Below are 108,885 nucleotides of genomic sequence, written 5' to 3'. Positions count from 1 at the left end.
GACACCATCCAAAACACCTAGGCCCAACCCCCACGGCACCACAAGGCGATAACTCCAACCAGGCAGGCCGGCACCGCCACCCGCGGAGCCGGCCTGTCCCGCTGTGTTCTTAGCGCGTGTCTGCTGTTCCTAGCGCTTGCCCTTCTTCCGCGATCCCTTCCCCCGGCCCTTGTCAGGGTTCGGAGCGTAGCGCTGCGCTACCTTCGGCGCCTTTTTGGCACCGGTGCCGCGGCGGTCGGGCTTGGGTTCCTTCTTCACCTTGACGGGCTGGGCGGAAGGCTGGCGTGAGCTCTGGGCGGTGCGTCCGCGCACGATGCCGATGAACTCCTCCAGCACCTCATCCGTGGATTCGGTGGGCCAGGCCAAGGCGATTTCGGTTCCGTCGGCGCCGGTGAGCCTGCGCGCCACGGTGTCCTTGACGTTGAGGTGGCGTGCCACCGACATGGGGAGGATCACCAGGCCTGCCCCCGCCGCAACCACGTGGAGGGCAGCCTCCGGGCCACCAAGGGAAGCTATGTTGAGGAGCGATTCCTGCGCCAAGTCGGCCAGGGCCACTTCCTCGAACACCGAAATTTCATGGCCCTTTGGCGCCACCACCACCGGCTGTTCCTCGTACAGCGGTATGACGCTGAGCCCTTGGCGTTCAATCGGCAGGCGGACAAAGGCCATCGCCGCGGCACCGTCATGGAGGCTCTTAAGCTGCACGTCGTCGTCGACCATGAATGCCTCGAGGGGAATATTCGGCATCCGCTCTTCCCAGCGGCGGATCCATTTTCCGGGGGTGACGCCGGCGACGTAGGCGATGCGCAGTACCCGGGGTTCCGCTGCGTCGGCGGCGGACTGGGCCTGGGCGGTGGTTTGGCCCTCAGCGGTGGCCTGGGCATTGGGAGCAGGGGTATTGTCGGCGGGCACGTCTTCACAGTACCCGCCGCCCGGATACCCTTGAAGCATGACCTCTGCAAACTCCCAGTCCATGAAGCCGGCCACCGTTGCCAAGAAACTTGGCATCTATCTCCCGGCCACGCCGCAGGAGTTCCAGGATTCAACCATCTCCCGTGAGGAGTTCGCCGAACTCCAGGCCAACCCGCCGGAATGGCTGGCCGAGCTCCGCCGGAACGGCCCGCACCCCCGCCCCGTCGTGGCGCAGAAGCTGAACGTCTCCATCAGCGGCCTGGCCCGCGGCGGTGTAGAGGAAGCCCTCACGACGGCGGAGATCACGGCTCTGCTGCAGGCTCCGCCGCAGTGGCTGGTCACCGAGCGCGCTACGCACGCCGCCGTGCGCGCCGAAGCGCAGCGCGTCAAGGAAGAGGCCGCGAAGAAGCAGGCAAAGAAGGACCGCGCGCAGGCGAAGTAGCCCTCAGTCCTGGTGGATCTGGATGTAGTTGCCGCAGCCGTCGTCGAACACGGCGCTGGTCCCGAACGGATCCGTGGTGGGCGGAATCTTGAAGCTGACCCCGGCCGCCACCAGCCTGTCGTACTCGGCCTGCACGTCGGGAACCCCGAAAACGATCGCGGGAAGTCCGGCCTCACGCACCGCGTTCATGTAGCTGGCACCGATCGGGTTGTCGCTCGGCTCAAGGAGAAGGCCGACGGCACTGTCATCGGCACCGGGATCCTTGATGATGTAGAGGTTGTGCTCGGGCATGGCCATCAGCGTGTCAAAACCAAGCGTTCCGGTGTAAAAGGCGTGCGCCGCCGCGGGGTCCTGGACATGGATACTGCACATTTTCAGTCGCATGACCCCACGCTACTCACTTCCTGAGGGTTTGCAGCGCCGTTGACCAGGAAATGAGCTGTTCGAAGAGTGGCTGCAGTGCCTGCTCGGCGGCGTCGGAGGGCGTGAAGGTGGTGTAGTCGCGGAAGTCAGAGGCGATCGGCAGGGCAACCTGGGCCCGCACGTCGGCCATTTGAAGCTCAGCGGCGATCAGCCGGAGGTTTTCCACAGCCCGGACACCGCCGGCGCTGCCGTAGCTGACGAAGGCCGCTGCCTTGTTGTTCCATTCCGCGTAGATGTAATCCAGCGCGTTCTTCAGGGCGCCGGGAACGGAGTGGTTGTATTCGGCGGTCACGAAGATGAACCCGTCAAAGCCCGCTACCGCCGCGGCCCACCTTTTCGTGTGGTCCCGCTGGTAGTTTCCCAGCGACGGGGGCAGCGGCTCATCGAGCAGCGGCAGATCAAAATCGGCCACGTCCAAAATCCCAAACTCCGCGCCGCCGTGCTCCCGGGCGCGTTTCAGGACCCATTCGGCAACCTGCATGCTGCGCCGTCCCGGCCGCGTGCTGCCCACCACCACTGCAATTCTGGTCATTGCCGTCCTCCTTGCCCCTGTGGAAAGGATCCTCATGAGGGAAATGCAGGATTGGCCTCCTTTTATTCCAGTTGCCACGGCGGGTACGGGGCCGCCCACGGCATTGACGGCCCGGCATTGACGGTCCGGCGGGAAGGCGATGCAATGGAAGGACCAGTTCGGGTCTTCCGGCCGGGCTGCGGCCCTGGAGGTGTGCGATGGCAATGGCGGAGTCCCTGTTCCACGGCGCATGGGTGGTGCTGGTGTGCGGCCCGGTGCTGGTGGCCAGCGTGGCCGGCACGGTATTCCTCGTCCGACGCCGGGTTCTGGCCCCCAGGGCCGGCTCACCGGAGGCTCCGGACCAGGTGTTCTGGGACCTTTTCCTGGGGGCCTGCGTGGCCATCCCCGCCGTATTGATTCCTGCGCTGGTATCGCCGTGGGCCGGATTGATCCTGGCGGGGGCCGGGGCTGCTGCGGGGATTGCAGCCTACCGGGCAACTCCACGGTTCCTGGCCCGGCGTGCAGCACGGCGCGAAGAGCGGGAGCAGCACTTCGCCCACCAGGCAGCCCGCGCACAGCATGATGAACTCCTGCTCCGGTGGCGGCACTATGAGCTGGACCCGGCGTGCAGCATCGACTTCCCCGATCTGACCGACGTCCGGCGGCCGGAAACGTCGGCACTGATCAAAGCACTGCGGACCGCGGAACAGCAGCGGGAGGCGGCGCACCGGGGGTACCCGGACGCCGTCGGAAGCCTGGCTGCTTCCCTGGCGGCAGCCGAACGGGCAGCCGGGATCCCCTCGGCGCAGCCTTCGGAGCAGGGCGCCTGACATTAACCGCTGTGTCGGCGCGCTGGATCGGCCCTGCAGCCCGGCGGTAGCATCCCAGGATGAAGCCTGAGGAACTGCCCGTCCATGACCAGTACGGCCGCCTGCTGGAGGACCGCGGAGTCTGGCGGCAGGCCACGAGCCTGGAAGCTGCCGGAGAACTGACGGCCCGGTGGCTGGAGGGCGGCAGCTCGTACCAGCCGGGGCACTTTGCCGCGGACTACGATTCTGAAACCCGGCCCATTGCCAAGGCGCTTGCCGAGCTGAACCGGAACGGGCTTTTCACCAAGGAATCGCAGCCGGGGATCCTGGCCGAAGGTGCGGCCCAGCGGCAGTACGTCACCGGTTTTTGCGGCGCCGCCACCGCCCAGGCCCTGCTGGCGCTCTCCACCCGCACCGAACTGGTGGCCGTGGCCCACGCCCCGGGCGAGTCCAGCAACGCCGCCATTCCAGTGACCCTGGCCGGGGAGGACATCACCACCGTGCTGGGTTCCAGCGAGAACCCGGTGGACGAGGAACAGATCCGTGACTGGGCCGAAGAGACCAACGACGCCCTGGCGCTCCTGCTCGCGGATTCCTGGTACATCGAAGTCCTCGATCCCGTGTGGGGGCGCAACGATGTCCTCCTGCCGGCGGTCCTGCAGGCACTGAAAAGGGCGGGACAGCCTTAGCCGTCCCGCCCCCTAAAGCCCGTGGACTACAGCTCCACGGTGCCGCTTTCGCCGACGCTCATCCGGGTGTTGGTGACCTTTGACTTCACCCACTGCAGCACGGTGGCTGCGGTGCCTCCGGGGCTGGTCCAGTACTCCGCCGAGTCCGAGTCGATGTGCAGCAGGCAAACCTCGGGGGTGTCCGGGCCGTCGGGGAACCATGCCTCCACGGCCTGGTTCCACAGCTCGTGGATTTTGGCCCGGTCGGTGACCACCTGGGCCGTTCCGGCAACGGAAACCCATTCGGTGTTCTTGCCAAAGGCCACGTTGACGCGCGGGTCGGCCCTGACGTGCGCTACCTGCGACGTGCCAAGCCCGGTGAAGAACCACATGTCGCCGTCGTCCTTGACCTCCTGGACGGCCAGCGGCCGGCTGACGAGGGCGCCTTCCTCATTGATGGTGGTGACCATTCCGATCCTGGAATCGTTGATGATCTCCGTAACCTTGCTGATGCTCTGCGCGTCAGTCATGCCTCACCTCGTTCGTCTGAAGTCGGGGACGCTCCCCGCCGCCAGCCTAATAGTAAGCATGCTTATTTACCAGCCGGCGGCCACCGGGACCTTCGCCACCTCGGCGATGCGCGCGGCGGTGATGCGTCCCATCCGGATAGCACCGTCCACGTGCTGGTAGCCCTCGGCCGCAAGGTCGGATGAGGACCAGTAAATCGGGCCCACCGGCGCGTGCTGGTCCTTGCCGTAGCGGTGAAGGCCACCCAGGTCGTAGCTGGCCGCGTAGGCACCGCGCGTCCACTCCTCCGAGCCCCAGTCGGATTCGTAATAGACCTCCGGCGCCAGCGCTTCCTCGCCCAGATACCCGGCGATGGATTCCAGGATCGCTTTCCGGCGGTCCTCCGCGTTCAGCTCGAAGACGGCATCGGCCTTTTCGTCGGATACGAAGCCCACCAGGGTGCCGCGGGCATCGCCGTGGTTGGTGTTGTCGTACACCTCCTGGACCAGGGCATCCGCGCCGAAGCCGGTCCCGGACAGCCCCTTGTTCCGCCAGAAAGGCGTCGCGTAGACGGCGTGGACCTTGATGACCAGCCCCAGCGACTGGTGCTGGTGCATCTGGTGCTGGCGGCGCGGCAGCGGCGGGTTGAACGAGACGCGGGAGTAGAGGTTGGGCGGCACGGCCATGATCACGAAGCGGGCGTTGACGGTGGCGCGGTCCGACTCGACGGTGACGCGGTGGCCGCCATCGGCGTCCGCCTCCCAGTTGATGGTGCGCACAGGGCTGTTGAGGACGACATCGTCGCCGAGCTCCTGTGCCTGCAGCAGCGAAACCTGCTGCATGCCGCCCACCACGCGGCGGTCCAGGATGAAGTCCTCGTCCGTCAGGTGGGTGAACGAGCCGGCGGACGCCGCCATCAGGACGGCCTGGAGGGCGGAGAAGGAGTGCGCGGGCTTGGTGAGCATGCCGCCGGCGATGAAGAGGCCGATGTTCTTGCATGCTTCCTCGTTGGCCGAGTTCTGCCGCAACCAGTGGTGGAAGGAGATGGTGTCCAGCTCGCGGGCCTTGGGATGCGCCCAGGGTTCGGTCGGGCCGATTTCAGCGGCAAGCCCGTCCAGCAGGGCCACCAGGCGGTCCATTTCGACGGCGGTGTCCGGGTCCACCGGGAAGGTGTCGCCCGTGTAGCGCACAGGTGTGCCGTCCGCGCCGATGTAGATGGACTCGCCATCGCGGTAGCGGGGGTAGGTCTCCAGGTTCAGTTCCTCGAGCAGTTCAAGGAGGGCGGTCTGGTCCGGCGAGACCCACTGGCCGCCGATTTCGAGCATGGCGCCGTCCACGGTATCCGTCCAGGTGCGGCCGCCCACACGGCCGCGGGCCTCGAGCACGGCAACGGTGAGGCCGGCCTTCTTCAGTTCACGGGCGGCGGTCAGGCCGGACGGGCCGGCTCCAACGACAACGACGTCGCGGTTCAGGTTCAGCATGATGTCCTCTCTGCGGCCCTTGGTGACGGGGACCACTAAATGAATGCCATTCATTTATTAGAACTATAGCTGCTGGCTTCGGGGAGCGGAAGTACTGGATGGAATAATGCTGGAGACCATCAACGAAAGGGCAGCGATGCCGGCAGTATCAGCCGCACAGGGACGCACCACCAGCAACGGTGGTGCACAGAAGAGGCGGGCCGGCCGGCCATCGGCGGCAGTACTGGACAAGTCCGGGATCACGGCCGCAGCACTGGACCTGATCAACCGCAAGGGATACGACGGACTCACCATGGCCGCCCTGGCCAAACTGCTCGAGGTGGCACCGTCCGCCCTCTACAACCATGTGGCCTCAAAGCAGGACGTGCTGCTGCTGGTGGAGGACCACCTGATGTCACTGGTGGATGTCTCCGGATTCGCTTCCGGAACCTGGGAGGACGCCGTCCGCGGCTGGGCGTGGAGCTACCGGGACGTCTTTGCCGCCCATACCCCGCTGATCCCCGTGATCGCCGTCCTGCCGGTGACGGATGCGCCGCAGACCCTCGCCATGTACGAAACCGTCAGCAAGGGATTTGCCGACGCCGGCTTCCCCCAGGCGCGCATCGTTCCCGCCATCGTGGCGCTGGAGTCCTTTATCTTTGGCTCCGCGTACGACGTCACGGCGCCGGAAGACATCTTCGAATCCGGATCGATGGCGGAGTCCACCCCTTATTTCACGGCTGCGGTGCGCAGTTCGTCAGCCGGACAAGGCGCGCCGGCCGGGCAGGAACGGGGCCGCCCGGCCGACACAGCCTTCCACCTTGGGCTCGAGGCCCTGATTGCGGGACTTGGGGCCATCAGGACGTAGCCGCCGTCGTCGACCGCGCCCCCTGATCAGGCGGCCTGGTCCACTGCCACCACGATCTTGCCGCGGGTATGGCCTGCCATGTTGAGGCGGAACGCGTCCGCCGCCTGGGCCAGGGGAAACACCTCGGCCACCTCAACATGCATCTTCCTGTCGTCCACCAGGTCGGCAAGCTCCTGCAGATCGGCACCGACAGGGCTGACCCACATCCACGTGCCGCCGTGTTCCTCAACGTCGCTGTCGGCAATGGAGGCGTGCCGGCCGCCGTCGGCAAGGACCGCCAGGGTGGCCTCGAGGTTGCCGCCGACGAAATCGGCCACTACCTCCACTCCGTCCGGGCGGAGGGACCTGATCCGGCCGGCAAGGCCCTCACCGTACGCGACGGGATGCGCGCCCAGGGAGCGCAGGAAATCATGGTTCTTTTCCGATGCCGTCGCGATGACATCGGCACCCATGGCCACGGCGATCTGGATACCGAGGGATCCCACGCCGCCGGCACCGCCATGGATCAGCACGGTTTCACCAGACGCCAGGCCCAGCCGGTTCAGGACCTGGTAGGCGGTCAAACCCGCCAACGGCAGCCCGGCAGAGGCGTTCCAGTCAAGGGAGGCAGGCTTCCGGGCCAGGAGCCTTTCGGGGAGGGCAATATATTCGGCAAAGCTGCCGCCGTGGACGTAGTCCTTGCGTCCATAGGCGATCACTTCGTCTCCGGGCTTGAACTGGCGCGAATCGATACCCACGGATTCCACCACGCCCGCCACGTCCCAGCCCGGGACTGCGGGGAACTGCAGGTCCATGGCCGCGTCGAGGTAGCCGGCCATGATCTTCCAGTCGACGGGGTTGACTGCCGCTGCCTTCACTTTAACCAGGACCATGCCGGGCCCAACTTTCGGCACGGGCTGCTCGGTCAGCTCAAGGACGTCGGGACTGCCATATTCGCTGTACGTCATTGCCTTCATTCCTGCATCAACAGCGTTCAGGCCCGCCCCTATTCCGCCTGGGGCAGCAGGAGTGGTGGACCGCACGGATCAAGAGCTACTTGTAATACAAGTTGAAGACTTATAACCTAAGAGGGTGGGCGAAGGAGCCCCGGTCCCGCCCCTAGGAGAATCCATGAGTACCGTCGACCTCATCCGGCACGTCAAGCTGTCCACCGCCCGCCTCCCCCTGGCAGTTCCCATCAGTGACGCCAAGGTCTTCACCGGCCGGCAGAAGGCCATGACGGAAGTGGTGTTCCTGTTCGCGGAAATCACCACCGAACTGGGCCACTCCGGGATCGGCTTCAGCTACTCCAAGCGCGCCGGCGGTCCCGCCCAGTACGCGCATGCCAAGGAGGTTGCCGAAGGCCTGATCGGCGAGGACCCGAACGACATCGCCAGGATCTACACCAAGCTCCTGTGGGCCGGCGCCTCCGTCGGCCGCTCCGGCGTCGCCACCCAGGCCCTCGCCGCCGTCGACATCGCGTTGTATGACCTCAAGGCCAAGCGTGCGGGGCTGCCGCTGGCCAAGTTCCTTGGCTCGTACCGTGACTCCGTGCGGACCTACAACACCTCCGGCGGCTTCCTGAACGCCACCCTGGACGAGGTCAAGGCACGCGCCACGCAGTCCATTGAGGAGGGCATCGGCGGCATCAAGATCAAAGTGGGCCTCCCGGACAGCAGGGAGGACCTGCGCAGAGTGGCCGGCATCCGGGAACACATCGGTCCTGACGTGCCCCTTATGGTCGACGCCAACCAGCAGTGGGACCGCGCCACCGCCCTGCGCATGGGCCGCCGGCTGGAGGATTTCGACCTCGTCTGGATCGAAGAGCCCCTCGACGCCTACGACTTCGAAGGCCATGCGCACCTCGCGCAGGTCCTGGACACACCCATTGCCACCGGCGAGATGCTCGCGTCCGTGGCCGAGCACAAGGGCCTCATCGCGGCGAACGGCTGCGACATCATCCAGCCGGACGCCCCGCGCGTGGGCGGCATCACCCAGTTCCTGCGCCTCGCCGCACTGGCGGACGAGCGCGGACTGGGCCTGGCCCCGCACTTCGCCATGGAAATCCACCTGCACCTCGCGGCCGCCTACCCCCGCGAGCCCTGGGTGGAGCATTTCGACTGGCTGGACCCGCTGTTCAACGAACGCCTCGAAACCAAGGACGGCAGGATGATCGTCCCGGACCGTCCCGGCCTTGGCGTCACCCTCAGCGACCAGGCGCGCGCCTGGACCACCGAGAGCGTGGAGTTCGGGGCCCGACCCTGACGCCGTAACCTTGGAACCATGAGCCGGAACCTCACCGCGGACCTCGCCGCCGACCTTCGCACCCGCATTGTCGACGGCGTCATCCAGCCGGGCGAGAAGCTGCCCAGCGAGAATACGCTCATCAATGATTTCGGCGTCAGCAGGACTGTGGTCCGTGCCGCGCTCACCCGGCTGCAGGCCGAGGGGCTGGTGGAAACCGAACGCGGACGCGGCAGCTTCGCCCTCACTCCCCCTGCGGACGGTCCCCCGCCAGTGCCCGGAGGCCGCCCGGTGGCCACCACCGAGGACAGGCTGCACCTGCTGGCCTTCCGGATGGGAGTGGAGACGGAAGCCGCGGCACTGGCGGCGCGGAACCACACGGAGCGGCAGTTGCGCGCGGTTACGGCGGCGCTGGATGCCTTCAGTGACAGCGCAGACCACCCCGCCCACGCCATGAAGTCGGACTTCGAGTTCCACCGGGCAGTGGCCGCCGCGTCAGGCAATCCCTTTTACTCCGACTGCCTGGCCTCACTGGGGCAAACCATGATTGCCATGCCCCGCACCCGCCTGATGACCGGCGTCGAACACTACGCCCGGGACCATTTCGACCAGGTTGTGCAGGAGCACCGGTCCATCCTGGACGCCATCGCCGACCGTGACGGGGCGGCGGCGGCCGCGGCCATGCGCACCCACCTGGCCAATTCACGACGCCGGTTCAAGGCTTCGGCGCGCCCGTCCAGCCAGTAGGAGCCGCCTCCGCCGCAGCGTTCATGGGCTTGTTCGCGTTTCAGGACCTTGCAGGCAAGGTTTTGCGGACAAGCTCCGGAATCGCCGGAAGACACAAAAGAGCCCCGGTCCTAAGACCGGGGCTCTTTCCATTGCGTGCGCGAGGGGGGATTTGAACCCCCACGCCCTTTCGGACACTGGCACCTGAAGCCAGCGCGTCTGCCGTTCCGCCACTCGCGCGCAACTTCTTTCTCTCGGCCAGTCCGGTTTCCCGTTCCGCGCCTCGTAAAAGCAGCGAGATCAAGCATAACGGACAGATGCCGCAAATTACCAATTGGCTGCCGGACGGCCCGCCGCAACCCGTCCAATCGCTTTATTGGCGGGGGTAAATCAAGGCCCGCGGGGCCTGCCGGGAGCCGCGGAAAACCGGCCCCGGGCGTGGCCCGGCGGCCTGCCCGGCCGAACTTTCGGCGCCGCCCGGCCGTTGTGGATTAAGGTCATTGGCAGGGGTGGCAAGTAGTATCGGATGTAGGAGTGGCCGCTGAAAGCTGTCAGGCCGCGCGGCGGTGAACTGTCCTGCAGGTGCTGGTCAGCAACAACTACTGCCCCGGAACCGGGGGGAAAGGAGAAGAACCATGGGTCTGCTTGACAAGGTTGAACGTGGCATTGAAAAGGCCGTCCGCGGTGTCTTCTCCACCGGTTCCAAGGCGCAGGTCGAACCGGTGGAAATCGCCAGCCGGCTCCGCCGCGAAGTGGACCACAAGGCCCTTACCGTGGCAGCCGGCCGCACGCTGGTCCCCAACGTCTTTGACGTCCAGCTCAGCGATGGCGACTTTGCCCGGGCCCAGGAATGGGGCACCCCGCTGGCGGAGGAACTCTGCGACGTGGTCATCAACCACGTCCGCAGCCAGGGTTACACCCTCCAGGGCCCCGTCCGGATTTCGTTCCGCCGGGATTCCGCGCTGCGCGCCGGTGACTTCGAGATTGCCTCGTCAACCGAAAAGTCCCAAGGCGGAGCCCCGCAGCCCAGGCCCAACGTCCCGGCGGCCCCCAGCCGGCAGCCGGTCAGGCTTCAGCCGGTGCTGGACATCGAGGGGCAGCGCTACTCCCTGAACGCCCCCTCCATCGTCCTGGGCCGGTCATCGGAAGCGGACATCCACATCGATGACACCGGCGTATCCCGGCGGCACCTGGAAATCAGGACGGCCAACGGGGTCACCAGCGCAGTGGATTTGGGTTCCACCAACGGCAGCTACGTCAACGGCCAGAAGGTTTCCGGAAGCACCGAACTTACCGACGGCTCCACCATCACGATGGGACGGACAAAGATCATTTTCCGCCTGCTTCCTGCCAACCCGGGTGGCCACGCATGAGCGACCTCACCATCACCGCACTGCGGTTTGGCTTCCTGCTGCTCCTTTGGGTCCTCATCTTCAGCATTGTCTCGGCCATGCGCCGGGACCTCATGGTGGGCCGCAAGGCCGCTGCCGGCGCCCCCACGGCCCGCCAGGTGCGGCGGAATCCCGAGCTCGCCGAGGCGCCGCCGCAACCCGTGAAGCAGCAGGCCCGGCAACTGGTGGTGGTCGAAGGACCGCTCAAGGGCAGGACCCTGCCGCTGGCCGCCAGCCCCATCCTGCTGGGCCGTGCCCAGGAAGCCACGCTGGTACTGGAGGACGATTACGCCTCGGGCCGCCACGCCAGGCTCTTCCCGCAGGGCAGCCGCTGGTTCATCGAGGACCTGGGCTCCACCAACGGCACCTACCTGGGCGACCAGCAACTTACCCGTGCCCTGCCCGTCGAGCCAGGGGTACCTGTAAGAATCGGCAAGACGGTCATTGAATTGAGGCCGTAACCGTGGCCGAGGCTGAAACCCCCGCAACCGGCTCCAGTCCGGCGCAGCGGCCCCTCATCATGCGCTTCGCCGCCCGGTCCGACGTCGGCCGGATCCGGTCCAAGAACGATGACTCCGCCTACGCCGGACGGCACCTGGCCGTCGTCGCCGACGGCATGGGCGGCCATGCCGGCGGTGACGTAGCCTCGGCCGCGACAGTCCTGGACATGATCCACCTGGACAGCCCCGAGCACGGCGACGACGCCGGGACCATCCTGGCCGACGAGATCCAGACCGCCAACTCCCTGCTGTCGGAACTGGTGCACATCAACCCGAAACTGGCAGGCATGGGCACCACCGTCACCGCCCTCCTGCTGGCTGACGGCAAGCTGCATTTCGCGCACATCGGCGACTCACGCGCGTACCGGCTGCGCGGCGGGGAATTCAAGCAGGTCAGCGTTGACCACACCTTCGTCCAGCGGCTCATCGATGAAGGCCGGCTCCGGCCCGAAGAAGCGGAAACGCACCCTCACAAGAACGTCCTCATGCGTGTCCTCGGCGATGTTGACGCCAGCCCGGAGCTTGACCTGGACACCCTCGACGCCCGGCCGGGTGACCGCTGGCTGCTGTGCTCCGACGGCCTGAACTACGTCGCCGCACACGCCGTGGAGCGGACCGTCCGCGAAACGCACAACCTGCATGAATGCGCTGACACCCTGGTCGAACTGACCCTTGAGGCCGGCTCCCCGGACAACGTCACCGTGGTCATGGTGGACATCGTGGAGGAAACGCCCGACGACGTCAGCACGGCTGCCGTCGAAATCGTTCCTCCTGTGACGGGCACCAAGCCCGCTGCCGCTGCTGACGCCACGCCGGCCACCACCGCCTCCCCCACCGTTTCCCGGGACGCCACGACATCCGGGGACGGCACCCCAACCGACCCTGAACCGGGTGAAGAAGGCAAGGATCCGGGCAAGGACGCGCAGAAACCCGCCGACAGCGAAACCGGGAGCGCAGATCCCGCCAAGGACGCAGGCGCCGCGGAGAGCGGCAGCACTGACCCGCATCTGGGGGAACACCTCTCCGCTGAGGTACTGCGCGAAGAGCTGGCTTCCCGCCCGCACGAATTGGTGGGCGCCGCGGCCGCAGCCGCGGAATCGGGCTCCATCCCCACGGTGGCCGGACGCACCGTGGCACGGCGCGCTGCGACGCTCCTGACGCACAAGGCAGAACCAGCCGGCGACGCCGATGATGCCCTGCCGCCACTGCGCCCGCGCCGCTGGCTGGCCTGGTCGGTTGCGGCCGCCGCGCTGGTAGTGGTGGCTGTTGGCCTGTGGCTCGGCTACGCCTGGACCCAGACCCGCTACTACGTGGGGGAATTCGATTCCCGCGTGGCTATTTACAACGGCGTCTCCCAGCGGCTGGGACCCATCCAGCTGTCCTCCCTTGAAGCGGTCACGGATATCCGGATGGACTCGCTGCCGCCGTTCTCGCAGCAGCGCGTGCGCCAGACGGTGCCTGCCAACGACCTTTACGATGCCCAGCGGATCGTCAAGAACCTGGAGCTTACGGGAACCACCTCCCCGGAAGAGGAGTGCCCCAAGCCTTCGGCCTCCGCCACCGCCCCGGCCCCTTCACCCAGCCAGCCGGCCGCCAGCGCGGCTGCACCGCCACCTGCCCCGGACACTGCCGCCCCTTCGCCTCAGCCCTCGGCGGCTTCCCCCACGCCCACCCCCACCATCACCTGTGAGGCGGCCAAATGAGCCAGGTAAGCAACATGCCCAAGCCCCGCCGCAACGTCGAACTCGTGTTGCTGGTACTGGCCCTGGCCGTGGGCATCGGGGCGAACATGCTGGTGGGTGTGGACCAGGAGAAGGCCTTCGACTCGGACTTCTGGTTCCAGTCCAGCCTCCTCGCGGTCGCCGCCCTGGTGTTCCACGGCGTCCTGCGTTTCCGGGCTAAATATGCAGATCCGGTAATACTTCCCATCGTGGTGGCCCTGAACGGTCTGGGCCTTGCCATGATCCACCGTCTTGACGCGCCCGGCGAGGACACCGGAAACAACCAGCTCCGCTGGACGCTGATCGCCATGGCGGTGGCCATGGCGGTGGTCTTCTTCCTGAAGGACCACCGCATCCTGCGCCGCTTCACCTTCATCTCCCTGGCGGCCAGTGCGCTGCTGCTGATCCTGCCGCTCGTTCCGGGTATCAGCGCCGGCGAGATCCTCGGTGCACGGGTGTGGATCCGGTTGGGCCCCATGACGTTCCAGCCAGGTGAAGTCGCAAAAATCACGCTGGCAATATTCTTCGCCGGGTACCTTTCCTCCAACCGCGACCTCATCCTGCTTGCGGGGCGGAAGATCGGCCCGCTGCAGTTCCCGCGGTTCAAGGACATGGGCCCGATGATCACGGCGTGGCTGGTCAGCATCGGCGTGCTGATCTTCCAGCGGGACCTCGGCTCGTCCGTCCTGTTCTTTGGCCTGTTCATCGTCATGATCTACGTGGCCACCAGCCGGATCAGCTGGGTGGTGATCGGCCTGGCCCTGATCCTGGGCGGCGGGTTCGTGGCTGCCCAGGTGTTCTCCCACGTCCAGCAAAGGGTCTACGGCTGGCTCAATGCCTTCTCCCCGGACGTTTATGAGAACGGCAGCCGGCAGGTCATCGAAGGGCTGTTCGGCATGGCCAACGGCGGCCTCGTGGGTACCGGCCTCGGCCAGGGCCGCCCGGACCTCGTCCCCTTTGCCAACAGCGACATGATCATCGCCTCCCTAGGCGAGGAACTGGGCCTGATCGGCCTGTTCGCCGTCGTCCTGATGTACTTGTTGCTGTTCACCCGCGGGTTCCGGGCCGCCCTCGGCACCCGGGACGCCTTCGGAAAGCTGCTGGCCTGTGGTCTCTCGTTCGCCATCGCCCTGCAGTGCTTTGTGGTGATCGGCGGCGTCACCCGCCTCATCCCGTTGACCGGCCTCACCACTCCCTTCCTTGCCGCCGGCGGATCGTCGCTGCTGGCCAACTGGATCATCGTGGGCCTGCTCCTGCTGATCTCGCACGCGGCCCGCGGCCCGGTGGACACCACGCCGCTGCCACCGGCCGGGGCAGCAGCGGCAACCGGCATTGACACTCCGACCGAGGCGGTGAAGCAGGCATGAACCAGGCAATCCGACATTCATGGGTGGCCGCGGTGGCCATGTTCGCGCTGCTGTTCGGCGCCATCAGCTTCGTCCAGGTAGTGGGCGCGGATGACCTGAAAACCAACCCGCTCAACCAGCGCGCCATCCTGCAGAACTACTGCAACGACCGGGGGGCCATCATCGTCGGCGGGACCCCGGTGGCCGAATCCGCGGAAACCAACTCGGAAACCTGCAAGTTCCAGCGCACCTACCCGCAGCCGGAGCTCTACGCAGGGATCACCGGGTACTTCTCCAAGAACTACGGCGCCACCGGCCTCGAACAGGCCATGGGCGCGGAACTGGCCGGAAACTCGGACCAGCTGTTCCTGGACCGGGTGGGCCAGCTCTTCCTGGGAAACCAGCCCAAGGGCGCTTCCGTGGAGCTGACCATCGACCCCCAGATCCAGCAGCTGGCATACAGCCTCATTCCGGACGGCCAGCGCGGTTCCATCGTGGTCACCAACCCCAAGACCGGCGCCATCCTGGCCATGGCGTCCAAACCGTCCTACAACCCGAACCTGGTGGCCACCCAGGACGCGGCGGCCGAAGGCGCCAACATGAACGAGCTGGTAAAGGTCCCTGGTATCAACCTGAACCAGAACGTCAGCGGTCCCACCGGCGAGCTCCTCGCGCCCGGATCGGTCTTCAAGCTGGTGGACACGGCCGCTGCCCTCGCTTCGGGTAAGTACAACAAGGACAGTGTCCTGCCCAACCCGGCGGAAATGCCGTTCGACGGCATCCAGTACAAGCTGCCCAACTATGCGGGCGGCAACTGCTACACGCGGGACACTGCCGGCTTCGCCTTTGCGCTGCAGCAGTCCTGCAACACCCCGTTCGCCAGCATCGCCCTGGACCTTGGCCGGGACGCCATCGCCGCCCAATACAAGAAGTTCGGGTTCGGCGAGGACGTGGGCGGCCTGCTGAAGCTCGGCCACGCCCAGGGCAACGGCTTCCCGGACAACCTGGACGCGCCCGGGCTGGCCCAGTCCGCGATCGGCCAGAAGGACGTCCGCGTCACGCCGCTGCAGGTCAACATGATGACGAACGCCATCGCCAACGGCGGCGTCCAGATGGCGCCCAGCCTGGTCAAGACGCTCCGTTCGCCGGACCTGCGGGTCATTGATGAGCCGCAGCCGGCACAGCTGAGGACATCCACCACCCCGGAGATCGCCAAGCAGATCACCGAATGGATGACCAGCGTGGTCACTGACGGCATTGCCAAGGGCGCGTCGGTGCCCGGCGTGCAGGTCGCGGGCAAGACCGGCACCGCCGAACTCGGAAACGGGACCAACAACTCGTGGTTTACCGGGTTCGCACCCGCTGACAACCCCAAGGTCAGCGTCACGATCGTCATGGAAGGCGTAGACATCTACGCGGGAGCAAAGCTGACCAGTCCTAATGCGAAGAAGATTTTTGAGGCGGTGTTGAATAAGTGAGGCCTACAACGGGAATCACCCTCGGCGGCAGATTCCAGCTGACCACGCGGATCGCGATTGGCGGCATGGGGGAAGTCTGGAAGGCCAAAGACCTCGTCCTGGGCCGCATCGTCGCCATCAAGGTGCTGAAGGAGGAGTACACAGGGGATCCCGGGTTCCTCCAGCGCTTCCGTGCGGAGGCCCGCCACACCGCCCTCCTGAACCACGTGGGTATTGCCAACGTCTTCGACTACGGCGAAGAGGAAGGCTCCGCCTACCTGGTCATGGAACTGGTTCCGGGCCAGCCACTGAGCAGCATCATCGAGCACGAACAGGTGCTGTCCCCGGACCGTACGCTCTCGATCATCGCGCAGACCGCCCGCGCGCTGGCCGTCGCGCACGCCCAGGGCCTGGTCCACCGGGACGTCAAGCCGGGGAACCTCCTGATCACTCCCGACGGCAGGGTCAAGGTGACCGACTTCGGCATCGCCCGCCTGGCCGACCAGGTACCGCTCACGCAGACCGGGCAGGTCATGGGAACGGCCCAGTACCTTTCACCGGAACAGGCCACCGGGCAGACGGCCACGGGTTCGTCGGATATCTATTCGCTTGGCGTGATTGGGTACGAGTGCCTTACCGGCCACCGGCCCTTCTCCGGCGAGTCCCAGATCGCCATTGCCCTGGCACAGGTCAACGACGCCCCGCCGCCCCTTCCGGACACACTGCCCGCTCCGGTGCGGGCGCTCCTGATGTCCATGCTCGCCAAGGACCCCAAGGAGCGGCCCGCCAACGCCATTAAGCTGGCCGAGGCAGCGGAAGCCATCCGCAACGGCGATATCAGTGCCGCCCGTGCCGCCGTGCCCGGGATGCTCCTGTTCGACGCCGCCACGGGCCCCATCACCGCCCCCGTTGACACAGCCACAGCACCAACCGGTGTCATCGGCCCCCAGCATGATTCCGCCCCGACTGCGACGTCTGCCCTCCCGGTGCTCGGAGCGGGAGCTGTGGGCGCGGCGGCAGGCATGGCCGCCGGCGGCGCAGGCGCGGCTGACGCGAATGTCCCGCAAGGACCGCTTGCCCGCGCGAATGCCCTTGCCGCTGAGCGGAACTGGGACCAGCAGGAGGACGAGACGTACGACGACGCCCCCTCCGACGAGCCCCGGCGCAAGGGCCGCAGCCCGTGGACGTGGCCCCTGGTGGCCCTGATCCTGTTGCTGTTGTTCGCGCTGGCAGGTTTCCTGCTGAACCAGATGGGTCTCTTCTCGCCATCCGGCAATCCCACGTCCGGAAGCACCACGAGCAGCGCACCGCCGACGTCACCGACCCCCACCCGCACCACGCCGTCCGCAACACCGACGCAGACGCAGAACACGCCCACGCCGACGCCCACCCCCACGCCCACGCAGGAGACGGTCAACGTCATTCCCGCGGCCTACCTGGGCAAGGACTACCGGCAGGTCCAGGCTTCCCTCGCCGGACTGGGGCTGCAGGTGACGGTGTTGCCGCAGGAGAGCACTTCCGCGGCACCGGGAACGGTCCTGGAACTGAACCCCACCGGTACGGTGCCGCAGGGAACGCTCATTACCGTCATCTATGCAACCGCGCCGTCGCCGGCCCCCACCACGGCGGCTCCCAAGCCGACGCCCACCACGTCGTCACCCGTAGCGGGTCCGACGCCCATCTCACCCCTGCCCACCTGTGCGGCCGGCCAGACGGCCGGAACGCCCCCGACCTGCACCCCTTAACCGCCGGGACCACCAGTGAATGAGTCACCACGCACACCGTTGCACCGGGAGGACAGCCTCCCGGTGGACAACCGGCGCGTCCTGAGCGGCCGGTACGAGCTGGGCAGCCTCATCGGGCGTGGCGGCATGGCGGATGTCTACCAAGGGACGGATACCCGCCTGGGCAGGACGGTCGCCATCAAGCTGCTCCGGCCGGACATGGCCAGGGACCCGCAGTTCCAGGCCCGGTTCAAGCGTGAAGCGCAGGCGGTGGCGGCCCTTAACCACCCCTCCATTGTGGCCATCTTCGATACCGGAGAACACCTGGTCCATGACGGCTCCGCCGAGGACGTGCGGGTGCCCTACATTGTGATGGAGTATGTCGAGGGCAAGACCCTGCGCGACCTCATCCGTGCCAAGGACATCACCATCGACCAGGCCATCGACTATTGCCTGGGCGTCCTGGGGGCCCTCGAATACAGCCACAAGGCCGGGATCGTCCACCGGGACATCAAGCCCGCCAACGTCATGTACTGCCAGGGCACCAACAGCATCAAGGTGATGGACTTCGGAATCGCACGCGCAATTGCCGACTCCTCTGCCACGATGACGCAGACCCAGGCCGTGGTGGGAACAGCCCAGTACCTGTCTCCGGAACAGGCCCGCGGGGAAACCGTCGATGCCCGCAGCGACCTCTACTCCGCTGCCTGCCTGCTCTACGAAATGCTAACGGCGCGGCCGCCCTTCATCGGTGACAGCCCGGTGTCCGTGGCCTACCAGCACGTCCGGGAAATTCCGGAGCCCGCCAGCAGCCTCAACCCGCAGGTGTCGCCGGCGCTGGACAGCGTACTGGCCAAGGCCCTGCAAAAGAACCGGGACGACAGGTTCCAGGATGCAGCAGCGTTCCGGCGCGCCCTCAGGGCGGCCAAGGCCGGTGTGCCCGTGCCAGTGGTGGCGGCCTCGGAGGCGCCCACCGATCCGAACGACCACGTGCCCCCGGCATCACCGGCAACCGAGGCGTTCGCCGCAACCGGCGCGGGCTTCGTGGATGACGCCCCCACCGGGCGCCTGGCATCCACCAGCCTCTTCCATGACGGCGGTACGGGCGTTCCGCTGGAACCTGCGGATGAACATGGGAAAGGTGGGTACGGGGCGGACAGCTACGGGACCGGCCCGCTCCCGCTCGGCCTCCCTCCGGAACGGGAGCGGACAAACGGCCAGAAGTCCCGCCGTCGTGCCTGGATTGCCACCTTGGTGATCTTCACCCTGCTGGTCCTGGCGGGCGGCGGCCTGTGGCTGTACCAGACCGTGAACCGCCCGGCGCCGGCCCCGCCCAAAGTGCAGATCCCGGCGGTGGCCTCGATGACGGAGACGGCAGCGCTGCAGGAACTGTACAACGCTGGGCTCCGGCCCAGGATCGCCCGTGCGGCGAATGACACGGTGCCCAAGGGAACGGCCATTGGAACCGATCCGGCCGCGGGCGGTTCATTGGACCCCGGTGCCGAGGTGATCCTCAACGTTTCCGACGGCCCCAGTTCCGTGAAGATCCCGGACAGCCTGCCCGGCAAGACGGAGGCCGCGGCCAGGGACATCCTTCGCCAGGCCGGTCTGGTCGGCGCGCCCTCCACCACCACCGCCAACAGCGCCACGGTACCGGCGGGGATCGTCATCACCTCCACTCCGGCGCCGGGCCAAAGCGTGGCCGTTGGCACCAGCGTGGAGCTGATCGTTTCCACCGGCAAAGTGGCTGTCCCTGAGCTGCGCGGACTCACGCGGGAGGAGGCCGAAGCAGCACTGAAGGAGCTCAGCCTGGTCCCGGCGGTGACGGAAGTGGAGAACTCGCAGGTGGAACCCGGCAGGGTCACGGATCAGGGCGACCCGGTCAACGCCGCGGTGGAGCAGGGCAAGACGGTGGCCATCGTTGTGGCCAAGGCTCCGCCGCCCCCACCGTCCCCCACCGCAACGCCGACGCCGACTGCAACTCCGACGCCGAAGCCCACAAGGAAAGACTGACGGAGGCTGGTCCGCCGGGGCGCCGGCTACCGGCTGCCTCAGGCCCTAGTGCTGGATCAGGGGGCTCAGTTTCGCTGCCCTCGCGGCGGCGCCCTTCATGCCCAACGACTCGAGCCAGTTGCCCAGCATCTGGTAGCCGCCCTCGGTGAGGACCGACTCAGGGTGGAACTGTACGCCGCAGAGCGGGGCAGTGCGGTGCTGCAGGCCCATGATCACGCCGGACGCGGTCTGCGCCGTGACCTCAAGTTCCTCGGGAATCGACTCCCGGACCGCCGCCAGCGAGTGGTACCGGGTGGCCGTGATGGGGGAGGGGAGGCCGGCGAAGACGCTGGTGCCGATGTGCTCCACCTGGGAGGTCTTCCCGTGCATCAGCTCGGGGGCGTGGGTGACCTTGCCGCCGAAGGCCTCCGCCAGCGCCTGGTGCCCCAGGCACACCCCAAACATGGGGACGCTGTTTTCACCGCACCACTTGATCAGTTCGATGCAGACGCCAGCCTCAGCAGGGTTCCCTGGGCCCGGGGAAATCAGGACACCGTCGCGGGTGCCGGCAAGTTCGATCGCCTCGGCCAGGGTGACGTCGTCATTGCGGACAACGGTGGTTTCGGCACCGAGTTCCTGGAGGTAGCCCACCAGGGTGTAGACGAAGCTGTCGTAGTTATCCACTACGAGGATCTTGGTTGTGGTCATGGCTGGTCTGTGGAACCAATCGTCGAGTCGGTGAATTGGGTGAAGTGGGACATCCAGGGGAACAGGAATTGGACCATCAATACCAGGGCAACGAAGATCAATGCCAACGAGATGACGATCCTGAGCCAGAGAGGTCCGGGAAGGTGGCGGAAGATCCAGGCGTACACGGTCAGCTCCTTCCGGTGGCTGCTGCAACCTGTGCCGCGATCTCGGCCGGCGGCCCGGCCGAGGCAGGGCGCCAACTGTCCAGCAGGGCGTAGGCGATGATGCGTTCTTCCGCCCCGAAGCGCGGGTTGCAACTGGTCATGGTCAGGTAGCTCTCGGTGGGCGTGACGCCGGGCTGTGTGGGGACCGGTTCCAGGACATCGGTGCGGGACGGCATCACGATCTGGTTGTTCCGGAACACGTAGACATAGAAGCCGTCCTTGGTCTGGACATAGATCTTGTCGCCCGGCACCAGCGTGTGGATGTTGTCCAGCACCGCGCCGTGCGTCTGGCGGTGGCCCGCGACGGCGAAGTTCCCCACTGCCCCCGGCATCGCCGTGTTGGTGTAGTGCCCCAGGCCCAGGGTGTCCAGGACGTCCTGGCTGGTGCCCTGGACGATCGGCCGGGTGTAGGTGGGCCCGAACCGGGGAATATACATGATGCCGATCGTGCCGGCGTGGCCAGGTGCGGTCCCGACGACGGGCTTGCCGAAATCTTCGCCCGCGGCCGGGGGCGCGGAGGGAACCGTCGCAGCCGGGGCTGGAGCCGCTTTGCCGAGGTCCTGGGCGAACTCCTTGATGACCTGGCTCTGCTTGGCGTCGGACTCGACGTTGGTCCACCAGAGTTGCCAGGCGACAAACAGCAGGAGGATCACGCCGGCGGTAATGAGGAGCTCGCCCAGTACCTGGATGGTGCCGCGCAGCAGGGCACGACGGGGGGCAGGCGCAGTGGCGGGCCCCACCTTCTCCTGCAATACCACGCGTTCCCCTCCGGGCGTTCGCCCTGGGCACCGGGTGCCCATCAACTGCGGCTAGAATTGGCTGCTAGTAAGAATCCAGATTTGACCAAGATCGCGCAGACCGCTGGAAATTTCCTTCTTGCAGGATACCAAGCCCGGGACGCCGAGCTTGCCCAGTCCGCCAAGGAGAGCCAGTGCCCGAGTCAAAGCCTCGCAAGAAGACTGCCAGCACCGACAAGCCGGCTGCGGCGCAGGCCTACAAGCCCAATCCCGTCTGGTTCAAGCCGGTCATGTTTGGCCTCATGATTATTGGGCTCCTCTGGATCATCACTTTCTACATCAGTGAAGGACGGTTCCCGGTCCAGGCCTGGCAGTCCTGGAACATCGTGGCCGGCTTCGGCATCGCCATCATCGGGTTCCTGATGACCACACGCTGGCGCTCCTAGCGCCCACGGAAACGCTGTTCCAAGGAGAACCCACTGACTCCCGAGACCGCCGGAGTGATCATCGGCGAGGACGGCCTGGCCCGGCCCGCCTGGGCTGCCACGGATCCGCTCATGCGGAACTATTACGACCACGAATGGGGCCTGCCTGTTACTGACGAGCAGGGACTGTACGAGCGGATCTGCCTGGAAGGTTTCCAGGCCGGCCTTTCCTGGGCCACCATCCTGCGCAAGCGGCCTGCCTTCCGGGATGCCTTCGCCGGTTTCGATCCCGATTCCGTGGCGCTGTTCACGGATGATGACGTCGAACGCCTGATGCTGGATCCCGGCATCATCCGCAACCGTCTGAAAATAGTTGCCACCATACGGAACGCCAGGGCCACGCTGGAACTGCGGAACGACGGCGGACTGGTGGACTTTGTCTGGGGCTTCCGACCCGCAAATACCCCGCGGCCCCGGCTGGTCACGGAAATCCCGACACAGTCGGCGGAGTCCATTGCATTGTCCAAGGCGCTGCGCAAACGAGGGTTCTCCTTCGTTGGTCCCACCACCATGTTCGCCCTGATGGAAGCAGTGGGCATTGTGGACACCCACCTGGTGGGAAGCCACCGCCGCGGATCCTCGGGGATCTGGCGGGACTAAGCCCAGCCCGGCAAGTTATCCCCAACTGTTGGCAAGGTTATCCACAGTGTGGAAAATCCTCCCCGGGGAACGGCCGCACCCCGCCTGCCCTGCCGGGTCACGGCTAGTCAGCTAAACCTGCGGTGCAGATGCCGGTTATTAACAGTGTGGAATACCTGTGGATAACGGGCTCCCGGACGTGGACTGACAGCAGTCGCCGTGGAGGAGGACCTAGGCGCGGTCCCGCCTGACCGGATGGTGGCTGGTGATCGATACCCTGTTGAAGGCGTTCATGGTCACCGCAAGCCAGCTGACGGCCGAAAACTCTTCCGCCGTCAGGCACTCCCGCGCCAGCCCTTCCGCATGGTCCCGGGCCTGCTGCGCCGGAAGTTCGGTGATGCTCTCAGCCAGCGCCAGCGCGGCCCTCTCCTTCTCGGTGAAAAGGGCAGTTTCCCGCCATGCGGGGAGTACCGCCAGCCGCTGGGGGCTTTCCCCCGCCTCGCCGGCACGGCGCACATGGAGGTCAAGGCAGTAGGCGCAGCCGTTGATTTGGGAGATGCGCACGTTCAGCAGTTCCAGCAGGCTGCGCCCAATGCCGGCCGTTTCCGCAGCTTCCTGCACTTTCAGGCCCAGGCTGCTGATGGCCTTCCACAGGTCAGGGTGCTGTTTGTCCAGGTAAAGGTGCTCGGTGACGCTCACGGGTGTCCCTGTCGGTAGGAGGTTCGGCGGAAAACCATCATAGGCAGGACGAAGCCGGGGCACGGGCTGTTATCCACTTACCAACATCGGAATACCCACAAGTTATCCACAGTTGTGGGTAACCTCGTGGAAATCCGGGGCTACGTGGGGCCTTGGGCCTACTCCCGCGGCGATTTTCGGCGGCCGAACTACAGGTTTGTCACTTATTAACAGTGTTCATAAGCCTGTCGATAACCGGGCAGGCACCTGGGTCAGCGGGGCCGTGGAGCGGTTTTTCGATGCACTTGTCCACAGTGTGCGCTGGACCGCGGTGCTTATCCACTTACGCACAGCAATATCCCCACAGGTTATCCACAGCTATGGAGAAACCGGGCGGCCGGTCAGAGCATTGCTGTTCAGGGGGCGGAACGGCGGGCGCGAAGCGATGAACTACAGCTGTGTAAGTTACGCACAGTGTGGATAACACCTGTGGAAAACAAAGCTGCCCCCGGCACCAAGGGTGCCGGGGGCAGCATCAGGGCTGGGAACCAGCGGCTACAGGGTTACCCTCAGCCAGGTCAGGGCGACCAGCAGCACCACCACGCCGGCCAGGCCCAGGCCCTGGAGAAGGCTTCGGCGGCGGCCGCGGGGCGCATAAGCCAGGACGGCGGCGCAGAGACCGCCGGTGATGAGCCCGCCCAGGTGGGCCTGCCAGGCGATGTGGGGGATCAGGAAGCCGATGACGCCGTTGATGGCGATCAGGATCCACAGTTGGCGGGTATCTCCGCCGCGCTGCCGTTGGACCAGCAGCATGGCACCGAACAGGCCAAAGATTGCCCCCGACGCTCCCACCAGGCCCACGAGGCCCTGTCCGGGCACCAGCAGCGGGTTCAGCAACAGATAGCCCACGGACCCGCCGACAGCGGAGATCAGGTACAGGGCGAGGAACCGGGCGCGGCCCAGCACAGGCTCAAGGGCCTGCCCGAAAATCCACAGCGTGTACATGTTGAGCAGGATGTGCAGCAGCGAGTCCGGGGAATGCAGGAAGGCGGAGGTGAGCATCCGCCACGGCTCAAAGGCACCGTACTGGGGGGCGGCAAAGACGTTGTTATAGGCGAACTGCTTGTAAACCCATTGATCGGGAATCAGCATCTGCAGCGCGTAGACAACCACGCAGGCCGCGATGATCCCGTACGTCACCACAGGTTTGCCGGTGGCAACGGCGCCGCCATAGACGGTCCGTACCTCCGGCGTCGTCCGTTGTACTTCGTTGACGCAGTCAACGCATTGGAATCCGACGGCGGCCGCCCGCTGGCAGTCCGGGCATGCCGGGCGCCCGCAGCGCTGGCAGCGGACGTAGGACGGCCGGTCCGGATGCCGGGGGCAGACCGGGACCTGGGCGGACGGCTCGGCCGACGGAATTCCGTAGCTCATGCTGGAGCGTTACAGCTGTTCGATGTCGATGCTGTTGATGGTGACGTCCTCGACCGGGCGGTCGCCCATGCCGGTGCGGACACCCTCGATCGCGTCAACGACCTTCTTGGATTCCTCGTCAGCCACTTCACCGAAGATGGTGTGCTTGCCCTGGAGCCAGTCCGTGGGAATGGTGGTGATGAAGAACTGTGAACCGTTGGTGCCCTTGCCCATCTGGATGCCGGCGTTGGCCATGGCCAGCTTGTAGGGCTGGTTGAAGCTCAGTTCGGGGTGGATCTCGTCGTCAAAGCGGTAGCCGGGGCCACCGGTTCCACGGCCCAGCGGATCGCCGGCCTGGATCATGAAGTCCTTAATGATGCGGTGGAAGATGGTTCCGTTGTAGAGCGGCGTGCCGGTCTTCTCCTCACCGGTTTCCGGGTGGGTCCACGCCTGCTCGCCAGTGGCAAGGCCAACGAAGTTCTTGACCGTCTTGGGCGCGTGGTTGCCGAAGAGGTTAACCACGATGTCGCCGAGGCTCGTGTGAATGGTTGCTTTTGCAGTTGCGATGGCAGTCATAGGCCCCATTCTCCCATGCCTGCTATGGCCGGCATTGGCTGCGGGCGCAGTTCCGCGCTGGGTGAAATCCCCCTAAAATCCGCAGAGTGAATAGCCCGTGATCATCTGGGCACGTAGGCTAGCGACAGAACCGTCACATTAATCGGGAGGTAGTTGTGAAGAAATCGGATCGTATTGCCCGTGACCTTGAGCAGTCGGTCACCAGTGCGGTGGAAAACGCCAAGGATTGGGCGGCCCCCCGGGTGGAAGCTGCCGTGGACTGGGCGGTTCCCCGCCTCCAGCACAGCCTGGACACCGCATCTCCGAAGATCCAGGAGGGTCTGAAGACCGCGGCCCACAGCCTCGCGGACGGTGTTGCCACGGTCACCCCCCGGATCCAGGACGGCCTGGCCCAGCTGGCCCCCAGGATCAACGACGTCGTGGACAACGCCTCCCCGAAGCTGCACGAAGCCCTGGACAAGGCCACGCCCGTTGTCCTGAACGCCCGTGACCGCGTTGTCGTGGAGTACCTGCCCAAGTTGTCGGACCAGATCGGCGTGGCCTCCGGTGCCGTGCACCGCACGCTGGAAAACACCCCGGCACGGGTGGATGCCGTCGCGCAGAAGCTGGGCGACGTTGGACTCATCCACGCCATCCAGGAACAGGCACAGGCAACCGGCACGCAGCTGAAGGCAGCCGCGGCGGGAGCAAGCCGGGCCGTGGATGCGCAGCTGGCACAGCCGGAGAAGCCGAAGAAGCGTGGCTGGCTGGTCTTCGGTGTGATCGCCGCTGCGGTGGCCGCCGGCGTTGCCGCCTGGAAAGCCTCCAAGCCGGTCGAGGACCCCTGGAAGACCCCCTCACCGGTCACCCCGACTCCTGCCCCCGTTCCGGCAACCACCGTCAGCGACGTCAAGGACAGCACCGCCGACGCCGCCAATAAGGGTGCAGCCGCTGCCGGATCCGCCGCAAGTGCAGCCGCCTCGACGGCCGCGGATGCAGCGGAAGCCGTGAAGGAGACGTCCGCGGACGCCGCTGAGAAGGCAAAGCACGTGGCGGAAGACTCCGCGGAAGGTGCGGACACCGCCAAGGATGAGAAGGGCACCAGCCAGGCCTAGGATTCCACCAGCACAGGGAGGGCCCCGCCGTAGGCGGGGCCCTTTTTTGTGCGCCGTGTTTTGTCCCTGGTACCGCCCGCGGCAGGACAAGGCCCTGATGCTAGATTTGAAGTGATGCCAGCCAACCAATCCTCTGGGGATACTGTGAATGACGCCGCCGCCGTAGAGCTCCGCGTGTCCATCGTGATCCCTGCGTACAACGAGGAGAGCGTCATCCGGCAGTGCCTGATAGCTGCCATCTACCAGTCCGTTCCGGCCCACGAAATCATCGTGGTGGACAACCTCTCCAAAGACCGGACCGCTGACATCGTCCGCCAGATGCAGCTGGAGTATCCGGAGAGCCCCATCATCCTCCTGAGCCAGGACCGGGAGCAGGGATTGATCCCCACCCGCAACTTCGGGCTCAACAGCGCCACCGGGGACATCCTGGGCCGCATCGACGCGGACTCCATCGTGGAACCGGACTGGGTGGAACAGGTGCAAAAGGCCTTTGCGGATCCGGCCGTCCAGGCTGCCACCGGTCCCGTGGTCTACTACGACATGCCGATGCGCCGTTTTGGCCTCAAGGCGGACGACAAGATGCGCCAGCTCATGCTGAAGCTTGCCAAGCACCAGTACCATTTCCTGTTCGGTTCCAACATGGCCCTGCGCGCCTCCGCCTGGGAAACCATCCGCTCAGAGACCTGCCGGGACGAAAAGGACGAGATGCACGAGGACATCGACCTGTCCCTGCACCTGGCCGACCACGAACTTCCCGTGCGCTACTGGCCGCAGATGGTGTCCGGCATGTCGGCACGGCGGCTGGAAGATTCGCCCCGCGACTACCGCTACTACGTGACCCGTTTCGACCGGACCTACAAGGCCCACAACGTACGGAAGATGGCCCTGAAGGCGCCCATGGTGGTTTTCTTCTCGGTGTATTTCCCAGCCAAGCTCCTTCGGGCAATCCATACCGTCAACACGGCACAGCCCGTGCGGCGGGGCGGCCAGTAGGCCAGCCCGTCCCAGGCAGTCCTTCCGGGCTAGTCCGTCCCCAGCTCCGCGAGCCGTTCCGACGGCGGCTCCTCCCCGGGCGGATGCGTCCGGCTTCCGGTCCGCCTGCGCCCGTTTCTCTGGCCCAGGACCACCACGGCGAGCCCAGCCAGGATGAGGCCGAGTCCCGCGTAGGTTCCGGCCGGCAGGGTCTCTTGCAGGAAGACGGCGGCCAGCAGCGCTGCGCCGGGGATTTCCAGCAGGATGATCATGGACACGATCAGCGGGCTCATGGTGGCCAGCAGGTGGTTGAACGCGGTGTGTCCCACGAGTTGTGCGCACACGGTGATCGCAGCGATCCCCAGCCACCCGGCGGGCTCGAACCCGGCCAGCGGCTGGCCGGCAACAAGGGCCAGCACGGCCACCAGGGCCGCGCACATCCCGTAGCACAGGGTGGTGTAGGTCCCCGTGGTCATGCTTTGCCGCGCCCTCCCACCAGCAAGTGTGTACAACCCCGCCAGTGCCCCGCCGGCCACGGCCAGCAGGTCCCCCGTAACGGCCCGCGGCGAGGTTCCCATGTCGAAACCGGTGATCGCCACTACGCCGCCGAAGGCGATCCCGAGGCCGGCCAGGACCTGCCAGCGGTGGCGGGTGCCGCGGATGAGCTGGAAAACAGCAATCCAGGCCGACTGCAGGCAAACAAGCGCTGTGGCTGCGGCCACGGAGGTGAGTTGGAGGGAGGTGATGAAGCAGGCGAAGTGCAGGGCAAGCGCGACGGCGGCCAGCAGGGACCAGCGGAATTCCCGACGGGTGATCCTGCGGAATTGGGACGGGTCCCGGACCAGGGTGGGAGAGGCCATGACCGCGGCGCCGATGGCGTTGCGCCAGAAAGCGATGGCCAGGGCACTGACGCTGGTGGCCCCAAGCGTGGCCGCGATCAGCGGCCCGGAAGATGCGACGCCCAGGACCCCCAGGGCCGCGAAGAAGAAGTTCAATCCACACCCCTGATACGGGCCCCCGGCGGAAGAGGCAAACGAAAAGTCCCGGCCAGCACACGTGCTGACCGGGACTCTCTCATGGTGGAGGCACGGGGACTCGAACCCCGAACCCCCTGCTTGCAAAGCAGGTGCGCTACCAATTGCGCCATGCCCCCATAAGAAGCAACCCGTCCATCATACCCTAGAACCAGGGAGCCTTTAACCGGCTCCCGGCGCGGGCCCCGGGGCTAGTCCACCTTGTCGGTTGACTTGCTCCAGACTGTCTTCCGGGCTTCGGATTCCTGTGCCTTGCGGTAGACCAGGACGCTTGCGATTGCCGCTGCCAATACAAGCAACTTCTTCACATGCTCCCCGTTCCGATCCGGCGGCGGGTTAAACCGTACCGAACCTCCGTTTGAAACCTGCACAGGTTCCGTGGGCGTACCAGGACTTGAACCTGGGACCTCTTCGTTATCAGCGAAGCGCTCTAACCGCCTGAGCTATACGCCCCGATCCCTCATCGGGCCGAGACATGACTTTACAGCACACCCCGGCCCGATCTCAAATCGGGCGTTTCCGCCGGCCCGGGGCCGGCGGAAACGGCCTCCTAATCGTCCGTGAGGGTAACGCCAATGCCGCCCACAAGGGTGGCAGAGATGTTGTAGAGGACTGCGGAGAGCATGGAGAGGGCCGTCAGCAGGACCACGTTGACCACGGCGATGATGGTGGCGAAGGAGGCCACCTGTCCCAGCGACGCCACCTTCTTCAGTTCAAAGCCGCCGCTTTCAGAACCGGCCAGCGTTCCGAGCAGGCTGTCCACCTGGTCGAAGATGCCGGTCAGATCGAGGACTGTCCACAGGACAATCGCCGCCACCACGGTGACGATGCCCAGCGCAACGGAGAGCAGGAACGCCATCTTCAGGACGGACCAGGGGTCCACCTTGCTGATCAGCAGCCGGGCACGCCGGACCTTGGCCTTGGGTGCGGGCTTCACCAGCCCGGGACCGCCCTGGCCGGGGCCCTGCGCCGGACGCTGGCCCGGCTGGCCGGGCTGGCCCTGGAGCGGCCGCTGGCCGGGCTGCGCCGCGCGGTCACCCTGCTGCGGACGCTGGCCGGGAACGGCAGGACGCTGTCCCGGCGCGCCTGGAGGAGCTGCCGGGCGCTGCTGCGGACGTACGGGGGCGTTCACGCGGGGTGCCGCTGAAGGCCGGTTCCCGTCGGGAACAGTACTGTTCGGCTTGGGAAATGAGTCGGAATTACTCACTCGTTACCTCCGTGTTGTCTTCGTTCGGCTCAGCGTCGCCCGAGGCGTCCTCTGACTCAACGGCCGGTGATTCTTCTGCCAATGCTGGCACGGCGGATTCCCCAGCGGTCCCGCCATCTCCAGCCAACGTTACGTCATCGCCGGCGGATTCCTCGTCCTCGAGACCGCGTTCGCTGTTGCGCGCCACCTCGATGATCCGGTCATTCTTGTCCGGCTTGGCGAAGATGACGCCCATGGTGTCACGGCCCTTCGCCGGCACCCCGGCAACGGAGGAGCGGACAACCTTGCCGCCCTCCATGACCACCAGGACTTCGTCCTCTTCCTGGACAATAAGGGCACCCACAAGGTGGCCGCGCTCCTCCTGGTACTTGCCCACCTTGATGCCAAGGCCGCCGCGGCCCTGCAGGCGGTACTCCTCCACCGCTGTGCGCTTGGCGTAGCCGCCCTCGGTCACGATGAACACGAACGAACCATCCGTGACCACGTCAGCGGCCAGCAGTTCGTCGTCTTCGCGGAACTTCATGCCGGTGACACCGGAGGTGGCCCGTCCCATGGGGCGCAGCGCGTCATCGGTGGCCGTGAAGCGGATCGACTGGCCCTTGCGGGATACCAGGAAGAGGTCGTCGGATTCCGAGACGAGCTGGGCGGAGACCAGTTCATCGCCGTCGCGCAGGTTGATGGCGATCACGCCGGCGGAGCGGTTGGTGTCATAGTCCTCCAGCCTGGTCTTCTTGACCAGTCCCCTCTTGGTGGCCAGCACCAGGTACGGGGCCTGCTGGTAGTCCCTCAGGTCCAGGACCTGGGCAATGTGTTCATCGGGCTGGAATGCCAGCAAGTTGGCGACGTGTTGTCCCTTGGCGTCGCGGCCTGCCTCCATCAGCTCGTAGGCCTTGGCCCGGTAGACGCGCCCCAGGTTGGTGAAGAACAACAGCCAGTGGTGCGTGGTGGTCACGAAGAAGTGCTCCACCACGTCGTCGCCGCGCAGCTGGGCACCCTTGATGCCCTTGCCGCCGCGCTGCTGTGACCGGTAGTTGTCGCTGCGGGTGCGCTTGACGTAGCCGCCGCGGGTGATGGTGACCACCATCTCCTCTTCGGGGATGAGGTCTTCCATGGACATGTCGCCGTCGTAGCCCATAAGGATGCGGGTGCGCCGGTCGTCGCCGTGCTTTTCCACGATCTCGCCCAGCTCGGAGCTGATGATTCCGCGCTGGCGCTCCTCGGAGCCGAGAATTTCCTTGTACTCGGTGATCAGGGCTTCGAGTTCTGCGTGCTTTTCCTGGATCCGCTGGCGTTCCAGCGCGGCCAGGCGGCGCAGCTGCATGTCGAGGATGGCCCGTGCCTGGATTTCATCGATATCCAGCAGTTCCATCAGCCCGTCGCGCGCGGCCTCGGTGGTGCTGGAGGCCCGGATGAGCGCGATGACCTCGTCCAGCATGTCCAGGGCCTTCAGGAGGGCCCGCAGGATGTGGGCTTCTTCCTCGGCCTTGCGCAGGCGGTACCGGGTGCGGCGGGCGATGACGTCCATCTGGTGCGTCACCCAGTGGCGGATAAAGGCGTCCAGGCTCAGCGTCCGGGGCACACCGTCCACGATGGCCAGCATGTTCGCCGAGAAGTTGCTCTGCAGTTCGGTGTGCTTGTAGAGGTTGTTGAGGACCACCTTCGGGACGGCATCGCGCTTGAGCACGATGACCAGTCGCTGGCCCGTGCGGCCTGAGGTCTCGTCGCGGAGGTCGGCAATGCCCTGGATCTTGCCGTCCTTGACCAGTTCGGCGATCTTGATGGCCAGGTTGTCCGGGTTGGCCTGGTACGGAAGCTCCGTGACCACCAGGCAGGTGCGGCCCTGCAGCTCCTCCACGGCAACCACTGCGCGCATGGTGACGGAGCCGCGGCCGGTCCGGTAGGCGTCCTCGATGCCCTTGTGGCCCAGGATGGTGGCACCGGTGGGGAAATCGGGTCCCTTGATCCGCACCAGCAGTTCCTCGAGCAGTTCCTCGCGGCTGGCGCCCGGGTTGGCCAGGTACCACTGGACGCCGTCGGCCACTTCCCGCAGGTTGTGCGGCGGGATGTTGGTGGCCATGCCCACGGCGATGCCGGAGGAGCCGTTGACCAGCAGGTTGGGGAACCGGGACGGCAGGATGGTGGGTTCCTGGTTCTTGCCGTCGTAGTTGTCCTGGAAATCGACTGTTTCCTCGTCGATGTCGCGGACCATTTCCATGGCCAGGGGGGCCATCTTGGTTTCGGTGTACCGGGGCGCAGCCGCGCCGTCGTTGCCCGGTGAACCGAAGTTGCCCTGGCCGAGCGCCAGGGGGTAGCGCATGGTCCAGTCCTGGATCAGGCGCACCAGGGCGTCGTAGATCGCGGTATCGCCGTGCGGATGGTACTGGCCCATGACCTCGCCCACCACGCGGGCACACTTGTTGAAGGAACGGTCGGGGCGGTAGCCGCCGTCGAACATCGCGTACAGCACCCGGCGGTGGACGGGCTTGAGGCCGTCCCGGACGTCGGGGAGTGCGCGGCCGACGATGACGGCCATGGCGTAGTCCAGGTAGGAGCGCTGCATTTCCGTCTGCAGGTCCACTTGTTCGACGCGGTCGATCAGCACATCGCCCTCAAGAACGATGTCCGGAGTTCCTTCCTCAGGAGCGGAATTCTCGGGTGTTTCGTCGCTCATTCTTTATTTTCCGTTTCAGGTATATGTCTGGTTCCGAATACTTTGGAGCGGGTCCTTAGATGTCCAGGAACCTGACGTCCTTGGCGTTCTGCTGGATGAAGTTGCGGCGTGACTCAACGTCCTCGCCCATCAGGACGGAGAAGATCTGATCGGCGGCCAGGGCATCGTCCATCGTGACCTGCAGCAGGGTGCGGCGGTCCGGATCCATCGTGGTGTCCCACAGTTCCGTGTAGTCCATTTCGCCCAGGCCCTTGTAGCGCTGGATGCCGTTGTCCTTCGGGATACGGCGGCCGGCGGCCTGGCCTGCCACCAGCTTGGCATCACGTTCGCGGTCGCTGTAGACGTAGTCGTGCGGAGCGTTCGACCATTTGATGCGGTAAAGCGGCGGCTGTGCGAGGTAGACGTAGCCGTTCTCAATGAGCGGCCGCATGTAGCGGAACAGCAGGGTCATCAGCAGCGTGGTGATGTGCTGGCCGTCCACGTCGGCGTCTGCCATGAGGACAATCTTGTGGTAGCGCAGCTTAGCCAGGTCAAAATCCTCGCCGATGCCGGTTCCGAAGGCCGTGATCATGGACTGGACTTCCGCGTTCCCCAGGGCCTTGTCCAGGCGGGCGCGCTCCACGTTCAGGATTTTCCCGCGCAGGGGCAGAATGGCCTGGGTCTCCGGGTTGCGGCCGCGTTTGGCGGAACCACCGGCGGAGTCACCCTCCACGATGTAGACCTCGCACTTTTCCGGGTTCTTCGATGAGCAGTCGGAAAGCTTTCCGGGCATGCCGAAGGACTCCAGCGGGCTCTTGCGCCGGGCGTTGTCGCGGGCTTTGCGCGCAGCCATCCTGGCCTGCGCGGCCGAGATCGCCTTGCGGATCACGTCCCGGGCGGGCCCGGGGTTGCGCTCCAGCCAGTCACCCAGACCGTCCGTGACCACCCGCTGGACGAAGCCCTTCACCTCGGAGTTGCCAAGTTTGGTCTTGGTCTGGCCTTCGAACTGTGGCTCGGCGAGCTTGACGGAGATGACGGCTGTCAGGCCCTCGCGGATGTCGTCACCCGTGAGGTTGTCGTCCTTCTCCTTGATGATGCCTTTCTCCCGGGCGTACCGGTTGATAAGGGACGTCAGGGCAGCGCGGAAACCTTCTTCGTGGGTGCCGCCCTCGTGCGTGTTGATGGTGTTGGCGTAGGTGTGCACGCTCTCGGAGTAGGCGCTGGTCCACTGCATGGCCATTTCCAGCGCGATGCGGCGCTCCGTGTCCTCGGTTTCGAAGGCGATGACGTCCTCGTGGACCACCTCCACCTTCTTGCCCGAGTTCAGGTGCTTGACGTAGTCCAGCAGGCCTTCGTCGTACTGGTACACCACGGTGCGGTGTTCAGCGCTGACTTCGCCCTCGGTGCTGAGGTCGTCGAGGTCCAGGTCACCGTCGTTGTTGTCAACAGCTGCCTCACGCTCGTCGGTCAGGGTGATGCGCAGGCCCTTGTTCAGGAACGCCATCTGCTGGAAGCGGGCACGCAGCGTTTCGAAGTCGAACTCGGTGGTTTCGAAGATGGCCGGATCCGGGTAGAAGGTCTGGCTGGTGCCGGTGGCATCCGTCTCCTCGCCCTTGACCAGGCTGCCCTGCGGCTTGCCGCCGTCGGCGAAGGACATCCGCCAGACATGGCCCTGCCGGCGCACTTCCGTGTCCACGCGGCTGGACAGGGCGTTGACCACGGAGATGCCCACACCGTGCAGGCCGCCGGACACGGCGTAACCGCCGCCGCCGAACTTGCCGCCGGCGTGCAGGATGGTCATGACTACTTCGACCGTGGGCTTGTGTTCGGTGGGGTGCATGTCCACCGGGATGCCGCGGCCGTCGTCCACCACTTTGACGCCGCCGTCGGCCTGCAGGACTACTTCGATGTGGCTGCAGTAGCCCGCCAGTGCCTCATCCACCGAGTTGTCCACCACTTCGTAGACCAGGTGGTGCAGACCGCGGGGGCCAGTGGAACCGATGTACATGCCGGGGCGCTTGCGGACAGCTTCAAGGCCTTCAAGGACGGTGATGTCGCTGGCGCCGTATTCGCGGGGGGTGACGGCCTCGGCGGGGGTATCAGGGGTGGGGCCATCCTCGACTGCGTTTTCTGCTGCCAGAATATCTGTATTGTCGTTAGCCACAGGCGCTGTCGACTCCTCTGTTCTCGATGGTGGCCGGCCGGTTCCTCTTCCCAGGGAAAAGCCACCCGCCAACAGGCACAAACTTATGGCGCCGGTGACTTGCTGACGGTCGGTGGTCCACACTCCGTGCGGAAACGCGCGGAGAACGGACCCAGTCAACGTCTCACCCGCGCCCAGTTATCTGTGTCAATTCTACCGCGAACACCCCCAGAACCCCGCATTCCAGGCCCGTGCGCAGCAGCGAACATGGCTGTGCGAGGCTCTTGGCCCGGCCTAGGGCGGCTTCGCGGTGGGCCCTCCGGGTGCCTATACACGCTCCGGGCCTTTCAGCGCTCTACACGCCGTTCGGCCGAGTTTCAAGAGCCGGCGTCCGGGCTATCCGTACGTGTCCCGTGGTCCACGGCCGTTGACGCTGCGTCCACCCTTGCGCCAGCTCGGTGCCGACGGACCCAAAACCTGGATGCTGGTCACCACTCCATCACCCAGTTCCCGGCGGAATTTCTCCAGCAGGCTGGTGCTCAAAAGCCTCAGCTGGGTGGCCCAGGCCGTGGAATCGCAACGTACATGCAGGGTGGTGTCGGTGAAACTCTCGGGCGTGCAGTGGGCGGAGATTTCCGGCCCCACCAGCGTGGCCCACTCGGCCATGACGGAACCCACCGCGACGGGCGAGGTCCAGCCCCGTTCCGCCACAAGCCGGCCGACGACCTTTCCCAGGCCCAGCGGATCCCTGCCGGTCGCGTGGAACTGGCTAAATCCGCGGGTGTCGCGGATGCTGCCTTTGGTCTTTTGCGAGCCGGGCCGTGCCACTTTCCGGCGCACCTCCCCACGCGCGGCGGCGGCCTCGCGCATCCGATTGAGGGCGGCCTGCGCGGCATCGATGTGGTCGGGCTCGCGGCCGGGCTGAAGCCCGCCGCCCTGCTCACTGCTCATCGATACCTCCCGGGATGACTTTCACCCGCCGCCCGGACAGCTCCTCCGGAATATCGGCGTCGACGGCGGCGGTCACCAGGACCTGTTCCGCGCCGGAGACTATTGCCGCCAGTTTACGCCGGCGCTGGACGTCCAGTTCGGCAAAGACGTCGTCCAGGATGAGGATGGGCGCGGACCCCCCGGTCCGGGCGTCGTCGAGCATGACGTAGTAGGAGGCGAGCCGGAGCGAGAGGCACATGGACCAGGTTTCCCCGTGCGAGGCGTAACCTTTCGCGGGTGCCTGGCCCAGCACCAGATCCAGCTCATCACGGTGGGGCCCGACGAGGGATATGCCCCGTTCCAGTTCCTTCTTCCGGGATTCAGCGAATGCCTTGACGTAGCGGTCCGTCAGTTGGTCCACCGACAACAGGCGCAAATCATCCTCCACGGCGGAAGCACCGACATCCGCGGGGCGCTGCCCTGGGCCGGGGACGCCGTCGTCGTCCATCTGGTTCTGAAGGGTTGACCGGTAGGTGGCGTCAGCGGGTTTGGACGCGTCGGTGAGCTGCGCATATGCCCGGGCAAGGTGCGGACGGAGCCGTTCCACCAGCTCCAACCGGGCGTGCAGCAGTTCGGCCCCGGCGCGCGCCATGTGCTGGTCCCATACATCCAGGGTCGATTCGTGCGCCGCTGTGAACCGTCCCGACCGGGCCGACTTCAACAAGGCGTTGCGCTGCTTGAGGACGCGGTCGTAGTCGCTGCGGGTGGCGGCATGGTGCGGGATAAGGCTGGCCAGCAGCTCGTCCAGGAACCGGCGGCGGTTGGAGGGGTCGCCCTTTACCAGGGCCAGGTCCTCCGGAGCGAAAAGGACAGTCTGGCAGATACCCAGCAGGTCGCGTGCGCGCACCGGGTTGCTGCGGTTGATGCGGCCACGGTTGGCCCGGCCCGCGTTGATTTCCAGTTCCAGGACTGTTGTCTGGCTGCCGCGGACAAGCCGCGCCCGGACCAGCGCCCGCTCGGTTCCGAACCGCAGCAGTGGGGCATCCGAACTGACCCGGTGCGAACTGAGGGTGGCCAGGTAGCCGATCGCTTCCATCAGGTTGGTCTTGCCGATGCCGTTGGATCCCACCAGGACGGTCACACCCGGGCCCAATGCGAGGTCCACCTGGGCGTAGCTGCGGAAGTCGGTCAGGGAGAGGTGTTCCAGATACACGTGGTTGTCGACAATTCTGGGGACGCTGCAGGTCCCCGCTGGTACTACTTGGCGGGACGGGTTGCGTGGCCACCGAACTGGTGGCGCAGCGCGGACACCATCTTCATGGCCGGCGAAGTGTCTTCGCGCGACGCGAAACGGGCGAAGAGCGCGGCCGTGATCGCCGGAGCCGGAACCGCGTTGGCGATTGCTTCCTCAACGGTCCACCGGCCCTCGCCGGAATCCTCCACGTAGTCGTCGATGGACGCGAGCCCCGGGTCCTCGTCGAGTGCCTTGACCATCAGGTCCAGCAGCCACGAGCGCACGACGGTGCCTTTTTGCCAGGCCCGAAAAGTGCCCGGAAGGTCGGTGACGATTTCTTTGGCTGCGAGCAGTTCGTACCCTTCGGCGTACGCCTGCATCAGGCCGTACTCGATGCCGTTGTGCACCATCTTGGCGTAGTGGCCGGCACCGATGCCGCCTACATGGACGAAGCTGTCGGCGCGTTCGCCCTCGGGGCGGAGCGCATCAAAGACCGGCAGGGCACGCTCAATGTCCGCGGCGTCACCGCCGGCCATCAGGCCATAGCCGTTCTGCAGGCCCCACACTCCGCCGGATACGCCGCAGTCGGCGAAACGGATGCCCTTGGCAGCCAGGAGTTCGCCGTGCTTCTGGTCTTCGGTGAACCGTGAGTTGCCGCCGTCGATCACCAAGTCGCCCGGCTCCAGCTTGTCGCTGAGCTCAGTGATCACGGCATCGGTGATGGCGCCGGAGGGAACCATTACCCAGATGATCCTGGGGGCAGGAACAGCGGCGATCAGTTCCTCAACGCTGGCTGCGTCGGTGACGTCGGGGTTCCGGTCATAGCCGGTGACTTCCACGCCGCCCTTGCGCAGGCGATCACGCATGTTGAATCCCATTTTGCCGAGGCCGATCAGTCCAATGTGCATCGTGGAACTCTTTTCTGCGCTAGTGGGGGAACGGGGTTGGCGATGGGAACTAGTTGGGAAGTCGGACCGGCATGACGAGGTAGCGGTAGTCGTCCTGGTCCTCGCCGTCCGCGTCCGCCTGGGCTGTGATCATGGCGGGTTTCGGGGCCGTGGTGAAGGAGAAGCGGACGAATTTCGTCTCGATGACGCTCAGGCCTTCGATCAGGTAATGAGGGTTGAACGCCACCGTGATGTCATCACCTGACAGCTGGGCTTCGAGCTCCTCCGACGCCTGGGCGTCCTCGCCGGTGCCGGCGTCCAGGTTCAGCAGGCCGTTGGTGAAGGCGAGCCGAACGGGGGTGTTGCGTTCGGCCACGAGGGACACGCGGCGCACCGCTTCGACCAGTTCCTGGGTCTGGACGGTGGCGTGGATGGGGGTGGATTCGGGGAAGAGCGACCGGATCTTGGGGTAGTCGCCGTCCACCAGCAGGGACGTGGTGGTGCGTCCCCCGCTTTCGAAGCCGATGAGGCGGCTGTCGTCGTCGGACAGGGCCAGATTGATGTCGCCGCTGTTGCCAAGGGTCTTGGCTACCTCGTTGAGGGTTTTTGCCTTGACCAGGGCGCTGGTGGAAATGCCCGGGGTGACCGGTTTCCACGGTACTTCGCGCATGGCAAGCCGGTAGCGGTCGGTGGCAAGCAGGGTGATCAGGTCATCCTCGATCTCCATGCGGACACCGGTGAGGATGGGAAGGGTGTCATCCTTGCTTGCCGCGATGATGACCTGGGAAACAGCCTGGGCAAAGGCGTCGCCGGGCACCGTTCCGCTGATGGCGGGCAACGCCGGCAGCGGAGGATATTCGGCTTCCGGCATGGTAGCCAGGTGGAAGCTGCTTCGACGGCAGGTGAGCGTGACTTTGTTGCCGTCGGTTTCGACGTCCACCGGTGCAGAGGGCAGGCTTCGGCAAATGTCCGCCAGCAGGCGCCCGGAAACCAGGATGGTGCCCTCGTCCCTGATGTCCGCCGCGATGTTCAGCCGCGCGGATGTTTCGTAGTCGAAGCTCGAGAGGCTGACGGTACCGGCTTCAGCTTTCAGCAGGAGGCCGGAGAGGACGGGCACGGGCGGCCGCGGAGACAACGAGCGGGCTGTCCAGGTGACGGCTTCTGCCAGGACGTCCCGATCGACTCTGAACTTCACGGAAGGGTGCCGCCTTTCATTACTGCTGCCATGTAGACCCGGGAATTCCGTACGGAAACTCCGGAAGAAGTTGGACGCACCCGGGGTGGTGCATGGTCCGTGGAGTTCGAAACCACACGAAAACCCAGGGATGGGAGCGCTGCTGACAGCTTAGCCGGAAGATCCGGGATTAACCCATCCCCGGGACCGGCCCCATCCCGTCCGGGGGCCGGCAGGCCCCGTCGCCAGGGAGTGCGGATCGATCTTGTTGTTTGAGGGATTTCAATTTTTTGGGATTCGTAGTGTTAATAACTGCTGTGGAAACTGTGGATAACCCTCTCCTGTCCCACGGATCCGCGGTTAAGCCCTGTTCATGGAGTGTGCGTTACCTGGGTTTTAAACAGGGTGTGGATGGGGACAACGCCAAGGCCGGTTTTTGACGATCCACAGACGGCTTAAGGGTTTTAAGCCCATTAACCGCGTTTGTCCCCTTAACTATCCACAGGCTTATCCACATGCCCCTGTTAATAAGGTATAGAGCGCGGGGTGCAGTGTGGATTCAGGAGTCCCGCTGCTGCTGCTTGATCCGGTTGGTCAGTTCGGTCACCTGGTTGTAGATCACACGGCGCTCGGCCATCAGCTCACGGATCTTCCGGTCTGCGTGGATAACGGTGGTGTGGTCCCGGCCGCCAAGTTCCTGCCCGATCTTGGGCAAGGACATGTCGGTCAGTTCCCGGCAGAGGTACATGGCGATCTGGCGGGCGGTGACCAGGGTCCGGGTACGGGACTTGCTGCAGAGCTCCTCCATGCTGAGCTTGAAGTAGTCAGCCGTCTGCTGGAGGATCTGGGCGGACGTGATCTCCTGGGCGCCGTCGTCCGTGATCAGGTCCTTGAGGACCATTTCTGCCAGCGCCACGTCCACGGGCTGCCGGTTGAGGCTGGCGAAGGCCGTGACGCGGATCAGGGCGCCTTCAAGTTCGCGGATGTTGCTGGAGATCTTCGAGGCGATGTACTCCAGGGCGTCATCCGGTGCCGAGAGTCCCTCGCTGAGCGCTTTCTTGCGCAGGATGGCAATACGGGTCTCGAGTTCCGGCGGCTGGATGTCAGTGAGCAGGCCCCACTCGAAGCGAGACTTCATCCGGTCCTCGAACCCTGCCAGCAGCTTTGGCGGCTGATCCGAGGTGATGACCACCTGCTTGTTGTTGTTGTGCAGCGAGTTGAACGTGTGGAAGAACTCCTCCAGCGTCCGGTCCTTGCCGGCCAGGAACTGGATGTCGTCGATCAGCAGGACGTCAACGTTGCGGTACGTGGTCTTGAAGCTGGCGCCTTCATCGTCGCGGATTGAGTTGATGAAGTCGTTGGTGAATTCCTCGGAGTTGACGTAGCGGACACGGATCCCGCTGTACAGCCGGCGTGCGTAGTGGCCGATCGCATGCAGGAGGTGGGTCTTGCCCAGTCCGGAATCGCCGTAGATGAACAGCGGGTTGTAGGCCTTTGCCGGAGCTTCGGCCACCGCGACGGCGGCGGCATGGGCAAAACGGTTCGAGGAGCCGATGACGAAGGTATCGAAAACGTACTTCGGGTTCAGCCGGCCAAATTCGTGGGACGTGCTGGGCAGCATGGGCTGCGGCTTCTGCTCGATCAGCTGGTCCGGTGCATAAGCAGGCTCGACGACGGGCTCGGGCTCTTCGTGGATGGGCACCAGGTCGGTGTCGACGTCGATGGCGCACCGGATGTCCTCGGAGAAGACGTTGTGCAGGGCATCGTCCAGGGCATCCTTCACCTGCGTCTGCAGCACTTCGCGGGTGAGCTCGTTGGGAACAGCCACCAGGAGCGTGGATCCGATGAGGCCCTGGGCCTGGGCGAGGATGACAAAGCCCCGCTGGCGCGGCGATACGCGGTGGTCCTGTTCCAGCAGGCTGACCACCCGGCGCCAGGAACTTCCGACAGTATTGGCGTGGTTGGCTTCGTCTACTGTCATCAATCGGTTCCCTCAAAACTTGCTATGCCTGCATTGCCTGGCAGCCCAAGTCCGGGACCAGGGTGCTGGCCCAACTTAATCCACAGGGTTATGCACAGTCCGTGGATAATCGGCTACTGGGACACTCTAGGGGATGAAAAGCCCAGAAGATAGCTGGCCTGTTGGCTGTGGATAATTACACGGTTGTGGTTCTGAAACCACCCCTGTGAGCCACTTCATCCACAGGCTGTTGGGGATACTTAGGCACAGCTGGGGACAGCTGCGCGAGGGCCGTCCGGTTTGACTCGGGGCAGCGGATTGCCCTAACGTTGTGAAGTCCTTTGTGTCCGCTTTTTGGCCCCATCCGAACTCTCCAGGCAGTACGCCTGGGAAGCCGGGGCAGGCGTGCATATACAAAACTTAGCGTCGGCCAGTTCTTCCCCATTACTGATCGGGTGGGCGCACCTTTGATCCACTGGAGTAACTAACGTGAGCAAGCGGACTTTTCAGCCGAATAACCGCCGTCGAGCCAAGAAGCACGGCTTCCGCCTTCGTATGCGTACCCGTGCCGGCCGTGCCATCCTGGCAGCCCGTCGTGGCAAGGGCCGCACCGAACTGTCGGCCTAAATAACTGGCTTGTCGGTAGACATCCCTTTGCGAGTTTAAGGTGCTGGCCGCCCGCAACCGCCTGAGGACCTCAACCGATTTTTCAACAACTGTACGTTCCGGTGTCCGCAATGGGCGCCGGAACGTAGTGTTATATGCGGCAGCCATTGCTGCCGACGAACCCAGCCGGATCGGGTTCATTGTTTCCAAAAGTGTAGGGAACGCCGTGGTCAGGAACCTCGTTAAGAGGAGACTGAGAGAAGCAGGTGCTGCCTCGCTGCGCGAGCACGGTACGGGACTGGCCATCGTGGTGCGGGCGCTTCCTGCGTCCGCGTCCGCCAGCTGGGACCAACTGCTGTCGGACTATAACGCTGCACTGGAATCGACGCTGAACCGGCTCGCCGGCCGCACCCCACGGGTGGCGGCCAAAGGTTCGGCCGGTACAACACAGGAGGGGACAACGCGTGCCTAACGCCACCGCCGTCGTCACCCGTTTCCGCAACGTACCTGCCGCCGTCGGGAGGTTCCTCTGGAACCTGCCCCGCAACATCCTCATTCTCCTGCTGATGGCCTACCGCAAGGTGGTTTCGCCCTTGTACGGCCAGGTCTGCAGGTTTTTCCCTTCATGCTCGGCCTATGCCCTTGAAGCAGTGACCGTCCACGGGGCCGTCAAGGGAAGCTGGCTCGCGCTCCGGCGCCTTGCGCACTGCCACCCATGGAACGCCGGCGGAGTGGACCACGTCCCCGCCGGCCGCCGGGAATGGCCTGCAGGCCAGACCCCCACAATTGTTGTGCTGAACAATCCGGACCGGTACCTGGTTGCTCGGACTGATGAAGAAGGCCGCAGTGCGGCCTGACGAATAGGGATAAGTATGGACTTCTTTGGAACAATCATGGCCCCGTTCAAGTGGCTGGTTTCCATCATCATGATTGGATTCCACGATGGCTTGAGCGCCATCGGGATGCCCGCCGCGAACGGCTGGACCTGGACTTTGTCCATCATCGGGCTGGTGCTGGTGATCCGTGCCGCCCTGATCCCGGTGTTCGTCAAGCAGATCAAGGCCCAGCGGGGCATGCAGCTGCTGCAGCCCGACCTGAAGAAGCTCCAGGACAAGTACAAGGGCAAGACCGACCAGCTGTCCCGCCAGGCCATGGCGCAGGAACAGATGGCCATGTACAAGAAGCACGGCACCAACCCGTTCTCGGCCTGCCTGCCCATGCTGATCCAGATGCCGTTCTTCTTCGCCCTGTTCCAGGTCCTCTCCGGCATCTCGGCCGCCAAGGACCAGGGCGCCGGCATTGGGGCCATGAGCCATGAGCAGGTTGTGGAATTCGACGCGTCCAGCATCTTTGGCGCCCCGCTGTCCGCTTCCCTGCTGCACGGCGGGGGCGGTGGCGGCCAGGTTGCCGTGGTGGTGCTTTCGATCGTGATGATCCTGGCCATGACGGCTTCGCAGTTCATCACCCAGAAGCAGATCATGGCCAAGAACATGTCCGAAGAGGCCATGGCCAGCCCGTTCATGCGCCAGCAGAAGATGATGCTGTACATCCTGCCCATCGTCTTCGGTGTGGGCGGCATCAACTTCCCCATTGGTGTCCTGATCTACTGGACCACCACCAACCTCTGGACCATGGGCCAGCAGTTCTTCGTCATCCGCCGCATGCCGACGCCGGGATCCCCCGCAGCAAAGGCCCTCGCCGAACGCCGTGCCGCCAAGGGCCTGCCGGCACTGTCCGTCCTCAGCGGCAAGCGGGATGACGCAGCCGACGCCGCCGCGGCTGCCGCAGTTGAGATCAAGGGACAGCGCGTCCAGCCCCAGCGCAAGAACAGGAAGAAGAAGTAATGTCAGCCGAGAGCACCGAACACGCCTTTTCTGAAGAGCTCGAAGATCAGGACGCTCCCGTGAATGAGGACGCCTCCCCTGCCGCCAAGGCTTCCGCTGCCAGCCGCCTCGAGGAAGAGGGCGATGTGGCCGCGGATTACCTGGAGGAGCTGCTGGACATTGCCGACATCGACGGCGATATCGACATTGAGGTCCGCAATGGCCGGACCTACATCTCCATCGTTGCCGATGAGGAAGCCGAAGGGCTTGATGGCCTGGTGGGCGAAGACGGCGAGGTCCTTGAGGCCCTCCAGGAACTCACCCGGCTGGCAGTCCTGTCTGCCACGGAGAACCGCTCCCGGCTGGTGCTGGACATCAACGGGTACCGCCAGGAACGCACCGGACATCTGCAGAAGATCGCCGAGGACGCCGCGGCATCCGTCAAGGAGACCGGCAAGTCCGTGGCCCTGGAGCCCATGAGTGCCTACGAACGCAAGATCGTGCACGACGCCGTCGCGGACCTTGGCCTGGTCAGCGAGTCCGAGGGCGAAGGCGCCGGACGCCACATTGTTGTTTCCGCCGACTAGAGATTGCTGGCCCTATAACCATGGTTGACATCACGGCAGCAGAGCTTCGCGCTGCTGAGAAGATCTTCGGCGACCGCCTGGAACTGGCCAAGCGCTACGTGGAGCACCTTGCCACGTCCGGGACGGAACGCGGCCTGATTGGTCCGCGCGAGGTTCCCCGGCTCTGGAGCCGCCACGTGCTCAATTGTGCCGTCATCGAAAGCGAGATCCCGCAGGGAAGCCACGTCGCCGACGTCGGCAGCGGTGCGGGCCTGCCGGGCCTGTGCCTGGCCATCGCCCGTCCCGACCTTGAACTGACGCTCATCGAGCCGCTCGAACGACGGGTCATCTGGCTCCAGGAAGTGGTGGATGACCTTGGACTGGACAATGTCACGGTGATGCGTACCCGGGCTGAGCTTGCTGTGGGACAGGTGGAGGCCGACGTCGTCACGGCCCGGGCAGTCTCTGCCCTGACCAATCTTGCCGGCCTCACCATCCCGCTTCTGGGCGGCCACGGGGAAGTCGTGGCCATCAAGGGCCGCAGCGCCGGCGAGGAAATCGAGAAGGCGGCCAAGACCATCCGAAAGCTGGGAGGCGTCGAGACCACGGTGCTGACGGTTGGCGACAGCCTCCTTGAGGAGCCCACTACGGTGGTCCGCATCGTGGTGAACAAGTCCCAAAAGAAGTCCTGACCCCGGGCCCGCTGACGGCTGTCAGCAGGCCGGAGCGGTTAGGCTAGACACGGCAGCAAAATTGGCTGAACGAGAGTGAGTGTGCCCCAGTGACCAGTAGTGAAGCCTCCGCACAACGGATCCCGCCGTTTGTGTCTTTGGGGTCGGCACGTTCTGTCGCTGGATCCGGGCTGGCCGGTCCGGCCATGGTTCCCGGACGGGGGGCCAATCACCCCAAAACGGTTGCTGGCCCTGGTGGCAGTAACGCAGTTTCACGTGAAACAACCTCTTCCGGTCGGTCAAACGTGATTGATGCGATCGATGATTCAAGCCCGATCGCGCGGGAGCTGGCGCATGAGACAAAGCGCCGGGAGCGCCTCATGGGCCGCCAATTGCCCCGGCCCGAAAAGACCCGGATCTTCACTGTTTCCAACCAGAAGGGCGGGGTGGGCAAGACCACCACCACGGTGAATATTGCCGCCGCCCTGGCAGCGGCCGGCCTGAACGTCATGGTCATCGATATCGATCCGCAGGGGAACGCTTCCACAGCGTTGGGCATTGAACACCATGCCGACGTGGACAGTATTTATGATGTGCTGATCAACGACGTCCCGCTGGCCGACGTCGTGGCTCCCTGCCCCGACATCGGAAAGCTTATCTGTGCTCCGGCCACCATCCATCTTGCCGGTGCGGAGATTGAGCTGGTATCACTCGTTGCCCGCGAGCAGCGGCTTCGCCGCGCCATCGACGTTTATGCGAAGGCACGCGAGAAAAACGGCGAAGAACGCCTGGACTACGTCTTTATCGACTGCCCGCCCAGCCTTGGCCTGCTGACAGTGAACGCCTTCTGTGCCGCCAGCGAGGTACTCATTCCCATCCAGTGTGAGTACTACGCGCTGGAAGGCCTGAGCCAGCTGCTGAAAAACATCGAGATGATCCAGAAGCACCTGAATGCTGACCTCGTTGTTTCCACTATCCTCCTGACCATGTACGACGGCCGCACCAACCTGGCGGCCCAGGTCGCCGCCGAGGTGCGCCAGCACTTCCCGGAACAAGTGCTCTCTGCCGTAGTTCCACGCTCGGTCCGGATTTCCGAAGCTCCCAGCTACCAGCAGACCGTCATGACCTATGACCCGTCATCAAGTGGTGCACTGTCCTACCTGGAAGCCGCCGCTGAAATAGCGGAACGCTAGAATCTTCAATACCGCAACGCATGGAGTCAGGCTGGTCCTGGCTCTACCACTGGAGGGATTTACCCATGAGCGAGAAGCGACGGGGCCTAGGCCGCGGTCTTGGCGCGTTGATTCCAAGTTCTGCCGCAGCCGGTGGGTCTGCCAACGGTGGGACGGTCTCCCGGCCTGTGGATCTGTTCTTCCCGGAGGGCCGGCGGAAGACCGACGCTTCGGAAGAAACTACCGTGGCACGTACTGCACCTGCGCAGGGTAAAGAAGCCGGTGCCGCCGAGGCGCGGGAAACGGCCCCCAAGTCAGCAACCTCAAAGCCTGCATCAGGGAAGGCAAGTGAGGACAAGAAATCCACTCCTGCGGCCCCTGCAAAGAAGGCTCCTGCCAGGAAGACTCCTGCAGCCAACTCCAAGACGGCGTCCGAGGCCTCCCCCGATGTTGTGGAAACTCCGGAGGTCGGGCCGGGTGCAGCACCAGGAGCCCAAAGCGAAACGGCCGATGACGTCGCAGCAGCTGCCCCTGCAGAAACCTCCGACGATTCCGGCGTGGAACTGGTGGAAGTCCCCGGCGCGCGTTTTGCGGAAATTCCCGTCGCGGATATTCATCCCAACCGGAAACAGCCCCGGAATGTCTTCGATGAAGATGATATGGCCGAGCTGGTACACTCCGTCCGCGAAATCGGCGTCCTCCAGCCCATTGTGGTCCGGACATCAACTGAATCCGGTAGTGAACCTTACGAACTCGTTATGGGTGAGCGCAGGTGGCGTGCCGTTCAGGCAGCCGGGCTGGATACCATCCCCGCTATCATCCGCGATACCACGGATGACGACCTGCTCCGGGACGCACTGCTTGAGAACCTTCACCGCAGCCAACTGAACCCCTTGGAAGAAGCTGCTGCGTACCAGCAACTCCTGGAGGACTTCGGAACCACCCATGAGCAGTTGGCGGACCGTATCGGGCGCTCCCGGCCTCAGGTGTCCAACACCCTGCGCCTGCTGAAGCTGCCGCCGCTGGTCCAGCGCCGTGTAGCTGCGGGAGTACTGTCTGCGGGCCACGCGAGGGCGCTTCTTGCCCTTCCTGACGCTGCCGCCATGGAACGCCTTGCACAGAGGATCGTAGCTGAGGGAATGTCCGTTCGCGCCACCGAGGAAGCAGTAACTCTTTACCAGGACCCTGCCAAGCCGGCGAAGAACAACATTCCGCGGCCCGGCGCCCGGCACGAGCGCCTGGATTACCTTGCTTCTTCCCTTTCTGACCGTTTGGACACCAACGTGAAGATCTCCCTTGGTGTCCGTAAAGGCAAGGTCAGCATCGAGTTCGCGAGTGTTGAGGACTTGAACCGGATTATGGACGTACTGGCCCCCGGCTCAACCAATTGATTCTTCAGCTCCCGTAGGCCCCCTTCTAAGCGAAGGGGGCCTTTTCTTTGCAATCGACGATGATTGGCTCGTTCAGTCAGATCTCCTGAGTGTTGGGATCGGCCCTGATGGGCCAAACCGGCACTATGCGTCCGTCCGCGGTCCCTCAACTTGTTCCAGTTCCTGTTTCGTTCTTGCATCCTCAGCGCCACAGCGCCGATGTCGGGGCGGTTCCTATCTAGTGTGACAATAGTGATTTGCCGCTGTTGTGCGGCTGCTGGGAAGATTTCCGCCGTCGTCTTGTGAGGTCTATCTGGCATTGGGTGGTTGTACGGGATGAGATTGTTGGCCGTTTCACGTGAAACACCCTGATAGTTGCGGTTTGGGTCGTACGAATGGGGAGCGCGGAGACGCTCAACCTCTCGCGATATTTTGTCGGGCCTCGGCCCTCGACCCTCATAAAAGATGGCCTTCTGCTGTAGTTTCGATAGGCAGCCGCTATTTCACATCCCGATCCAGCACGTCTGAAAACCGCTGCGGTGGTACTGCGCACGGTGCCTTCGTTCGTGAATTGGCTTCTGTACGTCGCCCCTTTTGTAAGGTGTATTCAGGGCGTCTGTGATCAAGGAAAGTGGTGTGTGGTTGTCCTGCTGGAGCGAAAGATGAGTTGCCGGACCATCCCGTTGAAGACACTAAAATGTGGAAACCGGCGAGCGGCCAATGCTCGGATGTATATGCGCCCAAAGGTGTGGACTATTGGTTACCGCGCTCCCCCAAGAGTCATGACTCGTTCCGCTGTCATTCTGGGACCTATTATCGGCGCATGAGACGTGCGATGAGGCATCGCGAGTTCGATAACCCAGGTCTTCCCCTGGCTGGCAGGGTCCCTCTCACCGCACACTAAGGTGTTTCCGCTCGGTGCCAATCCGAGCGTCCGGTGTTGTTTGCCTGGAGCTGCCAACAATGCTGATTGGCGCCTGAGCGTGGTTCACGAATCTGTTTCCCGCCCGGCAGGAGTTCTGAGATCATACTTGGGACGGCCTCGCTTGATGCGGCGTGTTTCACGTGAAACACGTCGCCAACCCCAGGGCTTGGAAGCACACTTGGCAGAGACCGCGACTGGCAGACACCGCGGCGTGCCACGTGAAACGCGCTCCAAGTAACTGGGCGAGCACGTACTCACAACAGATGTGTTTCACGTGAAACAAGTGCTTTTGCTGCCTGGACATCCGTACTGGGTTACGGGCCGTATGAGATCTGATGGTGCTAATACCCCAGGACTGTGAGGAATTGGTCGCCACCTACGCGTGCTGCTCTTCCTTCTCAAGGAGACGCCAGCAGGGGGATGCAAGCGGGCACTATAAGAAGCGAGCTGCAGTACGATCCACCGTATTGCGCGTGAAGGTCAAGAGTCGAGGCTGAGTAGGGGGAAGGTCCGCCATTCTCTCTCTTGACCCATGCAGTTCCACCGGCGTCGAGGCTGTGGGTCGAAGCAGCGGTCGATGCCAGGCATTCCATCGGGAGTGGGATATGTCCGTGCCGCTGACTCCAAGCCTGCGCCGCTCTCTTCAAGCAATTGCTCAAAGCGGGACGCTGGCCACTCGGTCCTCCCCCGCGGTGCTCAGCCTGGCGGCAGTTGCTCCTTTGTTCCTCCTACCGCTAGGGGGACTGTCGCCAGAGTCGGACCACTGATACTTCCGCCCAGCAAGGGGATGACCAGATCACCTGCCGTGGAGCACTCGCGGTTGCGCATGCGCAAGGCTGGCCTTCACCCGAGCAGGTGCAGGGTCCTACGCTCGTCTGTTCCACATGGCCTTCCCGGCCGCAGAAACCAGTGTCGGTGCCCCGAGCCCAGGTGGAACGCTTTGAACCGTGCATGTCTGATCTAGCTGTCGGAGCCTGGGATATGGCTGACGATCTACCTGGGACGGCTCCTGCCAGGGCCCGTCTTCGAGAGTCCGCAATATCGGGTGCCTCGGGCCGGTGGTGCGCTGCGGATGACCTGAATGTTGTGGATCACCATCCACAGGGACAGCTGTTCACCGGTGGATATAGCTGTGGATAACTTTGTGGATAGAAGCTGTGCGATGGGTGCCGTCTGCTGGTTCGGTGAGCTCGCCGCATGTCTTGATAAGAGCCAGCGGTACCACGGGTCTACTGCGTACGGGCGGCTCTTTGACATTGTTTCACGTGAAACGCAGGCAGCCACCCGAGGCGGGACCGGAATATGGCTAATGATCACCCGTATTTAGTCACCTTACCGCCTCTTTGCCCCGTAGTGCACTCCACTTGTCATCTCGATCCCTCGGACGGCAGGGAAGCGGTCCTGTTGATTCTAGTGCCGCGCCAACTCCCTCCACTCGTCCGTAGCTGGACGCACACCTCCGGGCCTGTGGATATTGCTGTGGATACCAGGGCGCCACGCTGTGGATAACTTTGTGGACAAGTAGGAGGAGGTCCGACTGCCTTACCAATGCGAAGGGAACATCGCCCACCCATCCGCACCCGCTTTGGTCCTTTCACAGACTGAACTGGCGTCGGTCTTGGCGTCCTCACTTGGGTCGCGATCCGGAAGGTCATTCAATAGTCCGGCCGCGCCGTTCCGCCGACGCAGCAGGCTCGGCGGGCATCGCGCAGGTCTGGTGCACCAGGCCAGGACAGGAGCAGCCGGCCCTCGAGCTTCGGTTATGGGCGCACGTGCCCCACGTATCAGTCCCTGGTAGGAGGCCGTCGGATCCCTGATGCAGGACGTTTCACCTGATGCTTACCCCCGACCGTTCGTGGGTGGTATCGAAGGCTGCGGCTGGGAACTCACGCCGCGCCTCCGTGGGTCGCCAAGCCTCCCTCGTTTCTCCGGGATGTTTCACGTGAAACGAGCCGATCACATTCATCAGTAGTTTTAGAAAGCCAGGTGCGCCGCCTGCAACCTATATGCATGTCCCCGTGGCACAGCTCGGGGTGGTTATCTGCAAAGTCTCGAGGACTGCAGCTAAACAGAGCGCATTGGGTAACGAATATGTAGAAGCTGACGGGCAAACCAGCGCGCTGCTGCGATGCGCCGGAGCCCGCAGAACCCTAGGCTGAATTCCGGCCGCCGCGCGCAAAGGCCGTATCTGGAGATGGGATGTCAGGGGTATGGGTGTAACTAGCCGAGCGAGCCCCAGGGGCGGGGGCCAGCTGCCGAACCCTGACACAGGCCTGCAAGACTCCTGGCCTTTGCCGCAGGATGTACGTCAGCGGGAACGGGTCTGCTCGCTAGTACTTAGTACCGGCGGCATCGGCTTGCTTCGCCTCGGCTTCCCAGATGAAACTGCAAAGTATCTCGTCGGCAGATGGCGCTAGACCGTCTAAGGCCCGCACGCTCAGATAGTGGTCCTAGGACACACCTGTGTGTGCAACGGTAATGTTTGGCGTAAGGCAAAGCGGAGATCCGGCTCAACGATGTTCGCAATGCGCTCACGTTGCAGGCGACAGAAAGTGCGGACTACCCGCCCGGTAGATTCGTTACGGCAGCTTCACACGGTTCCGTGGGCTAGCGGATTCCCGTACGGTGCCTCGGGGTTTGTTTGCTCCTGATCAAAGCCTGGGCTGGAAGGTGAAGGGGCAATCGGGTCCTGCCACTTCTGTTTCGAGCATCGACCGCCGTGACCGTAACCTATTGCATAGACCCACGGCATGGTTTCACGTGAAACGGACTTGTGGCAGACCATCTGTTCGCCCAGCCCTCTGCGGATGCAGGGAAGCTGGCAAAATCCGCCACCGGTGCACGGATAATCAAATCGGGTCATCTTCTGATGGCTAGTTCCATCGGCAGTGACACGTATAGGAACTACCGTTGAGATGCGCGAGTGGATTAGTGCGGGGGTACGTGTGCACCCAAGGACACTCGTGCGTGTGGCCCGAAGTACCTGAAGAAGGAATGCCCCTACGTCTGACCAGACGTTACTGGCGGGGATCTTGTGAAGCTGTTCCCCCATAGAGGAGTGAGAGCTGGGACCGGCACTCGTTCTCGTGACCAGCATCCGATCACATGCAGAAATCGAAGCGAGTTGCAGGCCTTAGTCACCGTCTACTTGGGGTTCCTTCCCGAGATCCAGCACAACGTTTCACGTGAAACACGACCAACAGCAGGCGTAGCGGCGGCAACATGAGCTCCCCTTCCCAGGCCAACAGCCGCCCATTACGGCAGCGCCCACTGTCACCGGTCATCGCAAACGAAAAATGGCCACCGCCCGAAGGCGATGGCCATTTCAAAAAGATAGGCGCGCTTTAGGGACGCGTATCAGGAAAGGACGTCGGAGAATTCCTTCTCAAAGAACTGCTTCGGCTTCGCACCGATGACGGTGCTCTTCACCTCGCCGCCCTGGAAGAGGTAAACAGCAGGAATGGAAGTAATTCCGTATTCAGCAGCGATTGCCGGGTTGTCGTCAACGTTGACCTTGACGACGTCGACTTTTTCGCTGTACTCAACTGAAATCTCATCCAGGATGGGTCCCAGCTTGCGGCAGGGACCACACCATTCAGCCCAGAAATCAACAATTACCGGCTTCTCAGATGAGAGTACATCGGTACCGAAACTTGCATCGGTTACATCTTTGGCGTTGCTCATAGCCTTATCTCTTTCTCTTCGGATACAGGGGGCAGACTATTCCGGCAGGTCGGCCAGATAGTGTTCAACATCGATGGCCGCGACGCAGCCGGAACCGGATGCGGTGATGGCCTGGCGGTAGGTGGGGTCCACAACATCGCCGGCGGCAAAGACGCCAGGAACGCTTGTCCTCGAGCTTCTCCCCTCCACCGCGATGGTTCCTTCCGGCGTTAGCTCGAGGACGTCCTTCACCAGGTCGGTACGGGGATCGTTGCCAATGGCGACAAAGACGCCGGTCACGGCCAGGTCAGACACCGAACCGTCCAGCAGGTTCTTTACCCGCAAACCCGTGACTTTGTCCTCGCCGAGAACATCCTCCACCGCGCTGTTCCACACAAAGTTGATCTTCTCGTGTGCCAGTGCCCGGTCGGCCATGATCTTTGAGGCCCGCAGCGAATCGCGCCGGTGGACCACTGTCACAGACTTGGCGAACTTCGTGAGGAACAGGGCCTCCTCCATCGCGGAGTCGCCGCCACCAATGACGGCGATGTCCTGGTCCTTGAAAAAGAAACCGTCGCAGGTTGCACACCAGCTGACGCCATGGCCTGACAGCCGCTTCTCATTCGGCAAACCGAGTTCCCGGTAAGCGGAACCAGTGGAGAGGATGACAACCTTGGCCCTGAAGCTCTCCCCCGTGCCGATGGTGACGGTTTTGACCGGGCCCTGCAGATCCAGCGCGGTGACATCCTCAAACTGGATTTCCGTGCCGAAGCGTGCGGCCTGCTTCTCGAAGTTTTCCATCAGGTCCGGACCCATGATTCCGTCCGGGAATCCGGGATAGTTCTCTACGTCGGTGGTGTTCATAAGTTCACCGCCGGCGGTGACAGATCCTGCCAAGAGCAAAGGGTTGAGGTTAGCCCTGGCGGTGTAGACGGCCGCCGTATAACCCGCGGGGCCTGAGCCCACAATGATCACGTCGCGTACGTCGGACGCCGTCTTTTCTTCGATGGTCACTGGACCGTGAACCTCTTCCTTGTTCGACTCGCCTCCGTGTAGAGGCCGGCCACATGGCACAACTGTGTCCGCGTGCTGAATATTCCAGCGCCCGGACGGGGTGAACCTGCAGGCAGGACAGAGGACCAGCCGCTGCGGACGCTCATCCCAGAGTACATTCCGGGCGCTGCAGCATTGACTCCGGCGGTAACACGCGAAGCGGGAAGGGTTGGCTTACTGGACCTTGATCTCGGCGAGCCGGATGCCGTAACCGTAGCGGGTCTTCGGAGCCGCCAGCTTGGGCAGCGAATTGATCGAGACAATCACGTACTGGGCCTGGACCGGTTCAGCGAGGGGCACGTTCAAGTCGGTGGACGTGAAGCTGTTGGTTCCCACGGTCTTGGCACCATCCAGCGACGGACGGTCGTTGGTGTAGACCGTAATGTTGCCGCCGGATCCTCCCAGCTGGGAGAGCGTGATGGAGGAGATGGTGGCCTTGTTCTTCAGCTTTACAACCAGGGGGACACCCTGCGGTGCCAGGCCGCCCCAGTTCTCCGTGGCGAATTCCATGTCGGACCAGTAGCTGGCCGCGTTGCCGTCGTATGCCTTTACCAGGTCACCGTCGAAGGTGGCTGCGAAGTCGAAGTTCCCCTGCCGGCTGATGCTCTCAATGGACGGCGGGACAACCGGCGGGGCCGAAGGTGCCGCCTGGCTTGCAGACCCGGAGGGCTGCGGCGCGGTGGTGCTGGCGGGGGCAGACGACTTTGCCTGCGGTTCCGACGTGAAGAGGCTTCCGAGGTTGGTGACGGCGAAAATGAGGCCTGCGATCAGCACCACGGCGAGGAGCCCGCCCACCAGCCAACGCATGGATCGGGGCTGGTCCCGGGATTTGTCGTCGTCATCGTCGTAGTCGTCGCGGTCCGCGAAGGAAACTCCGGCAGCGGCGGGAGCAGCCGCCCGGGCGAAGAGGGCGGACTTGCCCTTCAGCGGTGTGGACTTCTCCGGGGCGTCATCCGCGTCGTCGTACTGGTCATGCTGCCCGGACTGGGCATAGTCATCGTTGGACCAGAGGGAAACCTTTGGTGTTCCCTGGTCAACGGAGGGCTGGGCCTGCGTGGCAGCGGCCGCGGTATCGTTCGGGCCGGTGTCCGCCTCCGCCGAACTTGCCCGGGCGGTCTGGGGACGGCTATCGGTGACAGGTTGCGCGGCCGTGGCGTCGGGATCGATTCGGGAGGCGCCGGCACCGGTACCAGCGGAAGAAGCGCCGGCGGCAGAAGCGGCGGCGGCGGCAGCACCGGCAGCCCCCGCCGCGGCTGCGCCGTTGCGGCCGGTGGAAGCGGGTTGCTGGGTGGCTGGCCGGACAGGAGGCCGAGGCGGCACAGCCGGTGCTGAACGGTAGGGATCCACCTGGCTGGGGTGGGAATCGGCGTAATTGATGTAGCCGGCCTCGACGTGGTCCTCTTCGTCGTACGGCTCGGGCTCATGAGAACGGGGCTGGCCAAAGATCTCGCTGCCCAGGGTGTCGGTGAAGAACGGTTCGACGTAGGGCGGATTGGGCGCCACGACCAGGTCCAGCAGGTCGGCGGCGGCTGTGTGGTTGGTGATGAGGTAGGTGGCATCCTCGGTGACGCCGAGGTCCAGGACCTGCATGGTGCCCGGACGCTCGCCGGTGGCCACTTCGCGGGCACTCTGCGCCACCTGCTCCGTGTTCTCCGGTCCGGCGACCAGGATGCTGACCGGGCGGTTGAGGACCTGATCCACCCCGTCCAGCACCAGATCGTGGTCATGCGAGGCCAACACTGTGGCGGTGACCTTGTAGCGGCCGCCCAGTACTGATCCGACATCGATCGGGTTGGACACGTGTTCCTCCTAGACTGTCCGGGATTGCCGGCTCAATGACGCAACCGCCATTCAGGCCCGGCGCATGGGCCAACCTGAATGCAACTACCCCTGTACCTGTTCGATCCTAGCCGATCCGGCCCGGACGGCCGTGGAGAAGACGGGCGCCGGAGGCCGTGCGTATCACTTTTTTCGCGGCCGGCGGCTCTTGAAATACGGGTTCTCCCCGGCCTTGCCCTGGTACGTGCGCCGGCCCGGAAGGGGAATCTCCTCGCTCAGCAGGCCCCCGCGCGCTGTACTTGGCTGGTCCTCGGCCGGCAGGTAGTCGCTGTCAGCACCTTCTTGCGTGCCGCCGTCGTACGTTTCAGGACGGCGGGCGCCGCGCTCCGGGTCCGGCCCGGCACGGAACGAGACGGCATCGAATTCCCCGGAGATCCGGGGTATGAGGCCGGTGTCAACGGACGTGGTGGCACGCTCCGGACGGCGCCCGGGCTCAGCCCCGGTTCCACCGGCGGCAGGGGACCACGGCGTGTCCCCGGCGTCCGGGGCAGGGGTCAGGCCGCCGCGCCCAAACCTGCCCAGCAGGGGCCGCAGCATGTCGCTGAGCTCAGAGACCCGGAAGAGCCTGAGCAGGAAGAAGTAGACCAGCAGCATGACCGGCCCCACCACGACCACCGTCACGAGTGCCTGGAGGCGGCCGCTCCAGGCGAAACCGTCCGGGGTGTAGCTGCCCATCAGCCACAGGGCGCCGGCCCCCGCAATCGCCGAGCCCAGGGCGGCGTAGCCCATCCGGATGTACGAATTGGCGATCCGTGGGCCGTCGAGGTGCCCCAGCATGCGGCGCAGGAAGAACGCACTGATGACCACCGAAAGGATGTTGCCCACCATGTACAGAACGGCGATGGCGTAGATGATCTGGCCCACCGGAAGGAATTGGATGGCGAAGGCGCCGGCCACGTACACCACGGCGAGCAGCAGCTGGACGTAGAACGGGGTTCGGGCGTCCTCGTTGGCGTAAAACACGCGGGACATCATGAAGTTGGCACTCATGAAGGGCGTGCTGAGCGCCAGGATGGTGAGCGTCTGGGCCAGCATGACGCCGTCCTGGCGCAGGCCGCCCGAGAAGAACATGCCCAGCGGACCTGCCAGGGCAAACAGCGCCAAAGCGCCAAACACGGTGGCCACGGCCATGGTCCTGAGCCCATGCGAGAGGGCATCGCGCAGTTCCGCGCGGTTGCCGTCCTGGGACGCCCTGGTCATGCGGTTGAAGAGCACAGTGGCCAGGGAAAGGGCAATGATCGAGTGCGGCAGCAGGTACAGCTGGCTGGCCACCTCGAGGACCGCGTTGCCGGGAAGGGTGGAGGCGGACGGGTCCCCCGCCTCCTTCAACCGGATGCGTTCGGCGCCGGGGATGGTGGCGATGCGCATGACGTACAGGAAGGCCAGCTGTCCGACGGCGGCCGTCAACAGGGTCCAGATGCTCAGCCGGGCAGCGTGGCCCAGTCCCACACCCCGCCAGCCGAACCGCGGACGGAGGCCGAGCTTCAGCCGGAAGACCGGCACCAGCAGGATGGCCGTCTGGGACAGCACGCCAATGGTGGAGAACCCGGCCACCAACAGTGTCTGGGTGGAACCCCAGTTGTCCAGGGTGTGCGGGCTGAACTCGTTCGTGCCGAAGATCCAGATGAACATCCCCAGGCCGGCGATGGCCACCACGTTGTTCAGGATGGGCGCCCACATGGCAGGGCCGAATGCGCCGTTGGCGTTCAGGACCTGGGTGAGCAGGGCGTAGAGGCCATAGAAGAAGATCTGCGGCAGACACCAGAACGCAAAGGTGACCGCGAGGGCCTTCTGCTGCGGCGAATAGCCCTGCGTGGTCAGCTCGATCACTCCGGGAGCGGCCAGCGTGACCAGCGCGGTCAGGCCAAACAGCAGCAGGACGGCCAGCGTCAGCAGCCTGCTGATGTAGTCCGCTCCCCTGTCCGGAGCCTTGCTGGCCTTGATGATCTGCGGAACCAGCACGGCGTTGAACACCCCGCCGGCCACCAGCAGGAAGATCAGGTTGGGCAGGTTGTTGGCATTGATGAACGTGTCATTGACCGTTGAACCCAGGCCCAGGGCGGTGCCGAGCATCCAGGTCTTGCCAAAGCCCAGGAAGCGCGACACCAGCGTTCCGGCGGCCATGATGGCGCTGGAACGGGTTTCGCTGACGCCGGAGGCCGCGGGCTGGGCGACGTCCGGGGCCGCCGGCTCGGGGGGCACACCGTCGGGTGCGGCATCATCGGGCCGGCCGGACCGGTCGGAAGGAAAGTTGGTAGCTGACATCGACTTCATCGTCTCACCCGGCAGCGGTTAACACCGCAACGACGACGGCGGCGGCCGGGCCTAGAGGTGCCCGGGCAGGACCTCGCGGGCGAGGTCGGCGATCCGGCGTTCGTTGGGGAAGGACAGCTTCCGGGCCAGCTCCTGGATGGGCACCCATGCCACATCCACGGCTTCCTGGTCGGGGTCGTTCTCGATGGTGAGCTCGCCGCCGGTGGCGCGCAGGAGGTAGTGGTGCACGGTCTTGTGGACGCGGTGGCCGCTGACGGTGAACCAGTAATCGATGCTGCCAAGCGGTGCCAGGATGGTGCCCTCGATGCCGGTTTCCTCGGCGATTTCGCGGACCGCGGCCTCTTCGTTGTTTTCCTTGCCCTCAGGGTGGCCCTTGGGCAGGCACCACTCGAGCCGTCCGCCCCGGTTAAGGCGGGCAATGATCGCGACCCGCAACCCGGCGTCGGACGTATCCACCACAACGCCGCCGGCAGAGACTTCCTCAACCGTGGGCAGCGACGCCGGTGCCGACTGCTGGGCAGGGGCGACGTGCGCACCGATTGCCGACGGCAATGGTGCGTTTGTCCTCCTGCCTGGAGCGCTCGGTACTGGATGGGCCATGGAGTCCACTCTAACGACTGTTGCCCTGCTGTGATGACCGGAACATGACACCAACATGGACGGGATATGACGTACTTTCCGGCGGGTAAGGCCAATCAGCGCCGATAGTGACGCATTTTTGGACTGCCGCGCCGCTGGTTTCTGCCAAGCTTAAGGAACTATGTCGCACGCACATCACAAGATTGATTCCCACACTGTCGACTTCAAGGTGGACCCGGTGGTCCTGGAGCTCGGGCAGCGTTTCGTGGACGCCGGCCACGAGTTGTCCCTGGTGGGCGGACCGGTGCGCGACCTCTTCCTTGGCCGGACCTCCCCCGACCTCGACTTCACCACTGACGCCACGCCTGACCAGACCGTGGCGCTGATCAAGAAGTGGGCGGACAACTTTTGGGAGATCGGGCGTGCCTTCGGCACGATCGGCATGCGCAAGGCCGGCTTCCAGATCGAGATCACCACGTACCGGGCCGAAGCCTACGACCCCGACTCCCGCAAGCCGGTGGTGGCGTTCGGCACATCACTGACCGATGACCTGCTGCGGCGCGACTTCACCATCAACGCCATGGCGCTGAAACTGCCCTCGATGGAACTCGTGGACCCGTTCGGCGGGGTCCGGGACCTGCACGCCTCCGTGCTTGCAACGCCCGGCGCCCCGGAATCATCCTTCTCCGACGACCCGCTGCGCATGATGCGTGCGGCCAGGTTTGCCGCGCAGCTGGGGGTGTCGGTGCGGGCGGACGTCCGTGAGGCCATGGAGAGGATGGCGGACCGGATCAAAATCATCTCCGCCGAGCGGGTCCGGGATGAACTGGTCAAACTGGTCTGCGGTGCGCGGCCCCGCAGCGGCGTGGACCTGCTGGTGGAAACGGGACTGGCCGAACACGTGCTGCCCGAGGTGTCCGCCCTCCGGCTGGAGTCCGACGAGCACCACCGGCACAAGGACGTCTACCAGCATTCCCTGCAGGTCCTTGAGCAGGCGGCGGAACTGGAGACGGACGCGGAGGGCCCAGTGCCGGGGCCCGACTTCGTGCTCCGCTTCGCTGCCTTGATGCACGACGTCGGGAAGCCGGCTACGCGCCGCTTCGAACCGGGCGGCGCGGTGAGCTTCCGGCACCACGACATGGTGGGTGCCAAGCTGACGGCCAAGCGCATGAAGGCGCTCCGGTTCGACAATGACACCACCAAGGCCGTGGCCCGCCTGGTGGAGCTCCACATGCGCTTCTACGGTTACGGTGACGCGGGCTGGAGCGATTCAGCCGTCCGCCGGTACGTCACCGACGCCGGTCCCCTGCTGGAACGCCTGCACCGGCTCACCCGCTCGGACGTCACCACCCGGAACCAGCGCAAGGCCGAACGCCTGGCCTTCGCCTACGACGATCTGGAAGCCCGCATCGCCGCACTGCGTGAACAGGAGTCGCTGGACGCCGTGCGTCCGGACCTGGACGGATCGAGGATCATGGACCTGCTGGGCCTCAAGCCGGGGCCCGTGGTGGGCCGCGCGTACAAGTTCCTCCTGAACGAACGGATGGAGCACGGGCCGCTGCCCACGGCGGAGGCAGAGGCGCGCCTGCTCCGCTGGTGGGCCGAACAGCCTGAAGCAACACCCGCCGGACCTGCCGCCGAAGCCCCTGCCGCCGTCGTCGAACCTTCCCCTGTTGAGGAGTCCAAGTGACCAGTCCCGCCTTTGCCCCGCGCCCCCAGCTCTGGATCCTCCGCCACGGCGAGACTGAGTGGTCCAAGAGCGGGCAGTACACCGGCCTCACCGACCTCCCGCTGACTGTGGAGGGCGAGCAGCAGGCCGTGGAGGCCCGCAAGGTGCTGGACGGCGTCGACTTCGACCTTGTGCTCACCTCGCCGCTGCGGCGGGCCCGCCGCACGGCCGAACTCGCCGGCTTCCCCGATGCCCGGCACGAACCGCTCGCGGTGGAGTGGAATTACGGGGATTACGAGGGCATCAGCTCTGACCTGATCCGCAAGGACAACCCGGACTACCTGATCTGGACCCACGGGGTGCCCAACGGCGAAACCCTCGACGAGGTGGCGGCCAGGGCGGACAAGATCATCGGCCGGATCCTGGAATCGGGGATGGACAATGTGCTGATCGTGGCACATGGGCACTTTTCCCGGATCCTCACCGCCCGCTGGCTGGAACTGCCCGCCACGGAGGGCCGGCACTTCGTTTTGGGTACGGCCAAGGTCTGCACCCTTGGGTGGGATAAAAAGACGCCCGCTATTGTCCGCTGGGGCCTGTAAAACCTATTTATAGGAAACTTTTATCTTCTTTCCCTGAATTGCTGGATTCCCGAAGTTTCCTGCGGTACCTTTATTCCTGACACCACGGCGATCTGCCTGGGTCGATGACCGCATTGCAATCCACGCAGCGGACAGCAGAAAAGGAGGTTGGGAAAATGATGACTTTGACTGGCGAATGGAATACGCCCATCACTGCGTTCCCGGCCTTTGCTGATGACGCGCGCGTGGCTTCGGTCCATGACGGTTCCCGCCGGGCGGCTGCCTTCCCGGGCTGGCTGCACGGCTAAGCGGCACCAGTCTCCGGCAATCGGCACCCTCTGGGTCCAGCGCCTGGACTGCGCCTGCATTGACCGTCCGCACCGGTAGCGGCACCCGCGTCAGCCCCTGGCCAGCTCCGTACCCGCCTGCCCGCGTCACTGCCGTGTCCAGCCGGCGGCATAGCCTTCCCCGGGCCCTCCCACCTGCTTTTCATGTGGAGGCTCCGTATCCAGCTGTGCCGTTCTACGCCGGCGCCCCGCGTTCAGCAGCAAGCGGCAATCCGTAAAGTTGCGCTTTTCCGCGCAATTTCCCTAATTCCCGTTTGTGGAATTCCCACGCCCTAATTCGCGCATTCCTGCCCCCGGATTCAGGGCTAGTCCGGCATGCGCTTTTCCGTGCCCAAATACCAAGGAAGGAGGTGGCTCCCTTGATGCAAAAAATCATGGGACTTCTGTCCCGCCAACTGCAGCGCCGCAGTTCCTTCAACAGTGAACTGCTGGAACAGCACCGGAACGATGTCTTCGTGCTGATGCACCAACAGCTTGGCGGCCTGCGCTGACGGCCGGTCCCGATCCTGCGGTCCGTTCCCGCGGGACGGGCCGGCTGTAAGCTCGATGCCATGCACGAGACCCAGCCGCCGGAAGACGGACGACGGCCACGAATCGTGGTGCCCAGCCGCAGCGATACCCTGCTGCGGAATTTCACCGAACTGGTCGGTGGCCCACTGGGGGCCAGGACGGATCCCGGCGTGGTCTCCCCCGGCATGTTCACCGTTGAGCGCGTGCTGATCCTGCTCACGGCACTGGCAGCACTCGTGGGCATCCTGCTGAAGGGATACTGCCGGGCCAACGGCTGGGAAACGCCCACCCAGTTCTACGCCACCTGCTACTCGGATTTCCCCGAACTGTTCCGCAACCGCGGCCTGGCATCGGGAATCTTTCCCATCCTTGGCAGCGGCAGCCAGTTCGAGTACCCGGTCCTCATCGGTTTGATTGCAGGGGTGACGGCCTGGCTGGTGCCGGGTGGGGATGCTGATGCCCGGGCCCTTGCCTACTTCGACATCAACACCGTGCTGCTGGCGGCAGTTGCCATGGTGGCTGTGCTGGTGACTGCGCGAATGCCCGGACGGCGTCCCTGGGATGCCGCCATGGTGGCCGTGGCCCCGGGGATCATACTTGCCGGAAGCATCAACTGGGACCTTTGGGCCGCGTGCCTGCTGGCCGTGGGCATGTACCTTTTTGCCCGGCAGCGGCTGGTTGCCGCCGGAGTCCTGATCGGCCTGGCAACCGCCACCAAGCTGTATCCCGTGCTGGTCCTCGGGGCCATCCTGCTGCTTGCCGTGCGCACTGGACGGTGGCGCCCCCTGCTGGTGACCGGGGGCAGCGCGGCCGCCGCCTGGGTGCTGGTCAACCTACCCTTTGCCGCCGCCAACCCGTCCGGGTGGGCCTTCTTTTTCCAGTACAGCGCTGAACGCGGCGCCGGCTACAGCTCGGCCTGGTTCGCCTACAACCTGGTGGCCGGCAGGCTGGGGTGGGCCGGGTTGGGGGCGGACGCCGTCAGCTGGTTGTCCGGTGGCTTGTTTGTGGCGGCATGTGCCGGCATCGCCGCCGTGGCCCTGACCGCTCCCCGCCGGCCCCGCCTGGCGCAGCTCGCTTTCCTGGTGGTTGCGGCCTTCATCCTTACCAGCAAGGTCTACTCGCCGCAGTATGTGGTGTGGCTGATCCCGCTGCTTGCCCTGGCCAGGCCCCGATGGCGGGATTTCCTCGTCTGGCAAGGCATCGAAGCCCTGCATTGGGCTGCTATCTGGATGTACCTTGGACAGGTGACCAGCGCAGGTTCCTCCCAGCACAACCTGGACATGCCCTACTACGTCCTGGCCGTGGCCGCACACATGGCCGCGGTGGCCTATCTCATGGCCCGCGTTGCCCGTGATATCTACGACCCTGACTTTGACCCCATCCGCCGCCACCATCTTGACGACCCCCACGGCGGACCCTTTGCAGGTGCACCGGACCGGGTCCGGCTAAAGCCTTGGCGGCGCCCCGCATCCCTGATCCCGAAAGCCAGGTCCAATGCCTGATGTGGCGGTAGTAGGTTCCGGACCCAATGGACTTGCGGCCGCGGTGGTCATGGCACGGGCAGGCCTCTCAGTGGAAGTCTTCGAGGCCGCAGCAACCATCGGCGGCGGAACACGCACCTCCGAGCTGATGCAGCCCGGGCACTTCCACGACGTTTGCTCGGCAGTCCACCCCATGGCCCTGGCATCCCCGTTCTTCCGCGCCTTCGAGCTCCCCCGCCGGGTGGACCTGGTGACCCCGGAAGTGTCCTTCGGTTCCCCGCTGGACGGCGGCCGTGCAGCACTGGCCTTCAGGTCACTGGAGCGGACGGCGGCTGAACTGGGCCAGGACGGGCCGGCTTACCGGCGGTTGATGGAACCGCTGGTGCGGCACATCGACGACGTCATGGACTTCACCCAGAACCAGCTCCTGCGCATCCCGCGGAATCCCCTGGCGGCGGCGGTGTACGGGCTGCGCACCCTCGAACAGGGGACCGGACTGTGGAACGCAAGGTTCAAGGAGGAACTTGCGCCTGCACTCCTCAGCGGAGTGGCCGCCCACGCCGTGTCCCATTTGCCCTCCTTGGCGGCATCCGGGGCCGGTCTCATGCTTGGCGCCTTGGGGCACGCCGCCGGCTGGCCCATCCCCCGCGGCGGCTCTGCCACGATCGCGGCGGCACTCGCGGACGACATCCGCGCCCACGGCGGGGTCATCCACACGGGAACCCCGGTAGACCGGCTGGAGGAGCTGCCGGCCACCCGCGCCACACTACTGGACGTTGCGCCCAGGGGCCTGCTGGGCATGGCAGGGGAATCCCTTCCCGGCCATTACCGGCGCGCACTGGAGCGTTTCCGCTACGGCAACGGCTCCTGCAAGGTGGATTTCATCCTGTCCGGGCCAGTGCCATGGCAGGGCCAGGGACTTTCCGACGCCGGCACCGTCCACGTGGGCGGCACGCGGGCGGAGCTGGCACGCTCCGAAAACGAGGTCAGCGCCGGCCGCCACCCTGACCGGCCCTATGTTCTGGTTGCCCAGCCTTCGCGCTACGACTCAGGCCGTGCACCCCAAGGCCGGCACACGCTCTGGACCTACTGCCATGTCCCCGCGGGCTCGAGCAGGGACATGACGAACGAGGTTGCGGCGCAGCTCGAACGCTTCGCACCGGGTTTCCGCGACCTGGTGGTGGACTCACATGCCGTCACGGCAGCGGAGTTGGCGCAGTACAACCGCAACTACATCGGAGGCGATTTCAGCGCCGGCATCCTGGACGTCCGGGGCCTTATCCAGAAGCCGGTGGTGTCCCCCGTGCCGTGGCGGACTCCGCTGCTGGGCGTCTACCTGTGTTCTTCGTCCACGCCGCCGGGCCCCGGAGTGACGGGCATGCCGGGGCTGCACGCTGCTACGTACGCCCTGAAGGACGTCTTCAAGCTCCCGGTCCCGGACCTGGGACTGGTCTAGGGGGTACCACCCCGCCCTGCTTCTCCCGCCTGCCGCCCCGGAGCCGGGATGGCGCTGCAGGTGCCCGGGCCGGGGGATAATGGCGCCATGGGGAACACAACAAAATTTTCGCTTGCCATAGCTGTGCTCGTTCTTGGAACCTCGCTGGTGGCCTGCGATGACGGAAAGTCCGGGGCGGAAGCGGCAGCACAGCAGCTGGCAGGCGCCGTCTCGGCACTGGACGTAGGTTCCGTGGCATTTGAGGGCAAGGACGCCGCCGCGGCCAACGACCAGCTGCACCAGGTCTTCGCCGGCCTTGATCCGCAAAAGCCCCAGGTTGAGGCGGGCAGCCTCACCCTGGACGGGGACAAAGCCTCGGCCCCCTTGAACTACACCTGGAAGTTCGGCGACGCCGAATGGAAGTACACCATCGCGGCGAACTTCAGGAAGTCCGGTGACAAATGGCTCACCGTCTGGGACCCGGCCATGCTGGCGCCCGGGCTCGCGGACAGTGAAATCGTCACCAAAGGATCCCAGTCACCCCAGCGCGCCGACATCCTCGGCGCCGGAGACGTCCCGCTGGTGACTTACCGCCCCGTGGTCAACGTCGGAATAGACAAACCCCAGCTGGGCGGAGCCGACCCCGCCGATTCGGCAGGCAAATTGGCCGCGCTGGTGGGCGTGGACCCGGCAGGCTACGTTCAGCAGGTCAAGGCAGCCGGTGCCCAGGCCTTTGTATCTGCGATCACGCTGCGCCAGGAAGGCCGCACCATCACCGATGAGCAGATCCAGGCCATCCCTGGCGCGCGCGGCATACCGGCATCCATTCCGCTCGCCCCGTCGCGGACATTTGCCCGTGCAGTGCTCGGATCCGTGGGGGAAGCCACCGCCGAGCAGATCGACGCCTCCAACGGTGTGCTGGCCGCCGGCGATGTCACCGGCATCGGCGGCCTGCAGCAGCAGTATGACAAACAGCTGCGCGGATCGGACGCCGTCGTCATCCGGGCACAGCGCGCCGACCTCACCCGCGAACAGATCCAGTCCGCAGGCACGGACCCCCGGCGCGTCCTCTTCCAAGTGGAACCCAAACCCGGAACACCCCTGAAGACCACGCTGGATCCACGGCTGCAGACCCTGGCGGAGAGCACCCTGGAGGGCGTGGGCCCGGCCTCAGCCATCGTGGCCATCAAGCCCTCCACCGGCGCTGTGCTGGCAGCAGCATCCGGGCCGGGCAGCAACGGGTACAACACGGCCATGCTGGGGCAGTACGCGCCCGGTTCCATCTTCAAAATGGTGGATTCGCTGGCGATGTTCCGCAACGGCATGACGCCCGACTCGACCGTCCAGTGCACCCCAACGCTCACCGTGGACGGCCGGACCTTCAAGAACTCGGAAGGCTATCCGGAATCATCCCTGGGAGCGGTCACCCTGCGGGATGCCTTCGCGCACTCCTGCAACACCGCATTCATCTCGCAGCGGGACGCCGTATCGCAGGCCCAGCTCGAAGCTGCCGCCACTTCCATGGGCGTGGCAGTGGAAGCGCCCAAACTCGGGGCCGAAGCCTTCCTGGGCTCCGTCCCGGGCAAGGCCGAAGGGACCGAACACGCAGCATCCATGATCGGCCAGGGCAAGGTGTTGCTCTCCCCGCTGGCCGCGGCCATCATGGCCGGCTCCGTGGCCAAGGGTGCGTCGGTCTCGGCGCAGCTGGTCCTTAACCCCGACGCCGGAGCTCCCGCCGCCGGGACCACCGCGGGATCCACGGCTCCAGCAGCCGAACCCTCAGCCACCGCCACTGCCGAAGCCCCATCGACGGCGTCGGACAAGCCCATCACCGCGGCGGAGGCGGCGTCGCTGGCCGACATGATGCGCGCCGTAGTGACCTCCGGACACGCGGGTTTCCTGTCCAGCGTCCCCGGGGCGCCGGTGGGCGCCAAGACCGGAACCGCCGAGTTCGGTACCGAAAATCCGCCCAAGACGCACGCCTGGATCGTGGCCGTGCACGGCGACCTCGCCGTTGCCGTCTTCGTGGAGGACGGTGGCCTCGGTGCCACCACTTCCGGACCGCTGCTGAAGCAGTTCCTCACCGCCGCCGGGTAGGTACGGGCATGGGAGGATTGACGTCGTGGCCCATATTGACGTTTCCGGCATCGACTACTTCCTCTCCGACGGCACCCAGCTCCTGAACGGCGTGACCTTCAAGGTTCCGGACGGCACCAAGACCGCCCTGATCGGGCCCAACGGGACTGGCAAGACCACCCTGTTCCGGATCATTGCAGGGGACCTGGTCCCGGACGAGGGCGTTGTTGGGCGTTCGGGCACCATGGGCATCATGCGCCAGTTCGTGGGCCAGGTCCGGGATGATTCCAGTGTCCGGGACCTCCTGGTTTCCGCCGCTCCCCCGGCTCTGGCCGCCGCTGCCCGCGAGGTCGCCGACGCCGAGCTGGCCATGATGGAGCACGACGACGAACCCACCCAGATGCGGTATGCCCAGGCCATCGTGGACTGGGGGGACGCCGGCGGGTACGACGTGGAAACCGTGTGGGACGAGGTCTGCATGGCAGCGCTGGGACTCCCCTACGACCGCGCACAGCACCGGCCGGCGTCGAGCCTTTCGGGCGGGGAGCAAAAGCGCCTGGTGCTGGAGGCACTGTTTGCCGGCCCTGACGACCTGCTGCTGTTGGACGAGCCGGACAACTACCTGGACGTGCCGGGCAAGCGCTGGCTCGAGGAGAAGCTGAATGAGTCGAAAAAGACAGTCTTCTTCATCAGCCACGACCGGGAACTGCTGAACAACGCCGCCGGCCGCATCGTCACGCTGGAGCCTGGGATCAATGGAGCCGCGGCCTGGATCCACGGCGGCGGTTTCGGTTCCTACGTGGAGGCGCGGGCGGACCGGAACGCGCGCTTCGAGGAACTGCGCAAGCGCTGGGACGAGGAGCACATCAAGCTCAAGGAACTCGTCAACATGTACAAGAACAAGGCCGCGTTCCGCTCGGACATGGCCAACCGCTACCACGCCGCACAGACCCGGTTGGCCAAGTTCCTTGAGGCAGGACCCCCGGAGGCGTTGCCCATCGAACAGAACGTGCAGATGCGGCTCAAGGGCGGCCGCACGGCAAAACGTGCCATCGTGGCGGAGCGGCTGGAGCTGACCGGGCTCATGAAGCCGTTTTCCACCGAGGTGTGGTTCGGTGACCGCGTGGGCGTGCTCGGCTCCAACGGGTCCGGCAAATCCCACTTCCTGCGGCTGCTCGCCACCGGCGGCACGGACCCCGAACGTGAACACCTGCCCGTATCGGATGTGGACATAGCGGAGGTGCCGCACGAGGGAACCGTCAAGCTCGGCGCCCGGATCCGCCCTGGCTTCTTTGCCCAGACCCACGTCCGTCCCGACCTGCTGGGAAAGACGCTGCTGGAAATCCTGCACCGCGGCGATGAACACCGGTCCGGACTGGGCCGGGAAGCCGCCGCAGGAGCCCTGGACAGTTACGGCCTTGCCGGGCAGTCGGAACAAAAGTATGAATCCCTGTCCGGTGGCCAGCAGGCACGGTTCCAGATCCTCCTGCTCCAGCTCAGTGGCGCCACGCTGCTCCTGCTGGACGAGCCCACGGACAACCTGGACCTGCATTCCGCGGAAGCGCTGGAGCGGGCCATCGACCACTTCGAGGGAACGGTCCTTGCGGTGACCCACGACCGTTGGTTTGCGCGCACCTTCGACCGGTTCCTCGTCTTTGGCTCCGACGGGAAGGTGTACGAATCGGCGGAGCCGGTCTGGGACGAGCAGCGGGTGCAGCGGGCCCGCTGACAGCTGATCAAGTAATGATCAAATGATCATTACTTGATATCGTTTGCTCATGAAGACGGATGAGCGGCACCGGACTATCGCCGAAATCCTGCGGCGCCAGTCGGGCGCCACTGTGGAAGAGCTGATGCAGGCCTGCGCCGCCTCCGGCGCCACCATCCGCCGCGACCTCGAGATACTCGCAGGCCACGGCGTCCTCCGCCGGGTCCACGGCGGTGCCAGGAGCCTGATCGGCCAAGGGCAGAACCCCGGTTACGGCCAGCGCGAGCTGGAGGAGCGTGACGCAAAGGCCCGTATCGCCGCCGCCGTCGCCGCCCTGGTGGCGGACCGGGAACACGTCTGGCTGGACAGCGGAAGCACAGCGACGGAGGTAGCCAGGGCCTTATCCGGCCGCGAATTGACGCTGATGCCCATGTCCCTGCAGGCGCTCAATGCTGCGGCCCAGGGCGACGGCACCGGAGGCCCGCGGCCGTCCCTGCTGCTGCCCGGCGGCAGCGTCATGCCCGGTGAGTTCTCCTTCCGGGGACCCCTCGCCGAATCGAACATCAGGTCCCTCCGCTTCGACACCGCCATTGTCACGCCCTGCGCCATGGACTTCCAGGACGGCCTGCTGGCCCACGACCTGGACGATGCCGCGGTCAAACGTGCGGGCCTGCAGTCCGCCGGCCGCGTTGTGGTGGCGGCCTCCGCAGCCAAATGGCATGCGACTGCCCGGGTGCTCGTCGCCGGCCTGGACCGGGTGGACACCATCGTCACGGACAGGCAACTCAGCGGGCACGACAAAGCTGAACTCGACAAATTTTCTGTGGAAGTAGTGAACGTATGAGCATCAACACCGGTACAGACGAGCACGCGGGGTTGAACGCCGCTGCCGCCGCCACGTTCGTGGTCTTTGGCATCAACGGGCTTGTCTTTGCCAGTTGGGCCGCCCGCATCCCCGCTGTCACCCAGACCCTCCAGATCACCTCCGGCCAAATGGGCACGCTGCTGCTGTGCACTGCCGTCGGCTCCCTCCTCGCCCTTCCCACGGCCGGCCTGGTCGTTGGGAGGATCGGCACCGCCAATACGGTCCGGTCTGCCGGAATGCTGGCTGCCGCTGCCGGCGTCGGCATCGCCCTTTCCCTTTCGGCTGTATCGATTCCCGGGACGGCGGTGTCCCTGTTCTTCTTCGGCATCGGCATCGGGCTATGGGACGTGGCACAGAACATTGAAGGCGCCGATGTCGAACACAAGCTTCGGCGCACCATCATGCCGCAGTTCCATGCGGCCTTCAGCGGCGGAGCGTTCGTGGGCGCCTTGGTCGGCGCCGGACTGTCCACCCTGGGCGTGGACCTTCCCGTGCACCTGCTGGTCATCGCCGGCGTCGTTGTGCTGGTGGCCCTCACTGCCCCCCGCTATTTCCTTCCCCACCTGTCAACCGCGCCGGCTGCAGCGGAGCCGAAGCCCGCCAAGGGGCCGTCCGCCTGGCGCGATGGCAGGACGCTGCTCATCGGCGTGGTGGTGCTGGGGGCAACCCTGACGGAAGGAGCGGGCAACGACTGGATTGCGAAGGCTTCCGTGGACGGGCTCGGTACATCCGAGTCCACCGGGGCACTCATGTTCGCCCTGTTCGTCCTGGCCATGACGGCAATGCGGTTCCTCGGCGGCCGGGTGATCGACAAGTACGGCCGCGTCGTGGTGCTCCGGGCCAGCATGGCAGCAGCTGCCGCCGGCCTTGGTCTCTTTGTGCTGGCACCCAATATCTGGCTCGCCGGCGTAGGTGCCGCGCTGTGGGGAGTGGGGGCGGCCCTTGCCTTTCCTATGGGCATGTCCGCAGCATCGGATGATCCCCGCCACTCGGCGGCGCGCGTTTCCGTTGTATCCACTTTGGGGTATATATCGTTTCTTGCGGGGCCGCCACTGCTGGGGTACCTGGGTGATCTCATCGGCATCCACACCGCCCTGCTGGCAATCATGTTTCCCATCGTGGTTGCGCTGCTGCTGGCCGGTGCGGCTCGGCCCCTCAGTGTTGCCCCCGAAACGCCCAGCCGGGAGCCTGCAACCCAGGAACCCGCAAACAGGGAGTCGCGGCCCGGCGGGAACTAAGCCCGGGGATAGGGTGAACACATGCAAAGCATGAAGCCCCGGGGCAGGAGCTGGATCAGCCGGGTTGATAGATACCTCTTACGGCATGTTTCGAACCTTCCAGGCGGCAACCACGACACGTTTTTCCGGCGGCTTTCCGCCTCCGCCAACAACGGCAAGCTCTGGATGGGGACTGCCGCTGTGCTGGCGTTGTTTCCCGGAAAGACGCGCAGGGCGGCCCTCCACGGCCTGATTGCCCAAGGTGTGGCATCCGCGGTCACCAATGTGGTCTTCAAGACCCTGCTCCCCCGTACCCGGCCGTTGCCGGAACACCTGCCGGTCTTCCGGTTCGTGCACCCGCAGCCCACAAGTTCGTCCATGCCGTCCGGGCACTCGGCGTCCGCCGTGGCGTTCGCGGTGGGGGTGGGACTGGTGCGTCCCGCGCTCGGGCTTGCCGTTGCCCCGGCCGCGGCCGGGGTTGCCTACTCCCGGGTGCACACCGGTGCGCATTGGCCAACCGATGTTCTGTTCGGCTCGGCCATCGGGGCCGGCGCCGCGCTCGTGACCCGTCACTGGTGGCCCGTACGCCCGCCTATCCCGCAGACAACGCGGGCGTGGACAACAGCCCCTGCGGTGCCAGGCGGGGAGGGGCTCAGCATCGTGGTCAACACCCTGGGCGGCTCCTTCAAAGAAGAAACGGCTGCCGCACTCCGGGAAGTATTTCCCAAAGCGCATATAAATACCGTCCAGCCTGATGAGGACCTGGTGGCGCGCATCAAGGCGACCGCCGACCATCCCGGAACCCGGGCCCTCGGTGTGTGGGGAGGTGACGGGACCGTCGGCGCAGCGGCCGCGGCCGCCGTCGAACGTTCCATGCCCCTCCTGGTTCTCCCCGGCGGGACCCTCAATCATTTTGCCCGGGATGCCGGAACGGGGAGCCTGAAGGATGCCGCGGAGGCTGCAAACGAAGGCGAAGCCGCCCTGGCGGACATCGGACTTGTCACGGTGGAACGGGGGCTGGCCGGAGCTCCGGAAGTCGCGGAACTGGCAATGCTCAACACTTCCAGCATCGGCATCTACCCGAACTTCGTCAGGCGGCGGGAACACCTGCAACCCGCGCTGGGCAAGCCACTGGCCGGCGTCGTCGCCATGTTCCGGACCTTTGCCGCAGGAACCCCCATCACCCTGAACGTGGACGGCGTCCGGCACAAGGTGTGGATCGCGTACCTGGGCCGGGGCCGCTATTACCCCCGCGACCATGCTCCCCTGATCCGGCCCGTAATGGACGACGGCGTACTTGATGTCCGCCTCATCACCGCTGACGAATCCTTTGCCCGGCTCCGGTTGCTGTGGGCCGTCCTCACCGGAACGGTGGCCACCTCCCGGATCACCCATCTCCGCGAGGCCAGGGAGGTCAGGATCGACGCCGGCGGCGCACCCATGGCGCTGGCAGTCGACGGGGAAGCCTTGGCCGGCGTCCGCAGTGTCTCCTACACGGTCCGGCCGCACGCACTGACGTATTACTCCCCGCTCCGCTGACCCGCCGGACCTTGGGGACGGGGCACCCGCGGAAATACCCTGATTCTCCCCTGAATCATCCCTGAGACGGGCGAAAAGCCGTTGCCGGCTCGATAGCGTGGGAAGGGTATTCCACCGACCTGTTTTCCACCATTCCAACGTGTGCAGCCGCGCGCTGCCGTCCAAAGGACCATTCATGATCGAGGCAAACGGACTGTCCAAGGTCTACGGCACCAAGACCGCCGTGGCCGGTGTCAGTTTCACCGTCCGGGCAGGGCAAGTCACGGGTTTCCTGGGCCCCAACGGGGCCGGCAAGTCAACCACCATGCGCATGATCATGGGACTCGACCGGCCGACGGCGGGATCCGTCACCGTGAACGGCCTGCCCTACGTCCGGCACAAGGCACCCCTGCGCGAGGTGGGTGCCCTGCTCGAGGCCAAGGCCGTGCACACCAGCCGCAGCGCCTACAACCACCTGCTGGCCATGGCCGCCACCCACGGCATCCCCAAAACCCGGGTGCACGAGGTCATCGAGATGACGGGACTGGAAGCGGTGGCGCGCAAGAAGGCGGGCGGCTTCTCACTGGGCATGGGACAGCGGCTCGGCATTGCTGCGGCCCTGCTGGGAGATCCGCAGACCCTCATCCTCGATGAACCGGTCAACGGCCTGGACCCGGAGGGCGTGGTCTGGGTCCGGAACCTGGTGCGGTACCTCGCCGGGCAGGGCCGGACGGTATTCCTCTCCAGCCACCTGATGAGCGAGATGGCACAGACGGCTGACCATTTGATCGTCATCGGGCGGGGCAAGGTGATTGCCGATGCGCCGATCCACGACATCATCAGCGGCCAGGGCCGGTCCCGGGTCCGGGTGCGCACCGACGAACCGGAACGGCTCCGCCAGCTGCTGGCCACACGGGGTGCAACCATCGAGGTTCCCGACCGCGAACTTCTCGAGGTGACGGGCCTGGAGCCCAGGGCCATTGCCGCGGCAGCACTTGAAAACCACGTCATGGTCTACGAGCTCACCCCGCTCGTGGCCAGCCTCGAGGAGGCCTATATGGAACTGACCAAGGACGACGTCGAATACCACTCCCTGCCCGCCGCGGAGGTAACCAAGTAATGAGCTCCCTGACCACCGAATCAACGTCCTCCCCCGAACCTGCCTCCGCCCCGGGCCCACGCAATCCCCGCGGCGCACGTTCCCTGGCCGGCCCCACGTTTTTCCGGGTCCTCAACTCGGAAATCATCAAGTTCCGCAGCCTCCTGTCCACGCTGATACTGCTCGCCTCCACCGCCGCCGTGATGGTCGGGTTCGGCGCACTGTCTGCCTGGGGAACGGGCCAGTTCGCGGATGCCGCCACACGGGATCCGCAGGCCGCTGCCAGGATGGCATCCCAGGGCGGCGACCTTGCCATCAGCGTGCCCACCTCGGGCATCGCCTTCGCCCAGCTGATCCTGGGGTCCCTTGGCGTCCTGCTGATGAGTTCCGAATTCACCACGGGCATGGCCCGGTCCACCTTTGCGGCCGTGCCCAAGCGTCTTCCCGCCTTCGCGGCCAAGCTGGTGGTGGTGATGGTGACGTCCTTCGTGGTGACCGCCGTATCCACCTGGGTGGCCGGCCTCGCTGCCGTACCCATCCTGGACAACTACGGCCTCGCCCTGGACCTGGGCAGCTCACAGTCGGTCAAGCTGCTCCTGGTCAACAGCATCTACGTGGCAGCCGTGGCCGCCATCGGCATGGCCCTGGGCACGCTGCTGCGCAACTCGGCCGGCGGCATCATGAGCCTGGTGGGTATCTTCTTCGTGGCCCCCATCGCGTTCCAGCTCATCCCCGGGGATTTCTTCAAGGAAGCCCGCAAGTACCTTCCCGGCAACACCGTCGAACCCCTGACGGCCGCCCAGCACGTCCCGGACACCCTGGAAGCGTGGCAGGCCGGACTGGTCCTTGGCGCCTGGGTGGTGGTGCCCGTGCTGCTCGCCGCCATCCTGCTGAAACGGCGCGACGTGTAGGTCCAGCACGTCGGGGAGCCACGTGGCCTGGCCGGGCACGTGGCTCTCCGCGTGGTTTCAGGCACATTACAAATATGCCTGACAGGCAACTTTCATTGCCTATGATGGTCTCCGCTTGGAGTGCCGTCCTGTTCGCCGCAACCAGGTCTGTTGGACTGCACAAAGCAGGGCGCATAATGGCGGACCTAGGGTGAAACGACGATGTGGTGCATCACACGGTCCGCCGGTGGTCGCCAAGGCACGTCGCTCAACCTCTGCTATTTCCCCAACAGGACGGCGCTTCCATGCATGCTGACCAGCAACTCTCAAAGTCCCTGAAACCCAGGCACCTTTCCATGATCGCCATCGCCGGCGTCATTGGGGCGGGCCTCTTTGTCGGCTCGGGGGCGGCAATCCAGCAGGCCGGCCCGGGCATCCTCATCGCGTACGCAGCCGCCGGCCTGGTGGTCATCCTGGTGATGCGGATGCTGGGCGAGATGGCCGCGGCCAACCCGGAAACGGGATCCTTCTCCACCTATGCGGACAAGGCACTGGGGCGCTGGGCAGGGTTCAGCATCGGCTGGCTCTACGCCTGGTTCTGGATCATCGTCCTGGGCATTGAAGCCACCGCCGGTGCTGCCATCATGCACCGCTGGGTGCCGGGCATCGACCAGTGGGTCTGGGCACTGGTCCTCATGGTGCTGCTGACGCTGACCAACCTGGGTTCGGTCAAGTCCTACGGCGAGTTCGAGTTCTGGTTCGCATCCATCAAGGTGGCGGCGATCGTCCTCTTCCTCATCTTCGGCGCCGCCGCCATCCTGGGCCTCATCCCCGGCGTTCCGGCCCCCGGCCTGAGCAACCTGGTCAACAACGGCGGGTTCATGCCCAACGGTCCCGGCGCTGTCCTGGCCGGCATCCTGGTGGTTGTCTTCTCCTTCTTCGGCGCCGAGATCGCCACCATCGCAGCCGGCGAATCCGAAAACCCGGTCGACGCCGTCAAGAAGGCCGTGAAATCCACCGTCTGGCGCATTCTCGTCTTCTACATCGGCTCCATCGCCGTGGTGGTCACCCTGCTGCCGTGGAACTCGGCCTCCGTAGCCAAGAGCCCCTACGTGGCCGTCATCGAACTGTTCGGCATCCCCGGCGCCGGAACCATCATGGACGTCGTGGTCCTGACCTCCGTGCTCTCCTGCCTCAACTCCGGCCTGTACACCGCAAGCCGCATGCTCTTCTCGCTCTCCACCCGCGGTGACGCACCCCGCTCCTGGACCCGCATCTCCCGCCGCGGCGTCCCGGCCGCAGCCGTCCTCGCTTCCACGGTGGTCGGCTTCATCACCGTGGGCCTGAACTATATCGCCCCGGACACCGTGTTCCTCTTCCTGGTGAACACTTCGGGTGCGATCGCCCTGTTCGTCTGGCTGGTCATCTCCGCCTCCCAGCTGGTCCTGCGCCGCCGCATGGGCGCCGCGGCCAAGGACCTGCAGCTGAAGATGTGGCTCTTCCCGTACCTCACCTGGGCCGCCATCATCAGCATCGTGGCGCTCCTGATCGGCATGGTCATCGTGGAGTCCACCCGGGAGTCCCTGCTGCTGTCCCTGGCGCTGGCCGCCGTGGTGGTCGCGATGGGCGTGCTGCGGTACCGCCGGAAGGGTGCTGCAGCCGCCCGCCAGGAGGTGCCGGCCACGGAGGCTGCACCGGCACCCGCGGAGTAGGGCCGGCGCTAGACTCGGGACCATGCCTTTGCCTTCCTCTGCCGCAGACCACATCCAGGACCTTGGCGCCTATGTCAGCGCGTCGCCGTCGAGCTTCCACGCCGCCCACGAGGGCGGCCGGCGGCTGGAGGAAGTGGGCTTCACCCGCCTGGATGAGCTGCAGCCGTGGGAAGGCGGGCCCGGATCCTTCTTCATCATCCGCGACGGCGCCCTGATCGCGTGGGTGGTCCCGGACGGCGCGGGACCAACCACGGGGTTCAATATCCTCGGCGCCCACACCGATTCGCCCACGTTCAAACTCAAGCCGAAGCCCACCATCGGCGCGCACGGCTGGCTGCAGGCCGGGGTGGAAATCTACGGCGGGCCCCTGCTGAACTCCTGGCTGGACCGCGAGCTGCGGCTCGCGGGCCGGCTGGTGATGCTCGACGGCACGGAACACCTCACGGCGACCGGCCCCATGCTGCGCTTCCCCCAGCTGGCCATCCACCTGGACCGGGCCGTGAATGAGGGACTCACGCTGGACAAGCAACGCCACATGAACCCGGTGTGGGGCCTCGGGAACCCCGCCGAATCGGACCTGTTGGGCGTCCTGGCGTCCGCGGTCGCCGGTGCGTCCGTCGACCCGGGGCAGATCGGCGGGTACGACGTCGTCATGGCAGACACGCAGGCACCGGCGGTTTTCGGGGGCAAGGGGGAGTTCTTCGCATCAGGGCGGCTGGACAACCTTTCGGCCACGCACGCCGGGCTGGCGGCGCTGGCCGCCCATTCCGGATCCGCGCCGGCCGGCGGCCCCATTGCGGTGCTCGCCGCGTTCGACCACGAGGAAATCGGCTCCAACTCACGCTCAGGTGCGTGCGGTCCCATCCTTGAGGACGTGCTGGTGCGCATCTCCGACGGCCTGGGTGCCACGGCGAGCCAGCGGCGGCAGGCCCTGTCGGCGTCGTTCTGCCTCTCTGCCGACGCCGGGCACGCCGTGCACCCCAACTATCCCGAGCGGCACGACCCCGCCAACCACCCGGTGCTGAACGGTGGCCCCCTCCTGAAGATCAATGCCAACCAGCGCTACGCCACCGACGCCCCCGGAGCCGCATTCTGGGCCCGCCTTTGCCGGGAAGCAGGCGTGCCGTTCCAGGAGTTCGTTTCCAACAACGTGGTGCCCTGCGGCTCCACCATCGGTCCGCTGACGGCCACCCGGCTGGGGATCCGGACCGTGGACGTGGGCGTGCCGCTGCTCTCCATGCACTCAGCCCGCGAGCTGTGCGGCGTGGAAGACCCCCTGCGCCTGGCCGCCGTGGCGGAGTTGTTCTTCGGCACTGCCGCGTAGCCGGCCCCGGCCCGTTCAGGAGGCGTCGTCCAGGCTGAAGACGCCGCCGTCGACCTCGCGCGCCGGAACCCCTACCCAGGTTTGTCCGTCCGCCGCATTGCTCAGGACAGCGGCACCCATTCCCACGGTGGCGTAAGCCCCCACCGAGATATGCTCCCGGACGCTCGAATTCATGCCGAGGGAGGCGGCCCGGCCAATGCGGACTCCGCCGCCCAGGGAAACACCCGCGGCAAAGGTGGCAAAATCTGCCACGTCGACGTCGTACCTGAAGCTCACCGAGGGCATCGCCACCACATGGCAGCCCAGGGTAACGGACGCTGTAAGCACCACGTTCCGGAGCAGGATGCTTCCCCTCCCCACATGGCATCCCTCCGGGTACTGCACGGTGGGGTCGATCGCCGTGGCATAGCGGGTTTCCCCCAGGCCGAGCACACCCAGGCGCTGTACCGTGGCCTCCCGGGCGGTGGGGGATTCGAGGCAGACGAGCATCAGGGCATGGGGATACTTCTTGGCGTCTTCGATCTTGCCCAGGACAGGGGCGCCGTCCACCGTAACACCCGCCAGTTCCCGGTCATCATCGAGCAGGCCCACCACGTCGTACTGGCCGCTGCCGCGGACCATTGCCAGGACTTCCCGGGCAAGACCCGTGGCACTGACGAGGATGAGCTCGCTCATGCACCCGCCCTGCCCGCCGGTACTGCTGCCATGGCTGTCCCTTTCCGCGTCATCCGGTGCCCCAGCCTGGTGCAAAATTAGCGGTCCGCCTCCGGGTTTGGCGATGCCGCACAGGCGTTTCGCCTGCCCTGCAGGGGAAAAGTGCGGGAACTGCGGTTACCTGCGGTGCACGGCCATGCAGCCTACAAAACGGGCAGGACGTAGGGCTCGGCTGTCTTGGTTCCCTTGCCCGCAGCAAGGGCGGTCAGCTGTGCCCGGGACTCGACGCCGAGCTTGCGGTAGATGGCGGTAAGGCGGACTTCCACCGTACGCACGGAAACGTACAGGGTCCCGGCGATTTCCTTGTTGCGCATGCCGCGCGCCACCATCCTGGCGAGGGCGCGCTCATGCTCCGACAGCAGCAGCAGGGCCGGATTGCCCTGCGGGCTGGCAGGTTCCATGCGCTCGTCCAGCAGGAGCGAATCCAGGTGCTGGGTCCACGCATCCGCCCCTGCCTCGTCGAACAACACTTTGGCCCGGAGCAGCGCATCGCGCGCATCACGCAGCCTCCCGAAGGCGTGCAGCCGCTCGGAATAGCACATCAGCGTCCTGGCCCGTTCCAGCGTGTGCGGGCTTCTGCCTTCGAGTGCCTCGCGGAACAGTTGCAGCGACTGTTCACCGTCCGCAAGCATGGCGCGGCTCCTTGCCACGGCCATCGCAAGCCACGGAGAACGCAGCCCCGCGGAGCGGGCCTCAAGGTGAAGGAGTGCCTGGGTGGCTTCCTGGTGGCGGCCCAGGCGGATGAGAGCTTCCGCCAGGTCCGGCCCGGAGCGCAGGAGGGTGGGGTTGCCAAACCGGATGCCTGTCTCGGCGGCCCTGGACAGCTGCGCGACGGACTCCGCCAGGTCGCCGCGCAGCAGCGCGAAATGGCCCTGGCAGGCAGCAAGCTGTGCCGTGAGCGCCGGGTGGTCTTCCCCGCCGGCATACCGGAGCGCCTCTGCGGCCGCAACACGCGCCTGCCCTTCGTCACCAACGGAGTGGGCGCGCCAGACCCGGAACAGGTGCCGCATCCCGCGGTGGTACTGCAGGTCCGGTTCCGACAGTTCCAGGTCATCGATCAGCCGGACCGCCCTGCGGACGTTTCCGGCACGGATCTCGTTGTCGACTGCCAGGATGGCTGCGGCATGCTGCCAGATGGCGGAGCCCGCTCCGCTGGAATTGCGGAGCAGGGCGAAGGCTTCCCGGGCGCCGTCGTAGCGCTCCGCGTAGGTGAGGGCCCGGGCGGACACCAGGAGACCCTGGGCGCGGGCGGCGCCGGGGTGTCCATCCTTGCGGGCCGGGTCGGCCGTGCCACCGCCGATGACATCCATCAACAGCCCGGCCTGCCGGGCCATGGCCCGGTGCTGTGCGGCTGCGGAGCCGTCGCCGGCCAGGCGCAGCACGTCCGCTGATGCCTGCAGTACCTCCGAGGCCACCTGCAGCTCCCACCGTTCGGCGTAATAACAGGCGCCGGTTGCCAGCAGCCCGGCCGAGTATTCGGGATCATGCCGGCCGAACTCCTTCACGAGGCGAAGCAGTGCGCTGGACCGCACCGCAGCGCCCTGGGCGAACTGGATCTCGAAGTCCAAGCCGGCCAGCCGCAGGACCAGCGCTGGATCGGGGGTTAGCCGCTGCGCCCACTCCAGGTAGCGGCGGGCGTAGGCAAATTCGCCGCGGCTGAACAGCAGCTCCGCTATGCCGGCAAGCTCTGCGGCGGTTCCGGCGTGGGCGGCATCGATCGCCAGGGCCCGCTCGACATACTCCAGCGCCATCGGCACTTCGCCCTCCCCGGCCAGGTCCCTGGCGTGCCGCAGCAGCTGGAGCGGTGTCTGGGGCCGGGCCTCGGTGAAGCTCAGGTGCCAGGTCCGGGCATGGGGGGCGTTGCCGTCCGCTGCCGCCGCCATTTCCCGGTGCCCGGCGAGGCGTTCAGCGGGCGCCATGGACCGGAAGATATATTCCCGAAGGAGTTGGTCCACGATGCCGACATGGGGTCCTGACCGTTTCACCAGGCCGGCAGCCAGCAGCCCGTCCACCCTCGTCCATGCACCACCGCACGTCCTGGAGATGGCAGAGATGTCGGTGTGGCGGGAGAGTGCCAGGAGGTCCAGGACATGGCGGGGACCGGGTGCCAGCATCGCCACCTGCGCCGCGAACCCTGCGTCAAAGCTGCCGCTGGCCGGCAGCGGCAAGGGCAGCGCGGAACGGCCTCCGGCGTGCTTTTCCACAAGCTGGCCGTGAAGTTCGACGGCGGCAAGCGGGTTTCCGCCGGCAGCCGCGGCAACCGCCTGGGCCGCCGCCGTCGTGATCCGCCTGGGTGCCATGCATTCCAGCATCCTGACGGTGTCGCTGAAGCCGAGCGGGCCCAGCCTCAGGGTGGGCAGGCCGCCGAAGGGGCCGCCGGGAAGGTCGTTCCGCAGGCCGGCGAACAGGACCGTGTCCGTGCCTGCCAGCCGCCGGGCCAGGAACCCGATGACCGCCTGGCTGGCGGGATCCATCCGGTCGGCGTCGTCGATCACGATGACGGTGCGGGGTGACAGCCGCTGCCGCAGGCCGGTGAGCAGCATGCCGGCGGCCGCCGGCAGGTCCTGGGCGTCTTTGCCGGGGAGGCTGCCGGCGATCCGGTTGAGGACGGGATCGTCCATCTCGTTCAGGAGCGCGGTCAGCCCGGACAGCGGCCAGCCCGATTCCGCTGCGGCGGCGTGCAGGACAATGCTCCGGTTGTTGGAGAGGGTGGGGATCGCGGACAGGAGGGCGGTCTTTCCCACGCCCTGGGGGCCGGCCACCGCCAGTGCTGTGTCCTTGGGCCCGCGGATGACGGACAGGATGCGGTCCAGTTCCTTGCGGCGGCCTACAAGCGGCATGGCGTCCCCAATCATCGACGAAGGAGACCGCTTCCAGCAATGGCGATACGCGGCCTTGCGCCGCTCCCCAGTGCAGGCGTCGACCGGTAAGGATTGAATATAGCGCGCAATGCGGCACTTTCACCACTGGAAATTGATACTTTTCCGGCTTGGGGGGTGCCGGCAGCCGGAAATCACTGTTTTCCGGAAAACCATCCCCTATACCTAAAACCGCTGAAAGAACGCATCCCCTATACCTAATACCGGCCGGCGCGGGTAATCCCTGTACTTGCCTTGGCACGGGATTGAGGCGGCCAAAAGTGAGTACTTACTACTGGTGACAGTTGCAAGGCACTCTCAATAGGCTTTCGTCACGGCCAGAGTCAAAGGCTAAGTGAGCTGGGGCCCGAGACCAGACCCATGACCGGATAAGCATTAAAGCCGTGCTCGGCTTCAAACCGTGCGGCTCTTTGATAACTAATCCGCAACGTCATGAAGTGGTGAGGTATTTGTCCATTTCCATCCAGCTCCCAATTACTTTCGCGATGCCGGCGGTCGAGTCGGCCAAGGCATCGATCAGCGTCGTTATCCCCACTTTGAACGAAGCCAGGAATATTCCGTGGGTCCTTCGCCGAATGCCGTCCTACGTCGATGAAGTCATCATCGTGGACGGCCGCTCCACCGACAACACGGTGGGTGTGGCACAGGCCATCCGTGATGACCTGGTGATCGTCAACGAACAGCGCAAGGGCAAAGGCGTGGCGCTCCGGTCGGGGTTCGCCGCGGCCACCGGCGACATCATTGTCATGCTGGACGCGGACGGCAGCATGGACCCGCAGGAGATCGGCTGGTTCGTTTCCCCGCTCCAGCACGACTACGACTTCGTCAAGGGTTCACGCCACGTCACCGGCGGAGGTTCAGAGGACCTCACGCGCCTGCGGAGGGCCGGCAACCGCGCGCTCACCAAGCTGGCCAACGCGGTCCTGCACAGCAACTATTCCGATCTTTGCTACGGCTATATCGCTTTCCGGCGCGAATGCCTGGAAATCCTGCAGCTGGAATCTGACGGGTTCGAGATTGAAACCGAACTGATTGTCCGGGCTGCCCGCGCCGGCCTCCGGATCGCGGAGGTTCCCAGTATCGAGCTGGACCGGATTTCCGGAAATTCGAACCTGCAGACATTCCGCGACGGCTGGCGGGTGCTGCGCAAAATGGCGCATGAGTGCACCATGTGGGAAGCGCCAACGGCGGGTGCCCGGCCGGAGGCCCTTCGGCGGGTCAAGTATGCCTACGCCAATATCAGCGTCCCGCGGACTCCCACGGATCCGCAGACAATCCTTTCACTCGTCAAGGGGGTTTAGCATGCTGGACCGGATGAACGACCATTTGAGCGTTTCGATCGTGATTTGTGCCTACACGGAACGGCGCTGGGATCTTCTCCTTGACGTCATTGAGTCCGTCCGGGCACAAACGCTCGCGCCGCAGGAGATCATCGTGGTCGTGGACCACAACGAGGACCTCTACGGCAGGCTGCAGGAAATCGTCGATGACGTGACCGTCGTGGAGAGCGTGGGACCGCGCGGTCTCTCAGGCGCCCGCAACACCGGCGTGGCCCTGGCGGATTCGGACATCGTCGCTTTCCTTGACGATGATGCAGTGGCGGCGCCGGACTGGCTGGAACGCCTGGTGGTCCTTTATGACGACCCCGATGTCCTCGCCGTCGGTGGCCGCGTCGAGCCCGTGTGGGACCAGGGCCGGCCAGGCTACTTCGGCGAGGAACTCGACTGGATCGTCGGCTGCAGCCACCGCGGACTGCCGACGGTTGCCTCCGAGGTCCGCAATGTCATTGGCGCGAACATGTCGTTCCGGCTCGAAGTCCTTCGGCAGGTGGGAGGCTTCAACCTCGCCCTTGGCAGGCAGGGAAGCATACCCCTTGGCTGCGAGGAGACCGAAGTGTGCATCCGCTCCACCATGGGTGCACCGGGGTCGCGGATCGTCTACGAGCCGGCTGCCCTGGTCCGCCACCATGTGCCGGCAGACAGGGGAACCATGCGCTACATGCTCTCGCGGTCCTGGTCGGAGGGAATCTCCAAGGCACAGGTCAGCCATATCGTGGGCCAGAAGCGGGCGCTCGGACCCGAGCGGCGGTATGTCCGCAGCACGTTGCCGCGTGCCGTGTTTTCCGGACTCCGGGAGTGGGGCAGGGGCGAGAATCCCCAGGGACTGGGCCGGGCCGGGTCTGTCCTGGCGGTATTGGCCTTCACGTCCGCCGGTTACCTGCGGGGACGCCAGTTGGCGCACGCCTCCACGACGGAGCTGAACAAGGCAGCTCCCCATGGAGCGGCCTGGCGGGAAGTGCAGTAAGGGCCTGAACCAGCAGTAGGCCTCCGTCCCCTGGGGATGGAGGCCTACTGCTGTGATGTTTGCTCCTGCATTCCCCACAGAAGAAGTAGCTGTGGGCCGCCTTAGGGCCGCCAGTAACGCAGGCCGCCGCTGGTGGTGCCGTCGTCGGCAACGTCGATCAGGGCGTAAGGGAAAGCCTGGCGGTCGGCCTGGTCGGGTCCGGGCCCGCGCACGTCCGATGACCAGGTGCCGGTGTTGATGTAGCGGGTGGGGGAGGAGCCCAGCGGCACGTCGAGGGCACGGTGGGTGTGGCCGGAGATGTACCACGGGACTTCCGAACCGTGCGTCTTCAGGATCTGTGCGGACCGGGCGGCCGCCGGGGGAGCGGCCGCGCCGCGGGTATTGGGTGCAGCCGCCCGCAGCACCATTCGGGCCGCGGCGGCCGGAATAGCCGATACCGTCCGGAACCGGGATACACGTGCCAGCTTTCGCACGGCCGCCCGGTCGAGTGCCAGCCGCGAGGACTCAGTGCTGAGCAGCTGGTCGTAGGCGGGCCTGCGCATGCGGCTTTCTGCCCGCTCGGAGGCAAGGCATGCCCGGGCAACGGCCCTGGCCCGCCCCAGGCGTGACCGTGAGGGATGCGCGTGCAGGGCGGCAAGGGGAGGAAGGTCCAGGTCATCGGTGCCGTTGATTGCCGTCCGCAGGACCTCGGGTATGCGGTGCAGCGGGTGGTGCAGATGGCCGTGCTCGGCCAGGAGCACGTTGGGGACATACAGGAGCCACGGGTGCACCTGGACCCGCGCGGGATCGGCCGGCGAGAGCAGGCCGGCCAGGCGTTCGGCCACAACGGGCCGGGCCAGCTCCACGTCATGGTTGCCGGTTACGAAGTGCAGCTGCACGCCGTGTGCTGCGCACGCCTGCAGGGTCTGGAAGGTGTCCGGGTGGCCGGCCCGGATGGCTTCGAGCCGCGCCAGGCTTTCCTGCCCGGTCAGGGCCGCAAGCTCGAACGTGTCGCCGAGCAGCACGAGGTGCTGTCGTGGTCCGGAACCTGCGAGGACGGTGCGGCGCAGGAAATCGGTGAGCATGCTGCCGGTGCGTCGTGGATCGGTGTCCGACGCGTCGAGGTGGAGGTCGCTGACCAGCAGCCATCGCGCCGCACCGCTCACGTGAGCAGTCCCAGCACGCGGGGAAAGAGCAGGACCAGGAACAACACCCACATGACGGCGACAACGGCCTTCATGTTCACTGTCGATCCGAGGATGGTGGAATGGACCGGCGTCCCGCTGTTCGGTCCGGCATGGCGGACCTCGAGCGCGACGAGGGTGACGAGCAGGACGGCGGCCGCGAGCAGCCCGGCAATATCGATCATGCTGCGGCCTCCTGCCGTGCGCGTGCCAGGCACGCAAGGATAGTGATGACGGCCATGGCGACGACGCAGGCCTGCCATGACCAGACGGTGAGGTAGAACATTGCCGTGGACACCGCGGTGAGGGTGGCAAAGCCGAGGGCCAGGACGAGCAGCGCCACGAGCGCCAGGTCGGTCACCGGCGTGAGCCGGGTCATTGCCTGCCCCGGGAGCAGCACCAGGACCGCCGCTGCCGAGAGCGCCTGGAGCGGCGTCGGCAGGCCGATCAGCATGACCAGGGACAGCACCGCGGCGGCGATCGCCAGTGACAGCGTTGGCCGGCTCACTCCACGCCAGTTCATGGCCCCACCCGGTAGACGCGCGCGTCGCTGTTACTGAACACGAGGTTTACTCCGTCCTGGTCGCTGAGCCAGTTTTCCAGCTCATCAAAGCCTTGCGTGGTGGTTTGGCCCTGCACTATCAGGCTCGATTCCGATGAGCGCAGCAGCACCAGGTATCCGCCCGCCACGTTATGCCGGGCGTAGGCGTAGATGAGGGGTCCGCATGTCCCGGCCGTCAAGTCGGAGGGGCAGAGGTCCTCGATGGTCCGGTACCGGTGGCCCAGGTAATCCTGGTTGCGCCAGGGAGTTGGGTGGGCAGCCGAGATGATGGCTGCACCGTCCGGTGCGAGGTGGTCCACCGTGTTGACCGCGTCGATCTCAGCGTTGGTGAAGACGTCGTACTGAGCGTTTCCGAACCGGCCGGTGACCGTCATGCCGGCCATCAGGAAGAAGGTCAGCACGAATGCTCCGGCAGCCAGGCGCGAGGGCCGATTAACCCCCATCCCCCTTCCCTCCGCCGGGAGCAGGACCGAGCACGCCTGCAGGGCAACGAAGGGAAGGGCGAACAGGGAAATACGGATCAGCATCTCCCCGCCATAGGACTGCGCGGGGAAGAGCAGCAAGGGGGTGACAGCGAGGAGGAGCACGCGGATGTCGAGGTGTCCCCGGCGCCAGTCGCGGAACATGCCGATGGCAGCCAGGGTCCAGAGCAGGAGGGTCAGGGCCATCCGGATCTGCACCACCAGCACATGTCCTGCCGTCCCGTTCGTGCGGTCCACGACGTTCGCTTCAATGGCGGTCTGGAGGCCCGCGTCTGCCAGGGGCGGATGGCCGGCAAGGTAGGTGCTGGCGGGGTAGGCGAGCCAGAGGACCAGCACGACGCCGGCAATCAGCGCGAGCCGTCCCGGCCAGACGCGTCCGGCCAGGGTCAGGGCGGTCAGGGCGATGAGCGCCATGAACGGCGTCAGCTGGTGGCTCGCGGAAATGACCACGATCAGCAGGAGCGTTATGGCCAGTGCGCTCACGCGGTGGCCGGGCCGGGAATCGGCGGGAGTGCGGGCGCGCCACCACGCCGTGAGGTTGCCCCGGCGGAAGCCGCGGAAATGGGGGGCGTTGGCGGCCAGGGGGCCAAGGACGAGGGCGATGACGACGAGGTACAGGAAGAAGCCGAAGGCCTGTGGTGAGAGGTAGTCCTGGTCCTGCCAGTTGCCGAGGCAGAAGAGCCACAGCACCAGCCACCGCCGGCGCTGATCCTTCGTCAGGTACCGCGTCACCACTGCTACGGCCACCAGCCAGAGTGCCACGTTAAAGACGGGTGCCCAGAGGGCAACGCTCACCGGGTTCAGGCCCGAGGCCCCAAGGACGGTTGCCACCAGGGCGAAGAAGCCTGGCCAGTTGAAGTACGCATCGATGTTGGGGTCGATGCCCACGTTGTGCGAGAGGGCGTCGGCGATGCCCAGGTGGCGGAAGGCGACTTCGCCCCGCGGTACATCCGTGACGAAGGCTGCGGTGCCGAAGAGCACCAGCACCTGTACCGCGACCAGCCACACCATGACGGGGCTGCGTGCCGGGCCTGCCGCGTCTCCCCGCAGTGCCACCACGAAGGTGACGTTCAGGATCAGGACGGCTGCCCAGAACGGGTAGGGCAGCACCCCGATGAGCCCCAGGTCGCTGTTGACGGGCAGGGCCACCGTTGATGCGGACCAGGCCGCAAGGGCGAGTGCGAAAGCGCCCGCCACTGCGCACCAGATATCACGGGCCTTCCACTTTGCCAGCGGAGGGATGGTCTCCTTGAGCGTGCTGGTCATGTTGCCTCCTTTTTCACGCGGCGGAGAATGGCGAGAAGCCGGAGGCCGATCGCGACGGCCCCGACGGAGAGCACCACCAGCCACGCGAGGGCCATGGCGCTGGAGCCCTGTGCGGCGGCCACCAATGCCGAGATGCAGAGGGCGGCGCCGAGGACCACGCCGACCGCGATTGCCTCGGTATAGAGTCCGAGGACCCTGCACACGGAGTTGTAGGCCTGCAGCACGGCGTAGGCCACCAGCCCGGCGGCCAGCAGCCGGAGGGCCACGGTGGACGCGTTGGCGTACCTGTCTCCAAGAAGATGGAGCAACGGGTGCGCGAAGACGATGAGGACGACGGCGGCGAGGCTTCCGATGACAAGCGACCAGCGGAAACTCGCCCAGGTGGTTGCGGCCAGGCGCCCCGGCTCACGGACTCCTTCAGAGAACTGCACGATGCCGATCAGCATGGGGGCTGTGTAGGCGGCCCAGGCCATCATCCATGCCGGGTACCAGTACGCAGCGACCTCCGGCGACACCAGGTGCGCCAGCAGGAGCGGCAGCACCAGTCCGGGCGCACGTTCGGTGAGGGTAAGGAGCTGGTTGGGGATGCCAAGCATCAGCAGTGGGCGCCCGCGGGCGGGGTGGAGGGACGGCCTGGGCCGGTAACCGACCAGCCTGCGCAACTGGATGAAGCCGATCAGGCAGGAAACAGCAGACCCCAGGGTCCAGCAGGCCATGAGCACGTCGGCGCCGGCGCCGTGTGCCTGCCAGGCCACGAGGGCTGTCGCAAACAGCGGCACCAGGCCGCCCACCGTATACCGCAGCGTGGCGCTGCTGCCCCGTCCCAACGCCACGAGTGCCTGGTCCAGCACAGTACACATGGTCCCGGTGACGGCGGCCATGATGAACATGAGCCAGAAAAGGACCGTCAGCGAACCGGTGTCCGGCGATACGACCGTTTCCAGGACGAGATAGCCCAGGGCCAGGACGGTGCCCGCCACCCCAACGATGCCAAAGGCGGTGTCGAGCACCCGGGCCGGAGCCTCCCCCCTGCCGACGGAGACGATGACAGCTGATCCCGTACCCAGCACTGCAAGCTGGGTACAGATCATCACCGCGGAAACCGCCGCCGTGGTGAGCCCTACCTCCCGGTCAAACGTGGCGTGGGCCGCAATGATCCAGAAGGCGAAGCCCGTACCGGTCTGGGCGGCTTTGGCGATGACGAGGCCAATGGAACTGCGCAGGGGGGAGTGCCGGATGACGGTTGAGGCATCCGATGGGGCGATTTCCCGTTCAGCCGTCACGACCTAAACCCCTCGCCATACCCGCGTAGTTGTACCAGCAGAAGGCGATGTAATAGCGCAGCCATTTGGGTTGTCCGGCAGCGAGGCTCAACGCACTGCCCCGGACTGCCGCTGCGGCGGGCAGGAGGGCAAGGCGGGCACCGCGCCAGCCGTGCTTGCGGACCATCTTGCCAAGCCCCGTTCCGTCCATGAGGAACTGGTCCAGTGCGAAGTCGAAGTCGTCGGCGGCGAACCGGTGCTCAACGAAGACGCGCTGGGACACGCCGGTCTTCATCCCCGACTGCCTCATCCGCCAGCGAAGTTCGATGTCTTCCCCCGACTTGAACGTGTCGTCGAATCCCAGGGCCAGCATGAGGTCCCTGTCGACCAGCGTCGCCACCAGGCCAAACCAGTTGCGGCTGCGGCCCGTGCGGTGGTGGTGCGCCAGGGCCTGGCCCCAATAACCCGGTCCTGCGACGCTCTCCAGTCCCGCCTGGAGGGCATCGTAACCGTCCTCCATCAGTTCGATGAGCAGGTCCGCGACCCCCGTGGCCCCGAAGACGACGTCGGCATCCACCAGCAGGACCCAGCGGGTCCTGCTGCTGCGGACGCCGAGGGTCCGGGCCCAGGGCAGGCCCCGCCCCTCGTCACTCAGGACGCGGGCACCTGCCGCGCGGGCGATGTCCACGGTTTTGTCAGTGGAAAGTCCATCCACCACGATGATTTCGGCGACACCGGACTGGCGCAGGGCGTCGAGGCAGCCCGGGAGCAGGTGTTCGGCGTTCCGGGCCGGAACAACTGCTGTGATGTCTGCTGTGCTGTGGCCCATCGTGTCCACCCCCTCACACCTGCTCGTCGAGGACCGACGGCAGCAGCTCATCAAGGTGCCGGACGATGTCATCCGACGCCTGGTCCGCAGAGTAGGCGGCGGGTACCTGCAGCAGGTGGCAGGGGCGCCCGTCGAGCGCTTTGCTCAACACGAGGCCTTTCGCCGCGAAGTGCTCCCGCCATGGGACGACCGAGGTGGCCGCCAGGCCCGTCACGACCCGCTGCGAGAAGCCGGCCATTTCGATGTGGAAGTTGCCGATCATCCGGTCGACCATCCAGTCGGTGGTCCGTTCCAGCGCCCTAGTCTGCGCACCGTCATAGCGTTCGACGTAGATGGCCGCGGCGAGCGGGGCTTTGGTGGTTACTTTCCGGCCCGGGAACGCAGCCTCAGGGGTGACCATGCGGTGTTCGGGGGACCAGCGCCGGGAGAAGTCTGCCAGCCGCGGATAGCGGATGACGTAAGGGTGGACCACAGTGGTGAGGCGTCCGACAGTCCCGGAAAGTTGGGAAGGGACGAGGGGCTTGCGGGCGCCCTCGAAAAGGTGCGGATAGATGTCGCGGTGGTGCGGCTTGATGAACATCGGCTTCGCATAACCGAGAAGGGTGGCGTCCTCGGCGAGGAACGCCCAGTCGTCTCCCATGAAGGACCAGCCCTCACGCCGCATCAGTTTGGCGGCGGTGCTCGTCTTGCCGGTTCCGCCGGCTGCGGGAAGCGCGATGGCATGGCCCCGGTATGCCATGGTTGCCGCGTGGATCATTGCTGCTCCCCGGGCGATCATGGCCGCATCAAGGACAGGTACCACGGACGTCAGCAGCTCGCCCGGCCCGTGGATGCGCCAATTGTCTCCGTCCCGTACCACCTGGACCCGATCGGCCTGGAAACGCACGCTGTTGTCTGTGTACGCCAGCTCATGCTCCACGTGGCCTGCATCCGGCATGGCTTCCGGTTGGTCGTCGACGATGATCTCGGCCTGCCGCTCCGTATCCGAGGCAAAGCATGCCAGCATGCTCTGAAGCTGCCTCGCTGCCGGGGCATTCGCGTCGACGCTGATGGTGACGCGGCCGTGAATGTCGAAGTGCAGAGCCTTCGTCCGCCTGGTGCTCATAGTCCTCCCCTGTCTGATTGGTGTCGGCCGTGGAGCCCGGCCCGGGTCCCGATCCGTCAGTGCCCCTAGGCGAATCCGGAAACCCCGGCCGTGACGCCGCCGGCAGAATCGAGCGTAGGGTAGGCGGCCCGGGTAAACACCGGTAGTGTGTACTCGCTTTTGTCCCGGCTCCTACGTGGGGAAATACGTGGTGACGCGGGAGGCAGGGGTGGCGGGACAGCCGTTAGTCCGGCGTTAGGTACATTGGGGGTTTTGGCCGTCCGGGCGGCGGGTAGGGAGGGTGCCTTTCCTAGCCGGCCGGGGCGTAAACGCGCACCCAGTCCACCCGCATCTCGCCTGAGCCGTTGGAACTGCCGTCCGGGAACCAGTCCAGTTGCAGTGTCTGGTGCATGGGACCAGGGGGATGGTGTGTGGGGTCGTTGTCCTCAAACCACTTCACGCCGTCGATGTAGCCCACGATGCCCCGCGGGGACCAGTCCACGGCATAGTTGTGGAACTCGGTGAGGTCCAGGGCCTGTGAGACGGAGGTCTTCGAGTTCGAACAGCCGTAGTGGTGGAAGAAATTGACGACGCTCCAGTCCCCGGTTGTCTCCGCATAATCGACTTCGCCGTCGCACGGCCAATTTCCGCTTTCGGGCCACAGGATTGCCACCATGTGGTACTCGTCGTCGCCGGAGCCGGCTGCCCGGACTTCCCAGCGCCCGTACTCCTGGCTGCCGAACTTGGCGGACATGCCGGCTGTGGTCCCGTCGTTGGTGCCCGAAATAACCAGCTTTGAACCGTCCACGGTGGCCTGCCGTGGACTTCGAACACCGTTCCCGGCGTGTCCGGGACTGTCGTACACGGACCACTTTGCGGGATCCGGTGCGCCGGCATAGTTGAACTCGTCCCCGCCAATCGGCGCGCCCCACTGCAGCCTGGACGCGGCCGAAGCCTGCCGGGCCGCGTCCGTTGGGGTGGAGCACCCAGCCAACAGCATTGCCGCCCCAAGGGCGATCACGTGTCTGCGCACACGTCAGATGATAGGGCTGCCGGGGCAGATTGGGCACCCTATCCTCAGTCGGGCGGCCCGGAGGTCCGGGTTTTCCACATAGCCGTGTGCCGGTGCGCTAAGAGGGGGACCATGCACCTAGCCTTGAGTCAAGCGCGAATCGCCTAACAGGGCCAAATGCACTAAGATAGTGAAGTCTGTGCTTGTCCTGCCTCCGTTCCGGCGGCAAGGCATGGCGCGGAATCGCAAATGAACCTCCTGTTACGGAAATCCCGTAACCGCTTAGCCCAAAGGAGGTGGGTTCACATATGCGTCCTTACGAATTGATGGTAATCATCGACCCCGAGGTCGAAGAGCGTACCGTTGAGCCGTCGCTTCAGAAGTTCCTGAACGTCATCACCAACGATGGTGGAACCATCGAAAAGGTTGACATCTGGGGCCGTCGCCGTCTGGCTTACGACATCAAGAAGAAGTCCGAAGGTATCTACGCCGTGGTGAACTTCACCGCCAAGCCGGAAACCGCCAAGGAACTTGACCGCCAGCTGTCTCTTAACGAGACCATCATGCGCACCAAGATCACCCGCCCCGAAGAGCAGAAGGTTGTCGCTGAGTAATTCAGCTGCATCTTTCATTCTTTACCCCGCAGGAAACGCACTCTTCACCCAGGATCGAACAAGGAGGCAGTAGATGGCAGGCGAGACCACCATTACGGTCATCGGTAACCTCACCAATGACCCGGAACTGCGGTTCACACCGTCCGGTTCGGCGGTAGCGAACTTCACCATCGCTTCCACCCCGCGTACCTTTGATCGCCAGTCCAATGAGTGGAAGGACGGGGAGACCCTGTTCCTCCGCGCCGCGGTCTGGCGTGAAGCAGCCGAAAACGTTGCCGAGTCCCTGACCAAGGGCATGCGCGTCATCGTCACCGGCCGCCTGAAGAGCCGCTCCTACGAAACAAAAGAAGGCGAAAAGCGCACCGTTATCGAGCTTGAGGTCGACGAGATCGGCCCGAGCCTGCGCTACGCCAATGCCAAGGTAAACCGCACCCAGCGCTCCGGCGGTCAGGGCGGCGGTTTTGGCGGCGGCAACAGCGGCGGTGGCTTCGGCGGAGGCAACTCTGGTGGAAACCAGGGCGGCAACTCCGGCGGAGGATGGGGCGGCGGCAACCAGCAGGCTGCACAGGACGATCCCTGGGCTACGCCCGGAGTGTCCAACGCAGGCGGCTGGGGCAACGGCCCCGATTCCGAACCTCCCTTCTAAACACCCACTAAAGGCCCGACGCCGGGACCGCCAAGGTGCCGAAAGGCACCTGAGGCAGCTGCCGCCGTCGGACCACCACCATCCCGTGGATCAATATCCACGGGCTCCCTAGAATAGGAGCTCCACGATGGCTAAGGCTGAACTCCGTAAGCCCAAACCAAAGTCCAACCCCTTGAAGGCCGCTGACATCACCGTCATCGACTACAAGGACGTAGCATTGCTGCGCAAGTTCATCTCCGACCGCGGCAAGATCCGCGCCCGTCGCGTCACTGGCGTTACGGTGCAGGAACAGCGCAAGATCGCCCAGGCAATCAAGAACGCCCGTGAAGTTGCTCTGCTGCCTTACTCCGGCGCTGGCCGCGGCTAAGGAAGGGATTAACTAACATGGCAAAGCTCATTCTGACCCACGAAGTAACCGGTCTCGGTGCTGCCGGCGATGTTGTCGAGGTCAAGGACGGTTACGCACGTAACTACCTGCTGCCCCGCAACTTCGCCCTGACCTGGTCGAAGGGTGGCGAGAAGCAGGTTGAGTCCATCAAGGCTGCCCGCGCTGCCCGCGAGCACGCTTCCCTGGAAGATGCTCAGAAGCAGGCCGCTGCGCTCTCCGCCAAGCCGGTCAAGCTGGTCGTCAAGGCCGGCGAGTCCGGCCGCCTGTTCGGCACCGTCAAGCAGGGCGACGTCGCCGACGCTGTTGAGGCCGCCGGCCTCGGCAAGATCGACAAGCGCAAGGTGGAACTGCCCACCCACATCAAGTCGGTTGGTTCCTACCAGGCCAACGTCCGCCTCCACGCTGACGTAGCCGCTGTGATCGAACTCGACGTGGTGGCAGGAAAGTAATTTCCCCACTCCATGTCACGACCCCCGTCGCCGGACTCCGGCGGCGGGGGTCTTTCGTTTGCGCGGTGGTAGCCTGCTCCGGTGACCCCAACACTCCGCAGCCGTCCCTTTCACCAGGTGGATGTCTTCGCCAGCGACGCCTACCGCGGCAACCCGCTCGCCGTCGTGCTTGATGCCCAAGGCCTGGACACAGCAACCATGCAGCAGTTCGCGAACTGGACCAACCTGTCCGAAACAACGTTCCTGATGCCGCCGGTCGACCCCCGCGCCGACTACAGCGTGCGGATCTTTACCGGCACCGAGGAATTTCCCTTCGCGGGACACCCCACGCTGGGATCGGCCCATGCCTGGCTCGAAGCAGGCGGAGTGCCCAAGTCCGACGGCTACGTGGTCCAGGAGTGCCGGGCAGGACTGGTCCGGATCAAGCGCGACGACGGGCGGCTGGCTTTTGCGGCCCCGCCCCTGACACGGTTCGGCGGAGTCGAAGCCCCGGTCCGCGAACAGCTGTCCAGGGCCCTGCGGCTGCCGGACTCCGGGATCCTCGACGCGGCGTGGCTGGTCAATGGGCCGGAATGGGTCGGGGTACTCCTCCGGTCCGGCGAGCAGGTGCTGGCGCTCGAACCGGACACGGCGGCGATGGGGGACTTGAAGGTAGGAGTCATCGGACCCCGCCAGCCCGGGGCCGACACCGACTTTGAGGTCCGCACCTTCCTGCCCGGGGACGCCATGGTGGAAGATCCCGTCACCGGCAGCTTCAACGCAGGTGCCGCCCAGTGGCTCATCGGCAGCGGCCGGGCGCCGCGACAGTATCTGGCTTCCCAGGGAACGGCCCTGGGCCGTGCCGGGCGCATCCACGTCAGTGCCGAAGGCGGGGACATCTGGGTGGGCGGACACTCCACGACCTGCATCCAGGGCGCCGTGCAGCTCTGATGTGCGCCGGGTGCGCCCCGGGAATACTCCACAGACCTGGGCTGTTCACTGATATGAATGCAAATGCATGTAAGTGAAGTGAACGAGCATCAGGAGAATGCCATGGAAACCCGCCGTCTCACCGTCCTCTCCGCCGGGCTGGGTGTACCGTCATCCAGCCGCCTGTTGGCCGACCAGCTCGCCGCAGCTGCGGAGCGGCGGCTCCGCACGGCAGGCTACGACGTGGCCGTGGACGTCGTCGAACTCCGCGACCTGGCCGTGGACATCGCCAATAACTTCGTCACCGGATATGCCGCACCGCGGCTGGCAGAGGTCATTGCCGGCGTTGAGGCATCCGACGGCATCATCGCCGTAACCCCGGTCTTCAGCGCTTCCTACAGCGGCCTGTTCAAGTCCTTCATCGATGTGCTGGACCCAAAGTCCCTGGACGGCAAGGCTGTCCTGCTGGGCGCCACCGGCGGAACCGACCGGCACCAGATGGTCCTGGACTACGCGATGCGGCCGCTCTTCAGCTACCTTCGCACGCGCATCACACCAACCGGCGTGTTCGCCGGACCCCAGGACTGGGGGACCGCGGACGAGGGTGGCCAATCATTGGCCAACAGGATTGAACGGGCAGCGGGCGAGCTCACCGGACTGCTGGAGGGTCCGCAGCCCGGCCGGAAGGCCGCCCCGCTGGAATCCCTTCCGTTTGAGCAACTGCTGGCCGGCATTTCCGGCAACTCCTGACGCACCGGGGTTAGGGGGCCGGCTTACCCCGGTTTAGGGGGCCGCCCGGGGCTTGTCTTTGATCCTCCCACCGCCAAGACTGGGCAATCTGGGGGTTGACTGACAGATCAACGCCGGGGAGCAAAATTGAGAGACCATCCACTGTCCAGTGTGGACGAGCATGATCCAGGTGCCAGGGCCTCCTGGCCTTTTTCCAGAGGCGGACTTGCCGGTCCTTCGGGCCGCCCCTTGCGTCGGTCGCGGCGGGGGCTTCCGGCGCTGCTGACGGTGCTGCTGCTTGTGCTTGCCGGCCTGGTGGCGCCCTTGGCCGCGTCTGCCGCTACCGGTGATGTCGGGGTCCAGGGCCCGTCGCACAGTGGGACGGGTACGCCCACGGGCACCAAGCGGCAGACCAACTCGCTGTGGTTCAACGACGGGACCTGGTGGGGGAACCTTTGGGACTCCGGCAGCTCCACGTTCCGTATCTTCCGGTTCAACGCCTCCACGAATTCGTGGACGAATACAGGCGTGGTGACGGAATCGCGGGCGAACACGCACCATGACGTGCTGTGGGACGGGAAAACGCTGTATGTCGCCAGCTTCCGGTTCGTCAATGACGGCCTGCCGGCCGAGCCAGGCTTCCCCACCACCGTGCGCCGTTACAGCTACAACTCGAGCACCAAGTCATACACGAGCCTGGGATCGTCCCAAATCAACAATCAAAAGGTCGAGACCATATCCATTGATAAGGATTCGACCGGGCGCGTCTGGGCTACCTGGCAACAGGGGAACAGGATCTATTTGAACGTCACAGGCACCGATGGTGCCACGTGGGGAACACCATTTGCCCATCCCGCCTCCCTCAGCAACGTCTCTGTGGACGATAACTCGGCGGTGATTGCCTTCAGCGGGAACAAGATCGGCCTGATGTGGAGCCGCCAGGTGGGGGACAGCACCGATGGCATGTATTGGAGCTACCACGTTGATGGAGCTTCAAACTCGTCCTGGACCACTCCCGTGGCGGCCGTGAAGGGGCAGCGGAGCGGTGACGACCACATGAACCTGAAGTGGCTGGATGCCTCATCGGACAAGGTATTCGCTGCCATCAAAACCTCATACACCTCGGCGTCGCAGCCGCTGATCCAGTTGCTTGACCTGAACACGTCGACGTCGACATGGTCTGCCCACACGATCGCCACAGTGTCTGAGTGCCCGAACAGGGTGATCGTCATGATCGACGAAGCCGCGCGCAAGCTACGTACCTTTGCTACCTATCCGAAACCGAGTGGCACGACGAACGCCGGGGTCTGCACGAGTTCGGGTGGTGCGATCTACGAGAAGTCCACGCCGCTGGACAACATCAGCTTTACGACCTCCAAGACGGCCCGCATCGTGGACGCCGACCAGTATGTCCATAACGTGACGTCCACGAAGCAGAACGTCAACAGCCTGGCGAGGGGGACGGCCAACAGCGGACTTCTGGTGCTCGCTGATGTGAATGCCACAAGCCGGTACTGGCACTACTACGATTCCACTGGCGGGGCGGGATAGGCGGTCGCCCAGCTCATCGCGGCCCAACCCCTGCACGGTTGCCCGCCTGGTGGAACTGCCGGCCCCGGAGCTGACGTTCGCTGGCCCACGTCAGTCGCCGAGCAACTCGATGAACTCGCGGGCCTGCATGGGGGAGATATCCGAGTGGCGGGTCAGGGCAGTCACCGCCGCCTCGGTGTCGCCATTGCGCGCCAACGTGCGGATCCTGCCGTAAATCTCATCGTTGAGCATATTGCTGCTCACTTCCCGGGTGACATCGCCCTTGCTGGCAATGGCCCTGTACCGGTAGGGGAAGCGCTGCGGCTCATCCTCCGCCTCCGGCAGCGGCTGCGCCGGCTCAGGACTCCGGTACGGCTGGGGATGCGCTGCGAGGGCTCCTACGGCGTCCCGGGAGGCACGCAGCCCTTCCCCGGTGATCTCGTAGTAGAGCTTGATGGCAGCCATGGCCTGCCCCTGCGCGATCAGCGCATAGAGCCGGCGGTGTTCATCTTCGGACAGCCTGTCTGCCGCAGCCCGGGCCACCTCCTGCGGCGTTTGGCCTGGGCGCCTCTGGGGGGCAGTGGCCGGATGTGCCGCGTTGCGGTTCCGGACGGCGCGGTAGGCCAGGATGACCGCCACCACCACGGCGAGCAGGATCAGGACGGGGACCACAAGGGATTCCATTTCACGAGCCGTTCTTTGTACTTCCTGGCCCTTGCCAGCTGCGGTTGTTGTGCTGTCCATCCACCCGCCGCACACCATGGCAGGCGCCGTCCCGCAGCGTTGCGGGTACCGGCAGTGCCGGAGGATCACCCATACCTAGAGCTTAATCCAGGTCGCGGTTATCCACAGCAATATTCAATCTCCTGCATACAGCAGAGCCCCCGGCCGATCAAACTCCCCGGCGGGAATATGAGGAGCGCCACCTTTGACGAATCGGGCCCGGCAAGCGCTCCGCTGTCCGCATTCCCCTGATGGCTCTTCCTCGCGGCCTGTGGATGAAATTCCCCAAAAGAAATATTTACTCCACATGTCGGATTGAGTGTTTCCGCAGGTCAGAGCCATATGGAAGAACAAAAAAATTCTGTATCCACAGACTTCCCCACAGGCTGTGCACAAGCTATGCGCGGTACTGCACAGGTTATCCACAACCGCCGGGGCATGCTGGCTTTGCCGCTGGGGCAGCTGCCGCTAGCGTAGCGGGGTACCTGTTCTTCAGCGCCCCTGAGGGCGCCTGCAGGCCCGGTTTTGGACCCGCAGCGAGACCGCACACCTGCCTTTGTGGAAAAGCTGTGGATAGTGGGGATAACTCCGGCCGGGCGCGGACCGGGCGCCTTCAGCACCCGGATTGTCAGGGCCTGAAGGTAGAACTGGACACGTGGCGGGTCCGGCTTCCGGAAGACCGCGAGCAGGATAAACCACCGGGCCCAGGCCCGGTACAAATGGAGGACGGCAGCTTTGTCAATCGCGCATCTGGACCCTGTCGAGGCCACCCGTGGATCGGATTCCAGCCGAAAGCCGCCCCAGGACATAGCCGCCGAACAATCGGTTCTTGGCGGAATGATGCTGTCCAAGGATGCCATTGCGGATGTGGTCGAAATCCTCCGCGGCCAGGATTTCTACCGCCCTGCGCACGAGACCATCTACGAGGCGATTATCGACCTCTACGGCCGCGGCGAGCCTGCGGACGCCGTTACTGTCTCCGATGAGCTGACCAAGCGTGCCGAGATCAACAGGATCGGTGGTCCTGCCTACCTGCACGAGCTGATCCAGACCGTTCCCACCGCAGCCAACGCGGGCTACTATGCAGAGATCGTGGCCGAACGGGCAGTCCTTCGCCGGCTGGTCAACGCCGGAACCAAGATCGTCCAACTGGGTTACGGCTCGGACGGCGAGGTGGAGGACCTGGTCAACCAGGCGCAGGCAGAGGTGTACGCGGTAGCGGAACGCCGAACGGCCGAAGACTACGTGGTGCTGAAGGACGTCATGGAGTCCACGGTGGACGAGATCGAGGCGTCCGGCCACCGCGGCGAAGGAATGACGGGCGTGCCCACCGGCTTCTACGAACTCGACGAACTCACCCACGGGCTGCACCCCGGCCAGATGATCGTCATCGCCGCGCGTCCCGCAGTGGGCAAATCGACCTTCGCCCTGGACTTCGCCCGCTCCGCGGCCATCAAGAACAACCTTTCCACCGTTATGTTCTCGCTCGAAATGGGCCGGAACGAGATCGCCATGCGCCTGCTCTCCGCCGAAGCCACCATTGGCCTGCAGGACCTGCGCAAGGGCACCATCAAGGATGAGCAGTGGTCCAAGATCGCCACCACCATGGGCCGGATGAATGATGCCCCGCTGTTCATCGATGACAGCCCCAATATGTCGCTGATGGAAATCCGTGCCAAGTGCCGGCGCCTGAAGCAGCAGCATGACCTGAAGCTGGTCATCCTCGACTACCTTCAGCTCATGAGTTCCGGCAAGAAGGTGGAGTCCCGCCAGCAGGAAGTCTCCGAGTTCTCGCGTGCGCTGAAGCTCCTGGCCAAGGAGCTCCAGGTCCCCGTGATCGCCCTGTCCCAGCTGAACCGTGGCTCCGAACAGCGGCAGGACAAGCGGCCCATGGTGTCAGACTTGCGTGAATCGGGATCCATCGAGCAGGACGCCGACATGGTGATCCTGCTGCACCGTGAAGATGTGTATGACAAGGAGTCGCCGCGCGCCGGCGAAGCGGACATCCTGGTGGCCAAGCACCGTAACGGCCCCACCAAGGACATCGTGGTGGCATTCCAGGGCCACTACTCCCGTTTTGCCAACATGGCGGGCGACGCCGGCGGCGGAGGCTTCTAGGAGCGCGGCCCGGCAGCCGTCGCCCCGCCGGCCTGTCCTGCCGCAGCCAGCAGATGGTTCGGCAGCCGGTTCCCGGGCGCGGTTCCCCTGATTTCCAAAAGTTCGCGGGCATGGGCGTGCAGCCGCTTGTCCTCCCCGCTGACCGGCACCCAGGCGGGAACTGGAACGGAATTGCCCTCGCCGTCGCGCGCCACCATCACCGTCAGGCAGTAGGTGGTGAGGTTCATTTCACGGCTCTTGGGGTCCCCGGAGCGGACATGGACGGCGATGTGCATGCCCTTGGTTCCTGTGTACACCAGCCGTGCCTCCACCTCCACGACGTGGCCGATCAGGAGCGGCCGGTAGAAGCGCACGCCGCCCGAAAACACCGCTACGGTGTCCCTGCCGCAATAGCGTGACGCGCAGACGTAGGCTGCCTCGTCGATCCACTTCATCACGATGCCGCCGTGCACCTTCCCGCCCCAGTTCACATCCGTGGGCGCGGCCATGAACCGCAGTGTCACCCGTTCGGCCGTGCCGGCGTCGGTATATTCCTGTCCATTCATGGCTTCGACAATTTGTTCCCTGACCTTGATCCGGGCCAGGGCGTGGTCGCGCTGCTCAATTTCCGCGGCGGTGGCGGGCTCGAACTGCTGTACGGGGATGGGCTTGCCGTCTTCTCCCACGGCCACGAAGATCACCATGCACTGGCTGCGCATGGTGGCAGGCCCGCCTTTCGGGTCGCCGGAGGAGACCACGGTGCGGATGTGCATGGAGGACCTGCCGGTGTAGACAATGGTCGCTTCCACTTCCACCATGTCACCGCTGTTGACCGGATCGGCGAAGTGGATGTTCCCCACGTAGGCGGTGACGCAGTAGGACTTGGCCCATCCCACCGCTGCGGCATAGGCCGCCTTGTCCACCCACTCCAGCACCGTTCCGGCGTCAACGGATCCGCTGTGTCCCACATCGGTAGGTGCGGCGAGGAAGCGGAGGGTCACGGAGTTGCGGCGGCCGGTCTCAGTCATGCTGCGATCTTACTGAGCGGCCCGGTTACCGGCCGGTTGGCGGGCGGGCCAACGACACAAAAGGCCGACGGCGGCCGGTCACGCCAGTGCGGGAAAGACTGGGTGGCCGGCCGCCGCCGGCGATACGCGTGTGGGTTCCTATGCCAGGGCGGAGAGGCGGGAGTTGCCGCGCCCGAAGAGGGCGCGGTCCAGGGACAGCCGGCCCGCGCCGGTGAGTGCCAGGGCGAACGCTGAGGCGGCCAGGAGCAGGACGAGTTCATAGCCTCCGTTCGCGGCGAAGACGCCCGCGGCGGCATGCACCAGGAAGAGTGCGCCGAGCATGTCCAGGGCCAGCAGGGTGGCCACGACGCGGGTAAGGATCCCCACAATCAGGGCAATACCGCCCGCGAGTTCCAGGACGGCGACGGCCGGCGCCATGACGTCGGCCGCCGGAACACCCATCTTGGCGAAGGAGGCCTGCGTGCCGGCAATGGTCCATTCATTGAACTTCTGCCATCCGTGGGCTGCGAACAGGAACCCGAGGACGATGCGCAGGGCGGTAAGGGCGGTTGTGGTCAGTCGTGAATGGTTCATGCCATTCACTCTCCCGGATAATTAGTTGAAGTGTCAACAAATTGGGGCCGGATGTGGTCTTTGTCATCACCGGCAACTGCTGACCGGAGGCAAGGTTAAGCTGGCTCCGTGCCCCAACAACCTGCTCCCGCATCCATGGCCGGGACCCGCGGCCCCGCCCGGGACATCCTTCGGCTTGCCGTCCCGGCCTTTGGCGCGCTGGTGGCTGAGCCGCTGTTCCTGCTGGCAGACTCCGCCATCGTGGGGCATCTCGGCGTGGCCCAGCTCGCGGGGGTAGGGCTTGCGTCCGCCGTGCTGCAGACCGCCGTCGGACTCATGGTCTTTCTTGCCTACTCCACCACTCCGGCAGTTGCCCGCGCCATGGGCGACGGCCAGTTGGGCAAAGCCCTTGCGGCAGGGCGCGACGGCGTGTGGCTGGCTTTGATCCTTGGCGTACTCCTGGCGGCGGCCGGGTTTGCTGCTGCCGGGCCGCTCATTGGCCTGCTGGGCGCCGAGGGCAGCGTCAGCGCTTTCGCCGTCGACTACTTCCGCTGGTCCATGCCCGGTTTGGTAGCCATGCTGCTGATCTTCGCCGGCACGGGGGTGCTCCGCGGCCTGCAGGACACCAGGACCCCGCTGGTCGTCGCCACGGCGGGCTTCGGCGTGAATATCGTGCTGAACCTGTGGCTTGTATACGGGCTGGGACTGTCCGTAGTGGGTTCCGCCGTGGGCACCAGCATTGCCCAATGGGCCATGGCGGGCGTCTACGTGGTGATGGTGCGCAGGAGCGCGGTCCGCCACGGCGTGGGCCTGTTGCCCAGTTGGCGGGGCATCCGCAGCATGGCCCGGGTGGGATCCTGGCTGATGCTGCGCACGCTCAGCCTGCGGGCCGCAATCCTGGCCACGGTGTTGGTTGCAACGGCGCAGGGGGAGGTCAACCTGGCGGGCCACCAATTGGCCATGACCATCTTCTCCTTCCTGGCATTCGCCCTGGACGCCCTGGCCATTGCCGCCCAGGCGCTGATTGGGAAGGAGCTTGGCGCATCCAACGCTGGGAAGGCCAGGCTGCTGACCGGCACCATGATCCGCTGGGGTTCGGGGTTCGGCGTAGTGACGGGCCTGCTCCTGGCCGCAGTTGCCCCATGGGTTGGTGCACTGTTCACGCCGGACCCGCAGGTCCAGTCGGTACTTACCGTTGGCCTCTGGGTGCTGGCTGCCGGGCAGCCGATTGCGGGTTATGTCTTTGTGCTGGACGGGGTGCTGATCGGCGCAGGGGACGCCCGCTACCTTGCCCTGGCTGGACTGGTGAACCTGGGCGCCTACGCGCCGCTGCTGGCCTGGGTTGCCCTTTCCGGTATTGGCGGTGCCCCGGGGCTGGGATGGCTCTGGGTGGCTTTCGGGCTGGGCTACATGGCGGCCCGGGCCGTGACGCTGGGCCTGCGGGCCCGGTCCGACCGCTGGATGGTGCTTGGTTCGGCCTGACCCCCGCCGCCGGCACGGAATGGCCGGCAGGTTAGATCTGCCGGCAGCCCCCACTAAACTGGACCGGTGACACAACCATCCACCCCTGAGGGTACTGCTCCCGGAACCACCCCCCACCCCGACCTTTGGAAACCGGTCCTGCTGCGTTCGGCGGCTGCCCTGGTCTTTGGTGCCGTAACGGTCTTCTGGACCTCTCCGTCGGTGGAGGTCATGGGCTGGGCGGGTGGCTTGTACCTCCTGGCTGTCGGCGTTCTGTTCCTCGGCACCATCCCGGCGGCGGGTCTGGGCCAGAAATCGGTGCCCGGCAAACTGCTGTCAGCCGCCGGCGCCACGCTGGCTGGAGCCGGGTTCGCGGTGCTCCTCCTGCACAGCGACCTGCTGTTCGGCGTGATCGCGGCCCTGGGCCTTGGAGTGGCCGGGGTGGTCGAGCTGGTATGCGGCCTGCGGCACAGGGGCCGGCATATCCTGGCCCGGGACTGGATTGCCTCCGGGATTATCGGCATTGGGACGGCACTGCTGCTGCCGTTCTTTATCAATCTTGGCGCCCACGCCCTGCTTGGTGTGGCCGGCGGGGGAGCCATTGTTTCCGGCGTGCTCTGGGTGCTTTCGGGACTGACGCTCCGGCACGATGCCCGTGCCGGCGCCGGAAAGCCGTAAACTAAGGGGGGCGCCTTCTACTTTCTGTAGAAATATCCGGCGCAAATACTGCAACTCGTACACCAGGCCGGCATCCGCCGCCTGCAGGGAGGAACCATCGTGGCTGACCAGCATCAGGGAAAACCGCGCAAGCTGCGGACCTCGGTGAAGGGTCCGCTGATGTTCTCGGGCTTCTGGGCCGTCGTAGCCTTCGTTGCCGTCCTGATCTTCGCGTCCGGTGGAAGTGCCCGGGCGCCGCGCTTCGACCTCGCCTTCACCGCCGCCGGCATCGCCTTTATCGTCACCCTGGTGATCGCCGCGATGCTCTCCATGAGCTACAAGGAGAATGCCGAACACCTCGGCAAGGGGTCCGGCGTAAACCTGAGTTCGGCACCTAACGCCTCATCCCACGGCGGCACCACCCACGGTTTTGGTGCTCCCGGTAGCCAGAACCCGCCCACACCGGGCGACGGCACGGACGGCACGCCCCGGAGCTAACTCCGGGAGCCCGGCCAGCTGCCTATCCCGCAGCTGCCTGCCTGGCACGGTAGGCGGCCACATGCGCCCGGTTGGCGCAGTTGCCCGTATCGCAGTAGCGCTTTGACCGGTTGCGGCTCAGGTCCAGCACAGCAGCGTCGCAATCATCCGACTCGCAGGTGCGGAGCCGGTCCATTTCCTTGCTCCGGATCACGTCGGCCAGGGCCATGGCGGCCTCGGTGCTCATCCGGTCCGCCAAGGGAGCGTCCGGCGCCGTGGCATGCAGATGCCAGTCCCATCCATCATGCTTGGTCAGTTGCGGCAGCGCATTGGCATCCCGCAGCAGCCGGTTGACCGTGTCCACGGCCGCATCCTCATTCGCCGTCCACACCGCCGCCAGTTGGCTGCGCAGTTCCTGCACGCTTTCCAGTTCCGCGGCGTCCCTGGTCCGGGCGCCCGAGAAACCCTCCGCCGCCAGGAACCTGTCCAGATCCCCGATGGACGCCAACCCTTCCCTGCCGTTCGCGGCTGTGTTGATCAGGTTCACCACCGTCCGCAGTGCCACTTCCGTGTCAGGGGCGAAAACCATGTTGACTCCTTACAGCGCCGAAGCGTAGTGTCATGACCAATACCCCACTTTACTCCTGACAGGAGGCAACGGTGCCTGCCGCCGCCAACAACGTCCCCAACCCGGAGCTGACTGCCCGGCGGAGCAGCTTCCTGGCCTCCGGCCTCGGCATCGCGCTCTTCTCCTCCGCCGTCTTCGGCCTGTCCGGATCCTTCGCCAAAGCGCTGCTGGAAACCGGCTGGTCCCCTGGCGCCGCCGTGACTGTCCGCCTCACCGGCGCCGCCCTGATCCTTGCCCTGCCTGCAGCGGCCGCGCTCCGGGGCCGGTGGCACCAGCTGCGGGACAACTGGCTGACCATCGTGCTGTTTGGGCTTATTGGAGTGGCAGCCTGCCAGCTGTTCTATTTCAACGCCGTGGCCCGGCTCTCCGTTGGCGTGGCCCTCCTGCTGGAGTACCTGGCCCCGGTGATCATCGTCCTGTGGCTCTGGGCGGCCAGCCGCCGCCGCCCCCGGGTGCTGACCGCCGGCGGAACCCTGCTGTCCCTGGCCGGACTGGTGCTGGTCCTGGACCTCACCGGTGCCGTCAAGGTGGACCTTGTGGGTGTTTTGTGGGGCATCGCCGCCGCCGTCTGCCTGGCCATCTATTTCTTCATCACCGCCAAGGAAAACGACACCCTGCCGCCCATCGTGCTGGCCTCGGGCGGACTTCTGGTGGGGGCGGCCGTCATGTGGCTCGCCGCCGCCACCGGCCTGCTGCCCATGTCCTTCAGCGCGGCGGACACCACGCTGGGGCCGTGGACCACGCCCTGGTGGGTCCCGCTCGCGGGGCTGGTGGTCCTGGCCACCGTGCTGGCGTACGTCTCCGGCGTGATGGCGGCCCGGTCCCTTGGCTCCAAGGTGGCATCCTTCGTGTCCCTGACCGAGGTCCTCTTCGCTGTGGTGTGGGCGTGGCTGCTGCTCGGCGAACTGCCCGGAGCCATCCAGCTCCTGGGCGGCGTCCTCATCGTGGGCGGCGTCATCCTGGTCCGGCTCGACGAGCTCCGCGCCCCTGCCGCCCCGGCCGGCGGGAGCCCGGCGCGGGCGGAGGCCTCGCCGCTGGAACATGCGAACGACGTCGAGCCCGTCCCTTAGGCGGGAGGGCCTGCTTAGCCAGGCGCCGCCGTCGGGCGCAAAAAAGGGCAGGGACACCAACCGGTGTCCCTGCCCCGCGTCAAGCTGGCGGCAGGCCTAGTGCGAGGCCTGGCTCTGCTCTTCGGCGTTGCGCTTGGCCTGGGCACCGGCTTCCTTCAGCGCCTCGGCAACCTTCGTGAGCATGGCGGTGTGGGTACCGGACCACTCATTGCGGAACTTGGTTGCGTCCGGGCCTTCCCAGTTGGTGCTGCTCAGAACCTTGGTGAGAGTGGATTTCTGCGTCTCGATCTCGGACGCTCCTGCCTGAAGCTTGCTGCCGAGCTGGCGAAGCTGCTCAACGTCTGCACCCCAAATAGCCATCAGTTTCTCCTTGTTGAATCGTGGATCCGAACCAGATCGGCATCCCCAGCGGCCCCCCGGCTCATCCGGAAGATCCATTGCCTAAAACCTATCCCGGCCCCCAAACAGTGTCGATGGGCAGCCCTGCCCATGCCGGACTCCCCATGCACCGCCGTGAAAGGACCAAAAAAGGGGTCGATCCCAGGCGTTGGATGAGCCTAGCATGGCGGTATGTGCCGGAATATCAGAACCCTCCACAACTTCGAGCCGCATGCCACCTCCGAGGAAGTGCACGCCGCAGCACTGCAGTATGTCCGGAAGATCAGCGGCAGCACCAAGCCGTCCAAGGCCAACCAGGAGGCCTTTGACGAGGCCGTCCACGAGATCGCCCACATCACCCAGCACCTCCTGGAGTCCCTGGTCTCGCAGGCCCCGCCCAAGGACCGGGAGGCTGAGGCGGCCAAGGCGCGGGCGCGGGCCGCGGTGCGGTACGGCGCCGCCTGAGCCCTCGCCCGGTACCAGGGACTGCGGCTACCCGGTACCAGGGACTGCGGCTACTTGCCGAAGCTGCGCAGCCGGAGTGAGTTGGCCACCACCAGGACAGAGCTGGCGGCCATGGCGGCGCCGGCGATCATGGGGTTGAGCAATCCCAGTGCGGCCACCGGAATGCCCACCGCGTTGTAGAAGAACGCCCAGAAAAGGTTCGTCTTGATGGTGCGCAGGGTCTTCCGGGACAGTTCAATGGCCAGGGCAACCTGGGCGAGGTCGTTCCCCATCACGGTCAGGTCCGCGGCCTCGATCGCCACGTCCGTCCCCGACCCCATGGCGATCCCCAGGTCGGCCTGGGCCAGTGCAGCGGCATCGTTGACGCCGTCCCCGGCCATGGCCACCGTGGCACCCGCGGCCTGGAGCGTCCGTACCGCCTGGACCTTCCCTTCCGGCAGGACGCCGGCATGGACATCGTCCGGTGCAATTCCGACGGCGGCAGCCACCCGGGCGGCGACGGCGGCGTTGTCGCCGGTCAGCAGGATGGGCCGCACGCCCAGGCCCTTCAAGCGGGCGACGGCGGCAGCAGACCCTTCCTTCGCGGCGTCCCGCAGGCTGATGATGCCGGCAGGTTCCCCGTCAACGGCGACGCAGATGGCGGTGGCGCCCCCTTCCTCGGCAGCCGCCAGCTGTGCCTGCTGGCCGGCGTCGAGGGCGATGCCGTTGTCGGTCAGCCAGCCGCTCCGTCCGGCCAGCACCCGCCGGCCCTCAACGGTTCCCGCAACTCCGCCGCCGGGGGCGGAACTGAACTCCCGCACCGCAGGCAAGGCCCCGGCGTCGTCCGCTGGCTGCCCGGGACGGGGCGCGGCGGCTGCCGCCGCGGCGATGGCGTGCGCCACCGGATGCTCCGAAGCGGATTCAACCGCTCCGGCAAGCCGCAGGACATCCTCTTCCCGGAACCCGGGAAATGCCGCCGTGGCGTCCACCGCAAGGATGCCCGTGGTGACTGTGCCGGTCTTGTCCAGCAGGATGGTGTCCACGGTACGGGTGTCTTCCAGGACCTGCGGGCCCTTGATCAGGATGCCCAGCTGGGCCCCGCGCCCGGTACCGGTGAGCAGGCCCACCGGCGTCGCCAGGCCGAGCGCGCAGGGGCAGGCGATCACCAGGACGGCGACGGCGGCCGTGAACGCCTGGCGCAGGTGGCCGCCATCGGGATCCGGGCCGGCCAGGAGGAGCCAGAGCACGAATGTGAGGACCGCAAGGCCCAGGACAACGGGGACGAAGACTGCGCTGATCCGGTCCGCCAGGCGCGCGATCGGGGCCTTGCCGGTTTGTGCCTGCGTCACCAGCCGCGCCATCTGCGCCAGCGTGGTTTCGGACCCCACCCTGGTTGCCTTGACGAGCAGGCGGCCGGAGGTGTTGATGGTGGCGCCGGTGACGCGGCTGCCAGGGCCTACCTCCACGGGTACCGATTCCCCGGTGACCAGTGAGGCATCGACGGCGGAGTTGCCGTCCACCACCACGCCGTCCGTGGCGATCTTGGCGCCCGGACGAACCACCAGGACGTCGCCTGCCTGCAGCAGGTCGGCGGCGATGTTCTCTTCGCGTCCGCCGCGCAGGACCGTGGCATCCTTGGCGCCCAGGTTCAACAGGGCCTGCAGGGCGTCGCCGGCCTTCTGTTTGGCGTTGGCCTCCAGGTAACGGCCCAGGAGCAGGAAGGTGGTCACCACGGACGCCACCTCGAAGTACAGGCCGCCGGACATCGCCTCCATGCCCGGAAGCTCCGTCACCCGCGGATCCGCCAGCAGCTGCCAGGCTGAAAACAGGTAGGCTGCAGCCACCCCGAGCGATACCAGGGTGTCCATGGTGGAGGCGAGGTGGCGGGCATTGATGGCTGCCGCGTGGTGGAACGGCCAGGCCGCCCACGTGACCACCGGCAGTGCCAGCACCGCCGCGGCCCAGCCCCAGTTGGGGAACTGCAATGCCGGCACCATGCTCACCAGGAAGACGGGAAGGGTAAGGATGGCGGCGAGCATGAGCCTCGGCCGGAGCTTCGCGGCGGGGATGGCAGCATTCTGGTCGGCTGGCCTGCCCTCCGGCCCGGCCTTCCGCCGCTCCCGCACCCTCGCCTTGTAGCCCGCCGCATTGACGGTATCGACCAGTTGTTCGTCGGTGATGCCGTCAGGGACCGTGACGTAGGCCGATTCCAGTGGCAGGTTGACGGTTGCCGCCACGCCGTCCAGCTTGCCAAGCTTCTTTTCCACCCTGTTGACGCAGGACGCGCAGGTCATTCCCTCAATGTCGAGTTCCACGACGCGGGTGCCGGGCGGGTGCAGCAGTTCCTGGTGGCTCATTGTCAGCTTTCCGTTGGTGGCTTTGCGGGGCGGGCGGCGTTCCTAGGCTTCGTTGGCAACCACCAGGTATCCGGCCTCCGCGACGGCTTCCCCGATATCCGCGTGCGGGAGATCCTTGGTGGACGTGATGGTCACGCTGGAAATGCCGCCGGGGTTCAGTTCGACGTCCACTGATTCGACGCCCTCGAGTGCTTCAAGTTCTTCGCTGACTGCCGACACGCAATGCCCGCAGGTCATGCCCGAGACGCTGACGGTTGTGGTGGTGGGGGAGGTGGTGCTCATGGCTTGCTCCTTTTCGTGGGCCGGGGTGGCCGGTGGGTGGTGGGGTGGCGGGTTCAGCGAAGGAGCCGGCCGATGGCTTCGGCGGCTTCCCTGACTTTGGCGTCGATGGCTTCGGCGCGTGCATCGGGATCGGGCTCGGAGGCTGCACCCACCACGCAGTGGCCGATGTGTTCCTCGACCAGGCCGAGGCTTACCGCGTGCAGGGCCTTGGTGACGGCGGCGACCTGGGTGAGGATGTCGATGCAGTACTTGTCCTCATCCACCATCCGGGCGATGCCACGCACCTGGCCCTCAATGCGCTTCAGGCGCCGAAGGTACGCGTCCTTGTTTCCGGTGTACCCGTGACGGGGTGCAGCGGCACCGGCCGCGGCGGAATGCTCAGCTGCTCCGGCGTCGACGGCTTCTTCGATAGCGTTCACGGGTTGACGATATACCCTTAGGGGGTATCAGATCAACTACCCCCCAGGGGTATCTCGGGAGCTCGCGGCCGGGAATGGTGCGGCAAGGATCGGGAACATAAAAAAGCTCCGGAGTGCGTTATTGGGGGATACGCACTCCGGAGCAGCTTTTGGGCAATTCCGGCTTCCACCTGGGTGGATCGGGCTTGCTTGAATCAGCTTACTGGCTGGTACGGCCACTGCGCCAGCACCGCGAATAACTACTTTCGCTTTACTTTAAACGGGTCTTCAGCGGCCGGTTTTATCCGGTCCCCGCGGCTTACCCGCGGTCCTCATGGGCCGGTTTCCGGTACGGAACCACCAGGACCGGGCGGCTCTGGTGGTGGCTGAGCCAGGTCCCCACGGAGCCGTTGAGTGCCTCCGAAAGCCGGTGCGTGAAGCCGCGTTCGGGGGTGCCCACGATAATGATGGGGGCGTCCACCTCGGCCGCCAGTTGCCCGAGGGCGCGGGCCGGGTCGCCCGTGAGGGTGCGGAACGACCACTCCGGGATCTTGCCCCCGGGCGCCAAGGCCTCCAGGGTGGACTGCACCTTGGCCGTAAGGTCCGCTGACAGCGCCTGCATGTCGTCATCGGCGTCGGGATGGCGGGAAAGGCGGTGGGCTGAGCGGTCCGGGTCCCACTCCACCAGGTAGCTTGCCTCGTCCACGTAGGCGCAGACCAGGGGTGCGCCCAGCCGGGCGGCCAGCGCGGAGGCGGTTTGGAGGACCTCCGGGTGCTGCTGGGGCATGATTCCCACCAGCAGGGGATTGCCGTTGAAGTGTTCCCATGTCATGGGGCTTATTGTCCGCCGGTCCAGGCCGGCAGGAACAGGTACCTTGGGCCCGCAAACTTCCGGGGCGGCAGCCGGGGATGGATTTGCCGGGGTGCTCAGGGCACCGCCGGGTACGCAGTGACTACCACGTTCTTGCCCCAGGGATCTTCTGTGTAGCAGCTGATAAGGACCAGCCGGTTGGGCACCATGTCCCAGATGGGGCTGTCTTTCAGGCTGGACTTCAGGTAGGTGGTGATGCTGTCCACCTGGTAGGTGATGGTTCCGGCTGCTGTTTCCACCTCAAGGCGGTCGCCCACGGCCGCCGCTGAGCTGAGGTGGTTGAAGGGGGCGTCCGCACCTTCCCAGCTGTGGCCGATGACGTAGGTGGTGTTCCCGGAGCCTTTGCCCGGAACACCAAACAGCGAAAGCCAGTAGGCATCCTTCGTGGCAGGCGGTTCGATAGTCCGGCTGGACTGGGCCTCGCCGTCCAGGTCAAGTGGATGGACGGCCACGTCGACGGCAGCCGAGGGGTAGTGGATGCGCACGGGCTGGGCAGCCGGCGGAAGCTCCGGTCCTGCTGCGGGTCCGGCCGCAGTCGGGCCGGCTGGTGGAGCCGGTGCTGCCTGGTCCCGCGACGTGAGGTCATGCCCAGGCACGGTGTCCGGCAGCCCGGTCACCGCGATCGGCGTCGTGCCATTCAAGGCCGTGCCATTGGCAGCAGTGCCGCCGGTGGCAATCGCCCTGACCGGGCCGGCCGACAGCAGTGGTGCAGCGTGGAACAAGGGGGCACCCACGGTTGAAGAGAAGAAGGCCAGGAACCCGCACAGCAGGATGGCCAGATCGCTCCGGTTCCACCGCAGGATGCCGCGCCGCACGGGTGCTGCGTGTCGGCTTCGGTCCTGGCGCATTGGATTCCTTAAGGTCGGCGGGGGTGGAAGGAAGGCGTCCTGCCGGGCACTGGCAGGACGCCTTCCTTGTCAGAGGGCCACCTGTGGTGGCGGTGTTCCGGCTAGCCGGCGGTGTGCAGCGGACGCGACCGTCGCCGGACTGCCACCACGGTTCCTGCGGCAGCCAGCGCTCCCAGGCCTGCGAACCAGTCCGGCAAGCCGTCGGGCGCTCCCACCGCAGTCTGGGCGTTGTAGCCCTGATTGGTTCCCACGCTGACCGGGGCAGGCGCGGCCTTCGGTGCCACGGCCTTCTGCTGGGCAGGGGCGGGCTGTGCGTGCTCAGCAGTCGGAGTCACAGCGGCCGAAGAAGTTCCACTGCTCGTGTCCACGGTGATGTCGGATCCGCCGCCTCCGCCGGTGTCGGTGCCGCCGCCGCCGTTGCCGCCACCGTTACCGTTGCCGCCTCCGTTGTTGCCGCCGCCGTTGCCGTTGC

The 108,885-nt window shown here is 65.5% G+C and carries 101 protein-coding genes, 3 tRNA genes and 2 pseudogenes; 55 read left to right on the top strand and 51 right to left on the bottom strand.

All coding sequences use genetic code 11. From position 1 onward, the window contains the following. Nucleotides 1-129: 129 nt before the first annotated feature. A complete protein-coding gene (locus RM50_RS00510) occupies nt 130-987 on the bottom strand; it encodes a LysR family substrate-binding domain-containing protein (RefSeq protein ID WP_043448687.1) in 858 nt (285 codons plus the stop codon). Here RM50_RS00510 and RM50_RS00505 point away from each other — a divergent pair. Continuing rightward, on the top strand, nt 950-1,354 hold the full coding sequence (locus RM50_RS00505) for a DUF5997 family protein (RefSeq protein WP_043448684.1): 405 nt from the start codon (nt 950-952) through the stop codon (nt 1,352-1,354). The two genes, RM50_RS00510 and RM50_RS00505, sit on opposite strands and share 38 nt — an antisense overlap. A gap of 3 nt (nt 1,355-1,357) precedes the next feature. Here RM50_RS00505 and RM50_RS00500 read toward each other — a convergent pair whose 3' ends face one another. Together RM50_RS00500 and RM50_RS00495 are read right to left on the bottom strand one after the other, a co-directional pair. Next, nucleotides 1,358-1,738, bottom strand: a complete 381-nt coding sequence (locus RM50_RS00500) for a VOC family protein (protein ID WP_043448682.1) — start codon at nt 1,736-1,738, stop codon at nt 1,358-1,360. Nucleotides 1,739-1,751: 13 nt separating this feature from the next. Next, the gene (locus tag RM50_RS00495) at nt 1,752-2,309 is read right to left on the bottom strand and encodes an NADPH-dependent FMN reductase (protein ID WP_043448679.1); all 558 of its coding nucleotides are present in this window, start codon (nt 2,307-2,309) and stop codon (nt 1,752-1,754) included. 197 nt (nt 2,310-2,506) lie between these two features. Here RM50_RS00495 and RM50_RS00490 point away from each other — a divergent pair, with 197 nt between their 5' ends. Together RM50_RS00490 and RM50_RS00485 are read left to right on the top strand one after the other, a co-directional pair. Next, nucleotides 2,507-3,118 (top strand): hypothetical protein, encoded by a 612-nt coding sequence (locus RM50_RS00490; RefSeq protein WP_052259861.1) that lies wholly within the window; start codon nt 2,507-2,509, stop codon nt 3,116-3,118. Nucleotides 3,119-3,177: 59 nt separating this feature from the next. Further along, nucleotides 3,178-3,786 (top strand): DUF6919 domain-containing protein, encoded by a 609-nt coding sequence (locus RM50_RS00485; RefSeq protein ID WP_043448676.1) that lies wholly within the window; start codon nt 3,178-3,180, stop codon nt 3,784-3,786. Nucleotides 3,787-3,812: 26 nt separating this feature from the next. Here the strand turns inward: RM50_RS00485 and RM50_RS00480 are convergent, their stop codons facing one another. Both RM50_RS00480 and RM50_RS00475 read right to left on the bottom strand, forming a co-directional pair. Then, nucleotides 3,813-4,295 carry a pyridoxamine 5'-phosphate oxidase family protein gene (locus RM50_RS00480; protein WP_043448674.1) on the bottom strand — a complete coding sequence of 161 codons (483 nt, stop codon included), beginning with the start codon at nt 4,293-4,295 and terminating at the stop codon, nt 3,813-3,815. Nucleotides 4,296-4,361: 66 nt separating this feature from the next. Then, complete coding sequence (locus RM50_RS00475; protein ID WP_082006913.1) at nt 4,362-5,807, bottom strand: flavin monoamine oxidase family protein; 1,446 nt, start codon at nt 5,805-5,807, stop codon at nt 4,362-4,364. Between the two features lie 52 nt (nt 5,808-5,859). Between RM50_RS00475 and RM50_RS00470 the strand changes: the two genes are divergently transcribed. Further along, a complete protein-coding gene (locus tag RM50_RS00470; RefSeq protein WP_043448671.1) occupies nt 5,860-6,600 on the top strand; it encodes a TetR/AcrR family transcriptional regulator in 741 nt (246 codons plus the stop codon). 26 nt (nt 6,601-6,626) lie between these two features. On the opposite strand, the gene RM50_RS00465 is transcribed toward RM50_RS00470, so the two are convergent. Next, on the bottom strand, nt 6,627-7,556 hold the full coding sequence (locus RM50_RS00465; protein WP_043448669.1) for an NADP-dependent oxidoreductase: 930 nt from the start codon (nt 7,554-7,556) through the stop codon (nt 6,627-6,629). Nucleotides 7,557-7,710: 154 nt separating this feature from the next. Here RM50_RS00465 and RM50_RS00460 point away from each other — a divergent pair, with 154 nt between their 5' ends. Together RM50_RS00460 and RM50_RS00455 are read left to right on the top strand one after the other, a co-directional pair. Then, nucleotides 7,711-8,844, top strand: a complete 1,134-nt coding sequence (locus tag RM50_RS00460) for an L-talarate/galactarate dehydratase (RefSeq protein ID WP_043448666.1) — start codon at nt 7,711-7,713, stop codon at nt 8,842-8,844. 18 nt (nt 8,845-8,862) lie between these two features. Then, entirely contained in the window at nt 8,863-9,570 is a 708-nt protein-coding gene (locus tag RM50_RS00455) for a FadR/GntR family transcriptional regulator (protein ID WP_043448664.1), read from the top strand. A gap of 136 nt (nt 9,571-9,706) precedes the next feature. Here the strand turns inward: RM50_RS00455 and RM50_RS00450 are convergent. Beyond that, nucleotides 9,707-9,789 (bottom strand) — tRNA-Leu (locus tag RM50_RS00450). Between the two features lie 395 nt (nt 9,790-10,184). On the opposite strand from RM50_RS00450, the gene RM50_RS00445 reads away from it, so the two are divergent. Genes RM50_RS00445 through pknB form a run of 7 tightly spaced genes read left to right on the top strand, consistent with a single transcriptional unit; the run spans nt 10,185 to nt 19,701 of the window. Then, on the top strand, nt 10,185-10,922 hold the full coding sequence (locus tag RM50_RS00445; RefSeq protein ID WP_043448661.1) for an FhaA domain-containing protein: 738 nt from the start codon (nt 10,185-10,187) through the stop codon (nt 10,920-10,922). After that, the gene (locus RM50_RS00440) at nt 10,919-11,401 is read left to right on the top strand and encodes an FHA domain-containing protein FhaB/FipA (RefSeq protein WP_043448659.1); all 483 of its coding nucleotides are present in this window, start codon (nt 10,919-10,921) and stop codon (nt 11,399-11,401) included. The genes RM50_RS00445 and RM50_RS00440 overlap by 4 nt, the downstream gene beginning before the upstream one ends. A gap of 2 nt (nt 11,402-11,403) precedes the next feature. Continuing rightward, on the top strand, nt 11,404-13,143 hold the full coding sequence (locus tag RM50_RS00435) for a PP2C family protein-serine/threonine phosphatase (RefSeq protein ID WP_043448656.1): 1,740 nt from the start codon (nt 11,404-11,406) through the stop codon (nt 13,141-13,143). Further along, a complete protein-coding gene (locus RM50_RS00430) occupies nt 13,140-14,528 on the top strand; it encodes an FtsW/RodA/SpoVE family cell cycle protein (RefSeq protein WP_043448655.1) in 1,389 nt (462 codons plus the stop codon). The genes RM50_RS00435 and RM50_RS00430 overlap by 4 nt, the downstream gene beginning before the upstream one ends. Beyond that, nucleotides 14,525-15,985, top strand: a complete 1,461-nt coding sequence (locus RM50_RS00425) for a peptidoglycan D,D-transpeptidase FtsI family protein (protein WP_043448653.1) — start codon at nt 14,525-14,527, stop codon at nt 15,983-15,985. The genes RM50_RS00430 and RM50_RS00425 overlap by 4 nt, the downstream gene beginning before the upstream one ends. Then, nucleotides 15,982-17,709 carry a serine/threonine-protein kinase gene (locus RM50_RS00420; protein ID WP_043448650.1) on the top strand — a complete coding sequence of 576 codons (1,728 nt, stop codon included), beginning with the start codon at nt 15,982-15,984 and terminating at the stop codon, nt 17,707-17,709. The genes RM50_RS00425 and RM50_RS00420 overlap by 4 nt, the downstream gene beginning before the upstream one ends. 15 nt (nt 17,710-17,724) lie before the next feature. Then, nucleotides 17,725-19,701, top strand: a complete 1,977-nt coding sequence (pknB, locus tag RM50_RS00415) for a Stk1 family PASTA domain-containing Ser/Thr kinase (RefSeq protein ID WP_043448647.1) — start codon at nt 17,725-17,727, stop codon at nt 19,699-19,701. A 45-nt stretch (nt 19,702-19,746) separates the two neighbouring features. Here the strand turns inward: pknB and RM50_RS00410 are convergent, their stop codons facing one another. Genes RM50_RS00410 through RM50_RS00400 form a run of 3 tightly spaced genes read right to left on the bottom strand, consistent with a single transcriptional unit; the run spans nt 19,747 to nt 21,352 of the window. Beyond that, nucleotides 19,747-20,388 carry an aminodeoxychorismate/anthranilate synthase component II gene (locus tag RM50_RS00410; protein ID WP_043448645.1) on the bottom strand — a complete coding sequence of 214 codons (642 nt, stop codon included), beginning with the start codon at nt 20,386-20,388 and terminating at the stop codon, nt 19,747-19,749. Further along, nucleotides 20,385-20,555, bottom strand: a complete 171-nt coding sequence (locus tag RM50_RS20795; protein ID WP_043448642.1) for a hypothetical protein — start codon at nt 20,553-20,555, stop codon at nt 20,385-20,387. The genes RM50_RS00410 and RM50_RS20795 overlap by 4 nt, the downstream gene beginning before the upstream one ends. Nucleotides 20,556-20,557: 2 nt before the next feature. After that, nucleotides 20,558-21,352, bottom strand: a complete 795-nt coding sequence (locus RM50_RS00400) for a class E sortase (protein ID WP_043448639.1) — start codon at nt 21,350-21,352, stop codon at nt 20,558-20,560. Nucleotides 21,353-21,525: 173 nt separating this feature from the next. On the opposite strand from RM50_RS00400, the gene RM50_RS00395 reads away from it, so the two are divergent. After that, a complete protein-coding gene (locus RM50_RS00395; protein ID WP_043448636.1) occupies nt 21,526-21,777 on the top strand; it encodes a cell division protein CrgA in 252 nt (83 codons plus the stop codon). A 33-nt stretch (nt 21,778-21,810) separates the two neighbouring features. Further along, nucleotides 21,811-22,416 carry a DNA-3-methyladenine glycosylase I gene (locus RM50_RS00390; RefSeq protein ID WP_043448635.1) on the top strand — a complete coding sequence of 202 codons (606 nt, stop codon included), beginning with the start codon at nt 21,811-21,813 and terminating at the stop codon, nt 22,414-22,416. Nucleotides 22,417-22,626: 210 nt separating this feature from the next. Here the strand turns inward: RM50_RS00390 and RM50_RS00385 are convergent, their stop codons facing one another. The 3 genes from RM50_RS00385 to RM50_RS00375 form a co-directional block, all read right to left on the bottom strand. Continuing rightward, nucleotides 22,627-23,094 (bottom strand): carboxymuconolactone decarboxylase family protein, encoded by a 468-nt coding sequence (locus tag RM50_RS00385; RefSeq protein WP_043448632.1) that lies wholly within the window; start codon nt 23,092-23,094, stop codon nt 22,627-22,629. A gap of 534 nt (nt 23,095-23,628) precedes the next feature. Beyond that, nucleotides 23,629-24,507: a rhomboid family intramembrane serine protease gene (locus tag RM50_RS00380; RefSeq protein ID WP_043448629.1), complete on the bottom strand. Its 879-nt coding sequence runs from the start codon at nt 24,505-24,507 to the stop codon at nt 23,629-23,631. Nucleotides 24,508-24,516: 9 nt separating this feature from the next. Beyond that, nucleotides 24,517-25,062, bottom strand: a complete 546-nt coding sequence (locus tag RM50_RS00375) for a peptidylprolyl isomerase (protein WP_043448627.1) — start codon at nt 25,060-25,062, stop codon at nt 24,517-24,519. Between the two features lie 155 nt (nt 25,063-25,217). Between RM50_RS00375 and RM50_RS00370 the strand changes: the two genes are divergently transcribed. Further along, the gene (locus RM50_RS00370) at nt 25,218-26,156 is read left to right on the top strand and encodes a hypothetical protein (RefSeq protein WP_043448623.1); all 939 of its coding nucleotides are present in this window, start codon (nt 25,218-25,220) and stop codon (nt 26,154-26,156) included. Nucleotides 26,157-26,270: 114 nt separating this feature from the next. Continuing rightward, complete coding sequence (locus tag RM50_RS00365) at nt 26,271-27,149, top strand: glycosyltransferase (RefSeq protein WP_043448620.1); 879 nt, start codon at nt 26,271-26,273, stop codon at nt 27,147-27,149. 29 nt (nt 27,150-27,178) lie between these two features. Here RM50_RS00365 and RM50_RS00360 read toward each other — a convergent pair whose 3' ends face one another. The 12 genes and pseudogenes from RM50_RS00360 to dnaA all read right to left on the bottom strand — a co-directional run bounded on the left by RM50_RS00360 (nt 27,179) and on the right by dnaA (nt 40,368). Further along, nucleotides 27,179-28,123 carry a DMT family transporter gene (locus tag RM50_RS00360; protein ID WP_043448618.1) on the bottom strand — a complete coding sequence of 315 codons (945 nt, stop codon included), beginning with the start codon at nt 28,121-28,123 and terminating at the stop codon, nt 27,179-27,181. 82 nt (nt 28,124-28,205) lie between these two features. Beyond that, a tRNA-Ala gene (locus RM50_RS00355) sits at nt 28,206-28,281 on the bottom strand. Nucleotides 28,282-28,353: 72 nt separating this feature from the next. Next, nucleotides 28,354-28,470, bottom strand: coding sequence for a DLW-39 family protein (locus tag RM50_RS21010; RefSeq protein WP_220034418.1), 117 nt, complete (start codon nt 28,468-28,470; stop codon nt 28,354-28,356). Nucleotides 28,471-28,541: 71 nt separating this feature from the next. Continuing rightward, nucleotides 28,542-28,615, bottom strand: a tRNA-Ile gene (locus RM50_RS00350). 97 nt (nt 28,616-28,712) lie between these two features. Continuing rightward, entirely contained in the window at nt 28,713-29,369 is a 657-nt protein-coding gene (locus RM50_RS00345; protein WP_043448617.1) for a DUF3566 domain-containing protein, read from the bottom strand. Continuing rightward, nucleotides 29,362-32,040, bottom strand: a complete 2,679-nt coding sequence (gene gyrA, locus RM50_RS00340) for a DNA gyrase subunit A (RefSeq protein ID WP_043448615.1) — start codon at nt 32,038-32,040, stop codon at nt 29,362-29,364. The genes RM50_RS00345 and gyrA overlap by 8 nt, the downstream gene beginning before the upstream one ends. Before the next feature lie 55 nt (nt 32,041-32,095). Then, a complete protein-coding gene (gyrB, locus tag RM50_RS00335) occupies nt 32,096-34,183 on the bottom strand; it encodes a DNA topoisomerase (ATP-hydrolyzing) subunit B (RefSeq protein WP_043448613.1) in 2,088 nt (695 codons plus the stop codon). Between the two features lie 375 nt (nt 34,184-34,558). Continuing rightward, complete coding sequence (locus RM50_RS00330) at nt 34,559-35,113, bottom strand: DUF721 domain-containing protein (protein WP_043448611.1); 555 nt, start codon at nt 35,111-35,113, stop codon at nt 34,559-34,561. After that, nucleotides 35,103-36,305, bottom strand: a complete 1,203-nt coding sequence (recF, locus tag RM50_RS00325; RefSeq protein WP_043448610.1) for a DNA replication/repair protein RecF — start codon at nt 36,303-36,305, stop codon at nt 35,103-35,105. The genes RM50_RS00330 and recF overlap by 11 nt, the downstream gene beginning before the upstream one ends. Nucleotides 36,306-36,349: 44 nt before the next feature. Further along, nucleotides 36,350-37,252, bottom strand: a pseudogene (gene gnd / locus RM50_RS00320) (phosphogluconate dehydrogenase (NAD(+)-dependent, decarboxylating)); the annotation flags it as partial. A gap of 31 nt (nt 37,253-37,283) precedes the next feature. After that, nucleotides 37,284-38,408, bottom strand: coding sequence for a DNA polymerase III subunit beta (gene dnaN, locus RM50_RS00315; RefSeq protein ID WP_043448605.1), 1,125 nt, complete (start codon nt 38,406-38,408; stop codon nt 37,284-37,286). Between the two features lie 538 nt (nt 38,409-38,946). Next, entirely contained in the window at nt 38,947-40,368 is a 1,422-nt protein-coding gene (gene dnaA, locus RM50_RS00310) for a chromosomal replication initiator protein DnaA (protein WP_018769876.1), read from the bottom strand. 468 nt (nt 40,369-40,836) lie between these two features. On the opposite strand from dnaA, the gene rpmH reads away from it, so the two are divergent. The 8 genes from rpmH to RM50_RS00275 all read left to right on the top strand — a co-directional run bounded on the left by rpmH (nt 40,837) and on the right by RM50_RS00275 (nt 46,576). After that, nucleotides 40,837-40,974: a 50S ribosomal protein L34 gene (gene rpmH, locus RM50_RS20225; RefSeq protein ID WP_003800212.1), complete on the top strand. Its 138-nt coding sequence runs from the start codon at nt 40,837-40,839 to the stop codon at nt 40,972-40,974. Nucleotides 40,975-41,014: 40 nt separating this feature from the next. Then, entirely contained in the window at nt 41,015-41,425 is a 411-nt protein-coding gene (gene rnpA / locus RM50_RS00305) for a ribonuclease P protein component (protein WP_043448603.1), read from the top strand. Beyond that, a complete protein-coding gene (gene yidD / locus RM50_RS00300; protein ID WP_043448601.1) occupies nt 41,418-41,810 on the top strand; it encodes a membrane protein insertion efficiency factor YidD in 393 nt (130 codons plus the stop codon). Before rnpA ends, yidD begins: the two co-directional genes overlap by 8 nt. Before the next feature lie 15 nt (nt 41,811-41,825). Beyond that, nucleotides 41,826-42,797, top strand: coding sequence for a membrane protein insertase YidC (gene yidC / locus RM50_RS00295; RefSeq protein WP_043448599.1), 972 nt, complete (start codon nt 41,826-41,828; stop codon nt 42,795-42,797). Further along, entirely contained in the window at nt 42,797-43,363 is a 567-nt protein-coding gene (locus tag RM50_RS00290) for a protein jag (RefSeq protein WP_043448597.1), read from the top strand. Before yidC ends, RM50_RS00290 begins: the two co-directional genes overlap by 1 nt. Before the next feature lie 20 nt (nt 43,364-43,383). Further along, nucleotides 43,384-44,034 carry a 16S rRNA (guanine(527)-N(7))-methyltransferase RsmG gene (gene rsmG / locus RM50_RS00285; RefSeq protein WP_043448594.1) on the top strand — a complete coding sequence of 217 codons (651 nt, stop codon included), beginning with the start codon at nt 43,384-43,386 and terminating at the stop codon, nt 44,032-44,034. 89 nt (nt 44,035-44,123) lie between these two features. Beyond that, the gene (locus tag RM50_RS00280; protein ID WP_240471771.1) at nt 44,124-45,206 is read left to right on the top strand and encodes a ParA family protein; all 1,083 of its coding nucleotides are present in this window, start codon (nt 44,124-44,126) and stop codon (nt 45,204-45,206) included. 65 nt (nt 45,207-45,271) lie between these two features. Further along, nucleotides 45,272-46,576 carry a ParB/RepB/Spo0J family partition protein gene (locus RM50_RS00275; RefSeq protein WP_043448587.1) on the top strand — a complete coding sequence of 435 codons (1,305 nt, stop codon included), beginning with the start codon at nt 45,272-45,274 and terminating at the stop codon, nt 46,574-46,576. Nucleotides 46,577-50,837: 4,261 nt separating this feature from the next. Here the strand turns inward: RM50_RS00275 and trxA are convergent. From trxA to RM50_RS00250, 5 genes are all read right to left on the bottom strand, one after another. Next, nucleotides 50,838-51,164, bottom strand: a complete 327-nt coding sequence (trxA, locus tag RM50_RS00270; RefSeq protein ID WP_018762822.1) for a thioredoxin — start codon at nt 51,162-51,164, stop codon at nt 50,838-50,840. 36 nt (nt 51,165-51,200) lie between these two features. After that, complete coding sequence (trxB, locus tag RM50_RS00265; RefSeq protein ID WP_043448584.1) at nt 51,201-52,157, bottom strand: thioredoxin-disulfide reductase; 957 nt, start codon at nt 52,155-52,157, stop codon at nt 51,201-51,203. Between the two features lie 213 nt (nt 52,158-52,370). Further along, nucleotides 52,371-53,996, bottom strand: coding sequence for an ABC transporter substrate-binding protein (locus tag RM50_RS00260; RefSeq protein ID WP_043448581.1), 1,626 nt, complete (start codon nt 53,994-53,996; stop codon nt 52,371-52,373). Between the two features lie 162 nt (nt 53,997-54,158). Continuing rightward, nucleotides 54,159-56,300: a murein biosynthesis integral membrane protein MurJ gene (murJ, locus tag RM50_RS00255; RefSeq protein WP_043448579.1), complete on the bottom strand. Its 2,142-nt coding sequence runs from the start codon at nt 56,298-56,300 to the stop codon at nt 54,159-54,161. 60 nt (nt 56,301-56,360) lie between these two features. Next, complete coding sequence (locus RM50_RS00250; protein ID WP_043448576.1) at nt 56,361-56,861, bottom strand: NUDIX hydrolase; 501 nt, start codon at nt 56,859-56,861, stop codon at nt 56,361-56,363. Between the two features lie 208 nt (nt 56,862-57,069). Between RM50_RS00250 and RM50_RS00245 the strand changes: the two genes are divergently transcribed. The 15 genes from RM50_RS00245 (at nt 57,070) to RM50_RS00185 (ending at nt 75,320) form a co-directional block, all read left to right on the top strand. Beyond that, a complete protein-coding gene (locus RM50_RS00245; RefSeq protein WP_043448574.1) occupies nt 57,070-58,578 on the top strand; it encodes a CCA tRNA nucleotidyltransferase in 1,509 nt (502 codons plus the stop codon). Further along, a complete protein-coding gene (locus tag RM50_RS00240; protein WP_043448571.1) occupies nt 58,575-59,159 on the top strand; it encodes a histidine phosphatase family protein in 585 nt (194 codons plus the stop codon). The genes RM50_RS00245 and RM50_RS00240 overlap by 4 nt, the downstream gene beginning before the upstream one ends. A gap of 155 nt (nt 59,160-59,314) precedes the next feature. Further along, on the top strand, nt 59,315-59,446 hold the full coding sequence (locus RM50_RS21145; RefSeq protein WP_276202722.1) for a hypothetical protein: 132 nt from the start codon (nt 59,315-59,317) through the stop codon (nt 59,444-59,446). Nucleotides 59,447-59,835: 389 nt separating this feature from the next. Then, nucleotides 59,836-59,976 (top strand): hypothetical protein, encoded by a 141-nt coding sequence (locus tag RM50_RS20790; protein WP_167562140.1) that lies wholly within the window; start codon nt 59,836-59,838, stop codon nt 59,974-59,976. 60 nt (nt 59,977-60,036) lie between these two features. Beyond that, nucleotides 60,037-61,497 carry a glycosyltransferase family 87 protein gene (locus RM50_RS00235; protein WP_043448568.1) on the top strand — a complete coding sequence of 487 codons (1,461 nt, stop codon included), beginning with the start codon at nt 60,037-60,039 and terminating at the stop codon, nt 61,495-61,497. Next, on the top strand, nt 61,490-62,932 hold the full coding sequence (locus RM50_RS00230; RefSeq protein ID WP_043448565.1) for a phytoene desaturase family protein: 1,443 nt from the start codon (nt 61,490-61,492) through the stop codon (nt 62,930-62,932). Before RM50_RS00235 ends, RM50_RS00230 begins: the two co-directional genes overlap by 8 nt. Nucleotides 62,933-63,019: 87 nt before the next feature. Further along, nucleotides 63,020-65,008, top strand: coding sequence for a penicillin-binding transpeptidase domain-containing protein (locus tag RM50_RS00225; protein WP_043448705.1), 1,989 nt, complete (start codon nt 63,020-63,022; stop codon nt 65,006-65,008). Between the two features lie 25 nt (nt 65,009-65,033). After that, a complete protein-coding gene (locus RM50_RS00220; RefSeq protein ID WP_043448563.1) occupies nt 65,034-66,716 on the top strand; it encodes an ATP-binding cassette domain-containing protein in 1,683 nt (560 codons plus the stop codon). A gap of 49 nt (nt 66,717-66,765) precedes the next feature. Continuing rightward, complete coding sequence (locus tag RM50_RS00215; protein WP_043448555.1) at nt 66,766-67,539, top strand: DeoR/GlpR family DNA-binding transcription regulator; 774 nt, start codon at nt 66,766-66,768, stop codon at nt 67,537-67,539. Next, a complete protein-coding gene (locus RM50_RS00210) occupies nt 67,536-68,798 on the top strand; it encodes an MFS transporter (protein ID WP_052259860.1) in 1,263 nt (420 codons plus the stop codon). The genes RM50_RS00215 and RM50_RS00210 overlap by 4 nt, the downstream gene beginning before the upstream one ends. A gap of 21 nt (nt 68,799-68,819) precedes the next feature. Further along, nucleotides 68,820-70,316, top strand: coding sequence for a bifunctional phosphatase PAP2/diacylglycerol kinase family protein (locus tag RM50_RS00205; protein ID WP_043448552.1), 1,497 nt, complete (start codon nt 68,820-68,822; stop codon nt 70,314-70,316). 175 nt (nt 70,317-70,491) lie between these two features. Continuing rightward, nucleotides 70,492-71,415, top strand: a complete 924-nt coding sequence (locus tag RM50_RS00200; RefSeq protein WP_043448548.1) for an ABC transporter ATP-binding protein — start codon at nt 70,492-70,494, stop codon at nt 71,413-71,415. Next, nucleotides 71,415-72,305 (top strand): ABC transporter permease, encoded by an 891-nt coding sequence (locus RM50_RS00195; protein WP_043448546.1) that lies wholly within the window; start codon nt 71,415-71,417, stop codon nt 72,303-72,305. The genes RM50_RS00200 and RM50_RS00195 overlap by 1 nt, the downstream gene beginning before the upstream one ends. A 284-nt stretch (nt 72,306-72,589) precedes the next feature. Further along, on the top strand, nt 72,590-73,996 hold the full coding sequence (locus tag RM50_RS00190; protein ID WP_043448543.1) for an amino acid permease: 1,407 nt from the start codon (nt 72,590-72,592) through the stop codon (nt 73,994-73,996). A gap of 22 nt (nt 73,997-74,018) precedes the next feature. Beyond that, nucleotides 74,019-75,320 carry a M18 family aminopeptidase gene (locus RM50_RS00185; RefSeq protein WP_043448541.1) on the top strand — a complete coding sequence of 434 codons (1,302 nt, stop codon included), beginning with the start codon at nt 74,019-74,021 and terminating at the stop codon, nt 75,318-75,320. A 15-nt stretch (nt 75,321-75,335) separates the two neighbouring features. Here the strand turns inward: RM50_RS00185 and RM50_RS00180 are convergent, their stop codons facing one another. Beyond that, on the bottom strand, nt 75,336-75,995 hold the full coding sequence (locus tag RM50_RS00180; protein WP_043448537.1) for an acetyltransferase: 660 nt from the start codon (nt 75,993-75,995) through the stop codon (nt 75,336-75,338). 182 nt (nt 75,996-76,177) lie between these two features. Continuing rightward, the gene (locus tag RM50_RS00175) at nt 76,178-78,874 is read right to left on the bottom strand and encodes a helix-turn-helix transcriptional regulator (RefSeq protein ID WP_043448700.1); all 2,697 of its coding nucleotides are present in this window, start codon (nt 78,872-78,874) and stop codon (nt 76,178-76,180) included. Nucleotides 78,875-79,398: 524 nt separating this feature from the next. Here RM50_RS00175 and RM50_RS00170 point away from each other — a divergent pair. Both RM50_RS00170 and RM50_RS00165 read left to right on the top strand, forming a co-directional pair. After that, a complete protein-coding gene (locus tag RM50_RS00170; protein ID WP_043448698.1) occupies nt 79,399-80,214 on the top strand; it encodes a glycosyltransferase family 2 protein in 816 nt (271 codons plus the stop codon). A 13-nt stretch (nt 80,215-80,227) separates the two neighbouring features. Beyond that, complete coding sequence (locus RM50_RS00165; protein ID WP_043448696.1) at nt 80,228-81,217, top strand: glycosyltransferase family 2 protein; 990 nt, start codon at nt 80,228-80,230, stop codon at nt 81,215-81,217. A 101-nt stretch (nt 81,218-81,318) separates the two neighbouring features. On the opposite strand, the gene RM50_RS00160 is transcribed toward RM50_RS00165, so the two are convergent. The 8 genes from RM50_RS00160 to RM50_RS00125 form a co-directional block, all read right to left on the bottom strand. Beyond that, nucleotides 81,319-82,362, bottom strand: coding sequence for a hypothetical protein (locus tag RM50_RS00160; protein ID WP_043448534.1), 1,044 nt, complete (start codon nt 82,360-82,362; stop codon nt 81,319-81,321). After that, nucleotides 82,359-82,565 (bottom strand): hypothetical protein, encoded by a 207-nt coding sequence (locus RM50_RS00155; RefSeq protein ID WP_043448530.1) that lies wholly within the window; start codon nt 82,563-82,565, stop codon nt 82,359-82,361. Before RM50_RS00155 ends, RM50_RS00160 begins: the two co-directional genes overlap by 4 nt. Continuing rightward, on the bottom strand, nt 82,562-82,888 hold the full coding sequence (locus RM50_RS00150) for a hypothetical protein (protein ID WP_240471770.1): 327 nt from the start codon (nt 82,886-82,888) through the stop codon (nt 82,562-82,564). Before RM50_RS00150 ends, RM50_RS00155 begins: the two co-directional genes overlap by 4 nt. A gap of 11 nt (nt 82,889-82,899) precedes the next feature. Next, on the bottom strand, nt 82,900-84,690 hold the full coding sequence (locus RM50_RS00145) for a hypothetical protein (protein ID WP_043448527.1): 1,791 nt from the start codon (nt 84,688-84,690) through the stop codon (nt 82,900-82,902). After that, nucleotides 84,687-85,973 (bottom strand): lipopolysaccharide biosynthesis protein, encoded by a 1,287-nt coding sequence (locus RM50_RS00140; RefSeq protein WP_043448525.1) that lies wholly within the window; start codon nt 85,971-85,973, stop codon nt 84,687-84,689. The genes RM50_RS00145 and RM50_RS00140 overlap by 4 nt, the downstream gene beginning before the upstream one ends. Continuing rightward, the gene (locus RM50_RS00135; protein ID WP_043448522.1) at nt 85,963-86,781 is read right to left on the bottom strand and encodes a glycosyltransferase; all 819 of its coding nucleotides are present in this window, start codon (nt 86,779-86,781) and stop codon (nt 85,963-85,965) included. The genes RM50_RS00140 and RM50_RS00135 overlap by 11 nt, the downstream gene beginning before the upstream one ends. Nucleotides 86,782-86,794: 13 nt before the next feature. Then, entirely contained in the window at nt 86,795-87,886 is a 1,092-nt protein-coding gene (locus RM50_RS00130) for a hypothetical protein (protein WP_043448521.1), read from the bottom strand. Between the two features lie 289 nt (nt 87,887-88,175). Next, complete coding sequence (locus RM50_RS00125) at nt 88,176-88,898, bottom strand: glycoside hydrolase family 16 protein (protein ID WP_240471769.1); 723 nt, start codon at nt 88,896-88,898, stop codon at nt 88,176-88,178. A 287-nt stretch (nt 88,899-89,185) separates the two neighbouring features. On the opposite strand from RM50_RS00125, the gene rpsF reads away from it, so the two are divergent. The 7 genes from rpsF (at nt 89,186) to RM50_RS00090 (ending at nt 94,163) form a co-directional block, all read left to right on the top strand. Beyond that, nucleotides 89,186-89,491: a 30S ribosomal protein S6 gene (rpsF, locus tag RM50_RS00120; protein WP_015939036.1), complete on the top strand. Its 306-nt coding sequence runs from the start codon at nt 89,186-89,188 to the stop codon at nt 89,489-89,491. Nucleotides 89,492-89,564: 73 nt separating this feature from the next. Further along, nucleotides 89,565-90,137, top strand: a complete 573-nt coding sequence (locus tag RM50_RS00115; RefSeq protein WP_043448519.1) for a single-stranded DNA-binding protein — start codon at nt 89,565-89,567, stop codon at nt 90,135-90,137. A 127-nt stretch (nt 90,138-90,264) separates the two neighbouring features. Next, the gene (gene rpsR, locus RM50_RS00110; RefSeq protein ID WP_003800144.1) at nt 90,265-90,504 is read left to right on the top strand and encodes a 30S ribosomal protein S18; all 240 of its coding nucleotides are present in this window, start codon (nt 90,265-90,267) and stop codon (nt 90,502-90,504) included. A gap of 17 nt (nt 90,505-90,521) precedes the next feature. Beyond that, nucleotides 90,522-90,974, top strand: coding sequence for a 50S ribosomal protein L9 (gene rplI, locus RM50_RS00105; RefSeq protein ID WP_043448517.1), 453 nt, complete (start codon nt 90,522-90,524; stop codon nt 90,972-90,974). An 81-nt stretch (nt 90,975-91,055) separates the two neighbouring features. Beyond that, the gene (locus RM50_RS00100; RefSeq protein ID WP_043448516.1) at nt 91,056-91,904 is read left to right on the top strand and encodes a PhzF family phenazine biosynthesis protein; all 849 of its coding nucleotides are present in this window, start codon (nt 91,056-91,058) and stop codon (nt 91,902-91,904) included. Between the two features lie 102 nt (nt 91,905-92,006). Further along, nucleotides 92,007-92,633 carry an FMN reductase gene (locus tag RM50_RS00095; RefSeq protein WP_043448514.1) on the top strand — a complete coding sequence of 209 codons (627 nt, stop codon included), beginning with the start codon at nt 92,007-92,009 and terminating at the stop codon, nt 92,631-92,633. 150 nt (nt 92,634-92,783) lie between these two features. Then, on the top strand, nt 92,784-94,163 hold the full coding sequence (locus RM50_RS00090) for a hypothetical protein (protein WP_240471768.1): 1,380 nt from the start codon (nt 92,784-92,786) through the stop codon (nt 94,161-94,163). A 90-nt stretch (nt 94,164-94,253) separates the two neighbouring features. Here the strand turns inward: RM50_RS00090 and RM50_RS00085 are convergent, their stop codons facing one another. Beyond that, complete coding sequence (locus RM50_RS00085) at nt 94,254-94,826, bottom strand: hypothetical protein (RefSeq protein WP_043448498.1); 573 nt, start codon at nt 94,824-94,826, stop codon at nt 94,254-94,256. A 774-nt stretch (nt 94,827-95,600) separates the two neighbouring features. On the opposite strand from RM50_RS00085, the gene dnaB reads away from it, so the two are divergent. Continuing rightward, nucleotides 95,601-96,983 carry a replicative DNA helicase gene (gene dnaB / locus RM50_RS00080; protein ID WP_043448491.1) on the top strand — a complete coding sequence of 461 codons (1,383 nt, stop codon included), beginning with the start codon at nt 95,601-95,603 and terminating at the stop codon, nt 96,981-96,983. Here the strand turns inward: dnaB and RM50_RS00075 are convergent. Both RM50_RS00075 and RM50_RS00070 read right to left on the bottom strand, forming a co-directional pair. Beyond that, entirely contained in the window at nt 96,980-97,990 is a 1,011-nt protein-coding gene (locus RM50_RS00075) for an acyl-CoA thioesterase (protein ID WP_043448490.1), read from the bottom strand. The genes dnaB and RM50_RS00075 overlap by 4 nt on opposite strands. A 138-nt stretch (nt 97,991-98,128) precedes the next feature. Next, on the bottom strand, nt 98,129-98,563 hold the full coding sequence (locus tag RM50_RS00070; RefSeq protein ID WP_043448488.1) for a DoxX family protein: 435 nt from the start codon (nt 98,561-98,563) through the stop codon (nt 98,129-98,131). A 135-nt stretch (nt 98,564-98,698) separates the two neighbouring features. Here RM50_RS00070 and RM50_RS00065 point away from each other — a divergent pair, with 135 nt between their 5' ends. The 3 genes from RM50_RS00065 to RM50_RS00055 all read left to right on the top strand — a co-directional run bounded on the left by RM50_RS00065 (nt 98,699) and on the right by RM50_RS00055 (nt 101,158). Then, complete coding sequence (locus tag RM50_RS00065) at nt 98,699-100,024, top strand: MATE family efflux transporter (protein ID WP_043448487.1); 1,326 nt, start codon at nt 98,699-98,701, stop codon at nt 100,022-100,024. 66 nt (nt 100,025-100,090) lie between these two features. Next, a complete protein-coding gene (locus RM50_RS00060) occupies nt 100,091-100,681 on the top strand; it encodes a hypothetical protein (RefSeq protein WP_043448483.1) in 591 nt (196 codons plus the stop codon). A 99-nt stretch (nt 100,682-100,780) separates the two neighbouring features. Next, on the top strand, nt 100,781-101,158 hold the full coding sequence (locus tag RM50_RS00055) for a hypothetical protein (protein WP_043448481.1): 378 nt from the start codon (nt 100,781-100,783) through the stop codon (nt 101,156-101,158). A gap of 22 nt (nt 101,159-101,180) precedes the next feature. Here RM50_RS00055 and RM50_RS00050 read toward each other — a convergent pair whose 3' ends face one another. Beyond that, a complete protein-coding gene (locus RM50_RS00050) occupies nt 101,181-101,726 on the bottom strand; it encodes a CGNR zinc finger domain-containing protein (RefSeq protein WP_043448480.1) in 546 nt (181 codons plus the stop codon). A gap of 71 nt (nt 101,727-101,797) precedes the next feature. On the opposite strand from RM50_RS00050, the gene RM50_RS00045 reads away from it, so the two are divergent. After that, nucleotides 101,798-102,835: an EamA family transporter gene (locus tag RM50_RS00045; RefSeq protein ID WP_052259859.1), complete on the top strand. Its 1,038-nt coding sequence runs from the start codon at nt 101,798-101,800 to the stop codon at nt 102,833-102,835. Between the two features lie 96 nt (nt 102,836-102,931). On the opposite strand, the gene RM50_RS00040 is transcribed toward RM50_RS00045, so the two are convergent. Next, on the bottom strand, nt 102,932-103,195 hold the full coding sequence (locus RM50_RS00040) for a WXG100 family type VII secretion target (RefSeq protein WP_043448478.1): 264 nt from the start codon (nt 103,193-103,195) through the stop codon (nt 102,932-102,934). A 210-nt stretch (nt 103,196-103,405) separates the two neighbouring features. Here RM50_RS00040 and RM50_RS00035 point away from each other — a divergent pair, with 210 nt between their 5' ends. Continuing rightward, nucleotides 103,406-103,678: a DUF2277 domain-containing protein gene (locus RM50_RS00035; RefSeq protein ID WP_043448476.1), complete on the top strand. Its 273-nt coding sequence runs from the start codon at nt 103,406-103,408 to the stop codon at nt 103,676-103,678. Between the two features lie 50 nt (nt 103,679-103,728). On the opposite strand, the gene RM50_RS00030 is transcribed toward RM50_RS00035, so the two are convergent. The 6 genes and pseudogenes from RM50_RS00030 to RM50_RS20955 all read right to left on the bottom strand — a co-directional run. Next, a complete protein-coding gene (locus RM50_RS00030; RefSeq protein WP_043448473.1) occupies nt 103,729-106,014 on the bottom strand; it encodes a heavy metal translocating P-type ATPase in 2,286 nt (761 codons plus the stop codon). A 42-nt stretch (nt 106,015-106,056) separates the two neighbouring features. Then, nucleotides 106,057-106,296 (bottom strand): heavy-metal-associated domain-containing protein, encoded by a 240-nt coding sequence (locus tag RM50_RS00025; protein WP_043448470.1) that lies wholly within the window; start codon nt 106,294-106,296, stop codon nt 106,057-106,059. Between the two features lie 53 nt (nt 106,297-106,349). After that, entirely contained in the window at nt 106,350-106,715 is a 366-nt protein-coding gene (locus tag RM50_RS00020) for a metal-sensitive transcriptional regulator (RefSeq protein ID WP_043448468.1), read from the bottom strand. 298 nt (nt 106,716-107,013) lie between these two features. After that, on the bottom strand, nt 107,014-107,526 hold the full coding sequence (locus tag RM50_RS00015; protein ID WP_043448466.1) for a universal stress protein: 513 nt from the start codon (nt 107,524-107,526) through the stop codon (nt 107,014-107,016). A 95-nt stretch (nt 107,527-107,621) separates the two neighbouring features. Then, nucleotides 107,622-108,413 (bottom strand): class F sortase, encoded by a 792-nt coding sequence (locus RM50_RS00010; RefSeq protein WP_043448464.1) that lies wholly within the window; start codon nt 108,411-108,413, stop codon nt 107,622-107,624. Between the two features lie 101 nt (nt 108,414-108,514). Further along, a pseudogene (locus RM50_RS20955) lies at nt 108,515-108,885 on the bottom strand (hypothetical protein); the annotation flags it as partial.

Origin of the sequence: Pseudarthrobacter phenanthrenivorans (genome assembly GCF_000813845.1) — a bacterium.
GTDB lineage: Bacteria > Actinomycetota > Actinomycetes > Actinomycetales > Micrococcaceae > Arthrobacter > Arthrobacter phenanthrenivorans_B.
The sequence above is the reverse complement of the archived record's forward strand: the minus strand, read 5'-3'. Positions and strand labels throughout refer to the sequence as shown.

Bases quoted from the DNA above. Each gene is read 5' to 3' on its own strand.
- RM50_RS21145 (WP_276202722.1), top strand. From the start codon at position 59,315: ATGATGACTTTGACTGGCGAATGGAATACGCCCATCACTGCGTTCCCG.
- RM50_RS00430 (WP_043448655.1), top strand. From the start codon at position 13,140: ATGAGCCAGGTAAGCAACATGCCCAAGCCCCGCCGCAACGTCGAACTC.
- RM50_RS00175 (WP_043448700.1), bottom strand. From the start codon at position 78,874: ATGCCGCTTGTAGGCCGCCGCAAGGAACTGGACCGCATCCTGTCCGTC.
- RM50_RS00440 (WP_043448659.1), top strand. From the start codon at position 10,919: ATGAGCGACCTCACCATCACCGCACTGCGGTTTGGCTTCCTGCTGCTC.
- RM50_RS00115 (WP_043448519.1), top strand. From the start codon at position 89,565: ATGGCAGGCGAGACCACCATTACGGTCATCGGTAACCTCACCAATGAC.
- RM50_RS00225 (WP_043448705.1), top strand. From the start codon at position 63,020: ATGGGGAACACAACAAAATTTTCGCTTGCCATAGCTGTGCTCGTTCTT.
- RM50_RS00425 (WP_043448653.1), top strand. From the start codon at position 14,525: ATGAACCAGGCAATCCGACATTCATGGGTGGCCGCGGTGGCCATGTTC.
- RM50_RS00065 (WP_043448487.1), top strand. From the start codon at position 98,699: ATGGCCGGGACCCGCGGCCCCGCCCGGGACATCCTTCGGCTTGCCGTC.
- RM50_RS00145 (WP_043448527.1), bottom strand. From the start codon at position 84,690: ATGACCAGCACGCTCAAGGAGACCATCCCTCCGCTGGCAAAGTGGAAG.
- RM50_RS00010 (WP_043448464.1), bottom strand. From the start codon at position 108,413: ATGCGCCAGGACCGAAGCCGACACGCAGCACCCGTGCGGCGCGGCATC.
- rsmG (WP_043448594.1), top strand. From the start codon at position 43,384: ATGGTTGACATCACGGCAGCAGAGCTTCGCGCTGCTGAGAAGATCTTC.
- RM50_RS00155 (WP_043448530.1), bottom strand. From the start codon at position 82,565: ATGATCGATATTGCCGGGCTGCTCGCGGCCGCCGTCCTGCTCGTCACC.
- RM50_RS00455 (WP_043448664.1), top strand. From the start codon at position 8,863: ATGAGCCGGAACCTCACCGCGGACCTCGCCGCCGACCTTCGCACCCGC.
- RM50_RS00410 (WP_043448645.1), bottom strand. From the start codon at position 20,388: ATGACCACAACCAAGATCCTCGTAGTGGATAACTACGACAGCTTCGTC.
- rplI (WP_043448517.1), top strand. From the start codon at position 90,522: ATGGCAAAGCTCATTCTGACCCACGAAGTAACCGGTCTCGGTGCTGCC.
- RM50_RS00365 (WP_043448620.1), top strand. From the start codon at position 26,271: ATGCCAGCCAACCAATCCTCTGGGGATACTGTGAATGACGCCGCCGCC.
- RM50_RS00475 (WP_082006913.1), bottom strand. From the start codon at position 5,807: ATGAATGGCATTCATTTAGTGGTCCCCGTCACCAAGGGCCGCAGAGAG.
- RM50_RS00035 (WP_043448476.1), top strand. From the start codon at position 103,406: ATGTGCCGGAATATCAGAACCCTCCACAACTTCGAGCCGCATGCCACC.
- murJ (WP_043448579.1), bottom strand. From the start codon at position 56,300: ATGTCAGCTACCAACTTTCCTTCCGACCGGTCCGGCCGGCCCGATGAT.
- RM50_RS00330 (WP_043448611.1), bottom strand. From the start codon at position 35,113: ATGAGCAGTGAGCAGGGCGGCGGGCTTCAGCCCGGCCGCGAGCCCGAC.
- RM50_RS00095 (WP_043448514.1), top strand. From the start codon at position 92,007: ATGGAAACCCGCCGTCTCACCGTCCTCTCCGCCGGGCTGGGTGTACCG.
- RM50_RS00180 (WP_043448537.1), bottom strand. From the start codon at position 75,995: ATGAGCGAGCTCATCCTCGTCAGTGCCACGGGTCTTGCCCGGGAAGTC.
- RM50_RS00085 (WP_043448498.1), bottom strand. From the start codon at position 94,826: ATGGAATCCCTTGTGGTCCCCGTCCTGATCCTGCTCGCCGTGGTGGTG.
- RM50_RS00230 (WP_043448565.1), top strand. From the start codon at position 61,490: ATGCCTGATGTGGCGGTAGTAGGTTCCGGACCCAATGGACTTGCGGCC.
- RM50_RS00235 (WP_043448568.1), top strand. From the start codon at position 60,037: ATGCACGAGACCCAGCCGCCGGAAGACGGACGACGGCCACGAATCGTG.
- RM50_RS00210 (WP_052259860.1), top strand. From the start codon at position 67,536: ATGAGCATCAACACCGGTACAGACGAGCACGCGGGGTTGAACGCCGCT.
- RM50_RS00015 (WP_043448466.1), bottom strand. From the start codon at position 107,526: ATGACATGGGAACACTTCAACGGCAATCCCCTGCTGGTGGGAATCATG.
- RM50_RS00275 (WP_043448587.1), top strand. From the start codon at position 45,272: ATGAGCGAGAAGCGACGGGGCCTAGGCCGCGGTCTTGGCGCGTTGATT.
- RM50_RS00040 (WP_043448478.1), bottom strand. From the start codon at position 103,195: ATGGCTATTTGGGGTGCAGACGTTGAGCAGCTTCGCCAGCTCGGCAGC.
- RM50_RS00050 (WP_043448480.1), bottom strand. From the start codon at position 101,726: ATGGTTTTCGCCCCTGACACGGAAGTGGCACTGCGGACGGTGGTGAAC.
- RM50_RS00215 (WP_043448555.1), top strand. From the start codon at position 66,766: ATGAAGACGGATGAGCGGCACCGGACTATCGCCGAAATCCTGCGGCGC.
- RM50_RS00205 (WP_043448552.1), top strand. From the start codon at position 68,820: ATGCAAAGCATGAAGCCCCGGGGCAGGAGCTGGATCAGCCGGGTTGAT.
- rpsF (WP_015939036.1), top strand. From the start codon at position 89,186: ATGCGTCCTTACGAATTGATGGTAATCATCGACCCCGAGGTCGAAGAG.
- RM50_RS00380 (WP_043448629.1), bottom strand. From the start codon at position 24,507: ATGAGCTACGGAATTCCGTCGGCCGAGCCGTCCGCCCAGGTCCCGGTC.
- RM50_RS00465 (WP_043448669.1), bottom strand. From the start codon at position 7,556: ATGAAGGCAATGACGTACAGCGAATATGGCAGTCCCGACGTCCTTGAG.
- dnaA (WP_018769876.1), bottom strand. From the start codon at position 40,368: ATGACAGTAGACGAAGCCAACCACGCCAATACTGTCGGAAGTTCCTGG.
- RM50_RS00490 (WP_052259861.1), top strand. From the start codon at position 2,507: ATGGCAATGGCGGAGTCCCTGTTCCACGGCGCATGGGTGGTGCTGGTG.
- RM50_RS00200 (WP_043448548.1), top strand. From the start codon at position 70,492: ATGATCGAGGCAAACGGACTGTCCAAGGTCTACGGCACCAAGACCGCC.
- RM50_RS00070 (WP_043448488.1), bottom strand. From the start codon at position 98,563: ATGAACCATTCACGACTGACCACAACCGCCCTTACCGCCCTGCGCATC.
- RM50_RS00025 (WP_043448470.1), bottom strand. From the start codon at position 106,296: ATGAGCACCACCTCCCCCACCACCACAACCGTCAGCGTCTCGGGCATG.
- RM50_RS00130 (WP_043448521.1), bottom strand. From the start codon at position 87,886: ATGAGCACCAGGCGGACGAAGGCTCTGCACTTCGACATTCACGGCCGC.
- RM50_RS00170 (WP_043448698.1), top strand. From the start codon at position 79,399: ATGCCGGCGGTCGAGTCGGCCAAGGCATCGATCAGCGTCGTTATCCCC.
- RM50_RS00290 (WP_043448597.1), top strand. From the start codon at position 42,797: ATGTCAGCCGAGAGCACCGAACACGCCTTTTCTGAAGAGCTCGAAGAT.
- rpsR (WP_003800144.1), top strand. From the start codon at position 90,265: ATGGCTAAGGCTGAACTCCGTAAGCCCAAACCAAAGTCCAACCCCTTG.
- RM50_RS00185 (WP_043448541.1), top strand. From the start codon at position 74,019: ATGCCTTTGCCTTCCTCTGCCGCAGACCACATCCAGGACCTTGGCGCC.
- RM50_RS00190 (WP_043448543.1), top strand. From the start codon at position 72,590: ATGCATGCTGACCAGCAACTCTCAAAGTCCCTGAAACCCAGGCACCTT.
- RM50_RS00135 (WP_043448522.1), bottom strand. From the start codon at position 86,781: ATGGGCCACAGCACAGCAGACATCACAGCAGTTGTTCCGGCCCGGAAC.
- RM50_RS00485 (WP_043448676.1), top strand. From the start codon at position 3,178: ATGAAGCCTGAGGAACTGCCCGTCCATGACCAGTACGGCCGCCTGCTG.
- trxA (WP_018762822.1), bottom strand. From the start codon at position 51,164: ATGAGCAACGCCAAAGATGTAACCGATGCAAGTTTCGGTACCGATGTA.
- RM50_RS00375 (WP_043448627.1), bottom strand. From the start codon at position 25,062: ATGACTGCCATCGCAACTGCAAAAGCAACCATTCACACGAGCCTCGGC.
- RM50_RS00470 (WP_043448671.1), top strand. From the start codon at position 5,860: ATGCTGGAGACCATCAACGAAAGGGCAGCGATGCCGGCAGTATCAGCC.
- RM50_RS00445 (WP_043448661.1), top strand. From the start codon at position 10,185: ATGGGTCTGCTTGACAAGGTTGAACGTGGCATTGAAAAGGCCGTCCGC.
- RM50_RS00195 (WP_043448546.1), top strand. From the start codon at position 71,415: ATGAGCTCCCTGACCACCGAATCAACGTCCTCCCCCGAACCTGCCTCC.
- RM50_RS00480 (WP_043448674.1), bottom strand. From the start codon at position 4,295: ATGACTGACGCGCAGAGCATCAGCAAGGTTACGGAGATCATCAACGAT.
- RM50_RS00500 (WP_043448682.1), bottom strand. From the start codon at position 1,738: ATGCGACTGAAAATGTGCAGTATCCATGTCCAGGACCCCGCGGCGGCG.
- yidC (WP_043448599.1), top strand. From the start codon at position 41,826: ATGGACTTCTTTGGAACAATCATGGCCCCGTTCAAGTGGCTGGTTTCC.
- RM50_RS00165 (WP_043448696.1), top strand. From the start codon at position 80,228: ATGAACGACCATTTGAGCGTTTCGATCGTGATTTGTGCCTACACGGAA.
- RM50_RS00030 (WP_043448473.1), bottom strand. From the start codon at position 106,014: ATGAGCCACCAGGAACTGCTGCACCCGCCCGGCACCCGCGTCGTGGAA.
- RM50_RS00460 (WP_043448666.1), top strand. From the start codon at position 7,711: ATGAGTACCGTCGACCTCATCCGGCACGTCAAGCTGTCCACCGCCCGC.
- RM50_RS00245 (WP_043448574.1), top strand. From the start codon at position 57,070: ATGTCGCACGCACATCACAAGATTGATTCCCACACTGTCGACTTCAAG.
- RM50_RS00495 (WP_043448679.1), bottom strand. From the start codon at position 2,309: ATGACCAGAATTGCAGTGGTGGTGGGCAGCACGCGGCCGGGACGGCGC.
- RM50_RS00075 (WP_043448490.1), bottom strand. From the start codon at position 97,990: ATGACTGAGACCGGCCGCCGCAACTCCGTGACCCTCCGCTTCCTCGCC.
- RM50_RS00505 (WP_043448684.1), top strand. From the start codon at position 950: ATGACCTCTGCAAACTCCCAGTCCATGAAGCCGGCCACCGTTGCCAAG.
- gyrA (WP_043448615.1), bottom strand. From the start codon at position 32,040: ATGAGCGACGAAACACCCGAGAATTCCGCTCCTGAGGAAGGAACTCCG.